This window comes from Lonepinella sp. BR2357 (assembly GCF_051851525.1).
Taxonomy (GTDB): domain Bacteria; phylum Pseudomonadota; class Gammaproteobacteria; order Enterobacterales; family Pasteurellaceae; genus Lonepinella.
This window is the reverse complement of the sequence record NZ_JBPDVG010000008.1, coordinates 1-110104: the sequence shown is the minus strand read 5'-3', so window position 1 is coordinate 110104 and position 110104 is coordinate 1. Positions and strand designations below refer to the sequence as shown.

General features: G+C 41.7%; 131 protein-coding genes, 4 tRNA genes and 3 rRNA genes (1 of these 138 cut by a window edge). 84 read left to right on the top strand and 54 right to left on the bottom strand.

What is annotated here, in order from left to right:
- Positions 1 to 249 carry the 3' portion of a SoxR reducing system RseC family protein gene (locus tag ACTG7L_RS07000; protein WP_439327960.1) on the top strand. 186 nt of this gene lie to the left of the window's left edge, so 249 of the gene's 435 nt are visible here — the last part of the coding sequence; its start codon lies off the left edge, out of view; its stop codon occupies positions 247 to 249.
- Positions 250 to 262: 13 nt separating this feature from the next.
- Here the strand turns inward: ACTG7L_RS07000 and srmB are convergent, their stop codons facing one another.
- A complete protein-coding gene (srmB, locus tag ACTG7L_RS06995; protein WP_439239977.1) occupies positions 263 to 1591 on the bottom strand; it encodes an ATP-dependent RNA helicase SrmB in 1329 nt (442 codons plus the stop codon).
- A 67-nt stretch (positions 1592 to 1658) separates the two neighbouring features.
- Here srmB and ACTG7L_RS06990 point away from each other — a divergent pair, with 67 nt between their 5' ends.
- On the top strand, positions 1659 to 2369 hold the full coding sequence (locus tag ACTG7L_RS06990) for a tRNA1(Val) (adenine(37)-N6)-methyltransferase (RefSeq protein ID WP_439327959.1): 711 nt from the start codon (positions 1659 to 1661) through the stop codon (positions 2367 to 2369).
- Between the two features lie 41 nt (positions 2370 to 2410).
- Here ACTG7L_RS06990 and ACTG7L_RS06985 read toward each other — a convergent pair whose 3' ends face one another.
- The 3 genes from ACTG7L_RS06985 to asnA all read right to left on the bottom strand — a co-directional run bounded on the left by ACTG7L_RS06985 (position 2411) and on the right by asnA (position 5313).
- Positions 2411 to 3709 carry an ammonium transporter gene (locus ACTG7L_RS06985; RefSeq protein WP_439327958.1) on the bottom strand — a complete coding sequence of 433 codons (1299 nt, stop codon included), beginning with the start codon at positions 3707 to 3709 and terminating at the stop codon, positions 2411 to 2413.
- Positions 3710 to 3736: 27 nt separating this feature from the next.
- Positions 3737 to 4075 carry a P-II family nitrogen regulator gene (locus tag ACTG7L_RS06980; protein WP_439327957.1) on the bottom strand — a complete coding sequence of 113 codons (339 nt, stop codon included), beginning with the start codon at positions 4073 to 4075 and terminating at the stop codon, positions 3737 to 3739.
- A gap of 245 nt (positions 4076 to 4320) precedes the next feature.
- The gene (gene asnA, locus ACTG7L_RS06975; protein ID WP_439327956.1) at positions 4321 to 5313 is read right to left on the bottom strand and encodes an aspartate--ammonia ligase; all 993 of its coding nucleotides are present in this window, start codon (positions 5311 to 5313) and stop codon (positions 4321 to 4323) included.
- Positions 5314 to 5495: 182 nt separating this feature from the next.
- On the opposite strand from asnA, the gene asnC reads away from it, so the two are divergent.
- Complete coding sequence (asnC, locus tag ACTG7L_RS06970; protein WP_439239971.1) at positions 5496 to 5948, top strand: transcriptional regulator AsnC; 453 nt, start codon at positions 5496 to 5498, stop codon at positions 5946 to 5948.
- A 57-nt stretch (positions 5949 to 6005) separates the two neighbouring features.
- Here the strand turns inward: asnC and ACTG7L_RS06965 are convergent, their stop codons facing one another.
- Positions 6006 to 6221: a YdcH family protein gene (locus ACTG7L_RS06965; protein WP_439240140.1), complete on the bottom strand. Its 216-nt coding sequence runs from the start codon at positions 6219 to 6221 to the stop codon at positions 6006 to 6008.
- Positions 6222 to 6302: 81 nt separating this feature from the next.
- Positions 6303 to 6527, bottom strand: a complete 225-nt coding sequence (locus tag ACTG7L_RS06960; protein ID WP_439240142.1) for a SlyX family protein — start codon at positions 6525 to 6527, stop codon at positions 6303 to 6305.
- 86 nt (positions 6528 to 6613) lie between these two features.
- Here ACTG7L_RS06960 and fkpA point away from each other — a divergent pair, with 86 nt between their 5' ends.
- The 5 genes from fkpA to tusB all read left to right on the top strand — a co-directional run bounded on the left by fkpA (position 6614) and on the right by tusB (position 9134).
- Complete coding sequence (gene fkpA / locus ACTG7L_RS06955; RefSeq protein WP_439327955.1) at positions 6614 to 7384, top strand: FKBP-type peptidyl-prolyl cis-trans isomerase; 771 nt, start codon at positions 6614 to 6616, stop codon at positions 7382 to 7384.
- A 67-nt stretch (positions 7385 to 7451) separates the two neighbouring features.
- Positions 7452 to 8117: a helix-turn-helix transcriptional regulator gene (locus ACTG7L_RS06950; RefSeq protein WP_439240146.1), complete on the top strand. Its 666-nt coding sequence runs from the start codon at positions 7452 to 7454 to the stop codon at positions 8115 to 8117.
- Position 8118: 1 nt separating this feature from the next.
- Entirely contained in the window at positions 8119 to 8472 is a 354-nt protein-coding gene (gene tusD, locus ACTG7L_RS06945; protein WP_439327954.1) for a sulfurtransferase complex subunit TusD, read from the top strand.
- Entirely contained in the window at positions 8472 to 8831 is a 360-nt protein-coding gene (gene tusC, locus ACTG7L_RS06940) for a sulfurtransferase complex subunit TusC (protein WP_439327978.1), read from the top strand. Before tusD ends, tusC begins: the two co-directional genes overlap by 1 nt.
- 9 nt (positions 8832 to 8840) lie before the next feature.
- Positions 8841 to 9134, top strand: coding sequence for a sulfurtransferase complex subunit TusB (gene tusB, locus ACTG7L_RS06935; protein WP_439240150.1), 294 nt, complete (start codon positions 8841 to 8843; stop codon positions 9132 to 9134).
- A 1-nt stretch (position 9135) separates the two neighbouring features.
- On the opposite strand, the gene ACTG7L_RS06930 is transcribed toward tusB, so the two are convergent.
- Positions 9136 to 9690, bottom strand: coding sequence for a topoisomerase DNA-binding C4 zinc finger domain-containing protein (locus tag ACTG7L_RS06930; protein ID WP_439327953.1), 555 nt, complete (start codon positions 9688 to 9690; stop codon positions 9136 to 9138).
- Positions 9691 to 9771: 81 nt separating this feature from the next.
- On the opposite strand from ACTG7L_RS06930, the gene rmuC reads away from it, so the two are divergent.
- Together rmuC and glpE are read left to right on the top strand one after the other, a co-directional pair.
- Positions 9772 to 11253 carry a DNA recombination protein RmuC gene (gene rmuC / locus ACTG7L_RS06925; protein ID WP_439327952.1) on the top strand — a complete coding sequence of 494 codons (1482 nt, stop codon included), beginning with the start codon at positions 9772 to 9774 and terminating at the stop codon, positions 11251 to 11253.
- Entirely contained in the window at positions 11237 to 11563 is a 327-nt protein-coding gene (gene glpE / locus ACTG7L_RS06920; RefSeq protein WP_439327951.1) for a thiosulfate sulfurtransferase GlpE, read from the top strand. Before rmuC ends, glpE begins: the two co-directional genes overlap by 17 nt.
- On the opposite strand, the gene ACTG7L_RS06915 is transcribed toward glpE, so the two are convergent.
- Entirely contained in the window at positions 11556 to 11870 is a 315-nt protein-coding gene (locus ACTG7L_RS06915) for a DUF5389 family protein (RefSeq protein ID WP_439257436.1), read from the bottom strand. The genes glpE and ACTG7L_RS06915 overlap by 8 nt on opposite strands.
- Positions 11871 to 11920: 50 nt before the next feature.
- Here ACTG7L_RS06915 and ACTG7L_RS06910 point away from each other — a divergent pair, with 50 nt between their 5' ends.
- Positions 11921 to 12499 carry a rhomboid family intramembrane serine protease gene (locus ACTG7L_RS06910; RefSeq protein WP_439327950.1) on the top strand — a complete coding sequence of 193 codons (579 nt, stop codon included), beginning with the start codon at positions 11921 to 11923 and terminating at the stop codon, positions 12497 to 12499.
- Positions 12500 to 12529: 30 nt separating this feature from the next.
- Positions 12530 to 13285 carry a DeoR/GlpR family transcriptional regulator gene (locus ACTG7L_RS06905; protein ID WP_439257432.1) on the top strand — a complete coding sequence of 252 codons (756 nt, stop codon included), beginning with the start codon at positions 12530 to 12532 and terminating at the stop codon, positions 13283 to 13285.
- A gap of 65 nt (positions 13286 to 13350) precedes the next feature.
- On the opposite strand, the gene ACTG7L_RS06900 is transcribed toward ACTG7L_RS06905, so the two are convergent.
- The gene (locus ACTG7L_RS06900; protein WP_439327949.1) at positions 13351 to 15315 is read right to left on the bottom strand and encodes a site-specific recombinase; all 1965 of its coding nucleotides are present in this window, start codon (positions 15313 to 15315) and stop codon (positions 13351 to 13353) included.
- A gap of 204 nt (positions 15316 to 15519) precedes the next feature.
- On the opposite strand from ACTG7L_RS06900, the gene ACTG7L_RS06895 reads away from it, so the two are divergent.
- Positions 15520 to 17361: a hypothetical protein gene (locus ACTG7L_RS06895; RefSeq protein WP_439327948.1), complete on the top strand. Its 1842-nt coding sequence runs from the start codon at positions 15520 to 15522 to the stop codon at positions 17359 to 17361.
- 41 nt (positions 17362 to 17402) lie between these two features.
- Here the strand turns inward: ACTG7L_RS06895 and ACTG7L_RS06890 are convergent, their stop codons facing one another.
- From ACTG7L_RS06890 to icd, 4 genes are all read right to left on the bottom strand, one after another.
- Positions 17403 to 17963, bottom strand: coding sequence for a hypothetical protein (locus tag ACTG7L_RS06890; protein ID WP_439327947.1), 561 nt, complete (start codon positions 17961 to 17963; stop codon positions 17403 to 17405).
- Positions 17964 to 18637: 674 nt separating this feature from the next.
- A complete protein-coding gene (locus ACTG7L_RS06885; protein ID WP_439240180.1) occupies positions 18638 to 20305 on the bottom strand; it encodes a ribonucleoside-diphosphate reductase subunit alpha in 1668 nt (555 codons plus the stop codon).
- Positions 20292 to 21269 (bottom strand): ribonucleotide-diphosphate reductase subunit beta, encoded by a 978-nt coding sequence (locus ACTG7L_RS06880; protein WP_439327946.1) that lies wholly within the window; start codon positions 21267 to 21269, stop codon positions 20292 to 20294. The genes ACTG7L_RS06885 and ACTG7L_RS06880 overlap by 14 nt, the downstream gene beginning before the upstream one ends.
- Positions 21270 to 21592: 323 nt before the next feature.
- Positions 21593 to 22840, bottom strand: coding sequence for an NADP-dependent isocitrate dehydrogenase (gene icd / locus ACTG7L_RS06875; protein ID WP_439240184.1), 1248 nt, complete (start codon positions 22838 to 22840; stop codon positions 21593 to 21595).
- A 120-nt stretch (positions 22841 to 22960) separates the two neighbouring features.
- On the opposite strand from icd, the gene ACTG7L_RS06870 reads away from it, so the two are divergent.
- Positions 22961 to 23638, top strand: a complete 678-nt coding sequence (locus ACTG7L_RS06870; protein ID WP_439327945.1) for a pseudouridine synthase — start codon at positions 22961 to 22963, stop codon at positions 23636 to 23638.
- A 4-nt stretch (positions 23639 to 23642) separates the two neighbouring features.
- Positions 23643 to 24098, top strand: a complete 456-nt coding sequence (locus ACTG7L_RS06865) for an NUDIX hydrolase (RefSeq protein WP_439240188.1) — start codon at positions 23643 to 23645, stop codon at positions 24096 to 24098.
- 50 nt (positions 24099 to 24148) lie between these two features.
- Here the strand turns inward: ACTG7L_RS06865 and ACTG7L_RS06860 are convergent, their stop codons facing one another.
- The 13 genes from ACTG7L_RS06860 to mutY all read right to left on the bottom strand — a co-directional run bounded on the left by ACTG7L_RS06860 (position 24149) and on the right by mutY (position 35458).
- Positions 24149 to 24790, bottom strand: coding sequence for a YagU family protein (locus ACTG7L_RS06860; protein ID WP_439240190.1), 642 nt, complete (start codon positions 24788 to 24790; stop codon positions 24149 to 24151).
- Positions 24791 to 24966: 176 nt separating this feature from the next.
- Positions 24967 to 25404, bottom strand: a complete 438-nt coding sequence (mioC, locus tag ACTG7L_RS06855) for an FMN-binding protein MioC (RefSeq protein WP_439327944.1) — start codon at positions 25402 to 25404, stop codon at positions 24967 to 24969.
- A gap of 105 nt (positions 25405 to 25509) precedes the next feature.
- A complete protein-coding gene (locus tag ACTG7L_RS06850; protein ID WP_439243211.1) occupies positions 25510 to 26874 on the bottom strand; it encodes a phosphomannomutase CpsG in 1365 nt (454 codons plus the stop codon).
- A 9-nt stretch (positions 26875 to 26883) separates the two neighbouring features.
- Positions 26884 to 27075 (bottom strand): carbon storage regulator CsrA, encoded by a 192-nt coding sequence (csrA, locus tag ACTG7L_RS06845; protein WP_439243213.1) that lies wholly within the window; start codon positions 27073 to 27075, stop codon positions 26884 to 26886.
- A gap of 98 nt (positions 27076 to 27173) precedes the next feature.
- Positions 27174 to 29798: an alanine--tRNA ligase gene (gene alaS / locus ACTG7L_RS06840; protein ID WP_439327943.1), complete on the bottom strand. Its 2625-nt coding sequence runs from the start codon at positions 29796 to 29798 to the stop codon at positions 27174 to 27176.
- Between the two features lie 80 nt (positions 29799 to 29878).
- Positions 29879 to 30358, bottom strand: a complete 480-nt coding sequence (gene coaD, locus ACTG7L_RS06835) for a pantetheine-phosphate adenylyltransferase (RefSeq protein ID WP_439327942.1) — start codon at positions 30356 to 30358, stop codon at positions 29879 to 29881.
- Position 30359: 1 nt separating this feature from the next.
- The gene (gene waaA, locus ACTG7L_RS06830; protein WP_439327941.1) at positions 30360 to 31670 is read right to left on the bottom strand and encodes a lipid IV(A) 3-deoxy-D-manno-octulosonic acid transferase; all 1311 of its coding nucleotides are present in this window, start codon (positions 31668 to 31670) and stop codon (positions 30360 to 30362) included.
- Between the two features lie 74 nt (positions 31671 to 31744).
- Complete coding sequence (locus tag ACTG7L_RS06825; protein ID WP_439327977.1) at positions 31745 to 32590, bottom strand: 23S rRNA (adenine(2030)-N(6))-methyltransferase RlmJ; 846 nt, start codon at positions 32588 to 32590, stop codon at positions 31745 to 31747.
- A gap of 81 nt (positions 32591 to 32671) precedes the next feature.
- Positions 32672 to 32747, bottom strand: a tRNA-Asn gene (locus tag ACTG7L_RS06820).
- 5 nt (positions 32748 to 32752) lie between these two features.
- Positions 32753 to 32828: transfer RNA gene (locus ACTG7L_RS06815), tRNA-Phe, on the bottom strand.
- Positions 32829 to 32980: 152 nt separating this feature from the next.
- Positions 32981 to 34060, bottom strand: coding sequence for a membrane-bound lytic murein transglycosylase MltC (gene mltC / locus ACTG7L_RS06810; protein WP_439257047.1), 1080 nt, complete (start codon positions 34058 to 34060; stop codon positions 32981 to 32983).
- Between the two features lie 10 nt (positions 34061 to 34070).
- Positions 34071 to 34343 (bottom strand): oxidative damage protection protein, encoded by a 273-nt coding sequence (locus tag ACTG7L_RS06805; protein ID WP_439243223.1) that lies wholly within the window; start codon positions 34341 to 34343, stop codon positions 34071 to 34073.
- The gene (mutY, locus tag ACTG7L_RS06800; protein ID WP_439327940.1) at positions 34343 to 35458 is read right to left on the bottom strand and encodes an A/G-specific adenine glycosylase; all 1116 of its coding nucleotides are present in this window, start codon (positions 35456 to 35458) and stop codon (positions 34343 to 34345) included. The genes ACTG7L_RS06805 and mutY overlap by 1 nt, the downstream gene beginning before the upstream one ends.
- 132 nt (positions 35459 to 35590) lie before the next feature.
- Between mutY and ACTG7L_RS06795 the strand changes: the two genes are divergently transcribed.
- The 3 genes from ACTG7L_RS06795 (at position 35591) to ACTG7L_RS06785 (ending at position 37981) form a co-directional block, all read left to right on the top strand.
- Positions 35591 to 36778, top strand: coding sequence for an MFS transporter (locus ACTG7L_RS06795; RefSeq protein ID WP_439327939.1), 1188 nt, complete (start codon positions 35591 to 35593; stop codon positions 36776 to 36778).
- A 70-nt stretch (positions 36779 to 36848) separates the two neighbouring features.
- Positions 36849 to 37607, top strand: coding sequence for a tRNA (guanosine(46)-N7)-methyltransferase TrmB (gene trmB / locus ACTG7L_RS06790; protein WP_439327938.1), 759 nt, complete (start codon positions 36849 to 36851; stop codon positions 37605 to 37607).
- Between the two features lie 35 nt (positions 37608 to 37642).
- The gene (locus tag ACTG7L_RS06785) at positions 37643 to 37981 is read left to right on the top strand and encodes a YggL family protein (RefSeq protein WP_439243231.1); all 339 of its coding nucleotides are present in this window, start codon (positions 37643 to 37645) and stop codon (positions 37979 to 37981) included.
- A 52-nt stretch (positions 37982 to 38033) separates the two neighbouring features.
- On the opposite strand, the gene ACTG7L_RS06780 is transcribed toward ACTG7L_RS06785, so the two are convergent.
- Positions 38034 to 38993 (bottom strand): hypothetical protein, encoded by a 960-nt coding sequence (locus ACTG7L_RS06780; RefSeq protein WP_439327937.1) that lies wholly within the window; start codon positions 38991 to 38993, stop codon positions 38034 to 38036.
- 410 nt (positions 38994 to 39403) lie between these two features.
- Here ACTG7L_RS06780 and corA point away from each other — a divergent pair, with 410 nt between their 5' ends.
- The 4 genes from corA to hemN all read left to right on the top strand — a co-directional run bounded on the left by corA (position 39404) and on the right by hemN (position 42808).
- On the top strand, positions 39404 to 40354 hold the full coding sequence (gene corA / locus ACTG7L_RS06775) for a magnesium/cobalt transporter CorA (RefSeq protein WP_439243235.1): 951 nt from the start codon (positions 39404 to 39406) through the stop codon (positions 40352 to 40354).
- A 92-nt stretch (positions 40355 to 40446) separates the two neighbouring features.
- Complete coding sequence (yihI, locus tag ACTG7L_RS06770; protein ID WP_439243237.1) at positions 40447 to 41010, top strand: Der GTPase-activating protein YihI; 564 nt, start codon at positions 40447 to 40449, stop codon at positions 41008 to 41010.
- Positions 41007 to 41438: a DUF2489 domain-containing protein gene (locus ACTG7L_RS06765; RefSeq protein WP_439327976.1), complete on the top strand. Its 432-nt coding sequence runs from the start codon at positions 41007 to 41009 to the stop codon at positions 41436 to 41438. The genes yihI and ACTG7L_RS06765 overlap by 4 nt, the downstream gene beginning before the upstream one ends.
- Positions 41439 to 41440: 2 nt before the next feature.
- Positions 41441 to 42808 carry an oxygen-independent coproporphyrinogen III oxidase gene (gene hemN / locus ACTG7L_RS06760; protein WP_439327936.1) on the top strand — a complete coding sequence of 456 codons (1368 nt, stop codon included), beginning with the start codon at positions 41441 to 41443 and terminating at the stop codon, positions 42806 to 42808.
- Between the two features lie 63 nt (positions 42809 to 42871).
- On the opposite strand, the gene ACTG7L_RS06755 is transcribed toward hemN, so the two are convergent.
- Entirely contained in the window at positions 42872 to 42964 is a 93-nt protein-coding gene (locus tag ACTG7L_RS06755) for a methionine/alanine import family NSS transporter small subunit (protein WP_439243242.1), read from the bottom strand.
- Between the two features lie 2 nt (positions 42965 to 42966).
- Positions 42967 to 44481 carry a sodium-dependent transporter gene (locus tag ACTG7L_RS06750; RefSeq protein ID WP_439243244.1) on the bottom strand — a complete coding sequence of 505 codons (1515 nt, stop codon included), beginning with the start codon at positions 44479 to 44481 and terminating at the stop codon, positions 42967 to 42969.
- A 128-nt stretch (positions 44482 to 44609) separates the two neighbouring features.
- On the opposite strand from ACTG7L_RS06750, the gene ACTG7L_RS06745 reads away from it, so the two are divergent.
- From ACTG7L_RS06745 to ACTG7L_RS06715, 7 genes are all read left to right on the top strand, one after another.
- Positions 44610 to 45164, top strand: coding sequence for an RBBP9/YdeN family alpha/beta hydrolase (locus ACTG7L_RS06745; protein ID WP_439327935.1), 555 nt, complete (start codon positions 44610 to 44612; stop codon positions 45162 to 45164).
- Positions 45165 to 45348: 184 nt separating this feature from the next.
- On the top strand, positions 45349 to 46308 hold the full coding sequence (locus ACTG7L_RS06740; protein ID WP_439327934.1) for a mannose/fructose/sorbose PTS transporter subunit IIB: 960 nt from the start codon (positions 45349 to 45351) through the stop codon (positions 46306 to 46308).
- A 9-nt stretch (positions 46309 to 46317) separates the two neighbouring features.
- The gene (locus ACTG7L_RS06735; RefSeq protein ID WP_439327933.1) at positions 46318 to 47112 is read left to right on the top strand and encodes a PTS mannose/fructose/sorbose transporter subunit IIC; all 795 of its coding nucleotides are present in this window, start codon (positions 46318 to 46320) and stop codon (positions 47110 to 47112) included.
- A gap of 14 nt (positions 47113 to 47126) precedes the next feature.
- Complete coding sequence (gene manZ, locus ACTG7L_RS06730; RefSeq protein WP_439327932.1) at positions 47127 to 47954, top strand: PTS mannose transporter subunit IID; 828 nt, start codon at positions 47127 to 47129, stop codon at positions 47952 to 47954.
- Positions 47947 to 48159 carry a hypothetical protein gene (locus ACTG7L_RS06725; protein WP_439327931.1) on the top strand — a complete coding sequence of 71 codons (213 nt, stop codon included), beginning with the start codon at positions 47947 to 47949 and terminating at the stop codon, positions 48157 to 48159. The genes manZ and ACTG7L_RS06725 overlap by 8 nt, the downstream gene beginning before the upstream one ends.
- On the top strand, positions 48156 to 48527 hold the full coding sequence (locus ACTG7L_RS06720) for a hypothetical protein (protein ID WP_439327930.1): 372 nt from the start codon (positions 48156 to 48158) through the stop codon (positions 48525 to 48527). Before ACTG7L_RS06725 ends, ACTG7L_RS06720 begins: the two co-directional genes overlap by 4 nt.
- A 14-nt stretch (positions 48528 to 48541) precedes the next feature.
- Complete coding sequence (locus ACTG7L_RS06715; protein WP_439327929.1) at positions 48542 to 49102, top strand: TetR/AcrR family transcriptional regulator; 561 nt, start codon at positions 48542 to 48544, stop codon at positions 49100 to 49102.
- A 40-nt stretch (positions 49103 to 49142) separates the two neighbouring features.
- On the opposite strand, the gene ACTG7L_RS06710 is transcribed toward ACTG7L_RS06715, so the two are convergent.
- The 5 genes from ACTG7L_RS06710 to uspA all read right to left on the bottom strand — a co-directional run bounded on the left by ACTG7L_RS06710 (position 49143) and on the right by uspA (position 52320).
- On the bottom strand, positions 49143 to 49715 hold the full coding sequence (locus tag ACTG7L_RS06710) for an NADPH-dependent F420 reductase (protein ID WP_439327928.1): 573 nt from the start codon (positions 49713 to 49715) through the stop codon (positions 49143 to 49145).
- Between the two features lie 57 nt (positions 49716 to 49772).
- Entirely contained in the window at positions 49773 to 50435 is a 663-nt protein-coding gene (locus tag ACTG7L_RS06705) for an HXXEE domain-containing protein (RefSeq protein WP_439243252.1), read from the bottom strand.
- Between the two features lie 10 nt (positions 50436 to 50445).
- Positions 50446 to 50802 carry a DUF1330 domain-containing protein gene (locus tag ACTG7L_RS06700; protein ID WP_439327927.1) on the bottom strand — a complete coding sequence of 119 codons (357 nt, stop codon included), beginning with the start codon at positions 50800 to 50802 and terminating at the stop codon, positions 50446 to 50448.
- 65 nt (positions 50803 to 50867) lie between these two features.
- Positions 50868 to 51560, bottom strand: coding sequence for a hypothetical protein (locus tag ACTG7L_RS06695; protein ID WP_439327926.1), 693 nt, complete (start codon positions 51558 to 51560; stop codon positions 50868 to 50870).
- A 334-nt stretch (positions 51561 to 51894) separates the two neighbouring features.
- Positions 51895 to 52320, bottom strand: coding sequence for a universal stress protein UspA (gene uspA, locus ACTG7L_RS06690; protein ID WP_439243258.1), 426 nt, complete (start codon positions 52318 to 52320; stop codon positions 51895 to 51897).
- Positions 52321 to 52470: 150 nt separating this feature from the next.
- On the opposite strand from uspA, the gene mazG reads away from it, so the two are divergent.
- Positions 52471 to 53280: a nucleoside triphosphate pyrophosphohydrolase gene (gene mazG / locus ACTG7L_RS06685; RefSeq protein WP_439327925.1), complete on the top strand. Its 810-nt coding sequence runs from the start codon at positions 52471 to 52473 to the stop codon at positions 53278 to 53280.
- A gap of 25 nt (positions 53281 to 53305) precedes the next feature.
- Here mazG and ACTG7L_RS06680 read toward each other — a convergent pair whose 3' ends face one another.
- Together ACTG7L_RS06680 and ppa are read right to left on the bottom strand one after the other, a co-directional pair.
- A complete protein-coding gene (locus ACTG7L_RS06680) occupies positions 53306 to 54061 on the bottom strand; it encodes a M48 family metallopeptidase (protein WP_439257030.1) in 756 nt (251 codons plus the stop codon).
- A 65-nt stretch (positions 54062 to 54126) separates the two neighbouring features.
- Positions 54127 to 54654 carry an inorganic diphosphatase gene (gene ppa, locus ACTG7L_RS06675; RefSeq protein WP_439243264.1) on the bottom strand — a complete coding sequence of 176 codons (528 nt, stop codon included), beginning with the start codon at positions 54652 to 54654 and terminating at the stop codon, positions 54127 to 54129.
- A gap of 123 nt (positions 54655 to 54777) precedes the next feature.
- Here ppa and ACTG7L_RS06670 point away from each other — a divergent pair, with 123 nt between their 5' ends.
- The 5 genes from ACTG7L_RS06670 to ACTG7L_RS06650 all read left to right on the top strand — a co-directional run bounded on the left by ACTG7L_RS06670 (position 54778) and on the right by ACTG7L_RS06650 (position 58406).
- Complete coding sequence (locus tag ACTG7L_RS06670; RefSeq protein ID WP_439327924.1) at positions 54778 to 55542, top strand: glycosyltransferase family 2 protein; 765 nt, start codon at positions 54778 to 54780, stop codon at positions 55540 to 55542.
- A 13-nt stretch (positions 55543 to 55555) separates the two neighbouring features.
- A complete protein-coding gene (gene hemE, locus ACTG7L_RS06665; protein ID WP_439327923.1) occupies positions 55556 to 56620 on the top strand; it encodes a uroporphyrinogen decarboxylase in 1065 nt (354 codons plus the stop codon).
- An 11-nt stretch (positions 56621 to 56631) separates the two neighbouring features.
- Positions 56632 to 57222 carry a YjaG family protein gene (locus ACTG7L_RS06660; protein WP_439327922.1) on the top strand — a complete coding sequence of 197 codons (591 nt, stop codon included), beginning with the start codon at positions 56632 to 56634 and terminating at the stop codon, positions 57220 to 57222.
- Positions 57223 to 57354: 132 nt separating this feature from the next.
- On the top strand, positions 57355 to 57645 hold the full coding sequence (locus ACTG7L_RS06655; RefSeq protein WP_439327975.1) for an HU family DNA-binding protein: 291 nt from the start codon (positions 57355 to 57357) through the stop codon (positions 57643 to 57645).
- A gap of 194 nt (positions 57646 to 57839) precedes the next feature.
- A complete protein-coding gene (locus ACTG7L_RS06650; RefSeq protein WP_439327921.1) occupies positions 57840 to 58406 on the top strand; it encodes an acetate uptake transporter in 567 nt (188 codons plus the stop codon).
- A gap of 71 nt (positions 58407 to 58477) precedes the next feature.
- Here the strand turns inward: ACTG7L_RS06650 and ACTG7L_RS06645 are convergent, their stop codons facing one another.
- From ACTG7L_RS06645 to ACTG7L_RS06625, 5 genes are all read right to left on the bottom strand, one after another.
- Positions 58478 to 59116 (bottom strand): bifunctional 4-hydroxy-2-oxoglutarate aldolase/2-dehydro-3-deoxy-phosphogluconate aldolase, encoded by a 639-nt coding sequence (locus ACTG7L_RS06645; protein ID WP_439327920.1) that lies wholly within the window; start codon positions 59114 to 59116, stop codon positions 58478 to 58480.
- Between the two features lie 9 nt (positions 59117 to 59125).
- Entirely contained in the window at positions 59126 to 60064 is a 939-nt protein-coding gene (locus ACTG7L_RS06640) for a sugar kinase (protein ID WP_439327919.1), read from the bottom strand.
- A gap of 9 nt (positions 60065 to 60073) precedes the next feature.
- Positions 60074 to 61477: a glucuronate isomerase gene (uxaC, locus tag ACTG7L_RS06635; protein WP_439327918.1), complete on the bottom strand. Its 1404-nt coding sequence runs from the start codon at positions 61475 to 61477 to the stop codon at positions 60074 to 60076.
- Between the two features lie 9 nt (positions 61478 to 61486).
- A complete protein-coding gene (locus ACTG7L_RS06630) occupies positions 61487 to 62332 on the bottom strand; it encodes an SDR family oxidoreductase (RefSeq protein WP_439327917.1) in 846 nt (281 codons plus the stop codon).
- Positions 62333 to 62413: 81 nt separating this feature from the next.
- A complete protein-coding gene (locus ACTG7L_RS06625) occupies positions 62414 to 63400 on the bottom strand; it encodes a TRAP transporter substrate-binding protein (protein ID WP_439327916.1) in 987 nt (328 codons plus the stop codon).
- Positions 63401 to 63647: 247 nt separating this feature from the next.
- On the opposite strand from ACTG7L_RS06625, the gene ACTG7L_RS06620 reads away from it, so the two are divergent.
- The 8 genes from ACTG7L_RS06620 to purB all read left to right on the top strand — a co-directional run bounded on the left by ACTG7L_RS06620 (position 63648) and on the right by purB (position 72908).
- The gene (locus tag ACTG7L_RS06620) at positions 63648 to 64139 is read left to right on the top strand and encodes a TRAP transporter small permease (protein ID WP_439327915.1); all 492 of its coding nucleotides are present in this window, start codon (positions 63648 to 63650) and stop codon (positions 64137 to 64139) included.
- 11 nt (positions 64140 to 64150) lie between these two features.
- Complete coding sequence (locus ACTG7L_RS06615; RefSeq protein WP_439327914.1) at positions 64151 to 65452, top strand: TRAP transporter large permease; 1302 nt, start codon at positions 64151 to 64153, stop codon at positions 65450 to 65452.
- Positions 65453 to 65468: 16 nt separating this feature from the next.
- Complete coding sequence (locus ACTG7L_RS06610) at positions 65469 to 67862, top strand: TIM-barrel domain-containing protein (RefSeq protein WP_439327913.1); 2394 nt, start codon at positions 65469 to 65471, stop codon at positions 67860 to 67862.
- 3 nt (positions 67863 to 67865) lie between these two features.
- Positions 67866 to 68621: an FCD domain-containing protein gene (locus ACTG7L_RS06605; protein ID WP_439327912.1), complete on the top strand. Its 756-nt coding sequence runs from the start codon at positions 67866 to 67868 to the stop codon at positions 68619 to 68621.
- A gap of 20 nt (positions 68622 to 68641) precedes the next feature.
- Positions 68642 to 69826 (top strand): mannonate dehydratase, encoded by a 1185-nt coding sequence (gene uxuA, locus ACTG7L_RS06600; protein WP_439327911.1) that lies wholly within the window; start codon positions 68642 to 68644, stop codon positions 69824 to 69826.
- A gap of 70 nt (positions 69827 to 69896) precedes the next feature.
- Positions 69897 to 70814, top strand: a complete 918-nt coding sequence (locus tag ACTG7L_RS06595; protein WP_439327910.1) for a DMT family transporter — start codon at positions 69897 to 69899, stop codon at positions 70812 to 70814.
- A gap of 84 nt (positions 70815 to 70898) precedes the next feature.
- Positions 70899 to 71510, top strand: coding sequence for a high frequency lysogenization protein HflD (gene hflD, locus ACTG7L_RS06590; protein ID WP_132302675.1), 612 nt, complete (start codon positions 70899 to 70901; stop codon positions 71508 to 71510).
- Positions 71511 to 71540: 30 nt separating this feature from the next.
- Positions 71541 to 72908 carry an adenylosuccinate lyase gene (gene purB / locus ACTG7L_RS06585; RefSeq protein WP_439327974.1) on the top strand — a complete coding sequence of 456 codons (1368 nt, stop codon included), beginning with the start codon at positions 71541 to 71543 and terminating at the stop codon, positions 72906 to 72908.
- A gap of 49 nt (positions 72909 to 72957) precedes the next feature.
- On the opposite strand, the gene nrdG is transcribed toward purB, so the two are convergent.
- The 4 genes from nrdG to ACTG7L_RS06565 all read right to left on the bottom strand — a co-directional run bounded on the left by nrdG (position 72958) and on the right by ACTG7L_RS06565 (position 79139).
- Positions 72958 to 73431 (bottom strand): anaerobic ribonucleoside-triphosphate reductase-activating protein, encoded by a 474-nt coding sequence (nrdG, locus tag ACTG7L_RS06580; protein ID WP_439327909.1) that lies wholly within the window; start codon positions 73429 to 73431, stop codon positions 72958 to 72960.
- Between the two features lie 60 nt (positions 73432 to 73491).
- Positions 73492 to 75618, bottom strand: coding sequence for an anaerobic ribonucleoside-triphosphate reductase (nrdD, locus tag ACTG7L_RS06575; protein ID WP_439327908.1), 2127 nt, complete (start codon positions 75616 to 75618; stop codon positions 73492 to 73494).
- A gap of 732 nt (positions 75619 to 76350) precedes the next feature.
- Positions 76351 to 77355 carry a phage portal protein gene (locus tag ACTG7L_RS06570; RefSeq protein ID WP_439291265.1) on the bottom strand — a complete coding sequence of 335 codons (1005 nt, stop codon included), beginning with the start codon at positions 77353 to 77355 and terminating at the stop codon, positions 76351 to 76353.
- A gap of 8 nt (positions 77356 to 77363) precedes the next feature.
- Positions 77364 to 79139, bottom strand: coding sequence for a terminase large subunit domain-containing protein (locus tag ACTG7L_RS06565; protein WP_439327907.1), 1776 nt, complete (start codon positions 79137 to 79139; stop codon positions 77364 to 77366).
- A 159-nt stretch (positions 79140 to 79298) separates the two neighbouring features.
- Between ACTG7L_RS06565 and ACTG7L_RS06560 the strand changes: the two genes are divergently transcribed.
- The 11 genes from ACTG7L_RS06560 to ACTG7L_RS06510 all read left to right on the top strand — a co-directional run bounded on the left by ACTG7L_RS06560 (position 79299) and on the right by ACTG7L_RS06510 (position 85064).
- Positions 79299 to 80138 (top strand): GPO family capsid scaffolding protein, encoded by an 840-nt coding sequence (locus ACTG7L_RS06560; RefSeq protein WP_439327906.1) that lies wholly within the window; start codon positions 79299 to 79301, stop codon positions 80136 to 80138.
- A gap of 18 nt (positions 80139 to 80156) precedes the next feature.
- Positions 80157 to 81197: a phage major capsid protein, P2 family gene (locus tag ACTG7L_RS06555; protein WP_439327905.1), complete on the top strand. Its 1041-nt coding sequence runs from the start codon at positions 80157 to 80159 to the stop codon at positions 81195 to 81197.
- A 3-nt stretch (positions 81198 to 81200) separates the two neighbouring features.
- On the top strand, positions 81201 to 81848 hold the full coding sequence (gene gpM / locus ACTG7L_RS06550) for a phage terminase small subunit (RefSeq protein ID WP_439327904.1): 648 nt from the start codon (positions 81201 to 81203) through the stop codon (positions 81846 to 81848).
- Between the two features lie 112 nt (positions 81849 to 81960).
- A complete protein-coding gene (locus ACTG7L_RS06545; RefSeq protein WP_439327903.1) occupies positions 81961 to 82476 on the top strand; it encodes a head completion/stabilization protein in 516 nt (171 codons plus the stop codon).
- Positions 82473 to 82682, top strand: coding sequence for a tail protein X (locus tag ACTG7L_RS06540; protein WP_439327902.1), 210 nt, complete (start codon positions 82473 to 82475; stop codon positions 82680 to 82682). Before ACTG7L_RS06545 ends, ACTG7L_RS06540 begins: the two co-directional genes overlap by 4 nt.
- A gap of 3 nt (positions 82683 to 82685) precedes the next feature.
- On the top strand, positions 82686 to 82892 hold the full coding sequence (locus ACTG7L_RS06535; protein WP_439327901.1) for a phage holin: 207 nt from the start codon (positions 82686 to 82688) through the stop codon (positions 82890 to 82892).
- Positions 82873 to 83406, top strand: a complete 534-nt coding sequence (locus ACTG7L_RS06530; protein ID WP_439327900.1) for a lysozyme — start codon at positions 82873 to 82875, stop codon at positions 83404 to 83406. The genes ACTG7L_RS06535 and ACTG7L_RS06530 overlap by 20 nt, the downstream gene beginning before the upstream one ends.
- Positions 83407 to 83637: 231 nt before the next feature.
- Positions 83638 to 83916, top strand: coding sequence for an Rz1-like lysis system protein LysC (lysC, locus tag ACTG7L_RS06525; RefSeq protein WP_439327899.1), 279 nt, complete (start codon positions 83638 to 83640; stop codon positions 83914 to 83916).
- A complete protein-coding gene (locus tag ACTG7L_RS06520) occupies positions 83913 to 84131 on the top strand; it encodes a TraR/DksA family transcriptional regulator (protein WP_439327898.1) in 219 nt (72 codons plus the stop codon). The genes lysC and ACTG7L_RS06520 overlap by 4 nt, the downstream gene beginning before the upstream one ends.
- Positions 84128 to 84610, top strand: coding sequence for a phage tail protein (locus ACTG7L_RS06515; protein WP_439327897.1), 483 nt, complete (start codon positions 84128 to 84130; stop codon positions 84608 to 84610). The genes ACTG7L_RS06520 and ACTG7L_RS06515 overlap by 4 nt, the downstream gene beginning before the upstream one ends.
- Complete coding sequence (locus tag ACTG7L_RS06510) at positions 84597 to 85064, top strand: phage virion morphogenesis protein (protein ID WP_439327896.1); 468 nt, start codon at positions 84597 to 84599, stop codon at positions 85062 to 85064. The genes ACTG7L_RS06515 and ACTG7L_RS06510 overlap by 14 nt, the downstream gene beginning before the upstream one ends.
- Here ACTG7L_RS06510 and ACTG7L_RS06505 read toward each other — a convergent pair whose 3' ends face one another.
- On the bottom strand, positions 85065 to 85358 hold the full coding sequence (locus tag ACTG7L_RS06505; protein WP_439327895.1) for a hypothetical protein: 294 nt from the start codon (positions 85356 to 85358) through the stop codon (positions 85065 to 85067). It abuts the gene before it with no gap.
- 82 nt (positions 85359 to 85440) lie between these two features.
- Here ACTG7L_RS06505 and ACTG7L_RS06500 point away from each other — a divergent pair, with 82 nt between their 5' ends.
- From ACTG7L_RS06500 to ACTG7L_RS06415, 18 genes are all read left to right on the top strand, one after another.
- Complete coding sequence (locus tag ACTG7L_RS06500) at positions 85441 to 88560, top strand: phage tail tape measure protein (protein ID WP_439327894.1); 3120 nt, start codon at positions 85441 to 85443, stop codon at positions 88558 to 88560.
- A gap of 162 nt (positions 88561 to 88722) precedes the next feature.
- Entirely contained in the window at positions 88723 to 88974 is a 252-nt protein-coding gene (locus ACTG7L_RS06495) for a hypothetical protein (protein WP_439327893.1), read from the top strand.
- Between the two features lie 58 nt (positions 88975 to 89032).
- Positions 89033 to 89362: an Aca2/YdiL-like domain-containing protein gene (locus ACTG7L_RS06490; protein WP_439327892.1), complete on the top strand. Its 330-nt coding sequence runs from the start codon at positions 89033 to 89035 to the stop codon at positions 89360 to 89362.
- 63 nt (positions 89363 to 89425) lie between these two features.
- Positions 89426 to 89617, top strand: coding sequence for a hypothetical protein (locus tag ACTG7L_RS06485; protein WP_439327891.1), 192 nt, complete (start codon positions 89426 to 89428; stop codon positions 89615 to 89617).
- Complete coding sequence (locus ACTG7L_RS06480) at positions 89598 to 89897, top strand: type II toxin-antitoxin system RelE/ParE family toxin (protein WP_439327890.1); 300 nt, start codon at positions 89598 to 89600, stop codon at positions 89895 to 89897. Before ACTG7L_RS06485 ends, ACTG7L_RS06480 begins: the two co-directional genes overlap by 20 nt.
- A 19-nt stretch (positions 89898 to 89916) precedes the next feature.
- A complete protein-coding gene (locus ACTG7L_RS06475; protein WP_439327889.1) occupies positions 89917 to 90132 on the top strand; it encodes a hypothetical protein in 216 nt (71 codons plus the stop codon).
- A gap of 133 nt (positions 90133 to 90265) precedes the next feature.
- On the top strand, positions 90266 to 90805 hold the full coding sequence (locus tag ACTG7L_RS06470) for a phage baseplate assembly protein V (RefSeq protein WP_439327888.1): 540 nt from the start codon (positions 90266 to 90268) through the stop codon (positions 90803 to 90805).
- Between the two features lie 21 nt (positions 90806 to 90826).
- Complete coding sequence (locus ACTG7L_RS06465) at positions 90827 to 91159, top strand: GPW/gp25 family protein (protein WP_439327887.1); 333 nt, start codon at positions 90827 to 90829, stop codon at positions 91157 to 91159.
- Positions 91159 to 92076 carry a baseplate assembly protein gene (locus ACTG7L_RS06460; RefSeq protein WP_439327886.1) on the top strand — a complete coding sequence of 306 codons (918 nt, stop codon included), beginning with the start codon at positions 91159 to 91161 and terminating at the stop codon, positions 92074 to 92076. Before ACTG7L_RS06465 ends, ACTG7L_RS06460 begins: the two co-directional genes overlap by 1 nt.
- Positions 92069 to 92635 carry a phage tail protein I gene (locus ACTG7L_RS06455; RefSeq protein ID WP_439327885.1) on the top strand — a complete coding sequence of 189 codons (567 nt, stop codon included), beginning with the start codon at positions 92069 to 92071 and terminating at the stop codon, positions 92633 to 92635. Before ACTG7L_RS06460 ends, ACTG7L_RS06455 begins: the two co-directional genes overlap by 8 nt.
- Positions 92635 to 93468 carry a tail fiber protein gene (locus ACTG7L_RS06450; protein WP_439327884.1) on the top strand — a complete coding sequence of 278 codons (834 nt, stop codon included), beginning with the start codon at positions 92635 to 92637 and terminating at the stop codon, positions 93466 to 93468. Before ACTG7L_RS06455 ends, ACTG7L_RS06450 begins: the two co-directional genes overlap by 1 nt.
- 21 nt (positions 93469 to 93489) lie before the next feature.
- Positions 93490 to 94266 carry a DUF4376 domain-containing protein gene (locus ACTG7L_RS06445; RefSeq protein WP_439327883.1) on the top strand — a complete coding sequence of 259 codons (777 nt, stop codon included), beginning with the start codon at positions 93490 to 93492 and terminating at the stop codon, positions 94264 to 94266.
- The gene (locus ACTG7L_RS06440) at positions 94256 to 94510 is read left to right on the top strand and encodes a DNA helicase UvrD (RefSeq protein ID WP_439327882.1); all 255 of its coding nucleotides are present in this window, start codon (positions 94256 to 94258) and stop codon (positions 94508 to 94510) included. The genes ACTG7L_RS06445 and ACTG7L_RS06440 overlap by 11 nt, the downstream gene beginning before the upstream one ends.
- A gap of 166 nt (positions 94511 to 94676) precedes the next feature.
- Positions 94677 to 95861: a phage tail sheath subtilisin-like domain-containing protein gene (locus ACTG7L_RS06435; RefSeq protein WP_439327881.1), complete on the top strand. Its 1185-nt coding sequence runs from the start codon at positions 94677 to 94679 to the stop codon at positions 95859 to 95861.
- A gap of 17 nt (positions 95862 to 95878) precedes the next feature.
- On the top strand, positions 95879 to 96385 hold the full coding sequence (locus ACTG7L_RS06430) for a phage major tail tube protein (RefSeq protein WP_439327880.1): 507 nt from the start codon (positions 95879 to 95881) through the stop codon (positions 96383 to 96385).
- 53 nt (positions 96386 to 96438) lie between these two features.
- Entirely contained in the window at positions 96439 to 96744 is a 306-nt protein-coding gene (locus tag ACTG7L_RS06425) for a phage tail assembly protein (RefSeq protein WP_439327879.1), read from the top strand.
- The gene (locus ACTG7L_RS06420) at positions 96741 to 96908 is read left to right on the top strand and encodes a GpE family phage tail protein (protein ID WP_439327973.1); all 168 of its coding nucleotides are present in this window, start codon (positions 96741 to 96743) and stop codon (positions 96906 to 96908) included. The genes ACTG7L_RS06425 and ACTG7L_RS06420 overlap by 4 nt, the downstream gene beginning before the upstream one ends.
- 121 nt (positions 96909 to 97029) lie before the next feature.
- Positions 97030 to 97470 (top strand): phage tail protein, encoded by a 441-nt coding sequence (locus ACTG7L_RS06415; RefSeq protein WP_439257116.1) that lies wholly within the window; start codon positions 97030 to 97032, stop codon positions 97468 to 97470.
- A 33-nt stretch (positions 97471 to 97503) separates the two neighbouring features.
- Here the strand turns inward: ACTG7L_RS06415 and ACTG7L_RS06410 are convergent, their stop codons facing one another.
- Positions 97504 to 97953, bottom strand: coding sequence for a type II toxin-antitoxin system HicB family antitoxin (locus tag ACTG7L_RS06410; protein WP_439327878.1), 450 nt, complete (start codon positions 97951 to 97953; stop codon positions 97504 to 97506).
- A gap of 78 nt (positions 97954 to 98031) precedes the next feature.
- On the opposite strand from ACTG7L_RS06410, the gene ACTG7L_RS06405 reads away from it, so the two are divergent.
- Positions 98032 to 99210, top strand: coding sequence for a phage late control D family protein (locus ACTG7L_RS06405; RefSeq protein WP_439327877.1), 1179 nt, complete (start codon positions 98032 to 98034; stop codon positions 99208 to 99210).
- 39 nt (positions 99211 to 99249) lie between these two features.
- Positions 99250 to 100293, top strand: a complete 1044-nt coding sequence (locus ACTG7L_RS06400; protein WP_439327876.1) for a DNA cytosine methyltransferase — start codon at positions 99250 to 99252, stop codon at positions 100291 to 100293.
- On the opposite strand, the gene ACTG7L_RS06395 is transcribed toward ACTG7L_RS06400, so the two are convergent.
- Positions 100290 to 102257 (bottom strand): BbrUII/HgiDII family restriction enzyme, encoded by a 1968-nt coding sequence (locus tag ACTG7L_RS06395; protein WP_439327875.1) that lies wholly within the window; start codon positions 102255 to 102257, stop codon positions 100290 to 100292. The two genes, ACTG7L_RS06400 and ACTG7L_RS06395, sit on opposite strands and share 4 nt — an antisense overlap.
- Before the next feature lie 92 nt (positions 102258 to 102349).
- Positions 102350 to 103036: a LexA family transcriptional regulator gene (locus tag ACTG7L_RS06390; protein ID WP_439327874.1), complete on the bottom strand. Its 687-nt coding sequence runs from the start codon at positions 103034 to 103036 to the stop codon at positions 102350 to 102352.
- A gap of 170 nt (positions 103037 to 103206) precedes the next feature.
- Here ACTG7L_RS06390 and ACTG7L_RS06385 point away from each other — a divergent pair, with 170 nt between their 5' ends.
- The 10 genes from ACTG7L_RS06385 (at position 103207) to ACTG7L_RS06340 (ending at position 109065) form a co-directional block, all read left to right on the top strand.
- Complete coding sequence (locus ACTG7L_RS06385; protein ID WP_439327873.1) at positions 103207 to 103416, top strand: transcriptional regulator; 210 nt, start codon at positions 103207 to 103209, stop codon at positions 103414 to 103416.
- A gap of 9 nt (positions 103417 to 103425) precedes the next feature.
- Entirely contained in the window at positions 103426 to 103779 is a 354-nt protein-coding gene (locus ACTG7L_RS06380) for a hypothetical protein (RefSeq protein ID WP_439327872.1), read from the top strand.
- A 1-nt stretch (position 103780) separates the two neighbouring features.
- On the top strand, positions 103781 to 104029 hold the full coding sequence (locus ACTG7L_RS06375; RefSeq protein WP_439327871.1) for a hypothetical protein: 249 nt from the start codon (positions 103781 to 103783) through the stop codon (positions 104027 to 104029).
- A 122-nt stretch (positions 104030 to 104151) separates the two neighbouring features.
- Complete coding sequence (locus ACTG7L_RS06370) at positions 104152 to 104391, top strand: hypothetical protein (RefSeq protein ID WP_439327870.1); 240 nt, start codon at positions 104152 to 104154, stop codon at positions 104389 to 104391.
- 14 nt (positions 104392 to 104405) lie between these two features.
- Complete coding sequence (locus ACTG7L_RS06365) at positions 104406 to 104714, top strand: hypothetical protein (protein ID WP_439257097.1); 309 nt, start codon at positions 104406 to 104408, stop codon at positions 104712 to 104714.
- On the top strand, positions 104698 to 104958 hold the full coding sequence (locus tag ACTG7L_RS06360; RefSeq protein ID WP_439257095.1) for a hypothetical protein: 261 nt from the start codon (positions 104698 to 104700) through the stop codon (positions 104956 to 104958). Before ACTG7L_RS06365 ends, ACTG7L_RS06360 begins: the two co-directional genes overlap by 17 nt.
- Before the next feature lie 94 nt (positions 104959 to 105052).
- Positions 105053 to 105328 carry a hypothetical protein gene (locus ACTG7L_RS06355; RefSeq protein WP_439327869.1) on the top strand — a complete coding sequence of 92 codons (276 nt, stop codon included), beginning with the start codon at positions 105053 to 105055 and terminating at the stop codon, positions 105326 to 105328.
- 4 nt (positions 105329 to 105332) lie between these two features.
- A complete protein-coding gene (locus tag ACTG7L_RS06350) occupies positions 105333 to 107585 on the top strand; it encodes a replication endonuclease (protein ID WP_439327868.1) in 2253 nt (750 codons plus the stop codon).
- 21 nt (positions 107586 to 107606) lie between these two features.
- On the top strand, positions 107607 to 107939 hold the full coding sequence (locus tag ACTG7L_RS06345) for a hypothetical protein (RefSeq protein ID WP_439327867.1): 333 nt from the start codon (positions 107607 to 107609) through the stop codon (positions 107937 to 107939).
- Positions 107940 to 108057: 118 nt separating this feature from the next.
- Positions 108058 to 109065: a tyrosine-type recombinase/integrase gene (locus ACTG7L_RS06340; RefSeq protein WP_439327866.1), complete on the top strand. Its 1008-nt coding sequence runs from the start codon at positions 108058 to 108060 to the stop codon at positions 109063 to 109065.
- A 66-nt stretch (positions 109066 to 109131) separates the two neighbouring features.
- Here the strand turns inward: ACTG7L_RS06340 and ACTG7L_RS06335 are convergent.
- From ACTG7L_RS06335 to ACTG7L_RS06315, 5 genes are all read right to left on the bottom strand, one after another.
- Positions 109132 to 109207 (bottom strand) — tRNA-Trp (locus ACTG7L_RS06335).
- Between the two features lie 35 nt (positions 109208 to 109242).
- Positions 109243 to 109319, bottom strand: a tRNA-Asp gene (locus ACTG7L_RS06330).
- A gap of 11 nt (positions 109320 to 109330) precedes the next feature.
- Positions 109331 to 109446: ribosomal RNA gene (gene rrf / locus ACTG7L_RS06325) — 5S ribosomal RNA — on the bottom strand.
- Between the two features lie 51 nt (positions 109447 to 109497).
- A 5S ribosomal RNA gene (gene rrf, locus ACTG7L_RS06320) occupies positions 109498 to 109613 on the bottom strand.
- A gap of 144 nt (positions 109614 to 109757) precedes the next feature.
- Positions 109758 to 110104: ribosomal RNA gene (locus tag ACTG7L_RS06315) — 23S ribosomal RNA — on the bottom strand; the annotation flags it as partial.

Genomic DNA, 110104 nt, shown 5'->3' with positions numbered 1-110104 from the left:
ATCGGCCAAACCGTGGAAATCGGTTTAGCGGAAAAATCTTTATTATTCTCCGCCTTATTACTTTATGTTGCTCCCTTACTCACCATTCTGATCACCGCTTTTATTGGCGAACACCTATTCCAACACGAACTCTTACAGGCTATTTTTATCTTTTTTTGCACCGCACTTTCTTTTGTGATTGTGCGAGTTTACGCCAAAAAGATGCAAAAAAAATCGGCATTTAAGCCGATTTTGTTGCGTGTGCTTTGAACATTGGAATAAATTAGTTTTCTTCCGTTCTTGTTCCACTCGGTTTCCGTCGTTTACCAATATTCTTCGTATCTTTATGACGCACTTTGACTTTTTTCTTTTGCTCGTCTTTTTTCTTCTCTTCTCGTTTCGCTTTAATACGAGCTTTGGCTTTTTTACTCACGGTTTTTACTTCACCGTCTTTCGGGGCTTTAGTGCGAGGTTCTAATCCCTCAATAATTCTTGGTTTAAGCAATTCTTCGGTATAACGTTTGATTTTGCCTAACAAGCCGTAATCATGCGCCTCGACAAAAGACACAGCGGTGCCTTTTTTACCCGCTCTTGCTGTACGGCCGATACGGTGTAAATAAGTGTCTGCACTATAAGGCAGATCGAAATTCATAATATGGCTGACATCCTCAATATCAATGCCTCGAGCGGCGACATCCGTTGCCACTAACACAGTCACCACGCCATTTTTGAGTTTATCAATGGCATTATTCCGTTGGGTTTGCGCCATTTCACCCTCTAAATAGGTGCTACGAATATTGCGTTTGCGCAAGGTTTCCGACAGCTCACGCACATCTTCACGACGACGTACAAACACAATGCCACGAGTCACTTGTTCATTTTCAATAAAGCGCACCAGTAACTTGGTTTTATGTTCCACGTTATCCGCATGATAATACCATTGGTTAATTTTCTTGCGTTCACGACGGCTTGGTTCGGCGTCTACTTGTAGCGGGTCTTGCAATAAACGCTCGGCAAAATCGGTTAATAATTCGCCCTCTAAAGTCGCAGAAAATAACATAGTTTGTTCACGCCAACGGGTTTCCGCCGCAATTTTTTCCGCATCTTGTCCAAAGCCCATTTGTAACATGCGATCGGCCTCATCAAAGATCAGAATTTCGACCGAACGACAGTCAAAATTTTCTTCTTTGATATATTGCAATAACCGACCTGGGGTGGCAACCACTAAATCTTGGTTCTTATTAAACACTTCACCGTGATTTTGATAGGCCACGCCACCGGTAATAGTGGCAATGTTTAAATGGGTAAACTGCGCCAATTCTTCCGCTTGTTCGGCCACTTGCATGGCTAATTCACGGGTGGGAGTAAGTACTAAAATCCGTGGCGGCCCCGGTTGGCGGCGTGGGTTGTCTAATAAATGCTGAATGGCGGGCAATAAAAAGGCCGCCGTTTTGCCTGTTCCCGTTGGGGCGGAACCTAATACATCTCGCAGTTCCATGGCCGCCGGAATGGTTTCTTGCTGAATCGCCGTTGGGCGAGTATAACCCTTTTTCGCTAAGGCTTTCAGCAATAGCGGGGAAAGGTCAAGTTCTTCAAAAGTCAGTTGTGACATCATTTTCTCTAGTTTATTGTCAAAATTATGCTAAATTATACCGCACTTTCAGGCAATCGGGGGATTTATGTCGGGGTTTCGTTTTAAACAATTTCAGATTCAGCATGATCGCTGTGCCATGAAAGTGGGTACGGACGGTATTTTACTCGGTGCTTGGGCCGACATTCAACAGGCGACGCATATTTGTGACCTTGGTACAGGATCGGGACTGGTGGCGTTAATGCTCGCACAACGTACGAATCCGCACGTGCAAATTGTCGGGGTGGAAATCGCTCCTGATGCGGCGCAACAGGCTCAAAACAACGTTAATCAATCGCCATGGAAAAATCGGGTACAAATTTTTCAGCAAGATATCAGGGAATTTGCGCTAAACTGCGGTGAAAAAAGGCCTAAATTTGATTTAATCGTGGCTAATCCACCTTATTTTGCGCAAGGCGTGGATTGCCGAGATGCCGCACGCAATACCGCCCGTTATACCCAACAACAAACCCATATAGATTGGCTCCATGTTGCTGAACAGTGCTTAACCGAGCAAGGCAAAATTCAATTTATTTTACCGTTTGAACAAGCAGAAACGCTGATTAAAAACACCGCACTTTTTTGCAATCGGCGTTGTGAAATCATCACCAAACAAGGCAAGTCGCCACATAGAATGTTAGTTTCCTTTGAAAAGAGAAAAACCGCACCTCAAATCGAGCAATTAATGATTTATGATGAAAATCATCAATATACAGCCGAATTTGTGGCATTAACTAAGGCGTTTTATTTAAATCTCTAAAAGCCACCGTTGGGTGTACTTTTAGAGATTAGGTGGCTAAACTACTCAATACGCTCGCCGTGTAACACCAAGTCTAATCCTTTACGTTCATCATCATAGTCGACACGTAAGCCAATGGTTTTATCAATGATCTTGAGGATAATGAAACTGCCAATGGCACTGTAAGCGATGGTAATAATGACACTTTCAATTTGTAACCAAAGCGTGGTATCGGTGCCTGAAATATCTGTCGACACAAAAACGCCCGTTAAAATCGCCCCGACAATGCCACCCAGACCGTGAATGCCAAAGGCATCGAGCGTATCGTCATAGCCAAGCCAATATTTTAATTTGGTGGCGCCCACAAAACAGATCGCACTGGTGATCACGCCAATAAATAAGGCACTTTGTACGCTGACAAACCCTGCTGCAGGGGTAATCCCCACCAGACCCGCAATGGCACCAGAGGCCAAACCTAAAGCAGAGGGTTTATGTTTTAAGCAAACTTCAATGAGAATCCAAGTTAAGGCCGCCCCCACCGCCGCCACTTGGGTGGTTGCTAAGGCCATGCCTGCGCGAGCATCTGCGGCTAATGCCGATCCCGCATTAAATCCAAACCAACCGACCCATAACATCGCCATCCCAATTAAGGTTAACACTAAGTTGTGTGGCGCCATCACTTCACGGCCATAGCCAACACGTTTGCCGATCATAATGGAAGCCACCAAACCCGCCACGCCCGCATTAATATGGATCACGGTGCCGCCCGCATAATCTAACACCCCATCGGAGGCCAGCCAGCCATCAAGCCCCCACACCCAATGGGCGGTTGGAATATAAATACACAATGACCAACATCCTACGAATAAAAGTAACGCAGAAAATTTCATGCGTTCCGCAAAGGCGCCCGTGATAATGGCACCCGCAATAATTGCAAAGGCCATTTGGAAAAGCATAAACACGGATTCAGGAATGGTACTCGCCCCGGGGTAAATGGTGCCCAAGCCTTTTTCAGATAACAAATCTAAGCCTTGTAAGAAAAAGCGATCCGTTCCCCCGAGCAAACCACTTCCCTCGGTAAAGGCAAGGCTATAACCAACGCATATCCAAATCACCCCGATTAAACAGGCGACGGTTAAACTTTGCATCATGGTCGCCAACACGTTTTTCTTACGCACCATGCCGGCATAAAACAAAGCCAAGCCCGGCAAGGTCATAAATAATACCAAAATCGCTGACACCATCACCCAAGTGGTATCGCCAGAGTTAAGTTCAGACAGGGGTTTTAACCATTCTGCTGTACTTGCCGTGGCGAGCATAGGAAAACTCACCACTCCCATTGTTAATAACCATTTACACATATTTTGTTCTCCGAAAAATAAGAAAAATTACACCGCACTTTCGTCCACTTCGCCAGTACGAATGCGGATCACACGCTCGACGGGTTTAATAAAAATCTTACCGTCACCGATTTTGCCCGATTGTGCCGCACCGCAAATGGCCTCCACCACTTGCTCGACAAGCTCGTCGGTAATCACAATATCCAGTTGAATTTTAGGGATAAAATCAATCATGTATTCTGCCCCCCGATAAAGTTCGGTATGCCCTTTTTGACGCCCCACTCCTTTTACTTCGAGTACGGTCATGCCATGGATCCCCATGTCATTGAGCGCATCTCGCACATCGTCTAAACGAAAAGGTTGAATAATGGCTGTAACTTGTTTCATTTTGCTTTCTCCTGTGTTGTTAAAAAATGTTGACGTAAAATTTAGGTAAAACAGGGCCACCTCTAGCCAGATTGTCAACATGACAAACTGCCACTAAAGTGAGAAAGAAAACAGATAAGTATCGGAAAAGAGAGATCTTTAGAGATAAATCTGTTCCCTTGCGGTGTTCACCGCTAAGGAACAGACCTTAGCGGAAAAATTAACCTAAATTAAAATTATCGCTATTCATTGAATTAAATGCCTAATTAAAGAATATTTTTAAATTCAGCCAAGACGTCTTTTGGCCATACGCTTGATTGCACTTCGCCAATGTGATGTTTTTGCAACAACAACATGGCTAAACGAGATTGCCCAATCCCGCCACCAATAGACAATGGCATGCGGCCGTTAATTAAATCTTGGTGCCAATCAAATTTTAAACGATCTTCATCATGCGTAATGGCTAACTGTTTACGCAATGCGGTTTCATCCACACGAATACCCATGGAAGAAAGCTCAAAAGCACGTTCCAATACAGGGTTCCAGACTAAAATATCACCGTTTAAACCTTTGTATTCGCCCTCAGAAGCCGTTGTCCAGTCATCATAGTCTGGCGCACGACCGTCATGTGGTTTACCGTCAGATAACACGCCACCGATACCGATTAAGAACACCGCACCGTATTTTTTACAAATTTCGTTTTCACGTTCTTTGTCCGTCATGCCTGGATAGGCTTGCACCAAATCTTCTGAATGTACAAAGGTGATTTCTTTCGGTAAGAACGATTTCAAGCCGTATTTTTCATCCACCGCTTGCTCGGTTTCTAAAATTGCGGAATAAATTGAACGTACGGTTTCTTTTAAGTAAGCTAAGTTACGTTGACCGGCCGGAATCACTTTTTCCCAGTCCCATTGGTCCACATAAATTGAGTGCGTTTGGTCTAAGCTGTCTTCATCTGGACGTAAGGCTTTCATGTGAACAAATAAGCCCTCGCCCTCAGCGAAACCAAAACGGGCTAGCGTATGACGTTTCCATTTTGCTAATGAATGTACCACTTCAAATCTGGCATCTTCAATCATTTTTACATTCACTTGAACCGCTTTTTCTTTACCTGATAAATTATCTTGAATCCCATTACCCACTTGACTTAAGATGGGACCTTGAACTTCAACCAGTCCCAAATGTTGCGCTAATTTTTCAGTAAACGTGTTTTTGGCAAAGCTAATTTCTTGTTGTTGTAAAATAAATGATTTTTTCATGGTTAAATACCTTTGTTCTTGTCAATTAAAATAGGTGTTTCGCTTGTTGCGTAACGCTTGTTGCATATTATTTAACATTACAAGCATATTTTTCAATACTTTTTATAAAAGTTTCGATATAATACAGAAAATATTCAAAATACACATAATAATTTTAGATAAATTCTAATAACGAGGTAGCTATGCAAACTATTGACAACTTAGATCAGCAAATTTTACGTGTTTTAACCAAAGATGCTCGCACACCTTATGCTGAAATGGCCAAAAAATTTGGCGTCAGCCCAGGGACGATTCATGTGCGAGTCGAAAAAATGCGTCAATCCGGCATTATTGAGGGCACCAAAGTGCGAATTAACGAACGCAAATTGGGCTATGATGTGTGCTGTTTTATTGGGATTATCCTCAAATCCGCTAAAGATTATGACAAGGTAATCCACCGCCTTGAAAGTTTTGACGAAGTGGTCGAGGCCTATTACACCACAGGCAACTATTCAATTTTTATCAAAGTCATGACCCACACCATTGAAGAACTACATCATGTGTTGGCCACCAAAATTCAGTTGATTGATGAAATTCAATCCACGGAAACCCTGATTTCTATGCAAAATCCAATCTTGCGGGATATTCGGCCTTAAGCATAGAACCTAGACAGACCAAAAAGTGCGGTAAAAATACCGCACTTTTTCATCACATTATTCACTGGCTTTTTTCAAAATCGCATACATTTCATCTTTTAAATGCAATTTCGCTTTTTTCAAATCTTCCACTTCCGTCGGTGTGGCGAGTTCAATATTGCTTTCAATATTTTTAATTCGCTGATCCAACGCATTATGTTCATCAAACAAACGAGCAAAATGGGCATCTTCAGTTTTTAATTGAGTAATTAAATCACGAAATTCTGGAAACATAGTTTTCTCCTTATGATCTGTAACGACTAACGGCATTGTACCCTAAAATAAATAAAAAAAATGTGAGCGAGTTCACATTTTTTAATAATGAGGCGGTGGCGTTTCTTCCGTGCGACTGGCAATGTTGGACGGCTGCATATCTTTTAATTTATTCGCCAAATAACGCAACTGAGTTTGCATTTTATCGATCACAAATTGTTGATCAATCACCGCTTGATTTAACTGTTCGACTAAATTCTCTTGAAACATCAGCTTGGTTTCGAGTTCCGCAAGACGATCTTCCATGTATTCCCTCCTTATTTTCATTTCGCTTAGGCCTGTCAGTAATTGACAAAACGCCCTAAGCACTATAATCTAGCGTAGTTATTTTAACCTATTATAAGGATAGCAGAATGCTAAACATTAAAAAAATTTCAACACTGGCATTATTGATCAGTGCCGCTGTTGCCACCGTCGCTTGTAATGAGAAAGCACAAGCCGATACTAGCAAAACCACCCAAACCCAAGCGGCACAAGCCACCACAGGGGATGTCAAAGACCGTTCTTATGCTGTTGGCGTCTTATTTGGGACTGATTTGAAAGGCGTAATTGATGCGCAAAAAGACTTGATTACCTACGATCAAGCCAAATTATTGGCCGGTTTAAATGATGCGTTAAATGGTAAAATTGATTTAAACAACCCAGAATTGGGCAACACGTTAAAATCCCTTGATGAAACCTTAAAAAATGCCTCACAAAAGAAAGCGGCGGAACAAGCACAAAAAGCCCAACAAGAGGGTGAAAAATTTGTGGCTGAATTCAAGCAAAAAGATGGCGTGAAAACCACCGAATCGGGTTTGGTTTATCGTATCGAAAAAGCCGGTGAGGGCGTGGCGATTAAACCGGAAGATACCATCAAAGTGCATTACACCGGTAAATTACCGAATGGCACCGTGTTTGATAGCTCCGTTGAGCGTGGTGAGCCGGTTGAATTTGTGTTAAACCAATTAATCCCCGGTTGGATTGAGGGTTTACAATTAATCAAAAAAGGCGGCAAAATTGAATTAGTGGTGCCACCCGCTTTAGGCTATGGCGATCAAGATATGGGCCAAATTCCGGCCAACTCGACACTTCATTTTGAATTGGAAGTGTTAGATGTGACACCTGCAAAAGCCGCAAAATAAGCCAATAATCCACCGCACTTTTTGTCGTTAACACGCCAAGGTGCGGTGATTTATTTGAGATAAAGCCATGCTAAATGAAAAACACCCTTTTACCGATGAAGATCGGACGATTTTGACTTCCTACAAAGCCGTAGTGGAAGGTGTGAGTGCATTAATTGGTAGCCATTGCGAAATTGTATTGCATTCTTTGGAAGATTTTGAACATTCTGCGATTTATATTGCCAATGGTCATAATACCAACCGCCAAGTGGGTTCGCCCATGACGGATCGGGCTTTGCAATCGTTGCACAGCATGAAAACCGAAAGCGTGTCAAAACCCTATTTCACCAAAGCAAAAAGCAGTGGCCTGATGAAATCCGTGACCATTGCGATTCGCAATAAAAATCAGCGCATTATTGGTCTATTGTGCATTAATATCAATTTAGATGTGCCCGTTTCGCAATTTTTACAAACCCTTATGCCACTGCCAGAAGATGATGAAGCCTCTGCGGTCAACTTTGCCAGTTCGGTGGAAGATTTGGTGACCCAAACGGTGGAAAAAACCATTGAAGAAATCACCGCCGATCGCCTTGTGGCAAATAATAATAAAAACCGTCAAATTGTGGTTTCGCTGTATGAAAAAGGCATTTTTGATATTAAAGATGCGATTAATTTAGTGGCTGAACGCTTAGATATTTCACGCCACACGGTGTATCTTTATATTCGTCAAATTAAGCAGGATAGCGAGGACTAACATGCGTTATGTGCTTGCCATAAAAAGCCCTGTTTATGGTTCACAAGGGGCATTTTTTGCTTATCAATTCGCCAACGCATTAGTCGAAAAAGGCCATCAAATTAGCCAGATTTTCTTTTTCCAACAAGGTGTGAGCCATGGCAACGCTTGCGTATCGCCCGCCAATGACGAATTTCATTTACAAAAAGCCTGGCAACAACTAAGCCAACAGCATCAAATCCCGTTGCATTTATGTATCAGCGCCAGCCAACGGCGAGGCATTATTGAACAAAACTTGGCGCCACCTTTTATCTTAGCTGGCTTAGGCGAGTTTAGCGCAGCCATGTTACAAGCCGACCGAGTGATTACCCTATGATGAAATTGGCCTTTGTGTTTAAAACCGCCCCCCATGGCAATGCCATTAGCCGAGAGGGCTTAGATGCCGTATTGGCGGCCTCGGCTTTTTGTGACGAGGATCAAATCGGGGTATTTTTCCTTGATGACGGAGTATTCAACCTGTTAGCGGATCAACAGCCTGAGTTAATTCTGCAAAAAGATTTTATTAGCGCCTTTAAATTGCTGGATTTATACGACATTGAACAACGTTTTGTCTGCCAACAATCCTTGCAACAATATGGCTTAGATCAGGCTGAATTGGTGATAAATTGCCAAAAAATAGACCGCACTTTGCTGATCGAAACGCTCAAAAGTGCGGAGAAAATTCTCACCTTTTAAGGGATAACCATGCTTTACACGATTTCCAACGCACAATATAGCACCACAGAATTACAACGCTATGTTGCTCAACTCACCGAGCAAGACGCCGTAGTATTGTGGGGAAACGGCGTGTTATTAATGGTGAAACAAGCTGAAGTATTGCAACAGATCCAAAATGGCTACATCATGCAAGATGATCTAACCGCACGGCATTTACAACAGCACCCGAATTTAGCGTTATTAAAAAATAACCTCCAACCTATCGACATGGCACAATTTGTCAGCTTAACAGAACAATATTCGCCACAACTGGCGTTGTAGGTTAATCGACGATTTCCACCTCAAAAACATGCTTACACAACCGATTCGCACACATAAAAGTGCGGTGCGTTTCGCTAGATTTTTTTAAACTCGCCACATTTCCACCGCAGTTTGGACAACTGACCGGATAAGGTTGGCTAGCTAAGGTAAATTTACAATGGGGAAATTGATTACAGGCATAAAACGTCTTACCTTGCCGCCCACGCCGAGCTACTAATTCCCCTTTACCACATTCAGGACAAACAAAAGATTGTTCAGGTTCATCTGGTTTTTCTTGCACAATAAAATGACAATCAGGATAACCACTGCACCCAATAAAAATTCCAAAACTCCCTTGTTTCACTTGCAAAAAACAACCACACTCGGGGCAAATTTCGGTTAATTGTTTTAAGATTTTATGTTCAGATTGAGCCTGCAAAGGTTTTAAATAATCACAGTTTGGATAAGCCGAACAGCCTAAAAACAGCCCTTTTTTACCTTGCCGAATATGCAATGGTGAACCGCATTGCGGGCAGGTTTCTGGTTGTTTGCGGTGTGGGAAAAGTGTTTCCGTCATAGGAAATCCTTATATAAAATTATTATGCTGATTTTACCTATTTTCGTTTATACTAGCCATCAGATTTTAAAGGAGCGGATAATGCAAGAATTATTACAATACCCTTATTTTTTTATGGCCTTAATTGGCGTGATTTGTTTTTTATTTTTTATCATTTTGCTGTGTTTTTTACTTTCACGACGTAATCGTGATGTGTTGGAATTAAAGCAAGATTTAAATAAAAATATTCAAGATTACAATACCTTAGTGGATAAGTTTGACGCACTAAGTGCGGTGAAAAATCAGCAAGATTTGGCGGTGATGCAACTGCAAACTAAGGAAGAATATTTACATTCAGAAATTGCTGAACGTGATCGGTTGATTACCAAACGTACCGCAGAACTGGAAAAAACTCGGGAAATTCTAACCGCACTTCAACAAGAAGTAGCGAGAGCCAAAGTGAGTTTAGCGGAGAAAGAAAAAAGTTTGGCGGAGCAACAGCAGACTTTTCAACAAAGCCGTCAGCAATTAAGTGTGGAATTTCAGAATCTAGCGAATCGCATTTTAGACGAAAAAACGCAATCTTTTAGTCAATCCAATCAACAGGCGTTAGACAGTTTGTTGAAACCGTTCCGTGAGCAAATTGAGAGCTTTCAAAAACGGGTGAATGAGGTGCATTCGGAAAGTGTGAAAGGCAATACCTTGTTAGAAACCGAGCTGAAAAAAGTGTTGGATATTGGGCTTTCTATGTCGCAACAGGCCAATAATTTGACCTCGGCTTTAAAAGGCGAAAAGAAAACTTTAGGTAATTGGGGCGAACTGCAATTAGAACGCACCTTACAATTAGCCGGTTTAGTCAATGGTGATCATTATTCCGCCCAAGCCCATTTTAAAGATCAACAAGGCAACCATAATTACCCCGATTTTGTGGTGCATTTGCCCGATCAGAAACACCTGATTATTGACAGCAAAATGTCGCTCGTGGCCTATGAACAAGCGGTCAATGCAGAAGATGAGGTGCAACGCCAACAATTTATGGCAGAGCATATTAAAGCTATTCGTAATCATGTAAATGACCTGTCGAAGAAAGATTACAGCAATCTTATTGGCATGCGTAGCCCGAATTTTGTGTTGATGTTTATTGCGGTGGAACCCGCTTATATTGAGGCCATGAAAGCGGATGTGGAATTGTTTAATTTTGCTTATCAGAAAAATGTGATTTTGGTATCGCACACCACATTAATGCCGATTTTACGTACCGTGGCGAATTTGTGGCGGGTGGAGCGAGGGAATGCGGAGGCCAAAGAAATCAGCGAAAAAGCAGGGGATATTTATAATCAAATTTGCTTACTGGCTGAACGTTTGGCAAAATTAGGCAATACGTTAAGCACCGCAAGCACCCAATATAACAGCACCGTGACAGCCTTAATGGGACAACAAGGGCTAGCGGGCAAAGTGGAACGCTTTAAAGATTTATCCGCCAAGGCCACCAAAACCTTGCCGGCGGTGGAATTATTACATCAAGATATTGACACCGAAAAACTGGTGATTTTAAAAGGAAATGCAGATGACACAATTAATTGATATTAGCCCACAACAAGCCTGGGACATGCTACAAAACCAAACCTGTGCGTTATTAGATGTACGTGATTGGGCCAATTACAGCCGTAGCCATATTCCCGACGCATTTCATCTTACCAACCAAAGTTATGGGGATTTCCAAAACGAATATGACTACGATGAACCGGTGATTTTAGTCTGTTATCATGGCATTAGTAGTCGCAGTGTAGGTACCTATTTGATTGAACAAGGCTACGAGCAAGTTTATAGCGTGATTGGCGGTTTTGAGGCGTGGGAAAAAGCCGGCCTGCCAACGGAGCAAGGGGTTAGTTAAACCCCACTGCCACCACATAGGCAAAAACGCCCCAAAAAACCACCGCACTCACATATAAGGCTTTTTCCGCTAATTTTGGCCGACGTTGGTTTAATTTAAATAAAATCCGTGCCATAATCGCCAGGGCAAGAGGGTAAAACCACAGCGTAAATGAGATAAAAGTGCGGTGGAAATTGGCTAAATTTGGGTTATCCACCACCGCCGGTGACAACAACAAGGCCAGTGGCCAAAGCAGAATGGGAAAACAAAATCCCACTAACAGCCAACTAAAACGGCTAAAGCCCTCTGGTAAACGGTTGTTTTCCATTTTGATCTCCCTTGATATGATTATGTAAAAACTAAACAGGAATATAGCAAATGCTTGTGCATTTTAGAAGTCATCCCGCAAAATTTACTTTATTTATCACCGCACTTTGCGTGATTTTATACGCCATCAGCAACACCCTTGATATGGAAAGTGAAGTCTTATTAAACGCCACGCACTTTCCCGCTGAACCTGTCGAACAGCAAGACTATTGGCGTTATCTAACCCACACCTTAATGCACTTATCCGTGGCACATATTGGTTTCAACCTCGCTTGGTGGTGGTTATTTGGCGGGGCGATTGAAAAAACCTTTGGTTCATTGACCCTGATTTTACTCTATCTGATTGCCGGCGTTGGCTCAGGTTTGGCGCAAAACTGGGCCAGTGGCCCTTGGTTCTTCGGCTTGTCGGGTGTCGTTTATGCGGTGATGGGATTTGTGTTCTGCGTGGATAAATTTGGCCAACATCGTCAATTTGACTTGCCCGAGGGCTTTTTTAGTATGCTGCTCGTGGGGATTGCGTTTGGTTTTATTAGCCCTTTTATTGGTATCGAAATGGGCAACGCGGCGCATATTTCTGGCTTAATTATCGGATTAATCTTTGGCTTTTTACGTGCAAAAATGGCAAAATAACCCCAATTAAATCGAATAAGGATCACTTTTATGAAACAGTCCATTCGTCATCAAACCATTGTTGAACTCGTGACACAAAACGGCTATCTCAGCACCGAAGAATTAGTCGAACGCCTGAATGTCAGCCCACAAACGATTCGCCGTGATTTAAACACCTTGGCAGAAAAAGATATGATTCGCCGCCATCATGGTGGCGCAGCCTCGCCCTCCTCTTCGGAAAACAGTGATTATGCCTCTCGTAAGGAATTTTTGTTACAAGAAAAAAATCAAATTGCGCAAGCGGCGGCCAAACTCATTCCCAATGGCTCCTCGCTATTTATCGATATCGGCACAACCCCCGAGGCGGTCGCCAACGCTTTACTCGACCATAAAGATCTCCGCATTGTCACCAACAACATAAATGCCGCCCATATTCTGATGAAAAATGACAGTTTCCAGATTACCCTTGCCGGCGGTTCATTGCGTCAAGATGGCGGGATTATCGGCGAGGCCACAGTGGCCTTTATTTCGCAATTCCGCTTAGATTACGGCATTTTGGGCATCAGTAGCATTGACCTAGATGGTTCCTTGTTGGACTATGATTTCCACGAAGTGCAAGTGAAACGCGCCATGATGGAAAATTCACGGCATACGTTGTTAGTGTCCGACCATTCCAAATTCCACCGCCGTGCCATGGTGAAATTAGGCAATTTAACCGAATTGGATTATTTTGTTACTGATGACTTACTGCCACAATCCATTTCTGAACGCCTTTCTGAATCCAATGTTCAGGTGGTTTTGGGGTAAAGTAAAAAGGTAAAGGAATAAAAAACTGCGGTGAAAAAACAAACATTTTTCACCGCAGTTTCCGTTTATTTCTCCAACTGCAAGGGCAAGAACAAGCTCAGAGGGCGCTTGCGTATAATCTCACAGAGGCAACGGGCGATTTCACACCAACTGTCGATTTCCGTGTTGAGCGACTTCAACGCCACACGCAATGCCAAGGTGAAACTCACCAATAAATTCACCACACCGATCAACAACACAAAGCCGAGGTTTTGCCAAATTAATGGCTGACTTAATTCACCGCTAACGGCCACATAACCAAGATTGGCCGAGGAAAAGGCCACATGGCGAATATCAAGGGGTAAGCCTAGCCAATAGCCCACCAGACCGGTTAATCCTAACAGCATACCGAAACAGAAATTTCCCATTAAGGAGCCGTAATTGTCATGTAAATAATTTGCAATGCCAATCCGGCATTTTTCAGGCATCAGGTATTTCAACACGGGATGATAACGCAAGCGCATTTTGCTGTTGAGGTAATTACTGCGGTTATCAAAATAGCCCGAAATAATCCCCGAACAGAATAACCACACACCCGCAATGGCGGCGAACCATAAGGCGCCTTGTGTGGGGTCAATGGCGTGCAGTTGGTAGTCAATGGCGGCTTGATCCAATAGCGCCATGCCTTTTTGTTGCGCATAAAAATAGGCGATTAATGCGCTTAATCCCATGGCGAAGGCCACGTTGCCTAGCACGGCAATGGTTTGAGAGCGCACAACATCAATCAATAATTGTGCCAGTTTCATGTTCACCGCTCGCCCTTGCGGGTTGCGTTCCACGGCCTCGGCAAAACGGGCGGCGGTCATGGCGGGCTGTTTGGTTGCGACGGTAAAATGCAACATAAAAATCAGCATAAAGCCCAGCCCATAGTTCAAGCCATAAGCCACACTTTTCCAGATCTTATCCTCAATCACATCACCCAAATAAATTTTCAATAAAGCCATCAGCGCAATTAAAATCCCGCCACCCGCCGCAGAGTAAAACATGGCAAAATATTCTTTTTTGCTGCGTGTCACATAATGCTCGCCATGGTCGCTGGTGTTTTGTGCAATGGTGCGAGAAAGCATGCTTGCGCTTTGTTTCCAAAGTACCGCAATATTATGTTGATCGGTGGCGGCCTCGGCAAATATTTCGGTGGCTTGTAATAAGCGCAATAAGGATAATTTTGACGTACTGAACAACCCTTTGAGCAACACCAAGCGATCCAAAGTTTGGGTTAACCGTTCCAACAAATGCGCCACACCTAAGGAAGAACCCGCCACCACACCACGTTTATGAAAACGATCAATTTGTTTGCGACATTGCGATAGCATGACTTGCAAATGGCTATCGTCATAATGTTCACCCTGTTGTTGAGCGGTTAACCATTGTGCCACTTCTTTTTGCAACGCCACAAATGGCGAATGGGCGTCTAATAAATTCGGATCAAGTCGCATTAATTCGGGCTCCAAATCTTCCGCCGCCAACCAAATGGCTAACATTTCAATGGCGGAATAGCCCTCATGATAAAGATGTTGATGCAACCAATTTTGATCGGCTTGTTCCGTATAGTGCTGAAAGGTGGCAAACAGGTTTACCCAAGTTTTCACCGAAATCGCCTTAAGCCACGCCAGATCTCGGCGATCATGAAATAACATAAAGAACACATCACGTAAATCTTTGCTGTCCTTAAAGGCCGGATTCATTTTTTCATACAGCCGTTGTTTCATCTCCTTGCCAAAGCCATCACGACTTAAAATGCCACTGCTCACCAACAAGGGATACAACCGCATTTGGCATAACCAACGGCATAGCAAGCTAGACAGCCTGCCCGCAAAATCGGGATGCTGTTGTAACAGCCCAATAAATAAGTTCACCCGTTCACTGGCTTGACATTGTCCGCCGTCACGTAAATATTGGCAAAAGGTTTGCAATAACACGAAAGGATCATTTTGCGCCTGCATATCGGCCAACAGTTGATCCAAGCGTGGTTGAATAAATGGTATCGTCATAATTTCTCTTTTTTGTTCGTCTACCCTATTATGATAGGTTTTGTGCTGAAAAGTTCAAGCATAAAATCTCTTAGCCGTGTTTAACCAATGTGTTGATGAGATTTCCATTTAAATTGCTCAAAATTACATCAGTTTATAATAAAAATTTTGTTAATTTTTTACAATAGAAGTAATAATTAATAAACTCCTCAGATAAAAATAATTATGGATAAAAAATTTGACCTGCAAAATTATCTTGCCACCATTCCAAAAATCAGTGATGAAAAAGACATTAATCATTTATTTAATATTATGAATGTGGTGGCTAATTTGCCTCTTCCTATTGATCAGAAAACTGCTTTATTACATCAAATGGAAAGCAAGTTAAAAGATAATCCTAAATTTCAAGAGATTACTGAAAGCCATAAACCAGAAATAGAGAAAATGCAGAAAATCATGGCAAATTTGGCATATGATCTGGCAGAAAAAAAAGAGCAGGTTAATAAACAACAGCAAGAAATTAAAACTGGTCAGCAGTTTAATTTGCAGCAGTTGAATCTGTTGAAAAGCTATGAATTAGTGAAATATATTACAGAGCATATCACTGATGCTAGTCAATGGGCAAAAATTGGTAAAGAAAATCAAAATAAAGCCATTAATTATGTGATAAACCATACTGATTTAAATGATCCTGAACAACTCCAAAACACTGCCAAAATTGCAGGATATGCTGCAACAAATGAAGAGAATTTAAATACATTATTGGAAGAATTTAGACAAGCCAAACCAGAAAGAAGAGAAACTTTATTAAATAATTTCAGAAATAATCCAGAATTTCAAACTATTTTTAAAAGATGTGCTCATTGGGAAGATAATCCTGAAATGTTTAGATTATTTGTAGATACCCTTTCTACCATTAATAGTCTGGCTTATAAGAATAGTCATATTCAAGTGGTCCCTGTGGGGAATATGATAAGAACCATTCCTGATAATGAAGAAACAAGACTGAAATTTAGACATTTAATGGCAGAGCAAATTGCCAAAGAAACTGACCCTGCTAAAAAAAGATCTTTAGAAAGTATTTCTAATGAAATTATATTTACAGAACTGAAATCCAAAGACTTATTCAATAATAAAGATTTATTAAATAAACCTGCTGATGAAATCTGGGGATTGTTAAAAAGCCAATTAAATAAATCCTTGGATATTTGTAAAAAATTTGATTCTAATTCTAAATGGGATATTATCAGCCTATTTAAATCAGATCATAACACCAATGTGGGGCAGTTATTACATTCCCAATTAACTCTTTATTTGGCAGGGGATAATAAAGACATTTTAAATAATGCTTTTTTTAGAGAACTCTATGAAAAAAGTAAAGCACAAGGCAATGATCATTCCCTGTTTAAAAATGCTCTTGCTGGTATGTGGTTTGATAGTGAATCAGCAGATAACATTATAGAGTTATTAGACAAAGATTTAAAAGATAATCCTGAACTTAAGCCTGATCACACTATGATAGATCAGCAATATGTAGAAAACTATAAACAAGATAGGGATAAATATTACCATGTCACTATGGCAGTAACTTCAATTAATAAAGATATTAAATCTACTGAAGTTTATGATATGTTTAGAAGAATTAATAATGGTGAAAAATTAACTGAAAAAGATATAGAAATTATAGAAAAAATAAAGAAATTGGGAATAGATCCTGATTTTAAACATGATCCATTAATCCCAGGAAGAAAAGAAACAGCTACCAATAGAGAAATTTTAAATGATTTTTATCAAGCCACACATTTTACACCAAATCAAATACTAGAAAAACAGAATAAAAATGAAAATACTATGACTCACATGAGTGAAGATGAGAAGAAAATATTAGCTGTTGCTGATATTGATAAATCCAAGCAAATGGCAAATGAACTACAAAAACAGGCTAATATTGCATATTCACAATCTAATATAAAAAATGCAAAAGATGAAGATGAAGATGAAGATGATAAACTAGAAGATATTTTAGCCCATAAAGAAAATATAAATAATGGCGATCTTAGTATTTAATATAAAATAAAAGCAATAAATATTTATTGCTTTTATTATTATCACCCATAAACAGTAACTTTAATATATTTATCCATTATTTTTAAAGTGTTTATTTTTTCCATGGAATCTGCTTTAAATTTATTCTGGACTTCAGGGCTCACATTGAATTTATTAAAAAGAGAAATAATAACCCTATCCATTATAGTTAAACTACTAATTATCATATAATTATAGTATTTATTATCCAATATTTGTTGCACATAATCACCTCTAACTTTAAGTAATAGTTTAAATTGTTCTATGGAAAGATTATTGGATTTTTTACCAAGTTCATCACTAAACTTGATAAGTTTATTTTCAAATTCTTTTATTCCAACTAAATCATTATAATTTAAAGGTTGAATTAAATCTTTATAAGTGTAAGTTTTACCCCTAAAAGTACTTTTAATATTTCTCATTTCCTGAGTAATTTCACCATATTTAAATAACTTTTCTCCATTAGGTGTGCAATATTGGTCTTTAGGAATTTTAGTCCAATCTTGGCAGCCAAATGAAAAAACATTTTGAGAAATAAATAAAAAACTTAATAACAAACCTAATTTAATTTTATTTTTGAGCATATAAACTCCTTTTATTATTATATTTATTTTTATTTGGATGTTATCGTAGATAAAAATAAATACAATAGATTTTTAATTAAAATTTAGTGAATTTTTCTGAATAAAAAATAATAAATTTAAATTCAGAAAATATACAAATTTTGTGTTTTATTTACCCAATAGAGCTTTATTTATAAAGCCTTATTTTATGGGTATATCAACACATTGGTTAAACACGGCTAAGAATCTAAGGTAAGCTACCCTCTAGTTTCGCTACTCTTTTCTCTAGCTCATTTTCTGGGAAGACATACACTACCAACCATTAAAAATATAAGCGCACAAGGTGATTACCAAATATACTATAATTGTTTTTTTGGCACAACATTTAGTTGTTTGTTCGACTATTTTTTTAACCAAAAGACAAGTAGGCATGACTAACTAGCGCTAGGCGATAGTGAAAGGGAAATGGGATAAAGGCAGGAAAAAACAGCGTAGGGGCGGATACACAGATCTGCCGCTCCATTTTAGTTAAAATATCATCAACATAAAAATGGCATATCCGCTAATTAAAGATCGGATAAGTGGTCGCTTGGAGATCGCTTTGATCTTAACTCTGAAATAGGTTTTATCAATAAAAAAGTGCGGTGAAAAAAGGTTGATTTTTTTCACCGCACTTCAATAGGTTAATTGGCTAACTAGCCCTCACAGCTTGAGCAACTGAGTAAGTTACGGTTAAACACTTGTGCTGCACTCATACTGTATTGATAATAAATGGATTTTAAGCCCAATTCTTCGGCGGTTAAGTATAATTGGTTCAAATCTTTTGCGGGGGTCGCAGGGTGAACCATGATGTTAATACTTTGGCCTTGATCGATATATTTTTGACGTTGTGCCGCTTGTTGAATCACACTTAACTGGCTGATTTCTGAGAATGTTTTGAAAATATCTTTCTCTTGATCGCTTAATTGGGCTAAATGTTGCACAGAACCGTCATGCAATAAAATGCTGTCCCAAATTTCGTCTTTGTCTAAGCCTTTTTCTTGTAATAATTTTTCCAAGAATGGGTTTTTGTAGACGGTTTTGATTTTGGCTAAATCTTTTACATAATAATTGGATTTAAACGGTTCCACCGACGGCGATACGCTGCCTAAAATAAAGCTACTGGATTTGGTTGGCGCAATACTCATTAAGGTGGTATTGCGACGGCCGTAGCCCTCTAAAATTTCTGGTTCGCCGAAACGTTGCGCCAATTCTTGCGAGGCTTGTAAGGTTTTTTCTTTCAGCGTGCGGAAAATTTCATTGTTTTTCTGCATGGCCTCAAAGCTATCAAACGCAATATTATTCGCTTGTAAATAACTGTGCCAGCCTAATACGCCTAAACCTAATGCACGGTGACGACGTGCAAATTTGTTGGCACGGTGTAAGAACGGAATATGTTGGCTTTTCTCAATAAATTCGCTCATAACCACGTCTAAGAAGTAGGTTAAGACTTCCGGGGCGTCGGTGTTTTTCCACTCATCAAAATAGAGTAAATTCATGGACGACAAGCAACAGACGAAACTTTCATCATGACAAGCTGGCAACATGATTTCCGTACAAAGATTGGAGGCATGCACCACCATGTTTTTCTCTTTATACACATCAGGACGGCCGGCGTTGGCGTTGTCTTTAAAGAACAAATACGGAATACCGGTTTCGGTTTTACGTTGTAATAATTTTGCCCAAAGCTGACGTTTATAAGGGTCGCCCGCTTTCATGCTTTGTAGCCATTCATGGCCGATACACACGCCGTAATACATTAATTGAATCGGGTTGCCCTCGGTGTGAATGTCTAACCATTCGTCAATGTCACCATGTTCAATATCAATATAACCGGCAAATTGGCCTTTGCGTGAGGTGCCTTGTGAAATGACATCAATCACGGTATCAAATAACTTGGTAAAGTTGAATGAACCATCAGACTTGCCGTTATTTTTAATCACCGAGCCACGTGGACGAATATCACCGAAATAGGCCGACGTCCCGCCGCCGATTTTGCTCATCATGCCCACTTCAGCGGTAGTCACCATAATTTCATGAATGGAGTCGCCAATATAGCTCCCAAAACAGGAAATCGGCAAACCACGATCTAAGCCAAAGTTTGACCAAATTGGCGAAGAAAGGGAAAAATAGCCACGAGCCATGTAGTGATAAAATTTCTCCGCATAGCCCTCAATGCCGAGTTTATGTTCAGCATGTTCGGCAATAAAGCGAATGCGTTCTAGGGCGTTTGTTCCCTCGAGCAAGTAACCACGTTGCAAGAACAAACGGCTGTCTTCGTTTAACCAAGCGAAGTCTGGACGGTTTGGATTAGAATAAGTCATCGGCGGTAATCTGTTTCATTTTTTTGCTGTAATCAGTGCTACGTTTATAGAAGAAATCATTCTCTTTGGTGGAAAGGATTTCAATATCGAACCACTGGGTTTCTTTTAATAATTCTGGATTGATGTTGTGTGGCGCCGTCAATCCGAGTATGGTTAATGAGTTGTTGTAACGGCTTTTAATGTAATTTAATGCCGTTTCTTTGGTGATAAAACTTAAATCGCCGCCCTCAAAAATCCAATCTAAAATACCACATTCTGCCTCAAATGCCTGGTCTGACAAGGTTTTTAAATCGGTAAAAAATTCATCAGTAAACAATTCCGCATGTTCATCACGTAAAATTTCGTATAACGCAATACCGAATTTACCGTGAATTTCTTCTTCTTTTGAGGTGGCCTCTACCGCATTAGAAATGCCTTTGAACAGGTTTTTATGCTTGTTGAACGACATCATAATTAAGAATTGACCGAATAAGGAAATGTGTTCCACAAACAATGAGAACAACACCAACGACAACACAAATTCGCCTTTGCCCGCATCTTTGTCTTTCATGAAACTTTCCATATAACGGATACGGTTCATTAGCGGTTCAATATCTTGAATTTGGCTGAACATTTCGTTTAGCCCTAACTTCTCTAATAAGAAAGAATAGGCATCTTTATGGCGCACTTCGGATTCGGCAAAGGTTCCGCCCACGTCGTCCATTTCTGGTTTTGGGAAATAGCGATACAGCTCGCCCCAGAAACGTTTCACGTTCACTTCCACTTGGGAAATCGCCAACATGGCTCGGGTGAGAACTTGGCGTTCGTGATCGTTAATGGTGGTGCGGTAATCTTGAATGTCACCGGTGAAATTAAATTCGGTATGCAGCCAGTAGGAATGGCGAATGGCATCTTTGAACTCAAGCAATTCAGGGTATTCGTAAGGCTTGATGTTCAAGCGTTTTTCAAAAAGATTTCTGGACATAATGCGTTCACTTTTAAGGAGGGTTAAATTAATATTTAGGCTCTATTTTAGACAAAAAAAAATACATAACAAGACTTGACAAACGGCAATTTTCACCACTTTTGATTAGGGTTTTGATTTATAAAGGAAAAAAATTTTAAAAATTTTTAATGCGTATATCTATGGGTTTGAGGGATAAAGAAACACAAGATATTGTGTTTATGAACTAGATCGAAGTGCGGTGAAATGTAGGGGAATTTTTATTAAAAATAAAGACATTGCCCTGCACTGGCGTACAGGGCTAGGAATGTGACGATGCGCCGCATCTTGAGTTAATTATTAACTTACATATTCCCCACAATATCCTGCGCAAACTCAGAAGAAGAACGCAAAGTGGCACCCTCGAGCATATCAGCGAAATCAAAGGTGACCGTTTTATTGGCTATGGTTTTAGACACGGCATTCACGACCAAATCAGCCGCCTCCGTCCAACCTAAATGACGCAACATCATTTCACCGCTCAGAATTAAGGAACCGGGGTTACCTTTATTTTGACCGGCGATTTTCGGTGCGGTGCCATGGGTGGCCTCAAAAATAGCGGCCTCTTGGCCAATATTGGCCCCCGGTGAAATACCAATTCCGCCCACTTGCGCAGCGAGCGCATCAGAAATGTAATCACCGTTTAAATTCAAGGTGGCAATCACATCATAATCGGCTGGGTGCAACAAGGCCTCTTGTAAAAAGGCGTCGGCAATGCAATCTTTAATAATGATTTCACGCCCTGTTTTCGGGTTGGTCAGTTTATGCCAATCGCCGCCGTCTAACGGGGTGGCGCCAAATTCTTTGGCCACTTGATAACCCCATTCTTTAAAGGCGCCCTCGGTAAATTTCATGATATTGCCTTTATGTACCAAGGTGAGGGAACGGCGGTCATTGTCAATCACATATTGTAACGCTGCACGCACCAAGCGCTGTGTACCTTGTTTTGATACCGGTTTGATACCAATACCACAATCTTGCGTGAAACGAATTTTTTTCACGCCCATTTCATCTTGCAAGAATTTAATGACTTTATCGGCCTCGGCAGAACCCGCTTTCCATTCCACACCGGCATAAATATCTTCTGAATTTTCACGGAAAATCACCATGTCCACTAATTCAGGGTGCTTAACAGGGCTTGGGGTGCCCTCGTAATAACGGATAGGGCGTAAACAGTTATACAAATCTAAGCCTTGTCGCATGGCCACATTTAAGGAACGAATGCCACCGCCGACGGGGGTCATTAATGGGCCTTTAATCGCCACATGGTATTCTTTGATCAACGCTAAAGTTTCATCAGGTAACCAAGTATTTTCGCCATAAAGCTGATTAGCTTTGCCACCCGCATAGATTTCACACCACGCAATTTTACGTTCGCCCCCATAGGCTTTTTGCACGGCGGCATTAATCACCGTTTGCATCGCAGGGGTCACGTCTACCCCAATGCCATCGCCCTCAATAAACGGGATAATGGGTTGATTCGGCACAGCCAATGAACCGTCCGCATTTAATTGAATTTTCTCACCTTGTGGAATAATCACTTTCGATGTCATACTTTCTCCTTATATTTTGTGGTGTTTACTGGTAGTATAAGAAGCAGGTCTTTTTAATGGACAACAAAAATAAAAAAGAAACCTTTCGCCCCCAATATTTTTATTATTTGAACAACATATATGAACTTAAAACGAGTTGCAAGAGATAAGTATAAAAAAACAGCTTTTGCGAATAAAAAAAATCAACGCCCTCAAAAACCACGCTCACTTGCCGACACGGTCGTGGTGTTATTTAACAAACCTTACGATGTGCTGTGCCAATTTAGTGGTGAAGATGGTCGAGCCACCTTGAAAGATTTTATTCCCATTCCGCAGATTTACGCTGCAGGGCGGTTAGATCGGGATAGCGAGGGGTTGTTGCTGTTAACCAATCATGGCGAACTACAACACCGCTTGGCGGATCCCAAGTTCAAAACCGAAAAGACCTACTGGGTGCAAGTCGAGGGTGTCCCCACGGAGCAAGATCTTGAACCATTACGGCACGGCGTTGAGTTAAAAGACGGCATGACAAAGCCCGCCAAAGTGCGGTGTATTTCTGAGCCATTTTTATGGACAAGACAGCCACCGATTCGGCAACGTCAGGCCATTTCCACCCGTTGGCTTGAAATCAAAATTAGCGAGGGAAAAAACCGCCAAGTACGCCGTATGACTGCGCATATTGGCTTTCCAACCCTACGTTTGGTGCGTTATGCCACGGCAGGATTAACCCTCAACCATTTGGCGAATGGTGAATATCAATTATTAAATGAAAGCGAAAAACAACAACTTTTTGCGATGTTAAAATTAACGACGGAATAAGATTATGCACAAACCCAATATCACCATGGCTTGCGTTGTCCATTGCAACGGCAAATTTTTATTTGTGGAAGAAATCGAATACGGTAAGCGTACCCTCAACCAACCCGCAGGCCATTTAGAAAAAGAAGAAACCCTTTTACAAGGGGCAAGCCGTGAACTCTATGAAGAAACGGGCATTCAGGCGGAAATGCAGTCGTTACTGAAAATCTATCAATGGCATGCACCCCGTAGTCAAACGGATTATTTGCGTTTTGTGTTTGTGGTGGAACTGAATGAATGCGTTCCCATTACGCCTCACGACAGTGACATTACCCGAGGGTTATGGCTCACATTAGCGGAATTTCATGACTACATTCAACAAGAGGGGCAATGCGAACGTAACCCCTTGGTTATTCAAGCCTTGCAAGATTATTTGGCCGGAGAACGTTATCCGCTCTCGGTGTTAACGGTATTTGAATAACAAAAAACCCGAACATTTGTTCGGGTTTATGTTGAATGTTCTCGTTACAATTAACGATGACCTTGGCTTAATGGGATTTCTGCATCGGGTTCGTGTGTGATACGGTTACGTAAATCACGACGAATGACCTCAATGGTCCAGAACCAGAAGATATGACCCACTAATTCAGAAATGTGTTCATATAATGGCCAATCTGCCACAGGTGGTGTTAAACCTAACGCTGGGAAAACAATATAGTGTGCACCGATGTCTGCGATAATACCTGCACCGATACCTTGCCAGAATTTCACTTTAGGGAAACGCTCTGCAACCACACAGTAAGCAATAGCAAACACTAATGAGAAAATCATGTGTGTAACGCCGATCCAGTTGAATGCGTGGTCTGCGAAAGTGAATGCAGCTTCGGTTGGATCGATACCAATGTAATCACGTAAGAAAACATGTGGTGGGTTTAAGAAAGCACGTGAACATTGATCTAAGGCACCGTTCATGGCAATCGCACCAGAATTTAACGCATCTAATACCGGTTGTGGACAAGCTGCGCTAAATAAATCAATTGGACTACGTGGTGGGAATGGGTGTTCAGCCCCCCATTTTACGAATGCAGAGATAATACCTGCAATAATACCGACAAATACTGCTAAACCATAACGACGACGTGATGGTTCAGTTTGTTGAAAAATACCTGACATAATAGGCTCCAAGAATATTAAAAATTAATCATATCTATATATGCAACAAATATTTAACAATATAATTACAAAATATAAACATTTGACTTCCCTTAGTTTTTTGCAAAATCTAAAGCGGGGTGTATTCTACCATTAACAGAAGAACTGTCAAATTTTATTCACTCAAAAGGGGTAGATTACAAGGCGTTTAACATTGTTGGTAGCCAATCTTCCGCCGCTTGATCTTGATCGTCCACTTGCGACACATCAATACGTAAACTTTCACAAATTTGCACCGCACCTTGTGCGGTGAGAGTTTGTTCCACCGTATCGACTGCATAACAGAAAGTATCATAATCGGAATTGCCTAATCCGACCACTGCAAAACGTACATTTGTTAAATCTTGTTGTCTCACTTCGTCGATAAAGGGTTGGATATTTTCGGGCAATTCGCCTGCACCGTGGGTGGACGTTACGATAAGCCAGCGTTTGTGATTTTCTACATCAGCAAAGGTGGCGTTGTTTTCAATTTGGGTGTCGAAACCTTGTTGCTCAAGACAATCGGCAACATGATCAGCAACATATTCCGCTCCGCCTAGGGTGGAGCCGGTGATAATGGCGATTTGTTTTGTCATTTTTATATTCCTAATAAATGAATATTTTTGCTAACAGCAAAACAGGATTCTAATGAAAAAATAACCGCACTTTTTTAAAAGTGCGGTCCAAATCAACAAGATTTTTTATTGACGCAACAACGCCAAAATCTCATCCGTCTTCTCTTGCATCAACACTTTATCCCCACGGGTTTCAAGGTTCAAACGCACCACAGGTTCAGTATTTGAGCTCCGTAAATTGAAACGCCAGTTTGGATATTCAATGCTAATGCCGTCAATTTCATTTACGCTCACCGCCTCTTTTTCATAGGCAGCACGGACACGAGCAATGGATGCTTTGGCATCGGTTAATTTGCTGTTGATTTCACCTGGTGATGGATAAGTATTAATGCTTTCTGTCACTAATTGACCTAAGGATTTACCTGTTGTGCTCACTAATTCCATCACTAATAACCAAGGCACCATACCACTATCACAATAGTAGAAATCACGGAAATAATGGTGTGCTGACATTTCGCCACCGTAAACCGCATCCACTTCACGCATTTTTTCCTTAATGAAAGAATGACCTGATTTCGACATGACAGGTTCTCCACCGTTAGCGGATACTAATTTTTCCGTATTCCAGATTAAACGTGGATCGTAGATAATCTTCGCCCCTTTTTGTTTTTGGGTGAAAGCCTGACCTAATAGACCGACCACATAATAACCCTCAATGAAACCACCGTTTTCATCAAAGAAGAAACAACGGTCGAAGTCACCGTCAAAGGCAATCCCCATATCGGCTTTGTGTTTTAATACCGCATCAATGGTGTCTTGGCGGTTTTCGTGTAAAATTGGGTTAGGAATACCATGTGGGAACGTACCGTCTGGATTATTATGCACCTTAATAAATTCCACAGGTACACGGCGTGCTTTAAATTGTGCTTCAATCGCATCCACTACATGACCTGCTGCACCATTACCTGAGTTAATCACTAATTTTAATGGCTTGATATTGTCTAAATTGATGTAGGATAACAAACGCTCTACATAATCGCCAATCACCGATTGTTGTTTATATTGACCACGTTGCGTGACCGCAGGGAAATTATTTTCCTCCGCTAAGCGTTGAATATCGGCAAGTCCAGTATCTGCACTAATTGGACGAGATCCCTCACGCACTAATTTCATGCCGTTATAATCCATTGGGTTATGGCTAGCAGTGACTTCAATACCGCCATCGGCTTTTAAGAATGAAGTAGCGAAATAAACTTCTTCGGTTCCTACTTCACCTAAGTCAATCACATCAACACCAGAATCTAATAAGCCATTTGTTACCGCACTTTTCAACTCTTTACTGGTTAAACGTACGTCACCACCCACTACAATATTTTTCGGCTTTAAGAATTGACCAAAGGCACGACCAATGCGATAGGCAATATCGACATTGAGTTCATCCCCTAAACGGCCACGAATATCATAGGCTTTAAAACACGTTAATTTACTCATAGATTCTCCTTAATCAATCTCTGGATGATCGTCATCTTGAGATTGTTTGATACGTTGATAGATTTCTTCCCGATGAACGGAAACCTCTTTGGGTGCTTTCACACCTAATTTTACTTGATTACCACGGACATTTAACACTGTGATTTCAATATTATCACCAATGAGTAAGCTCTCGCCCAGTTTTCTGGTTAAAACTAGCATATACGTCTCCTCTTTATATGATTATATTTGTTTGTGTTAACAACTTCCTTATTGATAACAAATCTTGTAAATCACAACAAGATATTACGATATAACACTTACAAATTTCCTTTTAACCAATCAGATGCCACATCCAATGCGTTAGCCACATTTTCGGGTTGGGAACCACCGGCCATGGCCATATCTGGACGGCCACCGCCTTTCCCACCCACTTGCTGAGCCATAAGATTGACTAATTCACCTGCTTTCACTTTGCTTGTGAGGTCGGCTGTTACGCCGACAATTAAATTGACTTTGCCCTCAACAGCTGAGGCAAACGCCACCACGGCAGAACCGAGCTGATTTTTTAAATCGTCGACCATCACTCGCAATGCTTTGCTATCGACACCGTCCAACTGTTGAACAATGACCGAAATTCCATTAATTTTCACCGCACTTTGTGCCAAATTCGAGCCAGCTTGCATAGCGGCTTTCTCTTTTAACTGTTGTAATTCTTTTTCGGTTTTCTTGGCTTTTTCTTGCAATAGATTAATTTTCTCTGGCAATGACGTTACATCAGATTTTAACGCCTCTGTCACTCGATCTAAAATAGCTTGTTGTTGATGCAACCAAGCAATAGCGCCCTCGCCCGTTACAGCCTCTACACGGCGAATACCGGCGGCCACGGCACCCTCAGAAACCAATTTAAATAAACCAATATCACCAGTGCGTTCAGCATGTAATCCACCACAAAGTTCAATGGAGAATGGACTCATGGTCACCACACGCACTACATCACCATATTTCTCACCAAATAATGCCATAGCCCCTTTGGCTTTCGCTTGTTCAATGCCCATTTCTTCGGTTAATACCGGGTGATTGGCTCGAATATGGAAGTTCACAATACGTTCGACTTCAGCCAACTGCGCTTTGGTAATCGCCTCAGGTTGCACAAAGTCAAAACGTAAACCCACATCAGAGACTAACGATCCTTTCTGCGCCACATGATCGCCTAACACTTGACGTAAAGCCGAATGCAATAAATGGGTAGCGCTATGGTTTAATCGGGTATGTTGACGACGCACATTATCTACGCTAGCCTCAACTACATCTCCCACGCTTAAACTGCCGACTTGCAATTCACCTAAATGACCAAACACTTGGCCGTATTTTTGGGTGTCTTTTACCTCAAATTGGCCATGTTCATGGCTTAACACGCCACTGTCGCCAATTTGTCCGCCCATTTCGGCATAGAATGGGGTATTTTCTAAAATGACGACGGCACTTTGGCCCGCCTCAATACGTTCTACGGCTTTACCATCCTGGAAAAGTGCGGTGACTTTTGCCTGACTTTCTGCTTTGTTATACCCCTCAAATTGCGTGGTGCCGTCCACACGAATCACATTATTATAATCCATACCGAACTGGCTAGCAGACTGCGCTCGTAACCGTTGCGCCTCCATTTCTTTATCAAAGCCGACTTCATCAATTTGAATATCACGTTCACGGCACACATCAGCGGTTAAATCCAATGGGAAACCGTAAGTATCATATAATTTAAAGGCCACTTCACCAGACAATACGCCGTCTTTCACATTGGCTAAGGCATCATCTAATAACGTTAACCCACGCTCTAAGGTGCGAGCAAATTGTTCTTCTTCCAAACGTAACAGTTTTTCAACGTTGGCTTGTTTTTCTTTCACGATTTTCGCTGCATCTGCCATGACATCGATTAACGTCGGCACCAATTTATAGAAGAATGTTTGTTTTGCCCCTAATAAATGTCCGTGGCGAACCGCACGGCGAATAATACGGCGTAATACATAACCACGGCCCTCATTAGATGGAATCACACCGTCAGCAATTAAATACGCACAAGAACGAATATGGTCGGCAATTACACGCAATGATTTATTGTTTAAATCTTGCACGCCCACTACGTCCGCCACTTTGCGGATTAAGGTTTGGAAAATATCAATTTCATAGTTGGAATTTACATGTTGCATCACGGCGGTCATACGCTCTAGGCCCATACCGGTATCAACGGACGGTTTCGGTAATTTCTCCATGGTGCCGTCAGCCAAGCGGTTAAACTGCATAAATACGATATTCCACACTTCAATATAACGGTCGCCGTCTTCTTCAGGCGAACCTGGTAAACCACCCCAATGTTGTTCCCCATGATCGTAGAAAATTTCCGTACATGGACCACAAGGCCCAGTGTCACCCATGGCCCAGAAGTTATCGGAGGCATAAGGGGCGCCTTTGTTGTCACCAATACGAATAATATGATTTTCAGGCACACCCATTTGTTGATGCCAAATATTATAGGCCTCGTCATCGGTTTCATACACGGTGACATAGAGTTTTTCTTTCGGTAAGCCTAACCATTGTGGTGAGGTTAAATATTCCCAACCGAAAGCAATGGCATCTTGTTTAAAATAATCGCCAAAGCTAAAGTTTCCCATCATTTCAAAGAACGTATGATGGCGTGCGGTATAGCCGACGTTTTCTAAGTCATTGTGTTTACCACCTGCTCGCACACAACGTTGTGCCGTGGTGGCTCGAGTATAAGCGCGTTTTTCTAAACCCAGAAAAACATCTTTAAATTGGTTCATCCCTGCATTGGTAAAAAGTAGGGTGGGATCGTTTTCAGGCACAAGGGAACTGCTGTCCACCACTTGATGGCCTTTGCTATGGAAAAAATCTAAAAAGGACTGTCTAATTTCTGCTGTTGTTTTCATAACTCGTTAATCGTTGTTGAATGTCAATAAATTACTGCTATTGTGGCACAAATTTTACTTTTATTGAATGACTTTTGTGCTTATTTTTTCACAGTTTTTAATAATGCCGAAAGAACAGGGGCGGGAACAAATTTCTCCACATTGCCACCATGCAAATAAATTTCTCGTACGATAGTCGAAGAAACATAGGCCCATTGCTCACTTGGCGGTAAAAACAGGCTTTCTACGCCGTTAGCCAGCGTTTTATTTAAATGGGCTAATTGCAATTCATATTCAAAATCCGTGGTACTGCGTACACCTCGAATAATGGCTTGAATAGCCTGTTGTTGCACCACATTGGCCAATAAATCGGCAAACCCAATCACTCGAACATTCGGCACGTGGGCGACGGATTGTTGCGCTAATTGAACACGTTGCTCCAACTCAAATAACGGTTTTTTAGAGGGGCTGGCAGCCACGGCCACAATAACCTCGGAAAAAAGCACCGCACTTCGCTCAATAATATCCACATGTCCGTTAGTAATTGGATCAAAGGTGCCAGGGTAAATCACTCGAACCATTTTATTTCTCCGTTTGTTGTGTTGCTGTGTCGGATTGCTGTTCTAAATACGGGCGCAATAAGCCTATCAGCCGTTTTAAGGCGCCTCGATTTTCCACTAAGACTTCATAACCCGCCTGACCAAAACGTTGACGTAATTTTGGGGAACGTAAAAATTTACTCACAGCCCGAGCTAATATTTTAGGTTCTGACTTCACTTTGAGTACACCGAGCACATATTCCAATTTTAAAAACACCTCAGGGAAATTAAACACATGCACACCACTAATCACAGGCAATTTAAACGCCAAAGGTTCAAGCGGATTATGTCCGCCATGTTTAACTAAACTGCCGCCCACAAAAGCCACATCAGACACGCCATACATCAACATCAATTCGCCCATGGTGTCGCCTAATAAAATTTGAATTTGTGAACTTGGCGCCACTTGATTGCTGCGACGACAATAACGAAAATTATGTTTTTCAATTAGATTAGCCACGGAATTAAAGCGTTCGGGGTGACGAGGGGCTAAAATTAACAATAAATCTGGGAATTGTTGTAATAAAGTGCGGTGCGCTTGCAACACGATTTCTTCTTCACCCTCATGGGTGCTGCCCGCAATCCAAACGGGTCGTTGACCAATCCAGTCTGTTTGTAATTGTTGGATATTATTTAACAATTCTTCGGAAATCACTAAATCATATTTAATATTGCCCGTTAATTCTAAACGGCCTCGGTAGCCTAATTCCGTATAACGCTGTCCGCTAATGCTGTCTTGCGGTGCGATCAGGCTAATTTCATTTAACACATTTTTAATCCGATTCTTTGCCCAAGCATAACGTCTGGCAGAGCGGGCAGATAAGCGTGCATTGGCCACAATAAAGGGAATATGGCGTAATTTAAGTTGATGAATTAAGGTTGGCCAAATTTCCGTTTCAATCACAATGCAGGCTTTGGGTTGCACAAACTGAATAAAACGTTTTACCGCACCAGGTAAATCATAGGGTAAATAAAAATGGCGTACACTGTCCCCAAAGGCGGCTTTCACTCGGGCGGATCCGGTGGGGGTCACCGTGGTCATGGTAATGGGTAACTGCGGATATTCTGCTTGAATTTGACGAACCAACGGCGTGGCAGCAATCACCTCGCCCACTGAGGCGGCATGAATCACAATTCCATGCGGACGTGGTTGGCTTGATGGCGCATAAAATAACCCGTAGCGTTCCCAAAGACGCTTGCGGTAATTAGGGGATTTGATACTGCGCCCCCACATAAAAAGTAACAGAAACGGTTGCAACACATACATTGCCAACGTGTAGAGCCAACGGAGCATAAGGTTATGCCTAAAAGTAAACGATTAAATGCCTTATAGTATAGCGATTTTAAGGCAAAATCGGAAGAAAATGTTTACTCTGGCGTAATCCAAGTCACCTTGTAGCTCCCCGTTCCCTCAGGTACCAAAGTCTTGACCAAATACGGTAAGACGTGTTTCATTTGGCTTTCTAATTGCCATGGTGGGTTGATGACAATCATGCCACTGGCGGTCATGCCACGCTGATCACTATCGGGACGCACGGCGAGTTCAATTTGTAAAATTTTACGAATACCCGTGGCCTCCAGTCCTTTAACAATGCGTTTGCTTTGTTGGCGCAACACCACAGGATACCAAATGGCATAAATACCGGTGGCAAAACGTTTATAGCCCTCCACAATGGCTTGCACGACGAGATCATAATCTTCTTTTAATTCATAAGGTGGGTCGATTAAGACTAAACCACGACGTTCTTTAGGCGGTAAGGTCGCTTTCAGTTGTTGGAAACCATCATCACGCTTGGTCGCAATATTGTCGTCATTTTTGAATGTATTGCGTAATAACGGATAATCAGCGGGGTGTAATTCGGTGAATAATGCCCGATCTTGTGGGCGTAACATTAAGGCCGCAATAAACGGAGAACCCGCATAATAACGTAATTCTTTGCCACCATAATTGAGTTTTTTAATCAAATTAATATAGCGTTGGACTTCTTCAGGCAGCTCTTTTTGTTCCCAAAGTCTGGCAATGCCCTCTAAATATTCAGCGGTTTTTTCCGATTGTTCGCTAAATAAACGGTATTTCCCCACGCCTGCATGGGTGTCTAAATAATAAAACCCTTTGTCCTTTTGTTGCAGATTTTCAATGATCAACATTTGCACAAGATGTTTGAGAACATCGGCGTGATTGCCGGCGTGAAAACTATGGCGATAGCTTAACATGGGATACCCTTCTTGATTTTTAATTTTCGCTAAATAAGCGAAAACCCTGATGACTTTTACAATCATCAGGGTTTCTAAATATGGCTCCTCCTGCGGGACTCGAACCTGCGACATATGGATTAACAGTCCACCGTTCTACCGACTGAACTAAGGAGGAAAAGATGGTGCCTCGAGGCGGAATCGAACCACCGACACGGGGATTTTCAATCCCCTGCTCTACCGACTGAGCTATCGAGGCGTAACGCTTATGCGTCAACACGGGGCGTATTAAACCGTATTTAGGCCTTTCGGTCAACTGTTATTTTACAAAAAAATCTAAATTTTATCTGTTTGCTTGTTTAATATGCAAAAATGGTTAGAAAAAACCCCGCACTTCGTACGGGGCTAAGATTATTTCACACGGCGGTAACTTTGTTGCGCTTTATCCACTTTCAGCAAGTAATTACGTGCTTGTGATGATGGATGTGCCGTGGTGAGAATACGGTATACCTGTTCCGGTTGCATACGGTTAATTTGGTAAATCGCCTCGTCTTTATCACGACTAAACACTCGCAACACGGCACCTGCGCCACTGTTATAAGCAGAAATCATGGCATAACGCATGGAAGTTGGGTTTTGAATACCCGCAAGATACTCATTCTTCAACAACCACAAATAAGCCGTACCCGCATCAATGTTTTTCGCAGGGTCGAATAAATAACTTTTATTTGGTTGACCTGACAAGCCTTTCATTTTGAAAATATCACGTCCCGCCGTATGTGGCACCACTTGCATTAAGCCTAACGCATTCGCATAGCTGATCGCATAAGGGTTGAAACTGGATTCCGTTTGCATAATCCCCAAAATCAGACTTTCATCAATACCATATTGACGTGAGGATTTACGGATAAAGGACATATAAGCTCTCGCCCGCACATTAACGTGGTTAGCAATCATTTGAATGCTGACAAATTGCACCGCACGGCCGTTGCTTAATTTGCGTTTTTGCAGTTTATTTTGAATCAAGTAAGTCGCAAAATTGTTCGCCGTGTTCAGGTCTTTAATCGGCTGTCCCAAATTATTCACGACCTGTCCCACTAAGAACGGGCGAGTACTGATCGGCGTATCGCCCGAGGCAAATAAGTCAATTCCTTTCGCATCAGATCCCATCAGCAACGTATGCACAATGGCGTTATGCAAACGATTTAAATCAGACAAGGTTTCAATATTAATTTGCCCTTCATCAAAGCTAATATGGCTACGGGTATAATAACTGTCCGTATATTTCACATAGTCTTTACGACTGGCCACCAGTAACTCTTTCACGCCCCAAATTTGGTCGATATTTTGCGAAAACTGGCCCGTTAATAAATCCAACCCATGGGTATCTTTCGCCAAGGTTTCGTCATAGCTACGTTCTTTACTTGAGGAACAGGCATACAAAAAGGGAATAAGCGCCAACACGGCTAATTTTTTTAAGGAAATCTTCATCATAATTCATTTATTCAGCTTGTGGAACATAGCCTTCAATATGCACCTCTTTGCCCTCAAACAAAAAATTCACCATTTCTTGCTCTAGCAGTTGACGATGCTCGGCGTTCATCATATTTAATTTTTTCTCATTGACGAGCATGGTTTGCTTTTTCATCCATTCGCCCCATGCTTGCTTGCTAATGTTGTCAAAAATACGTTTCCCTAATTCCCCAGGGTAAAGCTGGAAATCTAAGCCCTCGGCTTGTTGGTTTAAATAAGCACAAAATACTGTTCTAGCCATTATAATTTTCTCTTATGAAATTCGGTTAATAAATTTTTGACTGGCGTAGCAAGTCCAATTTGATCGGGATTGGTCGGATCATACCAATATTTCCCCCGACTGGATAGAGAAGATTGATATTCTTCCTGACTTTCTGCTATTTTTTTCCAATCTGTGCGATCTTCGTCACATTTTTTGTCCTGAAGTTCCGCATAAATTGGATAAATATCTAAATGAAAATGGCTAAACGTATGCCGAAATGCCGTCCATTCTTGATATTGTGTAATCCCCCGCTTGTGTAAATAACCTAATAAATCGTCTTTCGTCGCAAATTGTGGAAAGCAATATAACCCGCCCCACAGTCCTGAAAGTTCTCGAGGTTCTAATAATACCTTGCCTTGGTCGGACAAAATTAAGAAATAACTGTTTTTTTCTGGCAAGGCTTTTTTCGGTTTTTTACTTGGATAATCTCGCCAAGAATCTGTTAAATTTGCACCGCACTTTTGGCTAATTGGACACAAATCACACTTCGGTTTTGAACGAGTACAAACCATTGCCCCCAAATCCATCATGGCTTGATTAAAATCCGCCACCTGATCTTGCGGCGTCACTTGTTCGCTTAACGTCCACAATTTATCTTCTACTTTCTTATCACCGGCCCAGCCCTCAACAAGAAAAAAGCGAGATAAAACACGTTTTACATTGCCATCTAAAATCGCATAGGGCTGATTCAAAACGGAAGATAAAACCGCTCCCGCCGTACTTCGCCCAATCCCCGACAAGGCCAACACGTGCGCAAATTGGGTAGGGAATTCCCCCTGATATTCATCACGAATTTGCTGTGCCGCCCTGTGTAAATTTCTAGCTCGGGCGTAATAGCCTAAGCCTGTCCACAAATGCAACACTTCATCAAGAGGCGCATTAGCCAGTGCGGTAATGGTGGGGAACGTTTTGATAAACCGCTCAAAATAAGGGATTACTGTTGCCACCTGCGTTTGTTGCAACATCACTTCCGACAACCACACGCCGTAGAGCGTTTTATCCTGCTGCCAAGGCAAATGCTTACGCCCAAATCGGTGATACCAATTCAGTACAGCTTGCGCAAAGGGGGCGGTGGAACAAGATTGTGCGGTCATACTCGTTTAAAGTGCGGTAAAAAAAGAGCGAGAATTTTAACATAAATCTGTCACCCTGTTGATTAAAAATTTTACTACACTTTTAAGATGAAAAGCCTAAAATAAGGAATAATCCGCAATACAACCCTTTTTATGACAATGATAAAATCAAACCGAGCCCCAAGTTTATTATTAAAGCTCACCATTATGATGATCGGTGGTTTTGCCTTTTTGCAAGTGTATTCTATTCAAGCCATTTTGCCCGTCTTAATGGAACACTTTGTAGCGACTCATGTACAAGCGGGATTAACCGTTGGCGTGACCGTCATGGCGGTAGCCATCATGTCGCCTTTTATGGGCATGTTTTCCGATGCGGTGGGACGAAAAAGCCTGATTGTTATTTGCATGTTATTGATCGTCATTCCCACTGCGTTACTCAGTATCAGCGAAAGTATCTCACAGATTAAATTATGGCGGTTTTTACAAGGCCTATTTGTACCAGGCATTACCGTGGTCACCATCGCTTATATCAGCGAAGAATTTCCCGATAAATTAGCCTCTATGCTGTCCTTATATGTGTCTGGCACGGTGTTAGGGGGCTTTTCAGGACGGTTTCTCATCGGTTATTTACACAGCTTAGTAGGGTGGCAAACAGGCTATTTGATTTTTGCAGGCTTAATGTTAATTGGGGTCATCTGGGCTGCGCTCGTCTTGCCTGCCTCGAAAAATTTTGTGGTCAGTGGTAACTTTCGGGCATCATTAAATATTCTACGCCAACACAGCCAAAACCCTCATGTACTCACCGCTTGCGCATTGGGTGCCTGCGTGTTGTTTAGCCTCGTGAGTATTTTTACCTTTATTAACCTCCGCCTCGCCGCCGTCCCTTATGAACTCAGTTCCGCCAATTTGGCGAATCTGTTTACGGTGTATTTAATTGGCATGCTAATTACCCCATTGACCGCTAAATTGATTTATAAAGTGGGCATTGCCAACAGTTTATTCTTCGCCATTATCAGCTCTATCTGTGGCGCCTTGATCACCCTATGCTCTCCTTTATGGCTAATTATTGTAGGCTTGGTCATTATGTCTTCTGGCGTATTTATCAGCCAAGCCACCACCATTAGCCATATCTCGCAACATGTCAACCAAGGACGTTCATTGGCCTCTGGACTGTATTATATGTGTTATTACACGGGCGGGAGCATTGGCGCTTGGATCTGTGGGATCAGCTATACCCATTTCGGCTGGTCTGGTGTGGTATCGACGGTGATTTTATTGCAACTCATGGCATTAGGCATTGTGTTTTTTGGGATTAAAATGGCCAAGCCAGTGACCAAATAAAAACCAACAAAATTTGCACCGCACTTTTAAATCCGTATAATTGCCCCAAATTTATTTTCAATAACATACCATGACAGAACAGAAAAACACCTTTGCCGATCAAAAACGCAAAACCGTAGAAACCGCTGAATTTACTGAAGACGGACGCTATAAACGCAAAGTGCGGAGCTTTGTGTTACGCACCGGCCGATTAAGCGAATATCAACGCCAAATGATGAACGATAACTGGGCCAATTATGGCTTGGATTATCAAGAAGAACCCTTTGATTTTGCTGAAATTTATGGCAATGATCACCCCGTGGTGCTAGAAATCGGCTTTGGCATGGGGAAATCTTTAGTGGAAATGGCCGCTCAAAATCCCGATAAAAATTACCTTGGCATTGAAGTTCACACCCCCGGTGTGGGTGCTTGTTTGGCTTATGCTTTAGAAAAAGGCGTGAAAAATTTACGTGTCATGTGTCATGACGCTACGGAAATTTTGCGTGATTGCATTGCGGAAAATTCACTGGGCGGATTACAACTCTTTTTCCCTGATCCTTGGCAAAAGGCGAAACACCATAAACGTCGTATTGTTCAACCCGCTTTTGTAGAAACCGTGGCAACCAAATTACACCGCGGTGGCTTTATTCATTTTGCCACTGACTGGGAAAATTATGCCGAACACATGCTAGATGTGTTACAATCCGTGCAAAGTGCGGTGGGAATTCGTAATATTTCGGCAACGAATGATTATATTGAGCGCCCCGATTTCCGCCCATTAACGAAATTTGAACAGCGTGGTCATAAACTTGGCCACGGTGTTTGGGATTTATATTTTATTAAAGAGTAAGAGCTAAACAGGCTCGCATAGCATAGGAGAAAAATATGGCTATTCAACGTAACGCACGTCAGCGTAAAAAAATGCACTTAGCAGAATTCCAAGAATTAGGCTTTTTAGTCAACTGGCAATTTGCTGAGGGAACCGCTATTGAGAAAGTGGATGAAATCGTTGATCGTTTTATTCGTGAAGTGATTCAAGCCAATGGTTTAGCTTATGAGGGCAGTGGCTATTTACATTGGGAGGGTTTAGTTTGTTTAGAAAAAATCGGAAAATGTGATGAAAATCACCGCACTTTAGTCAAAAACTGGCTAGAAAGCAACGGTTTACAACAAGTGGAAATCAGTGAATTATTTGATATTTGGTGGGAATTTCCAACCAAATAAGCATGAAAAAAATCGATAACTAAAATAGGGCCAAACAAGCCCTATTTTTTGTTTAAAACACCGCCTCTAAACGTAAGAAGAGATTCACAAAGTGAGTACGTTCTGCCTTACGGTCATTATAATATTGCGCCTCGGGTTTGAGGAAAACCCATTGTTTATAAATAGGTTGACGCCAGCTAATAAACGGTCCATAAACGGTTAAATCGGCTTTTTTATGTATTATTGGACCACCAGTAAAAATGCCATAATTAAGTTCCCGATTACCGCTAAAACGATGTTGGCGGTATATACTGTTTCCCCAATAGGTTTCTTCATCGTTATCATGTGTGTATTCAAGGAAAAGGCTGCTGATATTAGAGATTTGCGCACTTTCATGATGTTTCACATCAAAGTTGGAACGTAAAAAATGTTTACTATTAATACCATAACGGTAAATTTGTTCCAGTCTTGAACTCAGGGTTTCTGTCCAGTTCCAATCTTTCCCCACTTTGGCACGTAAGAAAATATCCGCCCCATGACGAATCCCCAAATCAAGATCAGTATCAATGCCGCCCCAGTTTTTCAGCTCTTTTGAAAAACGTAACGCCACCGATGCGTTATCATTACGACTGGATTTGCGATCTAATTTTTTAGTTTGTAGTGGATCTTTACGTTCAGGGTTGACCGAATCATCCATGGTATTATCAATAGATTCATCCCCAAACACCAAACTCCAACGGCGTTTCAACGTGGGCAATTTAATTTTCCCACGAACCCGTGGCTTAATGCTGTAACCATCGTAACGGTTCCAACGATTATCCAACATCAAACGCAAGGTTGCACTGGACGGGTTATTAGGATCGGTGTCACCAAACCAACTGTCGATATCATTCGACCATTCCTTTAAATATTGTCTAACGGTTTTATGTGAACTGTCTGCCCAGTTTTCGTCGTTATTTTCTGCTGCCCAAGATTGCCCTGTCAGACCGAGTAACAGTAAAGGCATTGCGTAATAATAGCTTTTTTTTGTCATCGTATTTCTTCCATAAACCGTTGTTCCGTATTTCTATATTAGAACCCTTAGCGGATAAATGCAAATTCATCTTGAAAAAATTCGCCTTTTGTGAACAAAAAAACTGACTGTCACCTAGATATTTTTTGCACGAACCCTTGACGAAATGCCCTTTCAGGGGTAACATTCGCCCCGATTTTATTACTTTGGAGCAACACACTTTGGACAGTCACAGTCGATACCGACTTTATATTTTCATTTAGTGTCGCCTTTCCCCTCTCTCTGGGCTTATCGGCGACAAGTTCGTGGATAAGTTTTCCACCATTTTGGTATCTTTTTATGGTTTTTTTAACCGCACTTTATCGGTGTTTTAGGTTAATCAATCGTTTTGTTCATTGCGTTTGTTCATATCCCACAAGGAGTATGACAACATGATTAACGCATTTTCCCTTGAAAACGCCCGTTTGACCCGTTTAGAGGACGAAGATAACGCTGCACTTAACACGGCCATCTGGATCGATTTGCTTGAACCGTCGATTGAGGAACGTGAAACCTTGCAACAAAGCCTCGATCAAAATTTGGCGAGTTTCTTGGAATTGGAAGACATTGAGGCGTCCGCCCGTTTTTTTGAAGATGAGGACGGCTTGCATTTGCACTCGTTCTTTTATTGCGAAGATGAAGACGATTATGCGGATCTCGCCTCCGTGGCCTTTACCATTCGTGACGGCCGTTTGTTCACCTTGCGAGATCGTGAACTGCCTGCATTCCGACTTTATCGTATGCGTTCCCGTTATCAACGCTTAGAAGAATGTAACGCTTACGAAGTCTTGCTCGATTTAATCGAAACCAAAATTGAGCAATTAGCGGACGTGATTGAAACCGTTTATTCCGAGTTAGAACGATTAAGTCGGGTGATCTTAGAGGGCAAGCAAGGCAAAGCCTTTGATGAAGCCTTAGGCACCTTGACAGAGCAAGAAGATACCAGTTCCAAAGTGCGTTTGTGTTTGATGGATACGCAACGTGCCTTGAGTTTTTTGGTACGAAAAACACGCTTGCCTGCTACTCAGTTAGAACAGGCTCGGGAGATTTTACGAGATATTGAATCCTTGCAACCGCATAATGAATCCTTATTTCAAAAGGTCAACTTCTTAATGCAAGCGGCCATGGGTTATATCAATATTGAGCAGAATAAAATCATGAAATTCTTCTCGGTGGTGTCCGTGATGTTCTTACCCGCTACGCTGGTTGCCTCCACTTACGGTATGAACTTTGAATTTATGCCAGAGTTACATTTTGAATATGGTTATCCGATGGCAATCGGTATGATGATCGTCGCCGCCATTTCGCCCTATTTGTATTTTAAACGCAAAGGTTGGTTGTAAATCACAAAAGTGCGGTTATTTTGGGGCGTTTTTAACGCCCTTTCGCTTTTTATGGTACAATCGCACAAATTTTATTTTATGAAGAAAAAACGATGTCAAGAGAAAAGAAATCCCGTCGAGTGACGGACGCTATGCCAATTCGTAAATCCGATAAAAAACCGGAAAAACCGTTGTTTGGCAAGAAATTATCCCGTTATGAACTGGACGCCAAAGCCCGTGATGAAAAACGTAAACGCAAGCACAAAGGTTTAGCGACAGGCTCTCGTCATAGCGCAACGGAAAACAACAATACGACACAAAACCAAACAGTAAAAGATCCTCGTATTGGCAGCCGTAAAAAAGTGCCATTAATTGTGGAATTTGTGAACAAGCCAGAACAAGGAAAAGTGATTCCACCGTTAAAAACAGAGCAAAAAATCACCGCACTTGACCCGATGTTAGAACTGGAACAGTTGGAAAATAACGAATGTCTGAATGAGTTATTGGATCAACTGGAGGCGGGTAAAGTATTAAATGCCGAAGATCAAAAATTTGTCGATGAATGCCTAGATCGTATCGCACAATTAATGGCTGAACTCGGCCTTGATGAAGAAGAGGAAAGTGAGGAAGATTTATACCGCACTTTTGAGAAAATGGATATTAACCAGTTTAGATAATGACAACGATTTTACTGATTATTGGTGCGGCCATTGTAATTGCCATGGCCATTTACACGGTGCATTTGCTACGACAATTACGCCAACAAAAACGTTTATTTGAGCAAGCCAAGCAAGCTCGTATGCGACGCTTGAAAGACAGCATTACCATTATCGCAAAAGCCATGTTAAACGGCGATTGCAATCATTCCGAGGGTGTCATTCGGTTAAAAATGTTGCTCGATCCGCTCGGACAAAAACGCTTGGTGGATTATGCTGCCATGTGGCAACTGTATGAAATCGTACAGGATATGCCGACCCATGAGGCTCGCAAAACCTTGAAAAAGAATGAACGTATGCGTTTAGATTTACAACGTGAAAGTAAAGAAGTGGAATTAGAAACGCAAATCAAAACCGATTTAGCACAATTATTGGAAGACATAAAATAACCATGAGTGACATTACTTGGGATCAGGATCTCATCCAAAAATATAACCATTCCGGACCACGTTACACCTCCTATCCAACGGCATTGGAATTTAGTGAAAGCTATACTGAGGCGGATTTTCAGGCGGCAGCTGCTCGTTATCCAGAACGCCCTTTGTCGTTGTATGTCCATATTCCATTCTGTCACAAGCTGTGCTATTTCTGCGGCTGTAATAAAGTGATTACTCGCCATCAGCACAAAGCGGATATTTACTTAGATTATGTGGAACAGGAAATCAAAACCCGTGCGGCATTATTTCAGCACCGTTTAGTGACCCAAATTCACTGGGGCGGTGGCACACCGACATATTTAAGTGAGGAACAATCGGCACGTTTAATGCAAATGTTGCGAGATCACTTCAAGATCGCCGACAATGCGGAAATTTCGATTGAAATGGATCCTCGAGAAATCGAACTCTCCATGTTGGCCCATTTGCGTAAGATCGGTTTTAACCGCATCAGTATGGGCGTGCAAGATTTCAATAAAGACGTGCAAAAAGCGGTGAATCGTGAACAAGATGAAGACTTCATTCGTGCGTTATTGGAGCGAGCCAGAGAACTGGGTTTTCAGTCTACTAACTTAGATTTGATTTATGGTCTACCGTTGCAAAATGTGGACAGTTTTATGTTCACCTTGCAAAAAGTGATTGAACTCAATCCAGATCGTTTAAGTGTGTTTAATTATGCGCACTTGCCCGCTCGCTTTGCGGGCCAAGCGAAAATTAAAGATCACCAATTACCGGCGCCAGAAACCAAGCTCCAGATTTTACAAAAAACCATTGAAACCTTAGGCAATGCGGGCTATAAATTTATCGGCATGGATCACTTTGCTAAACCCGATGATGAATTAGCCATAGCCCAAAATAACGGTATTTTACACCGCAATTTTCAGGGCTACACTACCCAAGAAGAATGTGATTTGTTAGGCTTAGGCGTGTCCGCCATCAGTTTGTTAGGCGACACTTATGCGCAAAACCAAAAGGAAATTAAACGTTATTATGCCGATGTGGATAGCACAGGCATTGCCTTACATAAAGGCTTAGTCTTAAGCCAAGAAGATTGCTTACGTCGAGATGTAATTAAAGCCTTGATCTGTAATTTCAAACTCGATTTTGCGACGATTGAGCAACAATATCAAATTGATTTTAAAACCCATTTTACCGAAGATTTGGCTTTGTTAGCGCCATTAGTGGAAGATCACTTAGTACAAATCAATGAACAAGGCATTCAAGTGTCGTCTACAGGCCGCTTGCTAATTCGGAATATTTGCCTCTGTTTTGACACCTATTCTCGCCAACAAGCTAAAAGACAGCAATTCTCACGGATTATTTAACTCTTCAACAAAAAAGCACCGCACTTTAATCTCAGTGCGGTGCTTTCTTTTAACTGTGATAAATTAATCTTTTGGTAAAATATAAAGCGCTACCAATAAGCCACCCCAAATAATGCTCAGGGCGACAATCATCATTAAAATTGCACTCGTACTCATTTTTATTCTCCCTCTTGTGAGTGGTGTTCGGCTAAGACTTCATCTTTCCATTTTAAACGAGAAAGCAAGATAGACACGACGACTAACAAAATCGCCATCCCCCAACCAAAGGTATTCACGAACCAACTTGGATAACCCTCGTACCCCTCACTGAATACTTTAGCCCCTTCACTTAACAACATAAAGGCCAAAATACCTGTGGTGATCACGATACAAAGACGCCATACAAAGCCCACTTTGAATGAAGAGGTTTCATTTAAATGATTACCTAGCACGCCTAATTTTTCATTGGCTACAATAGCAATTAATGACACAAAGGCAACGGCCACAATACCGAAGTAGTTCACAAATTTATCCATCACATCCAGCATTGGTAAGCCTGTTGTGGTACCGAATAAGACGACAGATACCACCATCATTGGTAAACCCACAATAAATGTGACTTTGGCACGGCCAATACGTAATTTATCTTGTACGGCGGAGATAATAACTTCAATAACGGAGATAAAAGAGGTTAACGCTGCAAAGGTTAAGGAACCAAAGAATAGCACCCCAATCACTTGACCAAATGGCGCCTCATTAATAATGGTTGGGAATGCAAAGAACGCTAAACCAATCCCGCCTTTCGCTACTTCGCTCACTTGTTGACCCTCTGCAGTTGCCATAAAGCCTAACGCTGCAAACACCCCGATACCCGCTAGAAGTTCAAAACTTGAGTTAGCAAAACCGACCACTAAGCCTGAACCTGTGAGGTCGGAATCTTTTTTCAAGTAAGAGGCGTAAGTAATCATGATCCCGAAACAGATAGATAACGAGAAGAAGATTTGTCCATAGGCCGCAATCCACACACTCGGGTCGGAAAGTTTTGACCAATCTGGCGTAAATAGCGCATCTAAACCTTTTGTTGCACCCGGTAGGAATAACGCTGAAACCACTAACACCAAGAACATCACCACCAGTATTGGCATTAAAATAGAAGAACTTTTCGCAATCCCTTTTTGTACGCCTAAAGCAAGGACCAACAAGGCAACAATCCAAACCGCAATTAACGGCCCAACGACCATGCCGACAAATTCAAAACTTACCCCTTGTGCGACATCCCCCATTTTGAGAAATTCACCCACAAAGAAATCAACGGGTTTTTCGCCCCATGCTTTGGTGAAAGAGAAATAGGTATACGTCGCCGCCCAACCGAGTACCACAGCATAGTAGATCCCGATAATAACGTTGACCATCACTTGCCACCAACCGAATGTTTCAAAATGTTTACTGAAACGGCGATAAGACAATGGCGCACCACCACGATGGCGATGACCAATGGCATAGTCTAAGAATAATAATGGAATACCGGCGGTTAATAAAGCGATCAAATAAGGTATAATGAACGCACCGCCCCCGTTTTCATAAGTTGTGTACGGGAAACGCCAAATGTTTCCCAAGCCAACCGCCGAACCAATGGCGGCAAGAATGAACGCTCTGCGTCCAGAAAAAGTTTCACGTTTTGTAGAATTACTCATTCTACCCCCTTAATAATTAATGTGAATTAAACAACAACTCGAAATATAAACGAAAATGCTGTTTAGTCAACAAAAAATAGATAAAAATCTAAAAAAATGCGAATTCTTATCTTAAAAGTAGGTGTTTTATGCTAGAAAAAATCTATATTACTCATGGTTACACCGCCCATTCACAAAAACATTGGTTTCCATGGCTCAAAGTGCGGTTAGAAAATCAGAAAATTTTTACGCAAATTTTTGATATGCCCAATTCAACCGAACCCGATCCACAACAATGGCTTGAATTTCATCAACAACATATTCCTCAGCTTGATCAACATTGCTATTTTATCGGGCATAGTTTGGGTTGTATTGCGACCTTACGTTTTTTGCAACAAGCAAAAACGCAAATTGGGGGGATTATTTTACTATCTGGTTTTGCGGAAAAATTACCGAATTTACCCGAACTCGATGATTTCAATAAAACTCCGCTAGATTTCACCGCACTTATTCAGCAAATCCCCAAACGGGTAGTGATAGCATCGGACGATGATGATGTAGTAAATGTCCAATTTACTCGCAACTTAGCGCAGAATTTACAAGCGAATTATATTGAAGTGTCAGGCTACCGCCATTTTTTGGATAGACAAGGGGTGACGGAATTGCCTTTGTTGTATAACGAGGTATTGAGAATGATAAAATAAACAAGATAAAAATATTGCCAAAATGCAATCGATTGCTATTTTTCCCCATTTTTTATTCAAATCTGTGATCCAGATCACGCTATTTTTAAATAAAACGATTGCAAAAATCGCCATTAAGCGTAAATTTATGTAAAGCTGAAACGTTACAGCTTGAATATTTATTTACAACCTATGGAGATCTGAAATGACTCATCTTATCGTTGCAACACACGGTAAATTTTCTGAAGAAATCGTTAACTCAGCGGCAATGGTTTTCGGTGAAGATGAAAATACCCATGTTGTTACTTTCCTCCCTGGTGAAGGTGGCGATGATTTAGTGGCGAAATATCAAGCCATTATTGCCCATTTACCTGAAAATGAACCTGTGTTATTCCTCGTGGATTTATTCGGGGGCAGCCCTTATAATGCCGCCGCTCGGGTGGCTACAGAACGAGCGAATACAGATATTGTGACAGGCATTAGTTTGCCCATGTTGCTAGAATGCCTTGATGCGAAAGACAGTAGTTCCCTAACAGAATTGGTGGAAACTGCCAAAGAAGTTGGTGTGCAAGCGGTGAAATCATTCCGTCAGCCTGAACCCAAAGCTGTTCAATCCAAAGTGGTTAATCAACCTGTTCAAACGGTAAAATCCTCAACACCGCTCAATGGCCATTTAAATATTGCCTTGTTGCGAATTGATAGCCGTTTAATTCACGGTCAAGTTGCGACGTCTTGGGCAAAAGCGGTGAAATGTGAGGCGATTTTTGCGGTGAATGATGAAGTAGCAAACGATGATTTGCGTCGTGAATTATTGTTGCAAATCGTGCCGACGGGTTTGAAAGGCTATGTGATTCCCGTAGAAAAAGCCATTAAGGTTTACCATAACCCGAAATACACGGGTAAAAATATTTTATGGTTAGTCACTAACCCGACGGATATTGTGCGTTTAATTGAAGGCGGGGTAAAAGTGGAGAAAGTCAATGTGGGCGGAATGACCTATAAAGAGGGCAACAAACCGCTTTCAGAGGCGGTCACCGTCAACAAAAACGATGTAGAGGCTTTCAAAAAATTAATTGATTTAGGGGTGGAGTTGACCATGCAACAAGTGGCAACCAGCTCTAAAGTTGAAGTCACCAAAGCAAAATTAGATGCAATTCAATTTTAAGGAACCATTATGACAACAATTGAAATTATTTTAGTCACCCTCGTTGCTGCGATTTGTGGCATGGGGTCGGTATTAGATGAACGCCAAACCCACCGCCCATTAGTGGCTTGTACCTTAATTGGTTGGGTGTTAGGCGATTTACAAACGGGCATTATCGTCGGCGGTACGCTAGAAATGTTAGCCCTTGGTTGGATGAACGTCGGGGCGGCCATGGCACCTGATGCGGCATTAGCCTCAGTCATTGCAGCAATCCTTGTGATCAAAGGGGGGCAAGATAAAGGTACGGCGATTGCCATTGCCATTCCGGTGGCTGCAGCGGGGCAAGTGTTGACGATTTTCGTACGAACACTCACCATTTTCTTGCAACATAAAGCCGATGATTATGCGGCAAAAGCCAACTTCCGTGGCATTGAGCTTTGCCATTTTGCTGGGCTTTCGTTACAAGGTTTACGTGTAGCCATTCCAACCTTAGCCGTTGCATTAGTGGCAGGTACGGACACAGTAACCGCCGCCTTAGATGCTATTCCTGAAGTCGTCACTCGAGGCTTACAAATTGCCGGTGGATTTATCGTGGTGGTCGGTTATGCCATGGTAATCAATATGATGCGAGCAGGAGCATTAATGCCGTTCTTCTTTATTGGTTTTGTGATTGCCTCATTCTCCAACTACAACTTAGTGGGATTAGGTTTCTTAGGGGCGTGTTTAGCGTTAATTTACATTCAGTTAAACCCACAATTTAATCAATCACAAGCCCACACCATCGCCAAACGTGAATTGGCAGATGATGAACTTGAAGGTCTATAACAAGGAATTTTAATATGTCTGAGAAAAAACAATTAACCCAAGCGGATATTCGTGCAACCTACTGGCGTTCCACCTTTTTACTAGGGTCTTTCAATTTTGAACGTATGCAATCAATGGGCTTTTGTGTATCAATGATCCCAGCGATCAAACGCCTTTATTCCAACAAAGACGACCAAGCGGCGGCCTTAAAACGCCATCTTGAATTTTTTAACACTCAGCCTTGGGTTGGGTCTGCCATTATGGGCGTCACTGCGGCTATGGAACAAGAACGTGCTAACGGTGCAGAAATTGATGATGCGGCCATTAGCGGGGTGAAAGTGGGCCTTATGGGACCTCTAGCCGGTGTCGGTGACCCAATTTTCTGGGGAACCTTACGCCCTGTGCTTGCTGCATTAGGGGCGGGTTTAGCCATTAGTGGGAGCTTACTTGGTCCGTTATTATTCTTTGTGTTAATCAATCTTGCTCGTGCCGCTACTCGTTGGTATGGCTTTAAATATGGTTATCAAAAAGGCACTGAAATTGTGGGTGATATGGGTGGTGGTCGTTTACAAAAAGTCACCCAAGGGGCATCGATTTTAGGTCTCTTTGTGATGGGATCGCTGGTATCAAAATGGACCAGTATTAATATTCCATTAGAACTTTCACGCTATACCAATCAAGCGGGGCAAGAAGTTGTGACCACGGTGCAAAGTGTGTTAAATGATCTTTTACCGGGGTTAGCGGCGTTAGTATTGACTTTTATTTGTATGGCGTTATTACGTCGTAAAATTAATGCGATGTATATTATCTTTGCCTTGTTTGGGGTGGGGATTTTGGGGTATCATTTCGGTATTCTTGCTTAATTTAACGGTTTCGCCGTTGGCGACCGTACTTTCTTTTACTCGCTACGCTAGCACTTCGTGCCGTTGGCAAAACCAACGTTCAAAATTCTACGAATTTTGTGCTTGTGCAAAAGAAAGTAGGCAAAGAAAAGCACACCCCGATTTAAATGAGAGTAATCAAAGTGCGGTGATTTTTTGTCGCACTTTGATCAATGGGTTATTATGAATATTAAACAATTATTACAATCGCCACCATCTGAAACTTATATCAAAAATTCTTCTCGATTTATCACGGCACTTTTTATTTTTGCGGGTATTTTGCATTACCCAACAAATGGTTATGGTTCAGTCATTGTGTTAGGTTTTGCGGTATTTGTATTGCTCGGGCAAAAAATGTTGCTTTCCCAAGCAAATAAGGATTTTCGTGAGATGTATATGGCAAAACAACAATTTGAGCAAACGCAAAATTTGGATTATTTGCGTTATATTGAGGTGCGTTCTGCGCAAATGTTGCGAGATAATAAGGTGTTATCAGAAAAAGCCAAACGGGAAATTGCTGAATTAAGAGATTATGTCTCACCCTATTTAGTTTAAGAGGAGCTTAAATCATGACCAATCAAAAAACCGATTTACGCATCATTCGTAGCCATAAATTAATCCGTAATGCGCTTATCGAATTACTGAATCAAAAGAATTACCATGACATTAATGTGCAAGATATTTTAGATCTTGCCATGGTGAATCGTTCTACCTTTTACACCTATTATTCAGGTAAAGATGATTTAGTCGGAAAAATGATGGATGATTTAAAAGCAGAAATTAAACAACTCATTGAACTGCGTCAACAAGCGAACGATTTAACTCAATTTTTTGAAACCGCCATGCCGAAATGGTATGAACTACGCCATGTGTTGCTTGCGCTCTGGAAAGTGCATACGCCTCGTCATCATTTGTTTGAGGATATGATAAAAATGTTCCAAAAATCCTTTGTCCAGTTGGCTGAGGGGAAAAGTATCAGTGAAACCGATTTACCGTTACAATCCTTACTTTTCGCTCACTCCTTTTTAACAGCGATCCGTTTTTTCTTTGAAAAAAATCAAAAACCAGATGCAAAGAAAATTATGGATTTGTGGCAGAATACCTTGGATATTGCAGTAGAAAGAAAATAAAAAAGAAACGCACCTTTAAAAGTGCGTTGCTTTCTGATATTTATAGAATAACCAATCCGCCATTACGCTGAATTTGCCCACTCACAGCGAGATTAATTAATAATAATCCCGCATTTTCTAACAGTCTGGCTTTTTGTAATTTGCCGACATCAACCAATTTTGCACCACTATTCGCTAAGGCGGTAAAAATCCGTTGCTTGGCCTCCTCGCTGTCACTGGCAAACAGTAAACTGGCTGGATTGCCTTTTACTTGGCAACTGGCAAGGCTATCTGAAAAGTTGATATTAAAGCCTTTGACAACTTGGCTGTTTGGCAGTTTCTCTGCTACGATTTCTGCACTGGATGTGCCTTGTGGAACAAGCAAGCTATCTAAATTGGCAAAGCTGATCGGGTTTGCAATATCAATCACGATTTTACCGGCAAAATGTGTGCCGTGCGTTTCTACTAACGGCGCAAGATCAGGGAATTTTACCGCTAAAACGATAATATCACCTAATTCATGTCCGTCATAATCTCGCCCGATAATGTCGACTTCGTTGCCACAACGTTCAAATAATTTCGCGATTTCAGCACCAATCATGCCTTTTCCGCCGAAAATACTAATTTTTGCCATATTTTTTCTCCTGTCAATGTAAAAAAGCGAATGGAGACTGTCCATTCGCCCGAAATGTTATTTGCCGTTTTTGATGTCTAACACACGCTCTTTAGCATAACCCCAAATGCGATCTTCACGATAGGGGTATGGGCTGTTGCGGTCTTTTAGCACCATAATTGGGCCAATCCAAAGCACGAACAACGACGCAAATCCACCAATAATCCCGATAATATAATCTGTACTTGTCACCAAATTGTGGCTTTCAATGTAGTAGATATAGTAAATCATCACTGGAATGTTCAATAAGAAGATTGAACCGAAACCTGGGTTGTACCAACGTTTTAATTTGTATGATGTCACGCCGTGATTCGTCACTTGCAAGCAAGCCTGCAACACTTGGATTAACCCGTACCAAATACAATCTGGGAAAATGATGGCAATAATGTAGAACGTATAGCAAAGGAATACGTTATTAATCATCACCAAATTTGCATTGGTGGGGTAACGGTTGTAATCGTCGCCGTGGTTGCCGAGCAAGCCGATATTAAAAATACTTGGGAAACCGCCCGGATAAGCGTATTCTTCAAACTGATGCACTAACATTGCCATCCAGCTTAGGGTTAAAATCACTTGGATTTCGCTCAGTTGGCTGTGTCCCCAAAGGGCGAGGTAATAGGCGAGTAAAATAAACAACACCATACCCACGTTATACCAGTTGTGACGGTAAAAATTCATCATGATGTACTCCTTATTTTGCCTCTACCGCTTCTACGATTAACACGCGAGAAGTGCTGCTCGCCTTGCGACTTTTGTTAATTTTTTGGTAGAAATCAGAGTTGTACCAAGCTCGGGCTTGTTCCGCACTTTCAAATTCGATAATGCTCACCACACCGTTGGTATCGCCTTCCATCATTTCAGGTTTGGTCGCTTTGACGATCACTTTACCGCCGTAAGGTTTTAAGCTATCCATAAAACCTGCACGGTATTCTTTCATACCCGTTTGGTTGGTCACATTGACTTCCCCGATCACATAGGCTGGTGCCGCCATAGCGTGGGATGCGGTGAAAAGTGCGGTTAAAATTGCAAAAGTTTTGGTGAATTTCATTATGTATCCTCGTTTATAAAATCTTGTGAAAAAATGACCGCACTTTAGCACGATCATTTCATCTATTAGGCCTGTTCTTTCGCAACTTGCTCTAATGCCATTCTCGCCCAGTTACGCCATTCAATACCTAAATGCCATTTGTGTCCCTCAATCATTTCTTGATCCACGCCTTTTGGCATAAATACACCTAACAACACTTCACAACCGGTTTCCGTGTTGCGGAACTGGTGGAATGCGGCGACTGCGGTTGAATGATCGCCCTCACGGATTGGACAAGAAATATAGCTCACATAGGGATATTTTGCCTCATCACGAATGGCTTTTGCTTGTGCGGGGGCGTTGTCAATATTCGGATAGAATTTACCGATTAAGTTTACTGGCTTATCCCAACAACCGACAGTTTCAATAATGCGACGGTTACCGCCTTCGGTGTCTTTAATCATGTAATGCTCAGGGTTTGCTTTCCAGTTGGTTTGTTCGCTGAATGTACGGAAACATTTTAAAAAATCTTCCGCTTTTAAACCATCCACTTGCATTAAGGCTTGGCTTAACACTAATTCGCCATCGCAAGTGTCAGCGAATTGTTGGAATTTCACGTCCATCTCGTGCATTTCTTCTTGTAAGATTTTGTCCACGCCCTCGTGTCCGAGTTTGGTTTTGATTAAATCTAAGGCAATATAAGCACGCTCTAATTCTTTGCGTAATAATTCAATTTCACTGATTTCTTGACCGTTAATAAGGGTACGAATGTTTGACATATTTTGCTCTCCTGTGAGTATTGTTAACGTTGCTAATGAATGTGAAAGCGTTGTGCTTTCAATAAGGTGTATTATAGATTTATTGGGGAGAGATACAACCAACAGCAAACCAGTATGGAATAGGGTTATCCATATAAATTAAATATTGTGTATGGATAAGCGTAATCGCCATATTAATGTTGTTGGGAAAATTTATCGAAAAATCACCGCACTTTTTTGATATTTGTGCGGAAATGTATTGTGGAAAGACAAAAATCTGCAACACAGCGAGTTTGAATATTAAACTCGACATGTTGCAGATTTCATTTATTCTTAATTATTTCAATCGGTTAAATTAATCTTCTTTTAATGGCACCACTAACATATCAATGGTGACGGTATTCATTAATTGGCGAGTAGAGGACATTAATTTACTCCAGAAATCTTGGTGATGACCCGTGACGAGTAAATCCACATCATATTGTTCAATCGCATCAGCGAGTACTTGACCTAAATCACCGCTGCCACTTAATTTTTCACCAATTGGATAACCTGCTTGATCGGCGAGTTGTAGCAAGGCTTGCTGTGTTTCACTGGAAATGCGATCTTGCATAGACGTCATATTTACATCAATTAACCCCGTATAAAGATCGGAGAAATTGACATCAACGTGAATAATCGACAATTTAGCATTGTGGCGCTCTGCAATAGAGGCAGCTTTTTTCACCAATCTTGGGCTTTCATCTGAAAGATCGACGGCAACTAAAATATGTTTATACATAATTCCCTCCTTAATTTCTCGGGTTAAATGGATTATTTAGGCGTATATTAACATCTCTTTTAAACAAAAAATGTGTACTAGATCACAATTTTGAAAAAAGATCAAAATTTTATTATGATATGCCAATCTATCCGCCAATAAGGAAAAACTATGTCCCATACTATTGATGATTTTGTACAACTTATCGCTAAATTACGCAATCCTCATGGCGGTTGCCCATGGGATCTTAAACAAAATTACCATTCTATGATCCCTTGTTTACTTGAGGAAACCTATGAAACTGTGGAGGCCATTGAGCAAGGGGATGTGGCCAATCTACGGGAAGAATTAGGGGATTTATTATTACAAGTGGTGTTTTTTAGCCAACTCGCCAAAGAGGACGGGAAATTCACCTTTGAAGATGTGGTTAATGAGGTTTGCCAGAAAATTATCCGCCGCCATCCGCATGTTTTTGGCGATCAATCGGCTCGTAATGAACAAGAGGCACTGGCGAATTGGAATGCCATGAAAGCACAAGAAAAATCAGCCGAGGGAAAACAGCAGTCCATTTTGGATAATGTCCCTCATGCCTTTCCAGCCTTGTTGCGTGCGGAAAAATTACAGAAAAAATGCGCCAAAGTGGGCTTTGATTGGACGGAACTTCAGGATGTACTCAACAAAGTGCAAGAAGAGCTAGAAGAAGTAAAACAGGAATTAAATCAACCGCACTTAGATCAGACTAAAATCCAAGAAGAAGTCGGCGATCTGTTATTTGCCACGGTCAATTTAAGCCGTCATTTGAAATGTCAGGCGGAAGAAAGCCTACGCCAAGCCAACCATAAATTTGAACGCCGTTTTCGAGTGGTGGAACAAAAATTAACACAGCAAGGTAAAACCTTTGCGCAAAGTAATTTGATAGAAATGGATATTTTATGGGACGAAGTGAAAAAAGAGGAAAAAAACCAGAATAACAAGGGCTAACTCAGCCCTGTCAACATACCGCCGGTTATTTTTTCTGTTTATACACTTCCATGGCTTGTGGCAATAAACGTTGTAAGTTCGCTTGACGTTCTTCATCACTTGGGTGAGTGGAGAACAGACTGGCGACTTTACTTGAACCGCCTTGTGCCTGCATTTTTTGCCAGAGTTTTGGCGCTGCTTGTGGATTATAACCGGATTTTGCCATCAGCATAATACCGACTTCATCAGCTTCCGTTTCATGGCTACGGGAATAAGGCTTGTTGGTAATTAAATCGACTGTGCCGCTCCCTAAGCCTTGCAAGTCAACACCCAGTGCAGCGCTCGCCCCAAGTTCGACTGCGGTGCCTAATACGGCCGTAAATACGCCAAAATTCCGTGAAGATTTTCCATGTTCTTTTAACGCATGGGCCATTTCATGCCCCATTACGGTGGCAATTTCATCATCAGTTAAGGCTAATTTATCCACTAATCCGGTGTAGAACATCATTTTTCCACCCGGCATTGCCCAAGCATTCAGCTCAGTATTTTTCACCACCGCAATTTGCCAGTTAAATTTGGTGCCGGTGTTATTTTCTCGTTCCGCATAGGGTTGCATTACACGAAAAATCTTGTGTACCCGTTTAGAAGTGGTTGAACTGGTATCCAATATGCCTTTTTGTTTCGCTTGTGCAAGGATTTGTGCATATTGAGTTTCAGATTGTTGGTTTATTTCCGTACTGGTGGCGCAACTCACTAACATAGTGGTCGCAAGGCAAGTCACTATCAATTTACGTTTTAGCATAAAATTCCCCACTGATCTGATAAAAAAATACCGCCTTACCAAGGTAAGACGGCATCTCTATTGGATTATTTTTTCGCACGCTCAAAGGAGTCTAAAATCTCTTGGCGAGCCTCGTTCACATCGCCCCAGCCTTCGACTTTCACCCATTTTCCTGCTTCAAGCGCTTTATAGCTTTCGAAGAAGTGTTGGATTTGGGCTTTTAATAACGCCGGTAAATCGCCCACATCTTGAATGTGATCGTATTCTTTGCTTAATTTGGTATGTGGCACCGCAACGACTTTCGCATCACCACCCGCCTCATCAGTCATTTTTAACACACCCACTGGACGACAACGGATCACCGAACCCGGTTGTAATGGATATGGCGTTGGCACTAACACATCTACTGGATCACCGTCAGAAGATAAGGTGTTGTTCACATAGCCATAGTTGGCGGGGTAGAACATGGCGGTTGCCATAAAACGGTCAACAAATAATGTCCCCGTTTCTTTGTCCACTTCGTATTTGATTGGATCGGAATTTGCCGGAATTTCAATTACTACATAAATATCGTCAGGTAGCGCTTTACCTGCTGGAACGCTTTCTAAGCCCATGTTAATCTTCCTTTTGTTAAATGAATATAAATAAACACACCGATTATAGCGATATTTAGTTGGTTTTGCTAGAAAGTGCGGTTAGAATAATGAAAATTTTTTATCGATAACAAGAGAATGCTTATGCCGACGATCGCTGTTGCCATGATTGTGAAAAATGAAAGCCAAGATTTGGCGCAATGTTTAGACACCGTCAAAGATTGGGCGGATGAAATTGTGATTTTGGATAGCGGTAGCACGGACAATACGCAAGAAATTGCCCAATCCTACGGCGCAAAATTTTATTCCAATACCGATTGGCAAGGTTTTGGCAAACAACGTCAGCTTGCACAACAATATGTCACCAGTGATTATGTGTTATGGTTGGATGCTGATGAACGAGTTAGCCCCGAATTAGCGCAATCCATTCAAACTGCGGTGCAAAATAATGCAGAAAATACCCTTTATCAAATCAACCGTTTAAGCACCGTATTCGGTCGTGAAATCCGCCATTCAGGTTGGTATCCCGATTATGTGGTACGCTTATATCAAACGGACTACGCCAAATATGGCGATGAGTTAGTGCATGAACGTGTGCATTACCCCGCTGCCGCCAAAGTCGAAAAACTCAACGGCGATTTAGCCCATTTCACCTACAAAAATGTACACCATTATTTAGTTAAATCCGCCAGCTATGCCAAAGCCTGGGCGGAACAACGTCAAGTTCAAGGCAAAACCGCCAGTTTATTGGACGGCGTAACCCACGCTTTAGGTTGCTTTGTGAAAATGTATTTACTCAAAGCGGGCTTTTTAGACGGCAAACAAGGCTTTTTATTAGCGGTGTTATCTGCCCATTCTACCTTTGTGAAATATGCGGATTTGTGGGTGAGAACCAAAACGAATTTATAATTAGGAATAATCCATGTCAACATTAAAAAATGACCGTTATTTAAAAGCCCTATTGCGTGAACCCGTGGATTACACCCCCGTGTGGCTCATGCGCCAAGCGGGGCGATATTTACCCGAATACAAAGCCACTCGAGCAGAGGCGGGGGATTTTATGTCACTCTGTCGCAATGCGGATTTAGCCTGCGAAGTGACTTTACAACCGTTGCGCCGTTATGACTTAGATGCAGCGATTTTGTTTTCGGATATTTTGACCATCCCTGATGCCATGGGCTTAGGCTTGAGTTTTGGCGTTGGCGAAGGCCCTAAATTTGCTCGCCCGATTGACAGCCAAAGTGCGGTGCAAAATTTGCCTATTCCTGATCCAGAAGTGGAATTACAATATGTGATGAATGCTGTGCGAACTATTCGCCGTGAGCTGAAAGGCGAGGTACCGTTAATTGGTTTCTCGGGCAGCCCATGGACATTGGCAACCTATATGGTAGAGGGCGGTTCAAGCAAAGCCTTTACCAAAATCAAAAAAATGTTGTATACCGAACCGCAGTTATTACATCAGTTGTTGGATAAAGTCGCGGACAGCGTTATGCTCTATTTAAACGCCCAAATCAAAGCGGGCGCACAATCTGTGATGATTTTTGACACTTGGGGTGGCGTACTCGCTCATCGAGATTATATGGATTTTTCCTTGCAGTATATGCACAAAATCGTAGACGGTCTGATTCGAGAAAATGACGGTCGCAAAGTGCCGGTGACCTTGTTTACCAAAGGTGGCGGCTTGTGGTTAGAACAAATTGTAAATACAGGCTGTGATGCCATTGGGTTAGATTGGACAGTAGATCTTGCCAAAGCCAAAGCCCAAGTAGGGCATAAAGTGGCGTTGCAAGGCAATATTGACCCTAGCGTGCTTTATGCTTCACCCGAACGGATTGAGCAAGAAGTGCGGTCTATTTTGGCCGACTTTGGACAGGGTTCTGGACACGTATTTAATCTCGGGCACGGTATTCATCAAGATGTACCGGTAGAAAGCCCCAAAGTGCTGGTGGACACCATTCATCAGTATTCCAAACCTTATCATCAATAAAAGGAACGGTTATGCGAAACCCCATTCAAAAACGCCTTGAACACTTTGAAACTTGGCAACATTTAACCTTTATGGCATGCTTATGTGAACGCATGTGGCCGAATTTTCAGTTATTTTGCCAAGTCACCGAACAACCTGACAACGCAAAAACCTATCAAAATATCCTCAATTTAGTCTGGGAATATTTAACCGTCAAAGGGGCAAAAATCAATTTTGAAAACCAATTAGAAAAGTTGGAAGAAATTATTCCCGATGTCAACGATTATGACTTTTTTGGCGTGGTGCCTGCATTAGATGCCGCAGAGGGATTGGGCGATTTGCTGCACGCCATTATTGCCGGTGAAAATTTAGAACAAAGTATCAAAATCAGCCAATTATCTTTGCAAACCGTCGCCACCCTGTTAGAAACCGAACAAGAGCGAGAATTATCCGAAACAGAATTAAAAAGTGCGGTGGAAATTGAGCAAGAATTAGATGTGCAATGGCAGATCTTCCGCACCTTGAAAGAATGCGAAGAACGGGATATCGATCTCATTTTAGACCTCAAAAACGAGATCCGAAGTAGCAAAATCTCAAATATTGGTATAGAAATCACTCAATAATGTGATCTTTGCCACAAATTTGTAAAATAGTGCTTTGCTTTCGATTAAATTTTGTTTAATCTATGCGCACTGTTCTTACAGTCGTTAGAAGTAGGTAAATAAAGGCTTTACCTAAATATTCAATCCAACATTATAAGGTACTTAAAAATGAATAAAACAGATTTAATCGATGCCATTGCAGCAGAAGCCAAATTAACTAAAAAAGATGCCAAAGCTGCATTAGAAGCGACTTTAACTGCCATTTCTGGTAGTTTAAAAGCTGGCGACCCAGTACAATTAATTGGTTTTGGTACATTCAAAGTAAACGCACGTAAAGCTCGCACAGGTCGCAACCCACAAACTGGTGCGGAAATCAAAATCAAAGCCTCTAAAGTGCCAGCATTCGTTGCAGGTAAAGCATTAAAAGATGAAGTAAACGCTTAATTGCGAATAATATGCTTTCTCTACAACCCGCCTTTAAGGTGGGTTTTTATTTACTTTCATATCCCCTCTAAGTTGATATTTTTAGCTTTCTTGGCTAGGAAAAATTATTTTCTCTCCCCTCTTTCTTTTTGTGCAAAAATCAGACATACTAGCGCCCTTTTTTCGTCTCTTATTTATTCTTGAAAGGAAATTTTATGTCAACAGTCAAAGACGGTTTAGCTAACCCTGCTCCACTTGGTTTATGTGGTTTTGCACTCACAACCTGGTTATTATGTTTAATTAACGCAGGTATTTTCGATGTGAAAAGTGTGGGATTAGTGGTCGCCATGGCATTCGCATTTGGCGGGACCGCACAAATGATCGCAGGTATGTTTGAATACAAAAAAGGCAATACCTTTGGTTTCACTGCGTTTATTAGCTACGGTGCGTTCTGGTGGTCATGGGCGTTATTCGTCACGTTATTCAAAGGTGAAACGCCGGCAACTTTCGTAGCATGGTATTTAGGCGCTTGGGGAACATTCACCTTAATGATGTTTTTAGGCACACTGGCAAAAGCCAAGGCCTTAAGAGCCATCTTCTTCTTTTTAACCTTAACGTTCTATGCATTAGCTATCGGTGATGCAACAGGTAACCACGCCATTGTGAACCTCGGCGGTTATTTGGGGTTAATCACTGCGCTTTGTGCCTTTTATTTGGCGGCGGCGGATGTGATTAATGAGAGCTTTGGGCGAGTAATTTTGCCTGTGGGTGAGCCAAAGTAAGTACTCTGATTCATGCAAAAATGCGGTGAAATAAAACTCACCGCATTTTGTATCAGGATTGGCTTACCGTCTTACTTTACTAACCCAACTGCCTCTCTCGTCAATCGCCCAATTTCATCCCAATTTTTCGCTTTAATCAAGGCTTTTTCCACAAACCAAGAACCACCACAAGCGACGACATTTGGAATCGCCAAATAGTCTTTAATATTGGTCGGTGAAATTCCTCCCGTTGGCATAATTTGCAAATTGCCATAAGGGCCGAGTAAGGCTTTAATCATTTTCACCCCACCACTGGCTTCCGCTGGGAAGAATTTCACGGCAGTGATGCCCATTTCAAGGGCGGCTTCAATGGACATAGGATTGTTCACCCCGGGGGTAATTGGCAAACCTAAATCTTGGCAAAGTTGCACGATTTTTGGGTTAAATCCTGGTGTTACGATCGCATCTGCTCCAGCGTTTTTTGCTGCAACCACTTGTTCCGCGGTCAACACAGTACCTGCTAAAATTAATACATCAGGATATTGCTGACGGACAAGACGAATGGATTCTTCAGCCGCAGCTGAGCGGAATGTGATTTCGGCTACGGGTAAGCCGTTATCAGACAAGGCTTTGACGAGTGGCAAAATATCTTGAGCATCGTCCACGGCAATCACAGGGACGACTTTAAGCGTTTTGAGTTTTTCAATTAGTTGTTCGGTTGTGTATGACATAATATTTCCTTAATTAAATTGGTTGCGTAAATGGTCGGTGGCGGATTTTTCAATAATTGCACCTTTGTGTTGAATAACGATACCTGCCAGTTGGTTGCCTTGTTGACAGCAAATTTCTAATGGTTTGCCTTGTAAGTAACCGCTTAGAAAACCAGCGTTAAAAGAATCGCCTGCAGAAGTGGTGTCTATCACATTATCAATTTTCGTGGTGGGGACAAAAGTCTGCTTGCCGTTTTGATAAAATACCGCTCCACGACTGCCTTGTTTCACCACAATAATGTCAATATCAAATTGGGAAAGACGTGCAATAGTTGCTTGTTCATCAGTATCATTCCATAATAATTGCTCATCATCAAAAGTGACTAAAGCAATATCCACCAATGGCAAAAGCTGTTTATAACTATCTTGAGCTTGTTTCAGATTATCCCACAATTTTGGTCGGAAGTTGCTATCAAAGGCAATTTTCACCCCTGATTTTTTCAAATCCGCTAATTGTTGAATCAGTAAAGTGCGGTCTTTTTCGGACAAAATTGCAAGACTAATACCGCTTAAATAAAGCATATCTACGGCTTTCAACTGTGCTAAAACTGCAGGATAATCCGCATGTTGCAGCAAATAGCGTGCAGCCGATTGATTCCGCCAATATAAAAACGTGCGTTCGCCTTGTTTATCCAACTGAATTAAATACAAGCCTGCGGTACGATTTTCATCACGCAACACCCAATCAGTGTGAATCCCATCTGCTTGCCAATGTTCAAGCATGCCTTGGCTCAATTTATCCGTACCGAGTGCCGAAACATAATACACCGCAATTTGCTCGGGAGAACTCACCCGAGCCAAATAAGTGGCGGTATTCAGGCTATCGCCACCATAAGTTTGCCACATATTGCCGAAAGGTTCACCATTTAGCTCAATCATACACTCGCCGAGTAGGGCTATTTTTTTCATCTCGCCATCCTATTTAAAATACCCTTTTGCATTATTATAGCAAATATTTTTCACCATATTGCCCAACAGGTTTATATCATTCGGTGCTTCACCATTGACCACCCAGCCGCCAATCATTTCGCATAAAATACGGCGGAAATATTCGTGGCGAGTGTAGGAAAGGAAACTGCGAGAATCCGTCAACATACCCACAAATTGGCTGAGTAACCCGAGTTGCGAAAGCTGTTGTAATTGGCGTTCCATGCCGTCTTTTTGATCGTTAAACCACCAACCTGAACCGAATTGAATTTTGCCAGCGACACCGCCTGTTTGGAAATTACCGATCATCGCCCCGATCATTTCGTTATCTCGTGGATTTAAACAATAAAGAATGGTTTTCGGCAGTTGATCCGTTTGATCCATGGTATCCAGCAATCGGGAAAGATTTTCCGCATAAGGACGATCACCAATGGAATCAAAACCACTGTCCGCCCCCAACAGTTTAAACATTCGGCTGTTATTATTACGTAACGCCCCAATGTGCATTTGCATGACCCATTGACGTTGATGATATTGCTTGCCTAGCCACACTAAAACAGCGGTGGAAAATTGAGCAATTTGTTGTTCGGTTAAAGGTTGATTACTTCGTCTGAGCTGCAAAATCTGATCGAGATCGCTTTCATCGGGAATCGGAGCAAAACGCACAATTTCAATGCCGTGATCCGCTGATTTGCAACCGTGCAAATCAAAATGATCAAGGCGTTTTAACATCGCTTTTTGTAAATCCGCAAAGGTGAGAATGTCCACATCGGCAACGATTCCCAACTGTTCAATGTAGCTATTGAATTGGGGCAATTCGATTTTGAAAATTTTATCAGGTCGCCAGCTTGGCACGACGTCAATATCAAAACTGGCATCCGCTTGAATGGCCTTGTGATATTCCAAACTATCAATCGGATCGTCCGTTGTACCAGACAATTTCACATTCATTTGCTGCATAATGCCCCGAGCGGAAAATTCGGATTGTTGCAACATTTCATTACAAATTTCCCAAATTTTTACCGCACTTTCAGGGTTAAAAAGTTGATCTTTGATTCCAAAGGGACGGCGTAATTCTAAATGTGTCCAATGGTAAATCGGATTGCCGATACATTGTGGCACAGTGTTTGCCCACGCCTGATATTTCTCAATATTGCTGGCATTGCCCGTAATAAAACGCTCATCTACGCCTACCGAACGCATAGCACGCCATTTGTAATGATCGCCTTCGAGCCAAATTTCAGCGAGATCCTTAAACTGGCGATTTTCTGCAATTTCTTTTGGCGATAAATGGCAGTGATAATCAAAAATTGGCTGATCTTTGGCGTAATCGTGATAAAGCTGGCGAGCAACTTCATTAGAAAGCAAAAAATCTTCACCCATAAACGGTTTCATAACGCCCCCTTACACACCACTATAAGCAGAAAATCCACCATCAATCGGCAACACCACCCCATTAACAAAGCTGGCGTAATTTTCATCCATTAAGAATAAAATACCGCCCAATAATTCATTGGCTTCGCCAAAACGTCCCATTGGGGTGTTGGTGAGAATTTTATTGGCACGTTCTTTTGGCTTGCCTTGCTCATCAAAAAGTAAGGCACGATTTTGGTTGCTGACTAAAAAGCCGGGGGCAATGGCGTTACAACGGATCCCCACTTTTGAAAAATACACTGCCAACCATTGGGTAAAATTGCTGATCGCCGCTTTAGCACCAGAATAAGCTGGGATTTTGGTGAGTGGCGTGTAGGCGTTCATACTGGAAATGTTGATGATATTTGCCCCTTGTTTGCCGATCATATCTTTAGCAAATACTTGGGTTGGTAGTAGTGTACCGAGATAATTCAGATTAAAAACAAATTCAATACCTGATTTATCTAGCTCAAAGAACGATTTAGTGTCGGTTGGTAAATTCAAGGTATGAAATTCGTTATCCGTGGTGGCTTTTGGATTATTTCCCCCAGCTCCATTGATTAAAATATCGCAAGTGCCAAAGTCTTGAGCGATAGCATCTCGAGTAGCTTGAATACTGGCTAAATCTAATACATTGGTTTGATAGGCTTTGGCAATGTAGCCGTCTTTGACAATGTCGTCCGCAAACTGTTGAGCGGATTCTAAATTAATATCCAGTAATGCCACTTTCGCCCCTGTTTTGGCAATTTCTTTGGCAAAATAAGCACATAGCACGCCACCCGCACCAGTGATGACCACGACTTTATCGTTGAAATGATGATTTTTTGCAATAGACATTTTTTACTCCTTAATTCCATTCCTAAAGGGCGAACAACCATTTTTATTCTGTTGTTCGCCCAAATAAAATACGTTCAAAGATTATCTCAACGCATCAATTTTTTGCACATAAGGCCCGATCACAGGATCGGCAAGGGCTTTGTCGTGCATTGGTTTCACGGCGTCCACAAAGGGTTGTTTATCCACTTTCACAAATTCTACGCCTAAGGTTTCTTTGGCTTTTTTCACTTCTTCGGCGACCATTTTTGCCCATAAATCTTTGTGGGTCATCATGGAATGGGCGGCAGCTTTTTTCACGGCGTTTTGTTGTTCTGGTGTCAATTTTTCCCAAGATTTTTCACTGATTAACAATACATCAGGAATAATGGTATGTTCATCTTCACTAAAGAATTTAGATACTTCACCATGTCGCATTAAGGTCAATGCCGTTGGGTTATTTTCAGCTGCATCCACCACGCCTTGTTGAAGTGCGGTATAAAGTTCACCAAAAGCGAGTGGTGTTGGTGATGCTCCCATCAGTTTTACCATTTCCAATGCACTTGGACTTGGTTGAACACGCACTTTCAAGCCTTTCAAATCAGCAGGTGTTTTAATCGGTTTAGCTGCATAAAAACTGCGAGAACCTGCATCATAGTAGGTTAAACCAATAAAACCTTTTCCTTTGGTGGAATCTAAAATCTTGCCACCAACTTCAGGATCCAGTAAGGCTTTATAATAATGATCGGCATCTTTAAACAAATAAGGTACATTAAACGCCCCATAAGATGGCTCAAAGGCTTCTAATTCACTGGCATTGGATTTTGCCATATCAAGGGAACCTGATTGGATTAATTCCATTGATTCACGTTGATTGCCTAATTGGCTATTCGGATAAATGCGAATGATCACTTCGCCATTAGTCAACTGTTTCACTTCATCAGCCATATTTTGCATTGAAATATGCACTGGATGGGTTTTGTCGTTGTTATGGCTTAACTTTAACGTCGTTTTAGCTGCCGTTGATAATGACATTGTTGCAGCCATTAGGCCTGTTAATGTTAAAGCGATAAGATTTTTCTTGATAAGCATAATGAATTCTCCATTAAAATTAATATATCAAATAAAAGTTTAAGCCGAGAGCTAAAACAACGTCTCTTGACACACAAAGATATTAGACCAAAATAAAAAGCAATCAACCAATTTTGTTCAAATTTGTGATCTCCATCACACTTTTGATAAAAAAATAACAAAAAAGCTGTTATTTTAGTAAAATATAGGTATATTTGGTTTACCAATTTATCAAATCACCTTTTTCTTTATACCGTAAGGGGAAATTATGACAAAACTCATCAATTTACTTGATAGAACCTTAGCTACTTTTTGCATAGTGCTATGCATTGGTTTAGTGATTTCAGTCGTCTGGCAAGTATTTTCTCGTTATGTACTAAACAACCCGAGTACAATTACTGATGAACTTGCTCGTTTTCTATTTATCTGGGTAGGGTTAATTGGAGCAGCTTATGGACTTGGGCAGAAAAAACACCTTGCGATTGATTTACTCTTAAGCAAACTGGAAACGAGCCCAACCAAACATAACAGTCTAAAAATTATTATTAATCTCATTGGGTTATTTTTTGTATGTGTCATTATGATTTATGGTGGTGGACGTTTAGCAGCAGAAACGCTCAGTTCAGGTCAAATTTCACCTGTGCTAGGGATTCAAATGGGATTAGTTTATCTCGCCTTACCCATGAGTGGATTCTTTATGTCAGTATTTTTACTGAGAGATCTTGTGTCTGAAATCCACCAATTATCAGTCAAAAATTAGGGGAATTTACTATGGAATGGACAACAATTATTACACTGGCAGGCAGTTTTTTCTTCTTTCTTGCAATTGGTGTACCAATTTCTTTCGCTATTGGGGTGTCTTCTCTACTCACCATTATGTTAGCCGTCCCATTTGATGCGGCAATTTCGGTGGTTTCGCAAAAAATGGCATCGGGATTAGATAGCTTTTCCTTATTGGCGATTCCGTTTTTTATCTTAGCTGGCAATATTATGAACCGTGGTGGCATTGCTATACGTTTAATTGAATTTGCCAAAGTGTTGGGCGGTCGTTTACCAGGTTCTTTGGCTCACGTCAATGTGTTAGCCAATATGATGTTTGGTTCAATTTCAGGTTCAGCGGTAGCCGCAGCGGCGGCAGTCGGTGGTACAATGGCACCGCTACAAAAGAAAGAAGGCTATGATCCTGCCTTTTCTGCCGCTGTGAATATTACATCTTCACCAACAGGTTTGTTGATTCCGCCAAGTAATACATTTATTGTCTATTCTTTAATTTCAGGGGGAACATCCATTGGGGCATTATTTTTAGCGGGTTACATTCCAGGGATTTTAATGGGATTGGGCATTATGGTCGTGGCTTATGTGATTGCCAAGAAGAATAAATATCCTGTTTCGCCGAAACCAACATTAAAAGAAGTAGCTCATAAAACCCTTGATGCCTTACCAAGCTTAGGTCTTGTGGTTGTCATTATCGGTGGTATTATTGGGGGAATTTTTACTGCAACCGAAGCATCAGCTATTGCGGTGGTTTACACGTTAATTCTTTCCATGTTGATTTATAAAGAAATTTCACTCAAAGAATTACCAACCATCATCCTTGATGCAATGGTGACGACTTCCATCGTATTACTCTTAATCGGAGCATCCATGGGGATGTCATGGGCGATGGCCAATGCGGATATTCCTTATACCATTAGCGATGCGTTATTAGCCGTGTCAGAAAACCCCATTGTGATTTTACTGATTATCAATTTGATTTTATTAATCGTGGGAACGTTTATGGATATGACGCCAGCCTTGTTAATCTTCACCCCGATTTTCTTGCCGATTGTAACAGAATTAGGTATGGATCCTGTACATTTTGGGATTTTAATGGCATTTAATCTTTCCATTGGTATTTGTACACCACCTGTAGGTTCTACCTTGTTTGTGGGTTGTTCTGTGGCTGGGGTGAAAATTGATAAAGTGATTAAACCCATATTACCATTCTATGCCGTATTAATTATTACCTTATTAATTGTCACCTTTGTACCAGACTTAAGTTTATGGCTACCAAGAACATTACTCGGATATTAATAATAGGACTGAAATAATGAAAACATTAAAACTAATTCAGCTCATAAAAAACGAAAATAATCGTATCGATGTTCAATGTGAACGAGATTATGTATTGCATATTTTTGTGTTGGAGCAAGATATTATCCGTGTGGCATTCAGCAAAAAAAATCAATTCAAATTAGACCGCACTTGGGCGATTACGCCAAACCAAACGGATATTGATTGGCAAGGGCGAGATCGTTTTTCCATAGACGGCTTTTCTTTACCTGAATATCAACTATCCCAACAAGGTAATGTGATTGAAATTGCCACGGAAAAATTAAAAGTACGAGTGCATCAACCCTTGTACTTAGAATGGCAATATCAACATAACGGACAATGGCAGCCACTATTACAAGATCGCCAAACAGGGGCGTATTTATTCGGCGTGAATGATGGCAGAATTTCCCATTTTATTGAACGAAGTGCGGTAGAAAATTACTACGGTTTAGGCGAAAAAGCAGGGAATCTCAACCGTAAGGGTCGCCGCTTTGAAATGCGAAATTTAGATGCCATGGGCTATAATGCGGAAACCACCGATCCGTTGTATAAACATATTCCTTTTTATATCACCCAAAAACCAGACGTCAGTTTCGGGCTTTATTACGATAATTTAGCGTCTTGCTGGTTTGACTTAGGCAATGAATTAGATAATTATCACACCGCCTATCGGAGCTACCGAGCAGAAGATGGCGATTTGGATTATTATGTCATCGCTGGCGAAAGTGTATTAGGCATTACCAAAAAATACACCGCACTCACAGGCGGTATGATTTTCGGACCAAAATGGGGATTAGGTTATAGCGGTTCCACCATGAGTTACACCGATGCCCCTGATGCACAAGAACAACTGAAAAAATTTGTGGATTTATGTGCTGAACATGATATTCCTTGCGATTCTTTCCAATTGTCATCAGGTTATACGTCCATTGGCAATAAACGTTATGTGTTTAACTGGAACCATGACAAAGTGCCAACGCCACAGGAAATGACCGCTCATTTTCATCAAGCAGGCATGAAAGTGGCAGCGAATATTAAACCTTGCTTGTTGCAAGATCACCCGAAATACAAAGAAGTGCAAGAGCTAGGTTTGTTTATTCAAGATTCTGAAAGCAACCAACCTGAACGCTCGGTATTTTGGGACGATGAAGGCTCCCATTTGGATTTTACTAACCCAAACACCGTGCAATGGTGGAAACAAAATGTCACTCAACAGTTGTTGGAATACGGCATAGATTCTACTTGGAACGACAATAACGAATATGAAGTGTGGGACGGCAATGCCCAATGCCAAGGCTTTGGCAAACCCATTCCGATTAAACTCATTCGTCCGTTGCAACCTTTGTTAATGATGAAAGCATCCTTTGAAGCACAACAAGAATTTGCCCCGAATTTACGTCCTTATTTGATTTCTCGTTCGGGCAGCCCGGGGATGAATCGCTATGTACAAACTTGGTCAGGGGATAATCGCACTAACTGGAACACCTTGCGTTATAACATTCGTATGGGATTGGGTATGAGTTTATCTGGTTTGTATAACGTGGGACATGATGTGGGCGGTTTTTCAGGCAATAAACCTGATCCTGAATTATTCGTGCGTTGGGTACAAAATGGGATTTTCCATCCCCGTTTTACCATTCATTCTTGGAATGATGACAAAACCGTCAATGAACCTTGGATGTATCCCGAAATTACCCCGATTATTCGTGAGACGATTAAATTGCGTTATCGCCTAATGCCCTATATTTACAACATTTTTTGGCAAGCTCACAGTCAGTTAGAGCCGATGTTACGCCCAACCTTTTTAGATCATCCGCAAGATCCACAAACCTATGCAGAAACCGATGATTATCTGTTTGGACAAGATTTATTAGTGGCTTCCGTGGTGGAACAAGGGCAACGTGAGCGAGAAGTTTATTTGCCACAAAATCACGCAGGTTGGTATGATTTTTATGATCAGCAATATTATCAAGCAGGGCAAAGCATTCAGATTTCTGCACCGCTTGAGCGAATTCCATTATTTGTTAAAGCAGGCAGCATTATCCCTATGTCAGAGCGGACAGCTTACACAAATAGTCGTTTAGACAATAGCCGAGAATTAGTGATTTTCCCTTTTGCTAAAAATGGGCAAGCTGAAAGCACGATTTTTGATGACGATGGCGAAACTTTCCAATATCAACAAAATAAATCGTTGCAATTAGTGCTAAAATTAACCTGTGATAACGATAAAATTTCACTGACGATTCACAAAAAAGGCGATTGGCAACCTGCCTATCATACATTAAAAATCCGCTTACCTAAAACGGAGAAAAGAGCGTTAACAGTCAATGGCGTTCCTTTTACATCGGGGGAACAACTGGCTTTAGCGGATATGGTGAAAAAGGATTAAATCATGACAGATGCAGAATTACGCTCCTATAAAAAAATCGGAGCCATATTAAAACAACAGCTAGTTGATGGTGTTTATCAAGTGGGAGATCGTTTACCGCCTGAACGGGATTTGGCAGAACTGATGAATGTCAGTCGCACGGTGATTCGTGAAGCCATTATTATGTTGGAATTAGACGATCTCGTTTCCGTGCGTAAAGGCTCAGGTGTGTATGTGACGGCGTTACCGAAAGCCGTTGCACAAAATGATGATAATTATGAATATGCCGACGTGGGACCATTTGAATTGTTGCAAGCTCGCCAATTGGTCGAAAGTAGCATTGCCGAATTTGCAGCGATTCAGGCGAGTCGCAATGATATTTTACGCCTAAAAGATATTTTAAGTCGTGAGCGTATTACGCTGGAGCAAAATGATGAAGATTATTCCGAAGATGAAGAATTTCACAGTGCCATTGCGGAAATTACCCAAAATGAAGTGTTAATTAATCTGCAAAAAGAGCTGTGGAAATACCGCAATAATCCGATGTGGAAAGGTTTACATCTACATATTAGCGATCATCAATATCGCAAAATGTGGTTAAAAGATCACGAAACAATTTTAACTAGCATACAACGAAAAGATCCAGCACTGGCGAAAAAAACCATGTGGCAACATTTGGAAAACGTAAAACAAAAACTGTTTGAACTTTCCGATCTTGAAGATCCAAATTTTGATGGTTTTTTGTTTAACGTCAATCCTGTGTCAGTGGGACTAAATTAATAAATTATAAGGAGTTTTCTATGGAACAAACATGGCGTTGGTACGGCCCTAAAGATCCCGTTTCCCTTTCCGACATCCGTCAAGCAGGGGCAACAGGTATTGTAACGGCATTGCATCATATCCCCAATGGGCAAGTGTGGACAGTGGACGAAATTGAAAAACGCAAAACCGTGATTGAGCAAGCTGGGCTGACGTGGTCAGTAGTAGAAAGCGTGCCTGTGCACGAAGAAATCAAAACCCAAACAGGCCATTTTCAAACGTGGATTGATAATTATAAACAGACCTTACGCAATCTCGCTCAATGTGGGATTGATACGGTCTGCTACAATTTTATGCCCGTGTTGGACTGGACGAGAACCGATTTAGCTTATGAAATGCCAGACGGTTCAAAGGCATTGCGGTTTGATCATATTGCCTTTGCGGCATTTGAATTGCATATTTTAAAACGCCCAAATGCAGAACAAACTTATACAGCGGAAGAACGTCAACAAGCCCAAGCCTATTTTGAGCAAATGACCGCAGATGAAATTAGCACGCTTACTAAAAATATTATCGCTGGTCTTCCAGGGGCAGAAGAAGGCTACACATTGGAAGAATTTCAGGCTCAACTGGATCGCTACAACGGCATTACCCCTGAAAAATTCCGTACCCATTTGGCGTATTTCTTAAACGAAATTATCCCTGTGGCACAAGAAGTCGGAATTCGTATGGCAGTCCACCCTGACGATCCACCACGCCCGATTTTAGGGCTGCCACGCATTGTGTCCACTATTGACGATATGCAATGGTATGTTGACACGCAACCTTTGGCTGCCAATGGTTTTACCATGTGTACAGGCTCTTTCGGTGTTCGTCCTGATAACGATTTAGTCGCCATGACCGAACGTTTTGCCGATCGGATTTATTTCGCTCACTTGCGAGCCACCCAACGGGAAGACAATCCGTTAAGTTTCCACGAAGCGGATCATTTGGCAGGCGACGTGGATATGTTCGGTGTAGTCAAAGCCTTGCTTGCGGAAGAATATCGCCGTAAAGCCAATGGCGACACGAGATTAATCCCAATGCGTCCCGATCACGGTCATCAAATGCTGGATGATTTGAAAAAGAAAACTAATCCAGGTTATTCCGCCATCGGGCGTTTGCGTGGTTTGGCAGAGTTTCGTGGATTGGAATTGGCGTTGAAGAAAGTGTATTTTGATAAATAAAAATAGATGTAAAATTCACCGCACTTTTGGACAGGCATCGCTAAGATGGGAAAAAGTGCGGTGATTTTTGATGAACTTTCATGGGAAAGCTATGCTTGAAACAATGCTTAATAAGTATCGTGGCGAAATCATTCTCTTCGTTGTCACAATTATTGCCGCTTCTGGGTGGTTTTTCTCAAAAAATGCGTTAATAGAATTCCCCCCTTTAGGTTTCATGGGGCTACGTTTTAGCATTGCTTTTTTACTCTATTTGCCTTTTGCTTACCGCAGTTTAAAACAACTATCAAGTGAACAAATATGGAGATCTTGTGCCGTTGGTTTATGTTATGCCATTTATTTAACCCTGTGGTTATTTGGTTTGGTACATAGCGAGCATTTCGGTGAAGGCGCATTTTTAGTCAGCCTTGCCATGCTTATTTCACCGCTATTATCTTGGTGGATTTTCAAAGATCGCCCACATCGTATTTTCTGGATTGCCTTACCCATAGCTGCCTTAGGATTACTATTATTAGCGTTATCTAAAGGAACGTTGCATTTTTCCTTAGGTAGCCTAATTTTCCTCTCTTCTTCATTATGTGGGGCAATTTATTTTGTACTAAATAATCAATTTTCTCGCCATATTCCTGTATTGGCTCTAACCACGTTACAAGTGGGTGTGGTAGGAATTTTTTGTAGTGGCTATTCATTATTATTTGAAACCTTTCCAGACACCATTTCTGCCCCAAGTTGGGGGTGGTTTCTTGCGGCATTATTACTTGCTACCAATGCCAGAATGTTATTGCAAACTATCGGACAAAAATATTGCCACGTTGCCAATGCTGCCATTATTATGATTTTAGAACCTGTTTGGACATTGCTATTTAGCATTTTACTATTAGGCGAACAGCTTAATTGGAGCAAAACCTTAGGTTGTTTGTGTATTTTAGGAGCATTGGTGGTTTATCAATTACCTATAATTTTGAAAAAGAAAACACCACAAGCTCAATAATACAAGCGATTTTAAGCTCCTTTAAAATTACCTCAAAAAATGCTATTATGCCTCCAATTTCTAACTTCATCTTCATCAAAAAACATGGCAAATTATCAAGACATCACTCTCGCCCTAGCTGGGGTTTGTCAGTCGGCAAGATTAGTGCAACAGTTTGCACAACGAGGGCAAGCGAATACCTATGCCCTAGAAGTTTCTTTAAAAAGTTTATTACAAACACACCCAACTGATACATTGGCGGTTTTTGGTGGTTCGTTGGATAATATCAAATTAGGTTTAGAAACCTTAATTGAACAACTAAATGCTCAAAACCCTGAACTCGCTCGCTATTGGTTGAGCTTAGTGGCAATGGCTGGCAGATTACAAGATAATGCGGAAGCGAAATCTCAGCTCGCCCATCGTATTCAATATATGCCAACGCAATTAGAATATTATTCACTGCTTGATGAAACCATGTTAGAAAAAATTGCTACTATCTATACCGATATTCTCAGTCCATTGGGTAAACGGATTCAAATATTCGGTAATGCGGAATATTTACAGCAACCATCTATTCAAAACCGTATTCGAGCCTGTTTGCTAGCGGGTGTTCGAGCGGCTATGCTTTGGCAACAAGTAGGTGGTAGCAAATGGCAACTGCTATTCTCTCGCCGTAAGATCCTAAATATGGCACAACAATTATATGAAACTATTTAACGGAGCAAAATCTCTATGTCTTTCAATACTATGCAACTCAATGCGTTAACTGCCCTTTCCCCGATTGATGGTCGCTATCAAGATAAAACCACGGCTTTACGTGGTATTTTTAGCGAGTTTGGTCTATTAAAATTCCGTGTCACCGTTGAAGTACGTTGGTTACAAAAATTGGCATCTACAGCACAAATTGCGGAAGTTTCTTCTTTGTCAAAGCAAGCAAACGATTACCTCGATCAACTTGTGGCAAATTTCAGCCTTGCCGATGCGGGACGTATTAAAGAAATTGAACGCACCACCAATCACGATGTGAAAGCGGTGGAATATTTCTTAAAAGAAAAATCCGCCGCCTTGCCTGAATTGGCGGCAATTAGCGAGTTTATCCATTTTGCTTGTACATCAGAAGATATTAACAATCTGTCCCATGCGTTGATGTTAAAAACTGCTCGTGAAGAAGTGATTTTGCCACAATGGCAAAAATTAATTGATGAAATTACAAGGTTAGCGAACGAATACAAAGAAATTCCATTGCTCTCCCGTACCCATGGTCAGCCTGCATCGCCATCCACCGTAGGGAAAGAAATGGCGAATGTGGTGTATCGCTTACGCCGTCAATTTAATCAATTAAAACAAGTGGATGTGTTAGGCAAAATTAATGGTGCGGTGGGCAACTATAACGCCCATTTATCTGCCTATCCTGACATTGATTGGCATCAATTAAGTCGAGAATTTGTCACTTCCCTTGGCATTCAATGGAATCCCTACACCACCCAAATTGAACCCCATGATTACATTGCAGAGTATTTTGATGCCGTGGTGCGTTTTAACACCATTATCATTGATTTTGACCGTGATTTGTGGGGTTATATTGCGTTAAATCATTTCAAACAACGCACTATCGCAGGGGAAATCGGCTCAAGCACCATGCCACACAAAGTTAATCCGATCGATTTTGAAAACTCTGAAGGCAATCTTGGGGTGGCGAATGCAGTGATGAGCCATTTAGGGCAAAAATTGCCAATTTCTCGCTGGCAGCGTGATTTAACCGACTCCACCGTATTGCGTAATCTCGGTGTCGGCTTGGGTTATTGCTTAATTGCCTATGCTGCAACGCTCAAGGGCATTAGCAAATTAGAAGTGAACGAACAACATTTGCGTGATGAACTTAACCAAAACTGGGAAGTATTAGCCGAACCCATTCAAACCGTGATGCGTCGCTATGGCATTGAAAAACCTTATGAAAAGCTAAAAGAATTAACCCGTGGCAAACGTGTTGATGAACAAGCCATGCGGGAATTTGTGGAAAAACTGGCGATTCCAGAAGAAGAGAAAGTGCGTTTACAACAGTTGACACCAGCGAATTATATTGGTGATGCGGTTAAGTTGGTGGATAAACTTTAGAAGTTAATTTTATTAGGAAAAGTGCGGTGAAAAACACCGCACTTTTGCTTTATTTTATCTCGTTGAGTCGATATATCACCTGATTAGCCGAACCACGCCAAATCAAGCTAGGATCAGCTTGTTGTTGGATAAATTTACCATCAATTAACACATCAATATAGGGTAACATCTGACGTTGCTGATCATTTAGTTCCGCTAATTTATAGCCTGTCCAGAGCCAAATATCTTTATCTGGGCATTGTTGTTTTACCCGTTTCACAAAAGGTAACAATGATTCCACATTGCGAGGGTGTAAGGGATCACCGCCAGAAAGGGTTAATCCTTGGCGTTTAATTCTCGTATCTTGTAAATCCTGAATAATTTGTTCTTCCATCGCACGATCAAAAGGCAAACCCGCACTAAATGACCAACTTTTTTGATTATAACAGCCTTTACAAGCATGTTCACAGCCACTCACAAAAATGGTACAGCGTGTGCCTTCGCCATTAACGATATCCACAGGATAATATTGTAAATAGTTCATATCATTAAAAAAGTGCGGTGCTTTTGACAAAAGTTTGAGGAAAAATACCGCACTTTGCCTTTACAAATGTTTGACTCGACGTTTCACTTCTTCTTGCTTACCTGAATTAAAAGGTCGAGCATCAGGACTACCTAAATAACCACATACACGGCGAGTCACCGATACAGTGTTGCTATCGTGGTTGCCACATTTCGGACAGGTAAACCCTTTGCTCGTACATTCAAATTCACCTGAATAACCACAGAGATAACATTCGTCAATCGGTGTATTGGTGCCATAATAAGGGACTCGATCATAGCTATAATCCCATACATCTTCTAACGCTTTAAGGTTATGTTGGACGTTGGGATATTCACCATAACAAATAAAACCACCACTGGCTAAAGGCGGATAAGGCATTTCAAAATCCAATTTATCGTATGGATTCACTTTCTTTTCAACATCTAAATGATAGCTATTGGTATAGTATCCTTTGTCAGTCACGCCATCAATCACACCGAACTTTTTCGTATCTAAGCGGCAAAAGCGGTCACAAAGATTTTCACTTGGGGTCGAATAAAGACTAAAGGCATAGCCTGTTTCTTGCGTCCATTGTTTAACCGCTTGATTTAAATACTTCACAATCTCAATCCCTTTTTCACGCAAATCCTGTTTATCAAAAATATGTCCTGCATGATAAAGGGCATTAACCGTTTCATAAATACCAATATATCCCAACGAAATAGAGGCTCGACCGTTTTTGAAAATATCCGCCACATAATCATCTGCTTTTAATCGTACGCCACAAGCACCCTCCATATATAAAATTGGGGCAACTCGAGCTTTGGTTTTTTCAAGCCGAGCAATGCGAGTAAGCAAGGCTTTTTTAGCCATGGCTAAACGCTGATCCAAAATGTGATAAAACTGTTGTTCTGAGCCTTCGGCTTCTAGGGCTATACGAGGTAAGTTTAAGCTAACCACACCTAGATTATTGCGTCCATCATGAATTTCTTGCCCATTTTCTACATATTTACCCAAAAAACTACGGCAACCCATCGGGGCTTTGAATGAGCCAGTGACTTTTACCACTTGATCATAATTTAAAATATCAGGATACATACGTTTTGAGGCACATTCTAATGCCAGCTTTTTAATATCATAATTGGGATCCTGAGTGGCTTGATTCACCCCTTTTTTAATCGTAAACACAAGTTTAGGGAAAACAGGTGTTTTATGATTTTTCCCCAAACCACGAATACGATTACGCAAAATAGATTTTTGAATCAAGCGTTCCTGCCAACTTGTACCTAAACCAAAACCAAATGTCACAAAAGGCGTTTGACCATTCGCTGTATGTAAAGTATTCACTTCGTATTCTAAAGATTGGAAAGCATCGAAACATTCTTTTTCAATTAACGTTTGAGCGTAACCTTGCGGATCGGGGATTTGCCAATCTTGGGCAATCTTGAGCAATTTTTCATAACTAATTTGTACATAGGGAGCAAGGACTTCATCAATACGATTAATGGTTGTTCCGCCATAAATATGGCTTGCCACTTGAGCGATAATTTGTGCCGTAACAGCAGTTGCTGTGCCAATCGATCTTGGTGGCTCAATTTCTGCGTTCCCCATCTTAAAACCATGGGTTAGCATGCCTTTCAAATCCACTAGCATACAGTTAAACATTGGAAAAAATGGAGAATAATCTAAATCATGATAATGAATTTCGCCTTTTTCGTGTGCTTCAACCACATCTTTCGGTAATAAATAGTGTTTCGCATAATGCTTGGCGACAATCCCTGCTAATAAATCTCGTTGTGTCGGGATAACTTTGGCATCTTTGTTCGCATTTTCATTTAACACTTCCATATTCGTCTGTTCAATCAGTCCCTCAATTTCTTGAGTAAGCAGACTACGTTTTTCACGAGCCAAATCACGATCATGACGATATTCAATGTAAGCTCTTGCTACTTGCGGGTATTCACTCGCCATTAATTTATTTTCTACAATATGTTGGATATGGCTAATATCAATGTCTGTTTTATATAAACTAAAAATCTCCTCACAAACTTGCTGACCAATTTTGTGATAATAACGTTCATCTTGGATATTTACCGCTTTTGCCGCTTTTTTAATCGCATTAATAATACGTTGAATTTCAAAGCTAGCATGAGAACCATCTCGCTTTGTTACAGAAAAAGAAACCATACAAACCCCAATATATTGTGCCAAATAAAAACAAAAACACTATATATAGATAAAGATTGAAATTCAAGGGGGAATATAAAGAAAGATTGATTAAGATCAAAGGGGAGAAATTAACCAATTAATTTAGTTGAAATTATTTAATACAGAAATCTTGGAAATTTTTGACCGCACTTTTACAAATCAATAGAAAATGGAAAAATGGCAGGGGCGGAGAGGCTCGAACTCCCAGCATTCGGTTTTGGAGTTGTAAAACTGCCGAAAGTTAAAATCAAATTTACTTAATAATCAGACAGTTACCTAACCAATCAATCTCGTAAATTTTGATTATTTGTCACATTCAGGACACAATTTTGGTCACACTTCATTAATCACTTTTCAAGGATCTCAAAATTGCGTTTTTCTGCGTAAAAATGCGTAAAAAGATCTGATTATTTGGATCTCAATCAGCCTAGATTCTACCTATTCGGATCACTATTTTATTTTTGCGTAAAAAAGCACCTATTTAACGTGCGGGCGAGGCGAGGATATGCTTGCGTTTTTTGGGTGGGGAAAATGGGCGAATTTTGGGGATTTTGGCGTTTTTTGAATTTGCTTGAATATTCAAAATGTTATAATAACATTGGGTAAATATTATTATCTGTTGGCACATTCATTAGGTATTTTGGAAAAAATAAAAGCATTTCAGCCTGTGCCAAAATGCTTTTTTTGAAAGGATCTTATCGGAGGCGAAATTTAATTATTTTCCAGCAACGCATACGGCTCAAACTTAACGACTTCTATGCCTAACCAATCATTAATCGCTTTCAGTTTATTTTGTAGCGGTTTGATTTCGTTGATAAAGAACACTTTGCCCGCCTTTTCCACGTCACCAAAACCGCCTGTATTGGTTGGTACAATGCCCATTAATTGCGGTGGAATACGGTGAGCGGCGAGAATATCATCACGGCTGGCGTTTTTGATGTTTAAGAAATCATCTTTAGCGGAAATATCTGACAGCGGAATGACTTTTATCCCGTCCGATTTGCCGTTGGGTGAATACAAAAACAGATTCTTGAAATTACCCCGTCCTTTGGCATCTTTGAGCTGATCCTTAATATTTTCTATATCATCGTTGCCGTTCATTGCATCGGTCATATAAATAATACTGCCTGCGTGCGCACCGTTTAAATAATATTTACGGCGAAACAGCGTAGCACTTTCATTTAAAAACGCCGATTGCAAGGCACTCAAATAATCAGGTAAGCCGTAGATTTCCTGATTAATATCCGCATTGGTGAAATGAAACACCGAATCTTTGGGAAATTCATATTCCGTGGTCGTGCCATTAATGAGCTGATAATACACGCCCTGTTCTGCCCCCACTCGCATATATTTTGCCAACGGCGTTTCCAGCCGAATCACGTCACCAAAGGCATTTTCCACTTTGTGCAGATAGGCATTGCCGAAAATCAAATAATCTTTGATAAACTTTTCCAACTGGGTCGCTGGCAAAAGTGCGGTAGTTTGACAAGTAGAAAGTAGCACATTGGTTTTCACCGAGATCGCACTTTGATGATATGGCGATGCCAACAACGCCCTTGAGAGTCCACTCATTTCCACAGGCGGATGATAATATTTTTGATACATCAGCACGGTTTCAAAATAATTCAAAATATCCGCACGGTCTAGCACTGGCACAGGTTCGCCAAAGGAAAACGCCATTGCCTGTTTGTTCGCTTGCTGTTTGTGTTTTTTCATTGTCTGTCCTAATCAAAAGTAAAAATTGCCGATTGGCTTTGCACGGTGGAACCGTCAAAGGATTCGTTAATAATGCACGACATAATCGCCCACGCAATATCGCCGTGACTAGCTTCAGCGGATCGATCCGACACATAGGTAATCTGCCGACCTGTTCGGGTAAGCTGGCGTTTAATGGTCATAAAGCTAGTGGTCACTTCTTGCGAGTGATCATATTCAAAACGGCGTTTTTGCACGAGATTGAGCATTTTCAACACCATTTCATTTTTTAAATCAGGGCTATAATCCAAGCCGACCACTTGCGGAAAAAATTGCCGCACCAACTGAAACACGCCCACGCCAAGCCCTGTTTTATCAATGGCAATGCGAGTCACGTTATATTGGCTCAAAAATTGGCGGATTTTCTCCGCTTGCACGGTAAAATCCAAGCCGTGATAGGTTTCATAATGCAACAGGCGGAATTTACCGCCGTCCACTCTCGGCGGTGCGACAATCACCAATGCCGAGCGGTCGCCTGTATTGGCGGGGTCGTAACCGATCCACACTTCCCGATTGCCAAAAGGGCGAGCCAAATGCGGTTTGACATCGTGCCATTCGTCTAGGCTGTCCACTTGACACAAACTCAATTCATTAAATTTAAACACCGAGCTGTTATCGTCCGCAAACTGGCACAAAAACAACTGCTCAAATTCTTCCGTGCTGTTCTCAAATTTCAAATGCTCAATATCAAACAAATCACAACCGCCCTTTTCCGCATCATAAATAGTCACAATCTGTTTCCAGTGCTTATCAGGCATTAATTTTCCGCCTTGCAAATTGGCGTGGCTCAAATCAAATTCTGCCTTTTGGTCTTTCGGGCGATTCTGATTAAAGGATTTCCCCGACCAAAAGCGGTAGGCCTCGGAACTGGTGGTCGTTGGGGTAGAAAAATAGGTTTGGCGATATTGCTTTTGTGATGCCATAGCAGACGCCACTTTTCGCATCGTGCTAAATTTCGGCACCCAGAAATATTCATCAAAATACAAATTGCCGTGGTAGGATTGAGCAGTCGCCGCATTGGTGCCTAAAAAATAAAGTTCCGCCCCATTCGGCAAAGCGATAGTTTCCCCCTTTAAGGTCAAATCCGCTTTTTCTTTGGCGTAGGCTAAAATATAGGATCGAAACTGCAACGCCTGTTTTTTACTGGCAGACAGAAAAATCTGATTCCGCCCTGTTTTTAAGGCATCAACAAAGGCCTCACGGGCGAAATAATAGGTTGCGCCAATTTGACGGCTTTTTAAAATTTCCCGAATCCGCTGTTGTTGCCCAGCATAAAACCATTGCTTTTGATAGGCAAAAATGCCATCAAAAAAGCCATTAATCAGCAATTCTTCCTGTTCGGCGGTAATTGGGTTTTTATCCCCTGATTTTCCGCCCTTGTTGCGGTTCGCCAATTTCGGATTGAGATCCGCCTGATTGCCGCCGCCATTGCTGTATTTTTTAATTCTGGCCACGCTTTCCATTTGCCGTTGCAACAGGTCAATTTCTTTAAAATCGCCCCCTGTTTTGTTGTCTTTCAAAATCAACAAATTTAAGCGAGCCTCTAGCGTATTTTCAACCCGACCAATGGGCGAAACGTCGTCCCATTTCTCCCTGTCTTTCCAACTGGACACCGTGGACACAGGCAAAGCCAACAGCTCCGCAATTTCGCTGATTCGATAACCGGCAAAATACCACAGGCGAGCTTGTCGCTTGTGGTCTAAGGTGGTTAAAAGTGCGGTGGCATTTTCGTTAGTTTCTGTCATGATGATGTACATTCCTGTTTATTTATCCGCATTATTCAACATTCCCCCTACCTTGTTTTTTTATCCTCCCTGTTGAGTGGTTATTCACATAAGGCGAACGCTGACAAGCTCAAGGAAATTCAACATCATTAAGGCAATTTCACCAAAGGGACAAAACCAATGACCGACAAAAACACACAACACAAATGGTTTGTGATTGCCACCGAGGGGGCGACCACAGACGGACGTGCCATTCAGCGAAACTGGATTGAGCAAATGGCCAAAAACTACGACCCCAAAACCTACGGGGCGAGAATCAACCTTGAGCATATTCAATTTTATTTATATGCCAAAGACCAACCGCATTCGCAATGCTACGGTGATGTGTTAGCACTCAAAGCCGAAGAAAAAGACGGCAAACTGCAATTACTCGCCCAAATTGACCCAACTGAGGCACTGATTGCGTTAAATAAAGACCGTCAAAAAATCTACACCTCAATCGAAGTGGATCCGAATTTTGCCGATACTGGCGAGGCCTATTTAGTCGGGTTAGCCGTCACGGACAGCCCCGCAAGCCTTGGCACGGAAATGTTGCAATTTGCCAGTCATGCCCAAATGAATCCGTTGGCAAGTCGCAAACAAAAAGCCGATAACCTATTCACCGTTGCGTTAGAAACGGAATTTAACTTTGCGGAATTGGCAGACGCTGAACCCGAAAAGCCGTCTTTATTTGAAAAAATCAAAGCCATGTTTGCCAACAAAGAACGCAACCAAGAACAACGCTTTGCGGATCAGGATAAGGCAGTGTTATTACTGTCTGAACGCTTACAACAAAGTTGTGCAGAAATCACCGCACTTTCAGCAGAGAATCAAGCATTACAGGCACAATTTAGCCAAATTCAAAGCGAAAATCAGGCAATTTTGGCGAAGTTTGAGCAAGTGAAGAATGAACCCAAAGCCGAATATAGCGAACGTCCCAAAGCCTTAGGTGGCAATGGTCAAAACGGTTATAAATTTTAATTTCAAAAAGGAAAGATTATGAAACAAACCACTTCACAACAATTTAAACAATATTTAGGCAACGTAGCCAGTGACAATGCCGTAGAATTCAGCGAGATTTTTGCAGGCAAGCAATTTGACATTGAGCCAACTGTTCAACAAAAATTAGAAACAGCCGTTTTAGAAAGCTCCGAATTTTTAGGCATGATCAATGTTATCACCGTAGATGAACAAGCAGGTCAAGCCTTGCAGTTAGGCGTATCAGGACCGATTGCAAGCCGTACCAATACCAACATCAAAGATCGTGAAACAAAAACCATTCATAGCTTAACAGATAACAGTTTCCTTTGTTCACAAACCAACTTTGATTCTCATATCACTTATGCGGAATTAGACGCATGGGCAAAATTCCCTGACTTCGCCGCACGAGTAGGCAACGTCAAAGCTCAACGTATTGCACTTGACCGCATTATGATCGGTTTTAATGGTGAAAAAGCCGAAAAAGAAACCAATATTACTACCTATCCATTATTGCAAGATGTCAATAAAGGTTGGTTGCAATTAGTGAAAGAAAAAGCGCCTGAAAAAGTGATGAAAGAAGAACATTCAGGCACAAACACCATTGAAATTGGAACAAATAAAACCTATGCCAATTTAGATGCGTTAGTGTTCTCAATGAAAGAAGATTTTATTGCAGCTCAATACCGCAACGACAGCAAATTAGTTGCTATTATGAGCAGTGATTTATTGGCAGATAAATACTTCCCATTAATCAATGATAGCCAAGCAACAGAACAACTTGCTGCTGATACCATTATCAGCCAAAAACGTGTGGGCGGATTGCGAGCTGTCAGCGTACCATTCTTCCCGAAAGGTACGGTATTAGTGACTAGCTTAGATAACCTTTCTATCTATGTGCAAGAGGGCAAAATGCGTCGAGCGATTATTGATAACCCTCGACGTGACCGCATTGAAGATTTACTCTCTTCCAATGAGGCGTACGTAGTAGAAAATTACGATGCCGTTGCCCTCGCAACCAACATCACTATTGTTGACGCTCCAGCAAAAAAACAGGACTAACCTATGCGACCAACAAAAGCCCATTTTCTAAGAGTCAGTGCTGAAATGGCAAGTGCGGAAGAAAACACCGCACTTGAAAACAGCACCGCCTACGAAAAAATGCTGTTTCTGTTGGCACGGCATAAAAAAGACCTGAAACTCATTCAATCCACCGAAAAAAAGGCAGAATACAAAAAAGCCATTCTGCCCGATTATCTGCCGTGGATTGAGGGAGCGTTAAAAACAGGCACCGGCAAGCAAGATAATGTGTTGATGACGTGGTTGGTGTGGGCGATAGACTGCCAACAGTTTAACCTTGCCCTAACCATTGCGGATTACGCTATTCATCAACAACTAAAATTGCCCGAGCCGTTTACTCGCACATTAGGCGCCATGCTTGCGGAAGAATTTGCCGACCAAGCCAAAACCGCCCTGCTTGCCAAACAGCCTTTTAACGTGAGCTATTTGGCACGAGTGGCGGAACTCACCGCCGATGAAGACATGCCAGATGAAAGCCGAGCAAGGTTATATCGTGAATGGGGTTTATTGCAAATGGCGACGAATCCCACACAAGCCCTTGCCACGTTGGAACGTGCTTTACAGCTCAATCCGCAAATCGGTGTCAAAGGCGACGTACGGAAACTTCGCAAACAGCTCAATATTAACGACTAATTAACCGAACATATCACCAAGCCAACGGGGCGGACGAAAAAAGGCTAACGCCATTTTAATTCGTCCCCACCCCGTTTTTTTATTAGGTGCAAAAAATGGAAAAGGAAACGCAATGACAGACGGCACCATTTCAATCAAATTGGCTCAAAACTACGAAATGAGCCAACTGCAAAACGCAGTGGATACCCTAGAGCAAGAACAAGATGTCATCCGTAATGACGGCTATTTCCCTGATATTTCCATCAGCCAATACCGCAACCAAGCCCGCCTAGACGGCACCATAACCACAACAAGGCTAAAAGATGCCCTAATTGAGGCCATGGCCACGGTGAATGCGGAATTAGCCACCGTTATCACTCACCCACAAGATGACGTAATTGCCACCCTTGCAGATATGCCAAGCCAAATCATTAACGGCACAAGCCTATTAGTCTGGCGTTATCAACGAGCCGTGCATTGTTTAGCCACGGCCAACCTGTATGAACGCTATGCGAGCTACGACACTACCGCAGACGGTGAAAAGAAAATGGCGTTATTGCAAGATAGCATTCACCAACTCCGCCGAGATGCCCGCTTTGCCATTGCTGACATCTTAGGTAAAAACCGCCTTAACGTGGAATTATTATGAAAGTTTACGCACAACAGCACGATAATTTAGATGCCATGATTTACCGCACTTTTGGCACCAGTTACGGCGGGTTATTAGAACAAACCTTGTTGCTGAATCCGCAACTGACCGCTCAGGCCATTTTACCCCTTGGCACCGAAGTCATTTTGCCCGACAGCAACAACCCTCAAGCGGTAAACACAAACAGCGTCCAGCTTTGGAGCTAAACCATGAATAAGAACACAGATCAACTATCCTATTTTGGGGCTTTTATGACGTTTATTGCAGGCTTAACCATAAATGACTGGGCAGCTATTTTTGGGATTTTATTTGGGGTCGTCACGTTATTTATTAACTGGTACTACAAACAAAAGGATTACGAATTGAAAAAACAAGAACTTGAAACAGGAGAACAGCATGGCAAAAAAACTCATTAAAGGCTGTGCCGTCATGGCCGTGATTGCCCTCGCCTTAGCCACCGGTGACGGATTTCGCACCACGGAAAAAGGCCTTGCCCTGATTGGCAATGCTGAGGGCTGTCGCACACAGGCTTATCAATGCCCCGCCGGTTATTGGACCTACGGTATCGGCACCGCCGAAACCAGTGGCGAAAAAATCGAACGTAACAAAACCTACACCCTACAAGAAATTGCCGACAGTTGGGTGCGAAATATCAAAGTGGCAGAACGTTGTGTCAACGACTACGCCAACGGCCGACGATTGCCACAGGGTGCCTTTGAAGCGTCGGTGTCGCTCACCTTTAACGTGGGTTGCGGTGCCTTGAAAAATTCTACCCTCTTTCGTTATGCCAGAGCCGGTGACATTCAAGCCATGTGTGATCAGTTCCCCCGTTGGGTTTATGCCAAAGGGCAAAAATTAGCGGGCTTAGAAACCCGACGCAAACAGGAGCAAGCATTGTGTTTAACTTCCTCAGTATTAAAGAAAAAATAATCCTATTAATAGGCCCTATTGTGATGTTGTGCATCATCATTTTTTTAGGCAAACAAAGTAGTTACTGGCGAGCCGAGGCCGACAAAGAAGAAATGTTAAAACGGCAATGGCAAAGCCAATATTTGCACATCACCGAAATGATAGATGAATTTAACCAACAAACGCAACGCTTGACCCTTGCCGTGCAAGCTATGCAACAGACCCAACAACAGCAAACCAAGGAACTGAATAATGTCCTACAAAATAATCAAAGCTGGAGTGATAGCCCTGTGCCTGATGATGTTAGTCGGCTGTTCAAGCAACGTGGAAATCGTACCAATCCAAGCAAAAATTCTGTGTCCAACCACACATCATTGCCAAGCGGTCACACTCAAGGACATCAAAACCAACCGTGATTTAGCCTTAGCGTTAGACCACGCTTTAAACCAAACAGATTTATGCGTAACGGAACTTCAAGCCTTAACACAGTGCATTGACACATTTAACCAAATACAGGGAAACAGCCCATGACGGATGCCATAGATAATGCCCAACAAGCCGAGCAATTACAGCGTGATATTGCCTTACGTAATCAACTCAGCGTACAACGAAATATCAGCCTAACCCATTGCATAGATTGTGCTGACCCCATTCCAGAAAAACGCCGTCAAATGGTGATCGGCTGTAAACGTTGCATTGATTGCCAACAGGAATTCGAACTGCGTCAAAAAGGATTTCGCCCATGAAAAAGCCCAACCAACTTCGCAAAGTGTTAGAACAAGCTAACCCCTTTTTTGTGGCGAACCCTGACAAACTGCAGTTATTTATTGATGACGGCAAAATCATTCGCACTGGCACGGATAACTTGAGCTTTGAATTGCAATATAGCCTAAATATTATCGTCACCGACTACCCCGACGACATCGCACGGCTCACCGTGCCATTGTTGGCGTATTTGCAAATCAACCAACCAGAACTCTTTGCTAACCCCGATTTGCGTGATAAAGCCATTCGCTTTTTACCTGATTTTAACAATAACAACACCGCTGATATTCATTTTGAAATCAGCCCCATCACAGAACGGGTCGTGGTGAAACAATCGCAAGCGGACAGCGTGGTTTTAGACTACAAACCCGAGCCCGTTTGGGGCAATGAACGGATCAACGTGTATTTTGAAGATGAAGATAACTTAATTTTTGCGAGTAACAACAATGTCAACGGTTGATGAAATTCAAGCAAAATTCACCGCACTTTTAGCCAATATCAGCCCGCAACAACGGCGAAAATTAGCCAGGGATATTGGTTTTAAACTGCGAAAAAGCCAAGCGGACAGAATCGCCAAACAGCAAAACCCCGACGGTACGGCGTATGAGCCAAGAAAGCCGCAACGAGTGAGCAAAAAAGCCAAGAATGCCAAAGGGCGAGTGAAACGCAAGGCGATGTTTGCCAAACTGCGGACGGTACGCTTTTTTAAAGTGCGATCAAATCAAGCAGAGGTTGCTGTTGGATTTAGTGGCAGTGGCGGAATGATTGCCAGCGTGCATCAATATGGCTTACCAAGCCGAGTGCAAAGAAAAAGCGAAAGAAAAGTGAAATATGCCCAACGGGAATTGTTGGGCTTTGCAGATCAGGATTTGGCGTTGATTGAAGATTTGATTGTTGAGCAGTTATCTGTTTAGTTACCAAACATAAAAAATATGATAAAACACAGTAATGACAAACAGTGTAATACCAATACGGTCACTCCAATAAGTTAATATTTTATTGTGTTTTTCAATCCAATTTTTAAAAGGATAAAGCACTAAACCCAACGCAAGAACAACAATAAAACCACCGCCAATAAATGGCAAAACCGCTGCGACTGTTGCAGTGACGCTAGCAACAAACGGAGCAAGTATAACAAAAGGGGCAACCACAACAAGCATAGCGAGAGCCGCAGGCAAACAAAAAAGGAATAGGATGAATCCAAGCATGGTAATTTCTCCAATCGGGTTTTATTAAATTTACGCCTTTTTGCTTTTAGATGTCAATAATTTTAGATAAGAGAACCGAAATATGAGCCAAAATTTACAGTTAAACGTGATATTAAGTGCGGTAGATAAACTCACTGCACCGTTTCGCAATGCCTCCAAGCAAGCAGAAAAATTATCTAGCACATTGAAAAAAGCCAAATCTGAATTGAAAGGATTGGAGAAATCACAAAATACCATTGACAGCTTTAAAAGCACCCGAGAAAACTTTAAAAAGACTATTCAGGAACTGGATAAACACAAACAGAAATTAACCCAGTTACGCACCACAAAAGACGAGCATAAAACCAAACGCAGTGCCATTTCACAAGACCTGTCGCAAGAAAAAATACGCTATGGCAAATTAATTGAGGCACAATTCAACGCCAAACGTTTAGGCGGTGGCAATTTATCCCAAATTAACGCCGAAGTCATGCAATCTCAAACCCGATTGCAAGCCTTAGGCAAACGTTATGATGAATTAAGTACCCGAATTGCCAAAACCACGCAACAAATGCGAAATGAAAAACAGGCGATCAGTGTGTCACAACGAGAAAGAAAGAATCAATATGAACAATTAAAACAACTTCGAACTAAATTACGTGAGGCGGGGATCAGCACCAAAGAACTGGCACAATATGAGGGCGATCTCAAAACCAAAATTAATGTAGCCAATCAAGCCCTTGAAAAACAACAAAGTGCGTTAGAGAAAGTCAATAAACGAGTCAAGCAACGGCAAGCCTACCGCAACCAAGTGGATACACTAAAATCGGGTTCCGAACGATTACAGCATTTTGGCCAACGGGCATTAACTACTGGCACTGCCACACTCGGGGCGGGCTATATGATGATGCGACCCGCCTTTGATTTTGAACAGGACTTTTCCAAAGTAGAGGCTTTAACAGGCTTAAATAGGTTTGACCCCAAACAAGCGGAAAAGTTAGAACGCTTACGCCAACAAGGCATTGATTTAGGGGCCAATACCTCGTTCACATCAGGCGAAGTGGCACAGGGGCAAGGCTATTTAGCCATGGCGGGATTTAAATCTGAGCAAATCGAGGCCGCTATGCCGGCCGTGTTAAGCATGACCAAAGCGGCGGGCATTGAAATGGGGCGAGCCTCCGACATTGCCTCGGATATTTCTTCTGGTTTTAAAATTTCTGCCGATGATATGGGGCGGGTTGCTGACGTATTAGTGAATACCTTTTCCAGTTCTAATACCACCCTCGAGGGATTGGGCGAAACCATGAAATACCTCGGCCCCATTGCCACATCCACAGGACAAGATTTTGAAACCATGTCCGCTATGGTAGGGTTATTAGGTAACGTGGGGATTAAAGGCACACAGGCCGGTACGTCTTTACGTTCAGCGATGTTACGTTTAGCGGCTCCGCCCAAACAAGCTGCACAAGCCTTGGGGAAATTAGGCGTTAGAGCCAAAGATAAAAAAGGCAATATGCGGTCTCTCACCGACATTTTAGTGGATGTAGAAAAAGCCACTAAGAAAATGGGGAGCGGCACCCGAATGGAATATTATAAAAAAATCTTCGGCACCGAGGCGGCAACGGCCATGGTTGAATTAGTCGGACAAGCGGGCATTGACGGTATTCAACAAATGACCGACAAGCTAAAAAATTCTGCGGGTCGAGCGGAAGAAGTCGCAAAAGTGATGTCAGATAACTTTTGGGGGGATGTCAAAACCCTAGAAAGTGCCAAAGATGCGATCAGTATCAGCATTTTTAAAGAAGTCGCCCCGTTTTTACGTGATACCGTGCAGAAATTCACGGATATTTTACGCAAAATTAACGACTGGATAAAAGCCAATCCCCAGCTCACCGCAAGTATTATTAAATGGATAGCAAGCGGAGCGGGATTAATGGCGGTATTAGGTGGATTAAGTATGGCATGCAGTTATTTACTTTACCCAATAGCCAGACTAGCTTTAGGAATCGGGCATTTTACAGGGATAAATTCATTATTAGGGGCGACCCTATCCAAGGTTGGAAAATCTGCTTTGAGTTTTGGTCGAATATTCACATCATGGAAAGGGTTATTTAGTGGAATAACCACAGGATTAAAATTTGTTGGTAACGGTATTTTAGGCTTATGGAAACCCATGACTTATATTAATGGTGCAATTAATATAATTAAAAATGGTTTTCTGGCTGCTAGAGTGGCGGGAATGAGTTTTGTCGCTACTCCCATTGGGCTAATTATCACTGCCCTAATTGCTGGCGCATTACTTATCTACAAATATTGGGATCAGGTTAAAGCCTTTTTCAGCGGTTTCTGGACTGGTTTACAACAAGGCCTAGCCCCTGTAATTGAAAAGTTTCAACCATTAGCAACCATATTCGGCACTATCGTTGGTTGGATTGTGGATTTAGTGCAATGGTTTATTGATTTATTTACGCCCATTCAAACCACGCAATCAGAGCTAGAAAATGCAACCAAAGCGGGGGAAAGTTTTGGCCAAAAAGTCGCTAGCGCCATTGAAATTATCCTAACGCCTTTAACCCTATTAATGGATGGCATAGATTGGCTTTCTAAGAATATGCCAAGTTGGGACAGTATCGGGAACAGCATATCCAGTGCTTGGGACAAAACCAAATCCTTTTTGGGCTTTGGCGAGGATACAGCAACAGGCAGCTCAAAAAATCCATCAAAAAGCGCCGCACATTCACCGCCTCCCTCTTTGGTGGGTAAAAATAATGTCAAATTGATTCCCCCCTTACAACAAAAATGGATCGGCGGTTTAGTCGAAAAAGCCAAAGGCTTTGCCTGCGGTGGCTACACTGGCAACGGCGGAAAATACCAACCTGCAGGCATTGTCCACGCCGGCGAATATGTGATGACTAAACAAGCTACATCAAAATTAGGCGTGCCATTACTCAACACCCTAAACTATGGCAAAAATGCCCTGATTGGCACTGGGCTTGGCTTAAGCGTGGCCATGGCTCAACCCATCCAGATTGACGACCGACCGCCATTAAAAGCCACAACGAGCCAAATGGTGACGCAACAGCCAATGCAAGTGAGCATTACGGTTAATGCCAACGCTGGGCAAGATCCGCAAGCCATTGCCCGAGAAGTGGCACGCCAGTTGCAACAACTCCAAAGCCAACAACAAGCCCAACGGCGAAGTAGTTTGAGGGATAGGGATTAACATAAATTTTGTTGAAAAAGGGCTAATTTGCCAATAAAAAAGGCAAATTTGCCTTTTTTTTCACTTTTTTATAAAAAACGCTTGCAATGTTCGCAAGTGCGAACTACAATACACCCCATAAGCAGAACGCAAGGGGCGTATGCAATCCTAAGGGGAAAAACAATGAAAGGCTACCATTTAGTAAAATCTGCAAGTGAAACATTTACATTAGTTGACGGTGAATTATGCGAAAGACATATTAGCGTTTATCAAAGTCAACGCAGTGAAAATGCGTTTAAAGTCGTCACCACCGATATTATTAACGGCGAACCCACAGAAAGCATTGAAAAAGGCAATCGTGCTTTTATCAAATGTTGCTTAATCTCTGCTTTAGGTGATGATTGGAATAAAAATTGGGGCGTACAGTTACATTAAAAAACAAAGCCGTAAGCGAAAAGACTTACGGCTTTTCATCTATCAAGGAAAATAAAAAATGAATGGCTTAAAACTCAAAATGATACGTGAACTATTGGGCTTGTCTATTGCAGAAGCCGCTGAATATATCGGGGGCGTAAGCAAACGCAGTTGGGAATATTGGGAAAAAGATGACCGCACTTTAAAGCCCGATGTGATCGAAAAAATGAATAGCCTGTTGCAACAATATAATGACAAATTATTCACCGCCATTGAAGAAATCAAAAAAGGAAAACCACTCACCTTGCACTACCCTACAACCCCGAATACAAATATTATCGAATGGCGTTTAACCCAGTCACTAGTCAGGGTTTTAGTCTGTTGTTATGGGGCAGAATTGGCTAAATAGCTTTTTATTGTATCTCTAAAACAAAAGTGCTAGGATCGTTTTAAATCCACAAAGGGGGAAAATATGATAACGAAAGAACAAGGCTATGATGAATTTTTAGCGGAAAAAATCCGCTTAGGACGTGAAGATATTGCCAATGGGCGATTTTATACGCTAAAAGAAGCAGAAGCACATTGGCAACGTACCATTGAGCGTAAAGCCCTAGAAATGGCATTACTAGATGAAGAATTAGCGGATGAATTACATTATGCCTAAAGATGTGATTATTTCTAAAGAGGCACACAAAGACATTGATGATATTTTAGACGGAATCTATCAATACACATTATTTGCCTCTACACCACAGAAATTATATGACGAATTTCGCCATACATTTAGGCTATTGGGTGTCGCTCCAAAAATGGGGAAATTGCAACCCAACGGCACAAGAATCGTATTTTGCCGTCATTATCGCATTGTGTATGAAGAATTGGACGACCGAGTGGAAATCATCACCGTGATCCATTCTCGCCGATTATATCCACAACCCAAATAATATTGCCAAAGGGGAAAATATGATAACGAAAGAACGAGGCTATGATGAATTTTTAGCAAAAAGCATCGCCCTAGGTGAAGCCGATAGCCAAGCAGGACGGGTTCATTCAGTCGAAGAAGTCAGAAAAGAGATTGAAGCGATTTATCTAAGAACTTATCAAGGTGAAGAAAGTGTGGGTTATCGTTTTAACCGAAATCATACTTTTGCTGACTTTAAAAAAGCAATGTTAAACTAAAATACAATCCCCCCAAAATAGCAAGGCTCCCCCCTTGCTTTTTTGTTATCCCCCATTCTACATTCGCAATCTATCGCCCTATTCTCCCCTATCCGCCAAAATGCCTTTTATTTACCACGCACTTTAGGCAAATATGACCGCAGAACTCAACCGCCGTATTGATAATATTATCCGCTTTGGCACCATTGCCGAAGTCAATCACGACGAACGCCGTGTGAAAGTGTTATCGGGTGGGATTAAAACCGATTGGCTACCGTGGTTGGAATGGCGAGCGGGCACAACAAAAAGCTGGTCACCGCCGACGGTAAATGAGCAATGTGTCATTTTAGCAGCGAGCGGTGAATTGACTATGGCGGTGGTACTCACTGGCATTTACACCACAACCCACAACAATCCGAGCCAGTCCGCCGATGAACACGTGATTGAGTTTGCGGACGGGGCAAGAATGGTTTACAACCAAGCCAGTTCTGACTTAACCGTGACAGGCATTAGCACCGCAACCATTCAAGCATCAAGCCAAATTGTGTTAGATACGCCGTTAGTGAAATGCACAGGTGATGTCGAAGTGTCAGGCAAAGTGACATCAGGTGACGACCAAATCGCAGGCGGTATATCCACAATGCACCATACTCACAGGGGCGATAGTGGCGGAACTACTGGTCAGCCACAATAGGGCAACCACAATAGGGGAAACATGGACAGACACACAGGCAAACAAATTGATGATGACTTAGCCCATATCAAGCAATCGGTCGCCGATATTCTCACCACGCAAATTGGCACCAGAATACAACGGCGTGATTATGGCTCCAATATTCCCAAACTCATTGACCGCCCTATTGACCGAGTATTGATATTACAAATTGCCAGTTGTGCGGTTGTGGCGTTAAACAAATGGGAAAAACGGCTCAATATCAGCCAATTTAAACCCGAATTTAAAGACGGCAAAGTGACTGCAAAAATCGTTGGCACGTTGTCGAATACCAACAAAAATATTAATTACGACAATCTGTTATTAGGTGGTTAATGAATAACAACATTATTGATTTAAACAATCTGCCCTATCCACAAGTCATTGATGAACTGGATTTTGAAACCTTGTTGGCGAACCGAAAAACCGCCTTTATTAGTCGCTTTGATACCGAAAGCGAACAAGCCTTTTGGACGGAACGGCTGCAATATGAAAGCGAACCTGTGGTGAAACTTCTGGAAGAAAACGCCTATTTAGAATTATTGCTCCGCAGTGAAATTAATGAAAAGGCTAAGGCGGTAATGTTAGCCTTTGCCACAGGATCGGATTTAGATAATTTAGCGGCATTATTTGGCGTGGAACGGCTGTTGATTCAAGCAAAAGATTTAACCACTAACCCGATCACCGAAGCGGTTTATGAAGATGACGAACGGCTCCGCTATCGGGTGCAAATGTCGCTAGAAAAAATCACCACCGCAGGCAGTCGGGGCAGTTATGAATATCACGCTTTGAGTAGTTCGGCTTTGGTGAAAGATGTCAATGTCATCAGCCCTACCGCTGGCGTGGTGCAAGTCACGCTACTTTCGACCCAAGGCAAGGGAACGGCAGATCAGACATTGATTAATACGGTCAACACCGCACTTAATGCCGAAGATGTCCGCCCCTTGTGCGATACCGTCAAGGTGCAATCCGCTCAAATTGTGGATTATCAAATTCAAGCCACCTTAACGCTTTATCCGTCCGTATTGGAAAGCGTGGTATTTGAAAACGTGCAAACTGCGGTGCAAAAATTTGTCGAAAAACAACACGCACTGGGGATTGATATTACCCTATCGGGGATTTATGCCGCTTTACATCAAGAGGGCGTGCAAAATGTGGTTTTGACTAAACCAACAAAAAATCTTGTGATTCAACCAACACAAGCGGGCTATTGCACAAGCATTAATATTACGGTGGGCGGTAGAGATGAATAACAGTTTATTGCCCATAGGTTCTACGCCCTTAGAGAAAAAGCTGTCGCAGACGTTTTCAGCGATTAGCGACATTCCTGTGCCGATTCATTTGCTTTGGCAAGCTAAACATTGCCCGACAAATCTGTTGCCGTGGTTGGCTTGGTCGGTGTCAGTGGATGAATGGGACAGTGAGTGGTCAGATGAAACCAAACGCAATAGCATTTTAGCCAGTTTTTCTATTCACAAAATCAAAGGCACGATCAGCAGTCTTCGCCGAGTATTGGCATCTGCCGGCTATGGGAATGTGCAGATTTTAGAAAATATGTCTGCCATACAATATGACGTCACCAAAAGCTACAACGGCGATTATGTGCATGGCTCAACAGAAAGCCACTGGGCGACTTATCGGATTTATCTTAACCGTCCAATGAGCATTGAACAAGGCGAACAAGTCAGGCAATTGTTTGCCAACACCGCCCCCGTGCGTTGTCATTTAGTCGGGTTGCATTTTGAGCAAGCGAATAATCTTTACAATCAAAAAATCACCTATAACGGTGAGTATTCTTACGGAGTCGCATAATGGCGAATTTAATTGAAAAAAACGAATGGACAGACAGCATTTATCAAATTGAGAAAACCGATCCGGTGGTCGGTGGTGCGGATGGGATTTCCAACAAACAAGCTCAACAGCTGGCGAATCGTACCAAGTATTTAAAAGGGCAAGTGGAAAGCCTAAATCACGGCAAGGCGGCAAGTAGTCATAGCCATACTATTGCACAGATTACGGATTTACAAAACACGTTAAACAGCAAAGCAACTAACACCGATTTAACCAACGCCCAAAATGCCTTAACCACAGAAATTAACAAAAAAGCGACCAAAGATGCTTTTTCTGCATTGCACGATTTAATGGTCGGCATTCCGTTTCCTTATCCATTATCTACCGTACCAAGTGGTTGTTTAGCAATGAATGGACAGAAATTTAACACGTCTACTTACCCAATTTTAGCGAAAAAATACCCTAACGGGGTATTGCCTGATTTACGGGGTGAATTTATTCGGGGCTGGGATAATGGGCGTGGTGTAGATAGTGGGCGTGGGTTGTTGGCAGGGCAGTTACACGCATTGCAAGACCATTTTCACTTATTACCAACAACAGCTGGAAATAATTATGAGACAGAAAATAATATTAAATCTGTATTCATAGATAATTCATCACTAACAAACCATGGTTTGCTCGCTACTATTAATTCACTAACAAACAAAGGAAACAATTACAATATTGCTGATAACACACCAGCAAGAACATATTCGTCAAGAATTGGCATAACAGAACAACAAACTGATGTGAAAGTAGGCAATGAAAACCGTCCACGCAACATCGCTTTCCACTACATCTGCCTAGCCGCATAAGCCAAATAAAGGAGTTAAACAATGATTCAATTTGACCAACAGGGCTTTGCCCTAGAAAGCGGTGAAATCACCGTGTACCAAACCAACAACAATGAGTTTTCGGGAGCAACTACGGAATTTATCAGCCTAGGCGGTAGTTTGTCTGCCAATAGTTATTTAGATGCACCACCCAAAGTGAAAAACGGCTTTGCCATTGTGCGTGAAAATAACCGTTGGCAATATGTGGAAGATCACCGAGGCGAAACCGTGTATTCCACCCTTGACCGTTCAAGCCTTGAAATTAAAGAACTGGGTAAAATTCCCGAAAATTACACCGCAGTTGTCCCTTTTTCGGATTCTTGTGAATGGAACGGCAAAAAATGGACAATCTCCAAAGCCAAACAAGCAGAAATCAAAGCCAATCAACAGCAACAAATGCGTGAAAAAATCAACGCCAAACGAGATGAAAGTTGCTATGGGGGGATCTACATTGAAAGCCTGAAAAAATGGTTTGACAGCGACGAAGCGAGCTTTGTCAAAATGATCGGAGCAAAAGCCGTGATGGATGATGATGTCACTAACGACAAAGAAAGCTCACCTGAATTATGGATTTGTGCGGATAATTCGGTGACCCAGTTAAACCGTGATGATTTTGCTTTGATTATTCGCACCATTAAAGAGCAAGTGTCGGCGATGCACGCTTTAGCGGTGCAACACAAAACCCAAATGGAACAAGCGGATGAACCGTTAGACTATGATTATTCGCAAGGTTGGGCGGTGACTTATCAGCAATCTTTAGGGGGAAACAATGCCGATTAAAGAATGGTTAAAGCAAATTCTGATTGCGGTAGATCAGTTGTTTAATGCTATTGCCTTTGGCTATGCGGATGAAACCATTTCTTGCCGTTGTTATCGCAATTTTATCTTAGAACAAGATAAGCGTTTTCGCTGGCGATTGATGTATCATTTAGTGAATGGCTTGTTTTTTGACCGCAATCATTGCCGAGATGCGTATTTTAGCGAGATTGAACGTAAGCAATATCCGAGCCATTTTAGAAACTAACCCTCACCCTAGCCCTCTCCCAGAGGGAGAGGGGATTTTTTGCAACTTAGCCCCCTAAAAGTGCGGTGAATTGTTATGCCATTATTCACACTTTCCCCTTGTGGCACGCTCCCCCGTTTCCCCACACAATAGCCCTATCTTTTCACCAACCCATAGGGCTTTTATTATGTCTGATGAATTTTTGCACGGCGTGCGAGTGACGGAAATCACCGAAACACTTCGCACTTTAACGGTGTCTTCGACTTCTGTGATCGGCTTAGTGGCGACCGCAGAAGATGCCGATGAAACCACCTTTCCTTTAAACAAACCTACCTTACTCACTGGCATTACGTCCGCTGTGATTGCCAAAGCTGGCACCAAAGGCACACTTGCCCGAGCGTTGGACGGCATTTTAGATATTACCAACACCAAAGTCATTGTCATTCGTGTGGCTGAGATCGAAGACGACAGCCAAATGAAAGCGAACGTGATCGGCGGTATGGATGAAAACGGCAATTACACGGGCTTAAAAGCGTTTTTAGTGGCTCAAGCCTTAACGGGTGTCAAACCACGAATTTTTGCTATTCCAAAATATGACAGCCAAGATGTGACAGCGGAGCTACTCACCGTGGCGAAAAAGCTCAACGGCTTTGTGTATGCGTCCTGTTATGGTTGCCAAACCAAAGAACAAGCCGTCACTTATCGCCGCCAATTCTCACAACGTGAATTAATGCTGATTTTTGGCGATTTCTTATCATTCAACAGCACCACCAAACAAACCGAAACCGACTACGCCGTTACTCGAGCGGTGGCAATGCGTGCTTATCAAGATCAAGTGCAAGGCTGGCATACCGCCATTTCTAATAAGGAATTAACAGGCGTGACAGGTGTCACCAATCCGCTTTCCTTTGATATTAACGATGCGGCAACGGATGTGAACTATCTCAATGAACAGGGCATTACTTGCTGTATCAATTACAACGGCTACAAATTCTGGGGCGTTCGCACTTGTTCCACCGATAAAACGTTCTTGTATGAAAACCAAACTCGCACCGCTCAAGTATTGAAAGATACCATTGCACAAAGTTTTGACTGGGCAATGGATAAAAATATCAGCGTGCCGTTGGTGAAAGAAATCGTAGAAGCGATTAATGCCAAATGGCGTTATTGGACGGCAGAAGGCAAATTGGTTGGCGGTAAAGCGTTCGTTAAAGCGGAATTTAACACCGCGGAAACCTTAAAAGATGCCAAATTGTTAATTGGTTATGATTATTGTGCTGCCCCATTATTGGAACAATTAGAGTTTAATCAATATGTCAGCGATGAATATTTGGTTGAATTGGCAGATGAAATTACCAAAGTTGGCAGCTAATCATAGGGAGCATAAAAATGGGATTACCACGCAAATTAAAATTAATGAATGTCTTTGCAGACGGCAACAGCTACAAAGGGCAAATCACCGAACTTGAACAGCCCAAACTGGCGTTAAAACTGGAAGAATACCGTGCAGGCGGAATGATTGGATCGGTGAAAGTGAATCTAGGCTTAGAAACCCTAGAAACCACGCTCAAAATGGGCGGTTATATGACCGAATTTTTACGCCAATTCGGCACCACCATTGACGGTACACCGCTCCGCTTTTTAGGGGCGTATGAGCAGGACGACACAGGCGAAGTAACCAGCATTGAAATCGTGATGCGTGGACGTTTTGGCGAAATTGATGCAGGGTCATCTAAAGTCGGCGATGACACCGAACACAGTTTCACCGTGCCACTCACCTATTACAAAGTGATTGAAAACGGCTCAGATGTCGTTGAGATCGATATGATTAACAGCGTTTTCATTGTGGACGGCAACGACCGCCTAGCCGAACACCGCTCCGCCGTAGGCTTATAACCATAATCGGGCAAACGCCCGATTTATTTCACCCATTTTAAAGGAATATTCAAATGACTAAACCCACTTCAAACACCGTCACATTAAGCACCCCGATTGTGCGTGGTGATAAAACATTTTCAGAAATTCAAATCAACAAACCGACCGTGATTGCCTTAAAAGGCTTGAAACTGTTGGAATTATTGCAATCGGATGTCAATGCCTTAATGGTGCTATTACCACGTGTGAGCCAACCGATGTTACACAAAAACGACTTTGACACAATGGACGTGGGCGACTTCACCGATTTATCAACGGCGGTGATTAATTTTTTAGTGCCGACTTCGGTGCAAGCGGAACAGACGGAAACAGCGGAATAGCTGAACCGTTAAAAATTGCCGACTGTGTCGAAAATGCCATTGCCGATATAGCAATGGTGTTTCACTGGCGACCTGATGACTTTGACCAAATGAGCTTACTGGAACTCATGGAATGGCGAGAAAAAGCACGGGTGAGATATGAGCAACAACAACCCTCACCCTAGCCCTCTCCCAAAGGGAGAGGGAATAGTTGTCAAAATTTCACCGCACTTTCAATCCCCCCAATGTCCCCTCTCCCTTTGGGAGAGGGCTAGGGTGAGGGTAAAAGGGTAAATAAGGAAAATTATGTTACAAAATTCAATCCTTGCCATTTTGGGCGTATTCCCCTTTATGCAACGCACCATTCCCTTTCAAACCCTGAGCCGTGAAACCAGTTGGCGACACCCGACTAATTCGGTGGTAGGGGCATTGCCGAAAAGCCAATTTGTGGGCAAAGAAAGCGAAAGTATCAATCTTTCTTGTCGCCTAATCCCCGAAATCACAGGCGGTGATTTTAGCATTGCGGCGTTACGCTTAATGGCAGACAGTGGCGGTGCGTTCCCCTTAATTGACGGCTCAAACTTCTTTTTATTGGGCTTTTTTGTGATTGAAAATATCCACGAAGAACGCAGTGAGTTATTTGGTGACGGCAAGGCAAGAGCGATTGATTTTTCTATGCAATTAAAACGCACCGATGATCCGACTTTGATTAGTTTAGCAAGTCAGGTGATGGGGAATTTGATTTAAAAAAGCCTATTAGGAAATAGGCTTTTGCAAGGGTTAGTTTTCATTGCGTAAATGGAAATGTAATTCACGGTGTATCGCTGTGGTAATAAAGCGGTTTCTGTCGTGATAAATATTTGGTAAGGCGGCAATGCGGCGATCCATACGGTTAAGCAGATATTCTGGTACATTCACGTTAATCTGTTGCTTTGCGCCGAGATAGTGAGAGATATCAATATCAACGATTAACCAACTGTCGCAAAACGCAAAGTCTTCTAAGGTTTTGTAATGGCTAAACCCTTTATCTTTGATTTCGGTAATATCAATGCCGTTTTCAATCATTGATTCAAGGGTTAAGGTAATGGCATCGGTGACTTGTGGCAAGATTTCATCCACTTCATCTGCCGCACTAAAACAGCTGTAATCTTTATAAAATAACGCAGGAATGACCATACCAAATGCTTGATCTTCATTATCTGGACTTTCAACGCCGATAGTAAATAACATAAATTTCTCCTATGGTTAAATTGGAATGAATTATAAACATAAACCCCCACAACACCAACCATTTTAAAAGGTCATTCAATGCTAGAAAAACTCCTAGAAACCAACCACCGCACTTGCCGTTTTAACGTGCGAGTGACCACCAAAGATAAGCAGGAAAAAGACATCACGCAGATTGTTAATGACCGCTTAATCAGTCTGACGATTAACGACAATCGGGGCTTTGAGGCGGATACCTTAGAGCTAGAATTAAGCGACCACGACAGCCAACTGGCACTACCGCCACGCAATGCGACAATCAGTGTCGCTATTGGTTGGGCGAGTCTGCCGTTAGTGGATAAGGGCAAATATTTAGTGGACGAAGTACAGTTCAGCGGTTCGCCTGACAAAGTTTATATTCGTGCAAGAAGTGCGGATTTAAAAGGCAGTTTGAGCGAGAAAAAAGAACGTTCCTTTGACAAGATTAAACTCACCGCCCTTGTGGAACAAATCGCCAAAGAAAATCAGCTCAAGGCGTTGATTTCGGACGACTACAAAGCGGAAACCGTGGCACATATTGACCAGACCAGCGAAAGCGATATTAATTTGCTCACAAGGTTAAGCCAACAATATGACGCTATCGCCACGGTGAAAAACGGCTATTTGCTGTTTATGAAAACAGGCAAGGGAAAAACTGCCACAGGCAAAGCCATTCCACCTTTTACAATTATTCGCCAACTGGGCGACAATTATCAATTTTCCATTGCGGAAAGTGAGAATTTTAAGGCAGTGCGGGCTTATTGGCACGACCAAAACACTGGCAAGCGTGGTGAGATTGTGATTGATGAAAATAGCAAAGTCACCAAAAAAGCCAAAATGACCAAAGGTCGGACGCTGAAAAATGGCACGGTGAAAGGGCGACATTTAAGCAAACGCAAATACAATGTGTTGGAACAAAAAGAGCCGATCACCAGTGACAGCTCACAAATCAAAACCCTACGCCATACCTATGCCAGTGAGCAATCCGCTATTACTGGGGCAAAATCCGCCTTTGATAAGCTCAAACGTGGCGTGGCGACCTTTTCTCTTAACCTTGCCTTTGGTGAGCCTGATTTAATGCCCGAAATGCCCGTAACTCTAAGCGGTTTTAAAACAATGATTGATGGAGCGGACTGGATTATCAGCAAAGTGACGCACAGCATTAATGATAGCGGATTTACGACACAGGTTGAGTGTGAGTTGAAAGTGGAAAATGTAGAATTTGACGTAAAAAAAAGTTAGAATAGATCATCATTTATATAGAATAGTATTGTAAACATTATGATTGAAGCTGTTGATTTATTTTGTGGGGCAGGTGGGCTAACCGCTGGCTTACAAAAAACAGGTGTAAAAGTGAAAGCAGGTTATGATATTGAAGAAACCTGTCGCTTTGCCTTTGAATTTAATAATCACGCAACTTTCATCAATAAAGATGTTTCTCTTGTTGATAAATCTGAAATCTTATCTTGGTATCAAAAAGATAGTATTAAGCTACTTGCTGGGTGTGCACCATGCCAACCTTTTTCTAAATATAATCAAGGTAAGGACACAAGAAATGATAAAAAATGGCCCTTACTTTATGCCTTTTCTCGACTCATAAAAGAAAGTCAGCCAGAACTTATTACAATGGAAAATGTGCCTGAGGTTGTAAAGCACAAGGTTTACCATGACTTTGTGGCGGAGTTGCAACATTTGGGATATTTTATTTGGGCGGGAACAATAAAATGTGTTGAATATGGATTACCACAACAACGAAGAAGACATGTTTTACTAGCATCTAAATTGGGTGAAATCAATATTATCCCCCCTACTCACAGCAAAGAAAATTGGGTTACTGTTCAACAAGCCATTGGGCACCTCCCCCCAATTTCTGCTGGTGAAACGTGTAAAACGGATCGATTGCATCGAGCAATGGCATTATCTGAAACCAACTTCCAACGAATTAAGCATTCTAAACAAGGGGGAACTTGGCGAGATTGGCCTGAAGAATTAAGAGCTGAATGTCATAAAAAAGCCACTGGAGCAACATATTCTGCTGTATATGGAAGAATGAGTTGGTCACAACCTAGCCCAACCATGACAACTCTCTGCTACGGATATGGTAATGGACGTTTTGGACATCCAGAACAACATCGAGCAATATCCCTTCGAGAAGCGGCAATATTTCAAGCATTTCCTGAAAATTATCAGTTCTGCGATCCTGAACAACCTATATTCTTAGGCAAAGTAGGAAAAATGATTGGTAATGCTGTTCCTGTCACTTTAGGCGAAATTATTGGTAAAAGTTTTATTGCCCACTTACAAGAGATTGGCAATAAGGCTTAAATACTATCAATCAATTCTTTTAATTTCTTTACCTCTTGTTTACGTTGCAAATATTCTGCATAGGAATTATATGATTGTGTAATCAATTCATCATATGTCAATAGAGTAGCGTGTGTTGTTTTCAAAAGATCATTTATAGTGTCCTTATCCGCTTTACGATAAATGGTATCTTTTGTCTTTGTACCAACTAGGAAATACACTTCAATGCCTAAATTTTCTGTAATATTTTGATTGTTTTGATACCAGACTTTTGTTGCCTCTCTATACTTCCCACCTTGTTTTATTAAATCGTAAATATCAATAGGATAACTAGGAATTTCCCTTTTCATTTCTATAATAATATGTTTACCTGCAATATTTTTATAGGCAATATCAATTCTTGCTCCATTATTATTATCGGGACAAGCCTTTTTTAATTCATCCGTTAATAATTGTTCCATATGAGTTCTAGTTGTTCTTTCCCAAGCAGGATCTAACAACCAAAGATGATCATATAAATATTTTTGAATAACTTTCTCTTTTTCATTATCTGATGTAAGCTCCTTTAGCTTTGCGATAACTTCCAAGCGTTGATTAGTGATATCATAAAAGTAACTTTGCTCAATATCATCAATTGAAAGTAAAATAGGTTTTAAGATCTCAATATCAAAAGCAGATAACTTATCTAATGCAATTAAATTACCTTTAACCTTTAATTTTTCAAAAGCTAAAATAGAATTTTTTAATAATTCTTTCTTTGCACTATTCTGAGATTCGTCATCGCCGCTAAATCTAATAGTATTAATTTTTCCGATTAAATTTTCTGCAGCTTTCTTATCTCTACTATCTTTTAAAGTATCAAGCCACTCATTTAATTTGGGACTTAATTTTTTTGCCTCTGCTACGCCTTGTGCTCTTCGCCAAGTGTCCCAATCCTTATCAATTTCTTTTAATGCCCTTAGAAGAAAAACTTTTAAACAAGTATAACGTTCATCATTTTGTCTTAATCCTTGTCTAGATGAAATTGCCATATCTTCAAAGCGTGTATCATCTAAAAAATCCGCATTAATTTCCCCGACTAAGTAACTGGTAAAGATTTTGGCATTATCCAATTCATCCAAAATATTCTCTTGAAAAATACGCCCATTAGCGAGAATAGTAATTGCATTATTTGAAACATCGCCATCTTTTAAATCATTCGGTTTTTCTACACTGGCAATAAATCCTGTCACTTTAAATCTCTCATTGCGATACTCTATGAAGTTATCCAACTGGCTTATATGTTTAGCATCAACCAAATCAGAAATATAATTATTCTGTTCATCAAATGACCATAAAAACTCTATTTTATTGTAATAACCTCGATCAGCTAGTGTAATTTCAGTATTATTTAAAAATACTCTAAAATTATTAGACTCTCCAATAATACTAAAACGACGAGCAAGGTGCTTTTTTAGATAAGGAACGGTTTTCTTGATATTTTTATGGATCTTTGATAACACAATTCTTGTGCCATGTTCTAGGTTAAATGTATTTGTATCATCCAAATTTTGTGTTTCATACTCTTGTTTATTTTCGATTGCTTCTTTCAATTCCAAAACATCTACCCTGAGAGCAACAACATCTTCATCATTTGATTTTGTATAAACATCGACAACATCTGCTAAGGAAAACATTGCAAGTTTGCCAATACCTTTTCTTCCCATTGCGTTACGTTTTTTCTCAGTGATAGCTCGACCATCACTTCTGCGAGCATAGCCAACATTCAGGAATTTTTGTTCAATATCAGCTAAATTCATTCCATGTCCATTATCTTCAATAATGATCTTTTCATCATTGTGAGTTGTATCTATCTTAATATGCACTTCTGTTGAATCCGCATCCCAAGCATTAGAAACAATTTCTGTTAACACTGCTGGAGTATTTGAGTACAAGCTCAAACCTAAATGGTTTAGCACATTTAAATCAATATGAAATTTTGCCATAATATTCTCACTATTATTTTGATTCGTTTAATATTATATTACCAGTTTCTGGCTAGCTATAATTATGTACTTGTTATTACCTTTTCCAACCCCTACAAATCCCGCATATCAATCGACATCACCTGTATAAACTTGCCGACAATTAATGCTGTGTCAAACAGTTCTTCGGTGATTTCAAAGGGTTGATAGTTTTTGTTATCAGAGGTGGCTTGAATGACGCCGGTTGGCAACATTTGTAGGCGTTTGATATAGAGGCGGTCGTTGAGCAGAAAGACATAAATGCCGTCGGTGCTGAACGTTTTAATTCTGGTGTCAATAAATACCAAGTCTTTTGGGTAGATTGTGGGGACCATGCTGTCGGTGGGGACTTGGATAATACTTATGCCCTGCGTATTATGGCGGTTGAGCATTTTCCGCACGCCGTCATCAGAAAACCAAATCGAACGGATAATATCGGGGAAATCAGGGTTAATCATGCCGTCTAAATTGGCAGCCGCTTGCACGTCTAACTGGTCTATGCGGTAGGTGTGGTTTTCGTCTGGCTCACTGGAAACAGGGCTAATCGGTTCAGGTTCGTAGTTGCCTTGCCCTGTTTTTAGCCATTCTAGGTCAGCATTAAGTGCGGTGGCAATTTCAAAAATTTTTTTAGGTTCTAAGGTTTCTCCCCTAATAATTTTTCCAATTGATGCCTGAGTAACCCCAATCATTTTAGCCAAGGCGTTTTGACTTACGCCTTGAGTATCTAATAAGTATTTAAGTCTTTGAGCTAAAGTATCCATAATCCCTCCTTAAAGTATCAATTTTTCACCAATATAAAACTAAAGTTTCTTAAAATCAACAATCTTAAAGTATCAATAATTACAACTTTTTTAAAATAATTGATACTTTAAGATTGATTTTAAGAAACTTTTGTTTTATATTGAGTTCAAAGTTAAGGAGGGGATCAATTTTGAATGACATAATTCAGAAAGGTGTAGAGATATGCGGATCACAAATAGAACTTGCAAAAGCCTGTGATGTCAGCCATACCGCAGTAAGAAAATGGCTAAACGGTGGCGAATATTCCGCCAAATATGCCTACCGCATTGAAAAAGCCACAAATGGCTTGGTGACATCTAGCGAACTTTGTCAGGCGTTAGATGAATTGGATAGAAAGTAAGGGGGCAAAATGGCTCAACAAAAAGATTTCCACAAAGAACTGGCTGAAGTACAAGCCCTTGAGTGGGGGCAAGAATTTATGCAAGTGCGAGCATTACGGGGAAAGATGAATATACTGATTAAAGCAGAGCATTTGTTGGAGATCGCCGAAAATCAAGGATTTGAAATCGCCAGAGCGGCATTAAATGTGGAGTTTGCCAAATATAGTTGGATGATCACCCGTGCTTGGGCTGAAGCCTATAAGGAATCACTACAAGAACACGAGGCCGACTGGCAAGCCAAAGTGGAGGCTTTTAATGCGTTGGTAAAAACGGCTGCTATTTGTCCACAAGATACCGACAATCAAAGTGTTGAGGTGAAATGATATGGCGCAAGTTGATATTCGTTGTTCGAAATGTGGTTCTAAAAATTTGGCGGTGCGGACATCGGAGCGGATGACCATGCACTCCACGAGTACGATTTTATTTTGCCATAATTGCCATGCGTGCAAACTGCACGTGATGACGGAGATTGTGGCGGTGGAGATTGCCAGTTATGAGCGTTCAGATCAGGCTATGCGGATTAATAAGCCGTTAGATGAAACGGACCCGAATCAGTTAGAAATCCCCACATAACCTTTTAATTTAAACACTGTTTAAACATTCACGGCTTAACGTAAAAAATTAGGCTGTGGGATTTTTGCAACCTTTTTTTAGGCTTTCGCTTAAAAAACAACCACAACAGGGAGAGATACACAATGATTAGACGAAAAAACACGAAAATTTCACCGCACTTTAGCAAGCAACACATTGACCTTTGGGCGTTGAAAAAACAGGTGGAAGAACAGCAAAAGGAAGATGCGTACCTACTTAGACGCATTGAGCAATTAGACAATTTGTTTGATGTGTTAGATGAAGAAATTATGGACTTGCGGACGGTGGTGACTGAACCGAAACGGAGCTTGTGGCAACGGTTGGTTGGGTTATTTAAAGCGTAGAACTCGGGGGCATTATGGGTGATTTGGCACAAGATTTGCAACGTTTGCAAGATTTGCGAGAGATGGTGACGGGCAGTCGCTATCGGTTGGAATATTTTTACAACCAACTTCACCCGAAAGAAAAGCAATGGTGGTGCGGGCAAATGAATATTGATTATTGCCATGACAACGGAAAGCCCAAGCAGTGGCACGAATTAAGCAAAGAGGATAGGGAAGATTTAAGGCGGTTTTATCGTTGGTTAGAAAGGTTTTTTGGGCGCATGCCTAAAGGGTTAAGAAATGCAGAATTTCAATGGGTAACAGAACATGAAACAGAATACTAATGCAGAGTATATACAGTATTTAAAAAATGCGGTGCGGATGTTGAGCAAAGCCAATGGCGTGTTGGCAAGAGATTATGAGGCGAAGGTAGCGGATTTTCAGCGTTTTATTCGCCAAGGAAAATATGATGATGCCCTTGTGGCTTGGCATGAGGGTTACAGCTTACTGGAGTTGAAACTCTACCCAGTGGCAAGAAGTTTGAAAATTAATATTCAAAAATTAAAAAGGATAAACCAATGGGGCTAGCGTTATTTTCTGTGGTGTTTTTCTGCCTGATGGCGTGGGCATTAATTGGTTTATTGATTTTATTAACAAGTATATTCGAGAGAGGAAACAAAAAATGAAAATTTTTACAGATGATGGTAGCTGTTACCAAATTGAGAAAAACCAGAATGGGCTTTTTCAAACCTATTATGCGGACGAGAAAAACAAAATTTTAGTGGCATTTTGTCGTCCACGACATACCTTTGCGGGGGCGTTGAATGAATTAATGCACCGCACGTTAAGTGATGGCGAATTTCGTTCGCTGTCACAAATTCAAGCTGAAATTAGTCGCTTTATCCGTCAAGTAGAGGGCTATTTTCAAGAACACAACGAATATTTAGCAGGACTGTAAGCACATGAGTTGGCAAGCGGAACGGGACGAGAATGAGCGGTTAAAGGCGGAACGTGGCATGGTTCGCCAACAGTCGCCTTATGTGGTGTGCCACACACCGCCTGAATCGGCTCGTACCGAAAGCCAGTTAGAGCTTTTTGCCTCGGTGCCTTATAGCTATGGCTATGTGGAGCGTTGGTTAGACAGTTTGCCGAGAAAACGCTTACGTGAGCATTTTCGCAAGCTGTATTTAAAGAAATACCGTTCTGTTGAGATAGGCGGTGAGCGGTTGGCGAATACTTGGATTCGTGAAGTGGTCGGTAAGCGTTTAAAAAAGGTATTCCGACAATACAAGGTGGATTTGTCTTGGCTGTTGAGCTTTGAGCAGAAGTCGCCCGATTTTCGGGACTTTCTAAAAGAAAACGGCCAAGCAATCTTTGAGAATTTTAACCGCACTTTTAACGCTGATGCCCCCGTGGAGCAATGGACGGCTGATGAAAACTGTTGGCAAGCGGTGAACAATCGCTTTAATCGCTATGTGCATCGGGAAATAGCAAAAGGCAGTTTGCCGTTTTATCTGTTGACCGAAAACAAAATGGCGTTAATGAGCTATGAATTGTCGCTCACCTTTGCCAAATTGCAACAGGCCTTTATTGATGACCAGTTGGCAAAACAGCAAGCCTTTAGCCCCAGTGAAATTGACAGCTTAATGCTAGAAATTTATGCCGAATGTGGCCGTGCTTGTGCGTCTATTGGCTTTCCGTTGAAACATTGGGACAGCTTTCAACGCCGTGGCTCAGTGAAACAGGAAAGCATTGAAGTCATTCTGGCGAAGATTTGCGATGAAAGACATTGGCTACGGCTGATGAAACGCAAACAACGTCAGATGATTGAGCATATTGCGATTGCGTGCGGTGAAGTGCGTAAACAATTTAGTAGTTATATCTCCAAGCAAGGATTAAGTGAATGGAAAATGCAACAAAAGAAAAATTATGACTTTTTGAAAGCCATGATATTAGAGAACGTGGAGGACCCCGCAGAGCAACAAGAACTGTTGGCTATTGTGATGAAATCCGACAGCAACCCGACCAATCGGCGTCATTTGATGATGACCATGCTTAACGGCGTGGAACAGTGGGCGGAAGAAAGCGGACATGAGGCGTTATTTTTAACCTTGACGGCCCCGAGTGGGTATCACGCTACCTTATTTAATGGGCAAGACAACCCGAAATGGTACGGCACCAGTCCGAAACAAACCAACGCTTATTTAAATGGCGTATGGCAAAAGGTGCGTGCGTTGTTGGCCAAACGTGGCATTGGCTTTTATGGCATGCGTGTGGCCGAACCGCACCATGACGCTACGCCCCATTGGCATTTGTTGATGTATGTGCAAGCCAAAGATAAAGCGGAGGTGATTGAAATTTTTCGGGCAAAAGCCTTAGAAGTGGACGGCACAGAACGAGGGGCAAAAGAACACCGTTTTAAAGTGGAAGAAATCGACCGTGAAAAAGGCTCCGCTACGGCGTATGTGGCGAAATATATTGCTAAAAACGTGGACGGCTTTGCGGATGATGACGAGGTGTCGGATGAAGATCCGAATATGAAATTAAAAGACAATGCCAAACGGGCGAGAGCTTGGGCGAGTCTTTGGGGGATACGTCAGTTTCAGTTTTACGGCGTGTCCAGTGTGGGCGTATGGCGTGAATTACGCCGTTTGACAAAGGGAGATTTAAACGATGATGAATTAGAAGAATTGCGTGTGTGTGCGGACGTGGGCTGTTATGCGTCCTATTTGAAACGACAAGGGGGTGCCATGGTGAAACGTAAAGATCAGGCAGTACGTTTGCATTATCAGGAAACCGAGCCGAATAAATTTGGCGAAAGCCGTCAAAAAATTGACGGGGTGCGGTTAAGCCGTTGTTTGGATTGGGTCAAAACCCGATTGAAACAATGGGCGATAAAACGTAAAGCCAAAACGGCACAGAAACCCGATGAAATCGGGGTTCAAGCCGTTGAAATGGGCGACTTTGTCGCCCCTAGGACTTGTGTCAGTAACTGTAACCGACCGCAAGGGCGAGAGAAAGTTAGGGACGTGGTGCAATTTATGAATGAACACCGTAACGAAGTGGAATTGATTCAATTCTGGCTAAAATTAAAGCAAATTTCGTCACGGTGGATTACGGACTACCGAATTTGTCGCCTGATTTTGGGTGAGAAATTGGGGATTTATGGCGGAATGTCTATTTATTGGGATGGACGGGAAGTGGTGTTGAGTTAAATTTTATAAGGTAAATTTATTATGACTAAAAGAATTATTAAAGCACATTTAAGAATGGCAAAAAATGATTTTATGCGAGCTTATTGTGGGTATAACCGAGATCTTTTGTTTAACGATATTTTTGATATATTCGTTATCCTTGGTGAAGAAAACGAACCCCAAAAGATTATCAGCTACGATGAAGTGTTTGAGATTTTTCTTAACTATTGTTTTGACTACGATTTATTGGATTGGGACGAGTTTCAAAATAATGAAAAATTAGCTTTGAGATGGAAAGGTATTTTTGATGAGTTTATTGAAGATAATTTTTCTACCTTTGATATTTCATTTGATTATTGTCCACGTACTAGATAATAACCTGATGGGGAAATATGGAAGAACTATCAGAAAAAGCCCTTTCTATTCTTGAAAAAGATCGGAAAAAACAAAATAATGTTCCCTGATTGGTTAGGTTGGCAAGGCGAGGTGGTATATGTCAATCTACAAAAGGGGCAATATCTACTGGGTGGACGTTCGCACGCCCAGTGGGGAACGAATAAGGCGAACGGCAGGAACAAGCAATCGTAAACAAGCTCAACAGATACACGATAAATTAAAGGTGGATGTGTTAGAAAGCCAAATTCTAACTCAAAAATCTGAGCGGTTATTTGATGATGCGTTACAACTTTTTCTACAAGAGGGGGAGCAACAAAAAGACCCAGTAAGCAAGCGATTTCTAGGGGCCTATTGGGAAACCATTTTTAAAGGGCGGGCAATGCGGAGTATTACGGGCGAAGAAATCGAAGATAACATGCCGTCTATTTCAAAACGTACGCAAGAGACCTTAAGTGCGAGTACCAAAAACCGCTACCGTACGGCAATTTTGCGAATGTTCGCCATTGCACATCGGCGTGGTTGGGTTGATCGGATTCCTTATGTGATGCGGAATAAAGAGCCTAAAGTTCGGGTGCGTTGGTTGACCCAAGCGGAAGCGAGAAATCTGTTGGATAATTTACAGCTTGATTGGATGAAAGATGTGTGCAGTTTTGCGTTATTGACAGGGGCAAGGATGCGAGAAATTTTGTCAATGACGTGGGATAAAGTGGATTTTGAACGACACATTGCCATTGTGAGTAATGACGTAGCGAAATCAGGACGGGCTAGGGCGTTGCCACTTAATCAGCAAGCGGTGGAGCTGTTGCGAAAACGTGAACATCACGACAAGCGAAAATTTGTTTTTCATCGTCACAGTGATAAACAGATTGATGCGGTTAGTTGGAATGATTTTCACCGTGCCATGGAAAGGGCAAATATTAAAAACTTTCGCTTTCACGATTTACGCCACACTTGGGCAAGTTGGCACGCACAGGCAGGCACACCACTTTATACACTCAAGGAATTAGGCGGTTGGGAGACGTTAGAAATGGTGCAGAAATACGCCCATTTAAATGCAGATCACCTGCTGAAATTTACCGAAAAGGTCACAATTTGGACACAGTAAGGATAAAAAGGAGAAATCAAAAAACAAAAATAAGTTCGTAACTATTTGAAATAAAATAGGAAATAATGGCAGGGGCGGAGAGGCTCGAACTCCCAGCATTCGGTTTTGGAGACCGACGCTCTACCAATTGAACTACGCCCCTGTAAAGAGAAAGCCAATTAAATCGGCTAAAAAAGTTGGCGGAATGGACGGGAATCGAACCCGCGACCCCCTGCGTGACAGGCAGGTATTCTAACCAGCTGAACTACCACTCCGCAAATAAGGTAATTGGCAGTGACCTACTCTCACATTGGGAAACCCAACACTACCATCGGCGTTACAGCATTTCACTTCTGAGTTCGGCATGGGATCAGGTGGAACTACTGCACTATGGCTGCCAAAAAATTTTTATTTGTTTAATTCACTCAATAAAAATGAATTAAACAAATAAAGCCCTGATGGCGACCTACTCTCACATTGGGAAGCCCAACACTACCATCGGCATCACAGCATTTCACTTCTGAGTTCGGCATGGGTTCAGGTGGGGCTACTGCATTATGACCATCAGGATTATTCCTTTGATGACTTTCTTTTATTCTATTCTTCAAATTTAAAAACAAGCTGTCTGTTCGATTCTCTTTTTTTCTGATTTTTTAGTTTATTTAATTTTGATTTAGTTTTACTTACTTCACCCAAAAGCACTTGAGCGTTGTATAGTTAAGCCTCTCGGGCAATTAGTACTGGTTAGCTCAACGGCTCGCACCGCTTATACACCCAGCCTATCTACGTCTTAGTCTTAAACAACCCTTACAATCTCTAAGATTGGGAGAACTCATCTCTTGGCAAGTTTCGTGCTTAGATGCTTTCAGCACTTATCTCTCCCGCATGTAGCTACCCAGCAATGCTTCTGGCGAAACAACTGGAACACCAGGGATGCGTCCACTCCGGTCCTCTCGTACTAGGAGCAGCCCCAACCAATTCTCCAACGCCCACGGCAGATAGGGACCGAACTGTCTCACGACGTTCTAAACCCAGCTCGCGTACCACTTTAAATGGCGAA

What these genes read in the sequence shown, in the direction of transcription:
- srmB (WP_439239977.1), bottom strand. Translation starts at nt 1,591, where the DNA reads ATGTCACAACTGACTTTTGAAGAACTTGACCTTTCCCCGCTATTGCTG.
- ACTG7L_RS06990 (WP_439327959.1), top strand. Translation starts at nt 1,659, where the DNA reads ATGTCGGGGTTTCGTTTTAAACAATTTCAGATTCAGCATGATCGCTGT.
- ACTG7L_RS06985 (WP_439327958.1), bottom strand. Translation starts at nt 3,709, where the DNA reads ATGTGTAAATGGTTATTAACAATGGGAGTGGTGAGTTTTCCTATGCTC.
- ACTG7L_RS06980 (WP_439327957.1), bottom strand. Translation starts at nt 4,075, where the DNA reads ATGAAACAAGTTACAGCCATTATTCAACCTTTTCGTTTAGACGATGTG.
- asnA (WP_439327956.1), bottom strand. Translation starts at nt 5,313, where the DNA reads ATGAAAAAATCATTTATTTTACAACAACAAGAAATTAGCTTTGCCAAA.
- asnC (WP_439239971.1), top strand. Translation starts at nt 5,496, where the DNA reads ATGCAAACTATTGACAACTTAGATCAGCAAATTTTACGTGTTTTAACC.
- ACTG7L_RS06965 (WP_439240140.1), bottom strand. Translation starts at nt 6,221, where the DNA reads ATGTTTCCAGAATTTCGTGATTTAATTACTCAATTAAAAACTGAAGAT.
- ACTG7L_RS06960 (WP_439240142.1), bottom strand. Translation starts at nt 6,527, where the DNA reads ATGAAAATAAGGAGGGAATACATGGAAGATCGTCTTGCGGAACTCGAA.
- fkpA (WP_439327955.1), top strand. Translation starts at nt 6,614, where the DNA reads ATGCTAAACATTAAAAAAATTTCAACACTGGCATTATTGATCAGTGCC.
- ACTG7L_RS06950 (WP_439240146.1), top strand. Translation starts at nt 7,452, where the DNA reads ATGCTAAATGAAAAACACCCTTTTACCGATGAAGATCGGACGATTTTG.
- tusD (WP_439327954.1), top strand. Translation starts at nt 8,119, where the DNA reads ATGCGTTATGTGCTTGCCATAAAAAGCCCTGTTTATGGTTCACAAGGG.
- tusC (WP_439327978.1), top strand. Translation starts at nt 8,472, where the DNA reads ATGAAATTGGCCTTTGTGTTTAAAACCGCCCCCCATGGCAATGCCATT.
- tusB (WP_439240150.1), top strand. Translation starts at nt 8,841, where the DNA reads ATGCTTTACACGATTTCCAACGCACAATATAGCACCACAGAATTACAA.
- ACTG7L_RS06930 (WP_439327953.1), bottom strand. Translation starts at nt 9,690, where the DNA reads ATGACGGAAACACTTTTCCCACACCGCAAACAACCAGAAACCTGCCCG.
- rmuC (WP_439327952.1), top strand. Translation starts at nt 9,772, where the DNA reads ATGCAAGAATTATTACAATACCCTTATTTTTTTATGGCCTTAATTGGC.
- glpE (WP_439327951.1), top strand. Translation starts at nt 11,237, where the DNA reads ATGACACAATTAATTGATATTAGCCCACAACAAGCCTGGGACATGCTA.
- ACTG7L_RS06915 (WP_439257436.1), bottom strand. Translation starts at nt 11,870, where the DNA reads ATGGAAAACAACCGTTTACCAGAGGGCTTTAGCCGTTTTAGTTGGCTG.
- ACTG7L_RS06910 (WP_439327950.1), top strand. Translation starts at nt 11,921, where the DNA reads ATGCTTGTGCATTTTAGAAGTCATCCCGCAAAATTTACTTTATTTATC.
- ACTG7L_RS06905 (WP_439257432.1), top strand. Translation starts at nt 12,530, where the DNA reads ATGAAACAGTCCATTCGTCATCAAACCATTGTTGAACTCGTGACACAA.
- ACTG7L_RS06900 (WP_439327949.1), bottom strand. Translation starts at nt 15,315, where the DNA reads ATGACGATACCATTTATTCAACCACGCTTGGATCAACTGTTGGCCGAT.
- ACTG7L_RS06895 (WP_439327948.1), top strand. Translation starts at nt 15,520, where the DNA reads ATGGATAAAAAATTTGACCTGCAAAATTATCTTGCCACCATTCCAAAA.
- ACTG7L_RS06890 (WP_439327947.1), bottom strand. Translation starts at nt 17,963, where the DNA reads ATGCTCAAAAATAAAATTAAATTAGGTTTGTTATTAAGTTTTTTATTT.
- ACTG7L_RS06885 (WP_439240180.1), bottom strand. Translation starts at nt 20,305, where the DNA reads ATGACTTATTCTAATCCAAACCGTCCAGACTTCGCTTGGTTAAACGAA.
- ACTG7L_RS06880 (WP_439327946.1), bottom strand. Translation starts at nt 21,269, where the DNA reads ATGTCCAGAAATCTTTTTGAAAAACGCTTGAACATCAAGCCTTACGAA.
- icd (WP_439240184.1), bottom strand. Translation starts at nt 22,840, where the DNA reads ATGACATCGAAAGTGATTATTCCACAAGGTGAGAAAATTCAATTAAAT.
- ACTG7L_RS06870 (WP_439327945.1), top strand. Translation starts at nt 22,961, where the DNA reads ATGAACTTAAAACGAGTTGCAAGAGATAAGTATAAAAAAACAGCTTTT.
- ACTG7L_RS06865 (WP_439240188.1), top strand. Translation starts at nt 23,643, where the DNA reads ATGCACAAACCCAATATCACCATGGCTTGCGTTGTCCATTGCAACGGC.
- ACTG7L_RS06860 (WP_439240190.1), bottom strand. Translation starts at nt 24,790, where the DNA reads ATGTCAGGTATTTTTCAACAAACTGAACCATCACGTCGTCGTTATGGT.
- mioC (WP_439327944.1), bottom strand. Translation starts at nt 25,404, where the DNA reads ATGACAAAACAAATCGCCATTATCACCGGCTCCACCCTAGGCGGAGCG.
- ACTG7L_RS06850 (WP_439243211.1), bottom strand. Translation starts at nt 26,874, where the DNA reads ATGAGTAAATTAACGTGTTTTAAAGCCTATGATATTCGTGGCCGTTTA.
- csrA (WP_439243213.1), bottom strand. Translation starts at nt 27,075, where the DNA reads ATGCTAGTTTTAACCAGAAAACTGGGCGAGAGCTTACTCATTGGTGAT.
- alaS (WP_439327943.1), bottom strand. Translation starts at nt 29,798, where the DNA reads ATGAAAACAACAGCAGAAATTAGACAGTCCTTTTTAGATTTTTTCCAT.
- coaD (WP_439327942.1), bottom strand. Translation starts at nt 30,358, where the DNA reads ATGGTTCGAGTGATTTACCCTGGCACCTTTGATCCAATTACTAACGGA.
- waaA (WP_439327941.1), bottom strand. Translation starts at nt 31,670, where the DNA reads ATGCTCCGTTGGCTCTACACGTTGGCAATGTATGTGTTGCAACCGTTT.
- ACTG7L_RS06825 (WP_439327977.1), bottom strand. Translation starts at nt 32,590, where the DNA reads ATGTTAAGCTATCGCCATAGTTTTCACGCCGGCAATCACGCCGATGTT.
- mltC (WP_439257047.1), bottom strand. Translation starts at nt 34,060, where the DNA reads ATGAAGATTTCCTTAAAAAAATTAGCCGTGTTGGCGCTTATTCCCTTT.
- ACTG7L_RS06805 (WP_439243223.1), bottom strand. Translation starts at nt 34,343, where the DNA reads ATGGCTAGAACAGTATTTTGTGCTTATTTAAACCAACAAGCCGAGGGC.
- mutY (WP_439327940.1), bottom strand. Translation starts at nt 35,458, where the DNA reads ATGACCGCACAATCTTGTTCCACCGCCCCCTTTGCGCAAGCTGTACTG.
- ACTG7L_RS06795 (WP_439327939.1), top strand. Translation starts at nt 35,591, where the DNA reads ATGACAATGATAAAATCAAACCGAGCCCCAAGTTTATTATTAAAGCTC.
- trmB (WP_439327938.1), top strand. Translation starts at nt 36,849, where the DNA reads ATGACAGAACAGAAAAACACCTTTGCCGATCAAAAACGCAAAACCGTA.
- ACTG7L_RS06785 (WP_439243231.1), top strand. Translation starts at nt 37,643, where the DNA reads ATGGCTATTCAACGTAACGCACGTCAGCGTAAAAAAATGCACTTAGCA.
- ACTG7L_RS06780 (WP_439327937.1), bottom strand. Translation starts at nt 38,993, where the DNA reads ATGACAAAAAAAAGCTATTATTACGCAATGCCTTTACTGTTACTCGGT.
- corA (WP_439243235.1), top strand. Translation starts at nt 39,404, where the DNA reads ATGATTAACGCATTTTCCCTTGAAAACGCCCGTTTGACCCGTTTAGAG.
- yihI (WP_439243237.1), top strand. Translation starts at nt 40,447, where the DNA reads ATGTCAAGAGAAAAGAAATCCCGTCGAGTGACGGACGCTATGCCAATT.
- hemN (WP_439327936.1), top strand. Translation starts at nt 41,441, where the DNA reads ATGAGTGACATTACTTGGGATCAGGATCTCATCCAAAAATATAACCAT.
- ACTG7L_RS06755 (WP_439243242.1), bottom strand. Translation starts at nt 42,964, where the DNA reads ATGAGTACGAGTGCAATTTTAATGATGATTGTCGCCCTGAGCATTATT.
- ACTG7L_RS06750 (WP_439243244.1), bottom strand. Translation starts at nt 44,481, where the DNA reads ATGAGTAATTCTACAAAACGTGAAACTTTTTCTGGACGCAGAGCGTTC.
- ACTG7L_RS06745 (WP_439327935.1), top strand. Translation starts at nt 44,610, where the DNA reads ATGCTAGAAAAAATCTATATTACTCATGGTTACACCGCCCATTCACAA.
- ACTG7L_RS06740 (WP_439327934.1), top strand. Translation starts at nt 45,349, where the DNA reads ATGACTCATCTTATCGTTGCAACACACGGTAAATTTTCTGAAGAAATC.
- ACTG7L_RS06735 (WP_439327933.1), top strand. Translation starts at nt 46,318, where the DNA reads ATGACAACAATTGAAATTATTTTAGTCACCCTCGTTGCTGCGATTTGT.
- manZ (WP_439327932.1), top strand. Translation starts at nt 47,127, where the DNA reads ATGTCTGAGAAAAAACAATTAACCCAAGCGGATATTCGTGCAACCTAC.
- ACTG7L_RS06720 (WP_439327930.1), top strand. Translation starts at nt 48,156, where the DNA reads ATGAATATTAAACAATTATTACAATCGCCACCATCTGAAACTTATATC.
- ACTG7L_RS06715 (WP_439327929.1), top strand. Translation starts at nt 48,542, where the DNA reads ATGACCAATCAAAAAACCGATTTACGCATCATTCGTAGCCATAAATTA.
- ACTG7L_RS06710 (WP_439327928.1), bottom strand. Translation starts at nt 49,715, where the DNA reads ATGGCAAAAATTAGTATTTTCGGCGGAAAAGGCATGATTGGTGCTGAA.
- ACTG7L_RS06705 (WP_439243252.1), bottom strand. Translation starts at nt 50,435, where the DNA reads ATGATGAATTTTTACCGTCACAACTGGTATAACGTGGGTATGGTGTTG.
- ACTG7L_RS06700 (WP_439327927.1), bottom strand. Translation starts at nt 50,802, where the DNA reads ATGAAATTCACCAAAACTTTTGCAATTTTAACCGCACTTTTCACCGCA.
- ACTG7L_RS06695 (WP_439327926.1), bottom strand. Translation starts at nt 51,560, where the DNA reads ATGTCAAACATTCGTACCCTTATTAACGGTCAAGAAATCAGTGAAATT.
- uspA (WP_439243258.1), bottom strand. Translation starts at nt 52,320, where the DNA reads ATGTATAAACATATTTTAGTTGCCGTCGATCTTTCAGATGAAAGCCCA.
- mazG (WP_439327925.1), top strand. Translation starts at nt 52,471, where the DNA reads ATGTCCCATACTATTGATGATTTTGTACAACTTATCGCTAAATTACGC.
- ACTG7L_RS06680 (WP_439257030.1), bottom strand. Translation starts at nt 54,061, where the DNA reads ATGCTAAAACGTAAATTGATAGTGACTTGCCTTGCGACCACTATGTTA.
- ppa (WP_439243264.1), bottom strand. Translation starts at nt 54,654, where the DNA reads ATGGGCTTAGAAAGCGTTCCAGCAGGTAAAGCGCTACCTGACGATATT.
- ACTG7L_RS06670 (WP_439327924.1), top strand. Translation starts at nt 54,778, where the DNA reads ATGCCGACGATCGCTGTTGCCATGATTGTGAAAAATGAAAGCCAAGAT.
- hemE (WP_439327923.1), top strand. Translation starts at nt 55,556, where the DNA reads ATGTCAACATTAAAAAATGACCGTTATTTAAAAGCCCTATTGCGTGAA.
- ACTG7L_RS06660 (WP_439327922.1), top strand. Translation starts at nt 56,632, where the DNA reads ATGCGAAACCCCATTCAAAAACGCCTTGAACACTTTGAAACTTGGCAA.
- ACTG7L_RS06650 (WP_439327921.1), top strand. Translation starts at nt 57,840, where the DNA reads ATGTCAACAGTCAAAGACGGTTTAGCTAACCCTGCTCCACTTGGTTTA.
- ACTG7L_RS06645 (WP_439327920.1), bottom strand. Translation starts at nt 59,116, where the DNA reads ATGTCATACACAACCGAACAACTAATTGAAAAACTCAAAACGCTTAAA.
- ACTG7L_RS06640 (WP_439327919.1), bottom strand. Translation starts at nt 60,064, where the DNA reads ATGAAAAAAATAGCCCTACTCGGCGAGTGTATGATTGAGCTAAATGGT.
- uxaC (WP_439327918.1), bottom strand. Translation starts at nt 61,477, where the DNA reads ATGAAACCGTTTATGGGTGAAGATTTTTTGCTTTCTAATGAAGTTGCT.
- ACTG7L_RS06630 (WP_439327917.1), bottom strand. Translation starts at nt 62,332, where the DNA reads ATGTCTATTGCAAAAAATCATCATTTCAACGATAAAGTCGTGGTCATC.
- ACTG7L_RS06625 (WP_439327916.1), bottom strand. Translation starts at nt 63,400, where the DNA reads ATGCTTATCAAGAAAAATCTTATCGCTTTAACATTAACAGGCCTAATG.
- ACTG7L_RS06620 (WP_439327915.1), top strand. Translation starts at nt 63,648, where the DNA reads ATGACAAAACTCATCAATTTACTTGATAGAACCTTAGCTACTTTTTGC.
- ACTG7L_RS06615 (WP_439327914.1), top strand. Translation starts at nt 64,151, where the DNA reads ATGGAATGGACAACAATTATTACACTGGCAGGCAGTTTTTTCTTCTTT.
- ACTG7L_RS06610 (WP_439327913.1), top strand. Translation starts at nt 65,469, where the DNA reads ATGAAAACATTAAAACTAATTCAGCTCATAAAAAACGAAAATAATCGT.
- ACTG7L_RS06605 (WP_439327912.1), top strand. Translation starts at nt 67,866, where the DNA reads ATGACAGATGCAGAATTACGCTCCTATAAAAAAATCGGAGCCATATTA.
- uxuA (WP_439327911.1), top strand. Translation starts at nt 68,642, where the DNA reads ATGGAACAAACATGGCGTTGGTACGGCCCTAAAGATCCCGTTTCCCTT.
- ACTG7L_RS06595 (WP_439327910.1), top strand. Translation starts at nt 69,897, where the DNA reads ATGAACTTTCATGGGAAAGCTATGCTTGAAACAATGCTTAATAAGTAT.
- hflD (WP_132302675.1), top strand. Translation starts at nt 70,899, where the DNA reads ATGGCAAATTATCAAGACATCACTCTCGCCCTAGCTGGGGTTTGTCAG.
- purB (WP_439327974.1), top strand. Translation starts at nt 71,541, where the DNA reads ATGCAACTCAATGCGTTAACTGCCCTTTCCCCGATTGATGGTCGCTAT.
- nrdG (WP_439327909.1), bottom strand. Translation starts at nt 73,431, where the DNA reads ATGAACTATTTACAATATTATCCTGTGGATATCGTTAATGGCGAAGGC.
- nrdD (WP_439327908.1), bottom strand. Translation starts at nt 75,618, where the DNA reads ATGGTTTCTTTTTCTGTAACAAAGCGAGATGGTTCTCATGCTAGCTTT.
- ACTG7L_RS06570 (WP_439291265.1), bottom strand. Translation starts at nt 77,355, where the DNA reads ATGAAAAAACACAAACAGCAAGCGAACAAACAGGCAATGGCGTTTTCC.
- ACTG7L_RS06565 (WP_439327907.1), bottom strand. Translation starts at nt 79,139, where the DNA reads ATGACAGAAACTAACGAAAATGCCACCGCACTTTTAACCACCTTAGAC.
- ACTG7L_RS06560 (WP_439327906.1), top strand. Translation starts at nt 79,299, where the DNA reads ATGACCGACAAAAACACACAACACAAATGGTTTGTGATTGCCACCGAG.
- ACTG7L_RS06555 (WP_439327905.1), top strand. Translation starts at nt 80,157, where the DNA reads ATGAAACAAACCACTTCACAACAATTTAAACAATATTTAGGCAACGTA.
- gpM (WP_439327904.1), top strand. Translation starts at nt 81,201, where the DNA reads ATGCGACCAACAAAAGCCCATTTTCTAAGAGTCAGTGCTGAAATGGCA.
- ACTG7L_RS06545 (WP_439327903.1), top strand. Translation starts at nt 81,961, where the DNA reads ATGACAGACGGCACCATTTCAATCAAATTGGCTCAAAACTACGAAATG.
- ACTG7L_RS06540 (WP_439327902.1), top strand. Translation starts at nt 82,473, where the DNA reads ATGAAAGTTTACGCACAACAGCACGATAATTTAGATGCCATGATTTAC.
- ACTG7L_RS06535 (WP_439327901.1), top strand. Translation starts at nt 82,686, where the DNA reads ATGAATAAGAACACAGATCAACTATCCTATTTTGGGGCTTTTATGACG.
- ACTG7L_RS06530 (WP_439327900.1), top strand. Translation starts at nt 82,873, where the DNA reads ATGGCAAAAAAACTCATTAAAGGCTGTGCCGTCATGGCCGTGATTGCC.
- lysC (WP_439327899.1), top strand. Translation starts at nt 83,638, where the DNA reads ATGTCCTACAAAATAATCAAAGCTGGAGTGATAGCCCTGTGCCTGATG.
- ACTG7L_RS06520 (WP_439327898.1), top strand. Translation starts at nt 83,913, where the DNA reads ATGACGGATGCCATAGATAATGCCCAACAAGCCGAGCAATTACAGCGT.
- ACTG7L_RS06515 (WP_439327897.1), top strand. Translation starts at nt 84,128, where the DNA reads ATGAAAAAGCCCAACCAACTTCGCAAAGTGTTAGAACAAGCTAACCCC.
- ACTG7L_RS06510 (WP_439327896.1), top strand. Translation starts at nt 84,597, where the DNA reads ATGTCAACGGTTGATGAAATTCAAGCAAAATTCACCGCACTTTTAGCC.
- ACTG7L_RS06505 (WP_439327895.1), bottom strand. Translation starts at nt 85,358, where the DNA reads ATGCTTGGATTCATCCTATTCCTTTTTTGTTTGCCTGCGGCTCTCGCT.
- ACTG7L_RS06500 (WP_439327894.1), top strand. Translation starts at nt 85,441, where the DNA reads ATGAGCCAAAATTTACAGTTAAACGTGATATTAAGTGCGGTAGATAAA.
- ACTG7L_RS06495 (WP_439327893.1), top strand. Translation starts at nt 88,723, where the DNA reads ATGAAAGGCTACCATTTAGTAAAATCTGCAAGTGAAACATTTACATTA.
- ACTG7L_RS06490 (WP_439327892.1), top strand. Translation starts at nt 89,033, where the DNA reads ATGAATGGCTTAAAACTCAAAATGATACGTGAACTATTGGGCTTGTCT.
- ACTG7L_RS06485 (WP_439327891.1), top strand. Translation starts at nt 89,426, where the DNA reads ATGATAACGAAAGAACAAGGCTATGATGAATTTTTAGCGGAAAAAATC.
- ACTG7L_RS06480 (WP_439327890.1), top strand. Translation starts at nt 89,598, where the DNA reads ATGAATTACATTATGCCTAAAGATGTGATTATTTCTAAAGAGGCACAC.
- ACTG7L_RS06475 (WP_439327889.1), top strand. Translation starts at nt 89,917, where the DNA reads ATGATAACGAAAGAACGAGGCTATGATGAATTTTTAGCAAAAAGCATC.
- ACTG7L_RS06470 (WP_439327888.1), top strand. Translation starts at nt 90,266, where the DNA reads ATGACCGCAGAACTCAACCGCCGTATTGATAATATTATCCGCTTTGGC.
- ACTG7L_RS06465 (WP_439327887.1), top strand. Translation starts at nt 90,827, where the DNA reads ATGGACAGACACACAGGCAAACAAATTGATGATGACTTAGCCCATATC.
- ACTG7L_RS06460 (WP_439327886.1), top strand. Translation starts at nt 91,159, where the DNA reads ATGAATAACAACATTATTGATTTAAACAATCTGCCCTATCCACAAGTC.
- ACTG7L_RS06455 (WP_439327885.1), top strand. Translation starts at nt 92,069, where the DNA reads ATGAATAACAGTTTATTGCCCATAGGTTCTACGCCCTTAGAGAAAAAG.
- ACTG7L_RS06450 (WP_439327884.1), top strand. Translation starts at nt 92,635, where the DNA reads ATGGCGAATTTAATTGAAAAAAACGAATGGACAGACAGCATTTATCAA.
- ACTG7L_RS06445 (WP_439327883.1), top strand. Translation starts at nt 93,490, where the DNA reads ATGATTCAATTTGACCAACAGGGCTTTGCCCTAGAAAGCGGTGAAATC.
- ACTG7L_RS06440 (WP_439327882.1), top strand. Translation starts at nt 94,256, where the DNA reads ATGCCGATTAAAGAATGGTTAAAGCAAATTCTGATTGCGGTAGATCAG.
- ACTG7L_RS06435 (WP_439327881.1), top strand. Translation starts at nt 94,677, where the DNA reads ATGTCTGATGAATTTTTGCACGGCGTGCGAGTGACGGAAATCACCGAA.
- ACTG7L_RS06430 (WP_439327880.1), top strand. Translation starts at nt 95,879, where the DNA reads ATGGGATTACCACGCAAATTAAAATTAATGAATGTCTTTGCAGACGGC.
- ACTG7L_RS06425 (WP_439327879.1), top strand. Translation starts at nt 96,439, where the DNA reads ATGACTAAACCCACTTCAAACACCGTCACATTAAGCACCCCGATTGTG.
- ACTG7L_RS06415 (WP_439257116.1), top strand. Translation starts at nt 97,030, where the DNA reads ATGTTACAAAATTCAATCCTTGCCATTTTGGGCGTATTCCCCTTTATG.
- ACTG7L_RS06410 (WP_439327878.1), bottom strand. Translation starts at nt 97,953, where the DNA reads ATGTTATTTACTATCGGCGTTGAAAGTCCAGATAATGAAGATCAAGCA.
- ACTG7L_RS06405 (WP_439327877.1), top strand. Translation starts at nt 98,032, where the DNA reads ATGCTAGAAAAACTCCTAGAAACCAACCACCGCACTTGCCGTTTTAAC.
- ACTG7L_RS06400 (WP_439327876.1), top strand. Translation starts at nt 99,250, where the DNA reads ATGATTGAAGCTGTTGATTTATTTTGTGGGGCAGGTGGGCTAACCGCT.
- ACTG7L_RS06395 (WP_439327875.1), bottom strand. Translation starts at nt 102,257, where the DNA reads ATGGCAAAATTTCATATTGATTTAAATGTGCTAAACCATTTAGGTTTG.
- ACTG7L_RS06390 (WP_439327874.1), bottom strand. Translation starts at nt 103,036, where the DNA reads ATGGATACTTTAGCTCAAAGACTTAAATACTTATTAGATACTCAAGGC.
- ACTG7L_RS06380 (WP_439327872.1), top strand. Translation starts at nt 103,426, where the DNA reads ATGGCTCAACAAAAAGATTTCCACAAAGAACTGGCTGAAGTACAAGCC.
- ACTG7L_RS06375 (WP_439327871.1), top strand. Translation starts at nt 103,781, where the DNA reads ATGGCGCAAGTTGATATTCGTTGTTCGAAATGTGGTTCTAAAAATTTG.
- ACTG7L_RS06370 (WP_439327870.1), top strand. Translation starts at nt 104,152, where the DNA reads ATGATTAGACGAAAAAACACGAAAATTTCACCGCACTTTAGCAAGCAA.
- ACTG7L_RS06365 (WP_439257097.1), top strand. Translation starts at nt 104,406, where the DNA reads ATGGGTGATTTGGCACAAGATTTGCAACGTTTGCAAGATTTGCGAGAG.
- ACTG7L_RS06360 (WP_439257095.1), top strand. Translation starts at nt 104,698, where the DNA reads ATGAAACAGAATACTAATGCAGAGTATATACAGTATTTAAAAAATGCG.
- ACTG7L_RS06355 (WP_439327869.1), top strand. Translation starts at nt 105,053, where the DNA reads ATGAAAATTTTTACAGATGATGGTAGCTGTTACCAAATTGAGAAAAAC.
- ACTG7L_RS06350 (WP_439327868.1), top strand. Translation starts at nt 105,333, where the DNA reads ATGAGTTGGCAAGCGGAACGGGACGAGAATGAGCGGTTAAAGGCGGAA.
- ACTG7L_RS06345 (WP_439327867.1), top strand. Translation starts at nt 107,607, where the DNA reads ATGACTAAAAGAATTATTAAAGCACATTTAAGAATGGCAAAAAATGAT.
- ACTG7L_RS06340 (WP_439327866.1), top strand. Translation starts at nt 108,058, where the DNA reads ATGTCAATCTACAAAAGGGGCAATATCTACTGGGTGGACGTTCGCACG.